Consider the following 115,343-nt stretch of genomic DNA (forward strand, 5'->3'; position numbering starts at 1 on the left):
TGCCCTGCACATTGGTTCGTCTTGTTCAGTTTTCAAAGGTCTTTGTCGCGCTTGCGACAACTATATTAGTATATCACAGTCATTTTTCTCTGTCAACAGGTTTTTTTAACTTTTTTTATAACCTGTTCCCATCAACCGCGATACACCCATAGTCCGTACGGGATTCGAACCCGTGTTACCGCCGTGAAAAGGCGGTGTCTTAACCCCTTGACCAACGGACCCTGAGCTTGTCAACTCTTTCTATTATACCTACTTTTTGACGCTTGTCAAGATATTGGGTTTATTTTTCTGAAATTTTTTTACTGGTTTTTCATAGATTAGTTTTTATAATAAGAAAGAGAGGATATAATGTTATCCTCTCTTGTATCTAGCCTACTAATATTTTAGTTTTCTTCAGCCATTTTTGATTTGACTTCATCATATGATAGGGCACGTGATTCCTCTTCTACTGATTCAGGCATTTTCCCTGTTTCATAAAGAGATTTGATTTGTGTACTATCCAATGTTTCATATTTTAATAAGGCTTCTGCAATTAATTTATGCGTTTCACGATTTGATTGAATAATTTCAGCTGCTTTATTGCGTGCTTCATTCAACAATGCTCGAACTTCTTCGTCAATCTCATAAGCTGTACGCTCTGAAATAGATTTTTGTGGAGTTTGAGCACCAAACATTGCATGATTTCCTTCATATTGAACAGGTCCAAGTTTTTCACTCATCCCATACTCTGTAACCATTGCACGCGCCATTTGTGTAGCTTGTTCAAAGTCGTTTGATGCACCTGTTGTTTGGACATTAAAGATAATTTCTTCAGCAACACGTCCACCCATTAAACCAGCTAATTGTTCTTTCATATCTTCTTTAGATAGCAACATTTGATCTTCTTTTGGAAGAGCAATCATGTAACCACCTGCACGACCACGAGGAACAATTGTTACCTTATGAACGACACGCGCATTCGATAAGACTAACCCTACGATAGTGTGTCCGGCCTCGTGATAAGCAACCATTTCACGTTCTTTTTGGGAAACAGTTTTATCTTTCTTAGAAGGCCCTGCAATAACGCGATCTTCTGCCTCATCAATATCAGAAGCATCGATGACTGATTTGTTACGACGAGCAGCAACTAATGCCGCTTCGTTCAATACGTTTTCCAAGTCAGCACCAACAAAACCAGGAGTTTGTTGTGCTACTAACTTCAAGTCTACATCTTCTGCTAGAGGTTTATTTCTAGCATGGACTTTTAGAATTGCTTCGCGTCCCTTAACATCTGGACGACCAACCAATACTTTTCTATCAAAACGACCTGGACGAAGAAGGGCTGGGTCTAGAACATCTGAACGGTTCGTTGCCGCAATGACAATGATCCCTTCATTTCCTTCAAAACCATCCATTTCAATCAAGAGTTGGTTCAAGGTTTGTTCACGTTCGTCATTACCTCCACCAAGACCGACACCACGTTGGCGACCAACGGCATCAATTTCATCAATGAAGATAATTGCTGGTGCTGCTTTTTTAGCGTCCTCAAAAAGTGAACGTACACGGCTGGCACCGACACCGACAAACATTTCTACGAAGTCAGAACCTGAAATACTAAAGAATGGTACTCCAGCTTCTCCTGCTACTGCTTTAGCAAGTAATGTTTTACCAGTTCCCGGAGGTCCTTCTAAGAGAACACCAGCTGGGATACGAGCACCTAATTTTGTAAAGCGTTTTGGATCTTTCAAGAATTCAACAACTTCAACAAGTTCTTGTTTTTCTTCTTCAGCTCCTGCTACATCTGAAAAGCGTACTTTGATATCTTCCTTATTAGCAGTCTTAGCTTTATTGCGTCCAAAGCTCATCGGATTGCGTCCACTATTTCCGCCCATATTGCCCATCATAGAAAATAGGAAGAAGAATAAAATGGCAAATGGTACTACTGAAACTAGGATGTTAATCCACATACCACTTGAACTTTCATGCTTCACTTCAATTTGTGTTTGGTGTTCCCCAGCTAATTTTTGCAAATCTGCTACAGTAGTATCCGATGGAAGAATAATACTTGTAAATTTTTCTACTTTTGTTGCAGAAGGTGTGAAAAACTGAATACCTGTTTCCGGTTTTTCTGTTTTAGCAGTTTTATAGACACCAGACACTTCAATAACACTACCACTTGGTTGATAGGTTATTTCTTTTACATTGTCGTTAGTGATTTCCTGCACCAATTCTGAGTATTTAATTTGTTGACTGTGCCCAGCAGCTCTTCCAGCGAAAAAGTACTGAAATCCTGTTACTAGCAAGAAAATCATCAACAAATAAAGAAATGGATTTTTTATAAAACCATTATTTTGCTTTTGCATTCAACAACTTACCCTTCTATTTTGAGTATACTTCCTCTTTCAATACGCCTACATAAGGAAGGTTACGATAATTTTCATTATAGTCTAAACCATAGCCTACAACAAATTCATTTGGAATAGTAAAACATGTGTAGTCTGCTTCGATTTCTACAGTACGGCCTTCAGGTTTATCAAGCATTGTAACAATCTTAACAGATGCCGCTTCTCTAGCAGTAAACATATCTCTCAAACTTTTCAAGGTTTGACCAGTGTCGATAATATCTTCCACAAAAACAACATGTCTACCTTTAATATCTTGAGTTACATCTTGTTTGATATTGATAACACCGCTACTTACAGTACCACCATGATAGCTAGAAACCATCATAAAGTCCATCTCAAGATGAGTGTCGATATATTTCACCAATTCTGCCATAAAAGGAATAGATCCTTTTAAAATACCAACTAGAATCGGATTTTTACCTTCATAATCTTTGGTCAATTGAGCACCTAACTTCTTAGCAGCTTCTGTAATTTCATCTTGCGAAATCAAAATCTTCTTGATATCTTGTTCTAACATGATTTTACCTATCTATTTTTTCTATATAAAGTACAGTGTTCATTATATCATTTTTCATTTTTATACTCAAATCACTGAGTTCAATTCCTAAAATTGAACAAATCTTTCCGAATTGCTCAACAATAATCGCATTTTTTCGTTTTTCTGCAGGAATTTTTAAATCAATAAAAAGTCGCCTTACTTTTTTTCGATGACCATTTATTATCAAATAATCACCTGACTGTCGATGCCTCAAAATCAATGATGTTTCACGGGAAACATTTATTTGTTGAACATTTTTACCTTTTAAAGGAATTCCAAATGAAAATAGAAAACCTTCATAATAAACTTGATTTTGATAGTTTAACACACACTCACTACTTTTTTCATCAGACTTTGGTCTGATTTTACAAATTTGAAAGTGTTGATATCCTTTTATAAGTTCATATCCATTTTTTAATCGATGACGATATTGACTCTTGGTTCTTAAAATATGATGGACCTGTCGGAATTGTTCTCTTGTAATACTTAAATCTGGAAAATGACTAAGATATTGCTGCAATAAAACTCGCTGTGTTGCTTCACTAAAAGATAAAAACTGTGTTAAATCTTCCACATCAACCGTTTTAGAGAATTCAGCCAGAGCAATTTGATAATCAGAAACTTCTTTTCCAAACTCTAAAATTGCTTTTTTTACCTGAACATTTTCTTTTTCTAACTGTGGCAGATAGAGGTTGCGAATACGATTGCGAAGATAGTGATTTTCTTTATTCGTTGGATCTTCAAAATGCTCAATTTTAGGAAAATCCTTCTTATAAAAAGACAACAAAGGACGAATTAACTCTCCCTTATTAAACGTTTGTCTTTCTTTAATAGCTGATAAATGGTGTAGTCTAACACCTCTAATCAATCGCATAAAGATTGTCTCAACTTGATCATCTGCATGATGAGCTGTTACAAGAGCTGTAGATGAAGTTTTCTCCATCACTTCTCTAAAAAAATTATAGCGAAATTGACGAGCATTCGTTTCTGAAAAATCTCCAGTAAAACAAGCTACATAAATTGGAACTCCAGCTTGTTCAGCTAATTTTCTTAATTCATTTTCTTCCTGATCTGACTCTGGTCGTTGTTTATGATTTACATGAGCTAAAAACAATTCAATACCAAGTTCTTTTTTATAAGTTGAAAGAAGACGAAAGAGAAACATCGAATCCAATCCACCAGACAAGGCTAGCACAACGCTTGAATGTTCTTTAAAATAACCTTTTTCTAGAAAATGATTTAAAAAATCTCGGTCTCTCATTTTAGGACCTCGTAGACATCCTTAGCAATTTTAGAAATAGTATCGTAATCAGAATTTTTGGTAAAGATTGAAATAATGAAAGGAGAATCTGTATAAACTATTCCTACATCGTGTTTAAATTCATCTGCATCCCCAATTTTATGGGCTACCTTAACAGAAATATTCTTAGCAATCCTCTGATTATCAAACGATGTTTGTGAAAGAGATTCTAAAACAAAACCATTCTGATTATAAATAGATTCCATAACTTGACCAGCCATTTTAGCTGAAGCCAACTTATCTGTCACATCCCATTCCTCACCTGCGATAGTAGCCATCTCTTTTTTAAAGGCTTCATCTGATTTATTCGTAATATAATAACCAAGAATATTATGAGCTACATTGTCAGATTCTTTTGACGTTTTTGTGATTAAATCTTTGATTGTGTATTCTTTATTGTCCGCTGTTTTAGGGAGACTTCCGCTTCCTTCCGGTTTATAAGAACCAGGGAAATCATTAACTTCGGAAACATACTTCAATTTCGTGTCAAGTTGATAATCACCTTGATTGATTCTTTCCTGAACATAATAAAGATAAGGTAATTTCATAACACTAGCAGCGTACATTTTTTGCTCTTCGTTAATCCCAGCTTCCTTACCTGTACTCAATTGTTTCACATAAATAGAAAACTGTTCATTTTGATAATTTGCAGATAGCAACTCTTGTACTTTCTGAATACGATTATCATCATCGGAAATATAATCCGTCGAAATCCAGCCCGTTTGCTTGATATGTAAGAATTCACGACCATCAGCAAAAATAGACATATCTGCTTCAACCTCTTGATAAGCTGCTAAAGTAGACTTTAATTCTTGTTGATCATAAGGACTATTATAAACGACAAATCCTGGTTCTAGCCATACTCGTTTAGAAAAATCGTTTACGATGGAACTATCGTATAAAAGTCGTTTATCAGCCATCACAAATTGATTATTTGACAATTTAAACACAGGCTGTCCTTGTTTATTTAATCGCCATTCTAAAACAGATAATTTTGTTTCTGCATTGACTTTTCCTGATTCTTTAATCAGGTCTTCTGTAGAATAAACTGGCGTCTCACCATAAAATTTTGGAGATTCTATAATATCTTGATAATAAAAATGATATGGAGTATGAGTTAAAGAATAAACTTCTTGTTTTGGAATGATAACTGGATTCTCAGTGCTTACTACTTGAACGCTTTTTAGGAAAATAGGAAGTAGTAATATCACTAAAAATTTACGCATTCTTTTTCCCCTCTTCTTCTTGTAGTCGTAACAGATGATTCTTTCGAGCTAACTCATCTAATTTTTCATCTGACTGACTTAAAAATTTTTCGACAATATCTAATAAATTTTCCATTTCACATTACCTAGGAAGTAAGTCCGGAATTGTATAAACTTCCTCCCATGTTTTTGAATAATAATATTTTGCACGGGAATATTTAGCCGCATAGGATTCGTCTTTTAACTTAGTTGCTAAACTAGCTTCTTTATCCTTTTCATCGCTCAATTCCTGATATTGTTTTTTCAAATCAGTTAGTTGTTGGCGACGTGTTAATAATTGTTGATAACTTTGTGCTAAATTGTAAGTTGGTAAGATGAATAACAACATAATCAAAATCAAAACCCAACCCATAAAACGATTACGTTTTTGACGTTCTTCCATCATGTATTTACGTCGTTGGTGTTCATTTTGAATAAATGAATTATTCATTTGGACTATTTTTTTATACATCGTCTTCTACCCTTGTTTCACTGATAATTTCATACATTCCAGCTGCATCTTCTTTTTTTGTGCTATCTTTCATTTCGAGCACCTTTACAAGCAACAATTTATTTCCAAAACGAATTTCAACCTGATCATTGATTTTTAAATCAGTTGAACTTTTAGCAAGGATACCATTTACCTTGATACGCCCTTTATCTGCAACTTCCTTAGCCACTGTACGGCGTTTAATAATTCGTGATACTTTTAAATATTTATCTAATCTCATCTTATAATACCTCAAATTATTATTGTACCATTTTTATCCCTTTTATAGAAGAAAAAAGGTAATCCCTAATGTAACTCTTTTGAATCTTTTATCTTCGCTAACGATTCTCCAAAGGTTAAGAGTCCTTCTAAAATCTCATAGTCTTTTTTATTTCGAATATCAAAAACAACTTCGATTAAACCTTGATTTTCAGAAATATTAGCCTTCAAACTTGTCTGAGAAAGAGCCTGAAAATAATCTTGGGTTAAAAAAAGTTGTTGCGATATTTTTTCAAATTGAATGACAAGCTTATTATTTCTTCTTTCAACTCGATTGACAAATACTTTATCTAGATAAGCTTTAACTAATCCAATTTCTAAAAGATAAGCAACAACATCAGGATACTCACCAAAACGGTCAATTAACTCATCTTGTAATTCTTCATAGTTGACACGGTTGTCAATCTGACGAATTCTCTTATAAATTTCAATTTTATGGCGCTCATCTGATATGTACTCATCCGGAAGATAAGCATCAATTTGTAGAATTAACTCAGCATTCCCTTTTTCACGTTTCTTGTCAGTTCCATTTTTCTTAGCAATTGCTTCTTCTAGTAACTGAGAATACAATTCAAAACCAACTGAATCGATAAAACCAGACTGCGAACTCCCTAAAAGGTTTCCAGCTCCACGAATGGATAAATCACGCATAGCAATTTTGAAACCAGAACCTAATTCGGTAAAACCTTTGATGGCTTCTAATCTCTTTTCTGAAACTTCTGTCAAAGATTTATCTGGACGATACATGAGGTAGGCATAAGCGATTCGATTACTACGCCCAACTCGACCTCTTAATTGATACAAGGTTGACAGACCCATGTGATCCGCATTTTCGATAAACAAGGTATTGGCATTTGGAATGTCTACTCCTGTCTCTATGATTGTCGTGGTTACTAAAATATCATACTCACCTTCAATGAAATCAAGTAGTGTGTTCTCCAAACGAATTTCACTCATTTGACCATGAACAAAACCAATAGAAGCTTCAGGAATCAGTTCTTGTAATTCTGAAACCTTCTTTTCAATCGTGTCAACTTTGTTGTAAAGATAGTAAACCTGACCACCACGATCGATTTCTCTCAACACAGCATCACGAATCACACGATCATTTTGTTCAAGAACATAGGTTTGAACAGGATATCGATTTGTTGGAGGGGTTTCAATGACAGATAAATCTCGGATACCTAGCATAGACATATGAAGAGTTCGAGGAATTGGTGTAGCTGTCAAGGTTAAGACATCCACCTTCTTTTTTAATTCCTTAAGTGCTTCCTTATGCTTGACACCAAAACGTTGTTCCTCATCGATGATGATCAATCCTAAATCTGCAAATTCAACATCTTTAGACAAAACTCGATGGGTCCCAATCAAGATATCTACCTGGCCTTTTTTCAATTTTTTAAGTGTTTCAGTTTGCTCTTTTTTACTTCTAAAACGACTTAAAACATCTACGTTTACAGCAAATTGCTCAAACCTTTCTTTGAAATTACTGTAATGTTGCTGCGCAAGAACAGTTGTTGGCACTAAAACGACAACCTGTTTATGATCATTGACAGCTTTAAATGCAGCTCGCATGGCAACTTCTGTCTTACCAAAACCAACATCTCCAACTAAGAGTCGATCCATTGGTTGAGAAGTCTGCATATCCCTTTTAATTTCATCTATACTTCGAAGTTGGTCCTCAGTTTCAACATAAGGGAAAGCCTCATCAAAAGCAACTTGGTCTTCATCATCTTTTGAAAATGCAAAACCTTCAAGTTGACTCCTCTCTGCATATAACTTAATTAAGTCATCTGCGATGTCTTCAACTTGATTTTTAACTTTTTGCTTAGCTTTTTTAAAACGTCCATCGTTTAATTTGTTTAACTTTGGAGCCTTACCGTCACTTGAAACATACTTAGATAAGGTTTGGATTTGTTCTACAGGGATAGAAATTCGATCTCCATTTTGGTATTGAACACTTACGTAGTCTCTATGAATCCCTTTGATTTCAATCGTTTCAATTCCTAAATATTGACCAATCCCATGAATTTGATGAACAACATAGTCTCCTTTTTGGAGTTCACTATAATCCTTTAATCTTTCAGCATTGCTAATATTTTGTCTTCTGTATTTGCGTTTAATCTTCTTTTTGAATATTTCATATTCAGTGATGAATACAAGATTCTCATCCACAAAATGAAAACCATGACGAAGGTTTCCTTCAACAATATTGACAGTTCCTTTACAGAATTCATTCGCACTAATATTATCAACTTTTATGTCATATTCTTCTAAAATACTTGACAATTTTTTTAGTTCATTCTCGCTACTTGACTGAAGAACAATCGTATATTTTAATTTTTTATAGCGTTCAATTTCTTCTTTCAGAAAAGAAAATTGATTGAAGAACTCTTGCATTGGATATTGATTAAATTGATAAAGATGATTAAATTTCAGATTTCCAAGTCCCTTTTGAAAATTAGAAAAGAAGCTAGCTGGTAAATATTTTTTAAATTGACTTTCTACATCTGCAAAGTATTGTAAATTTGATACAGCTTTACTATTATGTAAATCCTCTGTAAAGCAGCTAGCTGTTTCCTTATCAAAAACATCATACTGATTCATGATTTTTTGAAAATCATCAAAGATAATAGGAGCTTGGTTCAAGTAGTCAATCAAAGTCCACTGTTTTTTATACAAAACAGATAAAAACTTTCGAATATCTGCATGAAAAACTTGCTCTTTCGTGCAACTAAAAACTTCTTCTAGGTAAGACTTTACAGTTGGTGACAATGTCTTGTCAATCTCTTTTTCTAAAAATTTCTGACCACGATGATAATCTTCAGCAGTTAGTAAAATATCACTAGCGGGATATATAGAAATTTCAGGGAGACTTTCCTTTGATAACTGTGTCTCTGCATCAAATTCTCTAATTCCATCTATTTCATCACCGAAAAATTCAATTCGGTAAGGAGATAGTTGTGAGGTTTCAAAGATATCTAAAATATCTCCTCGAAGACTAAATTCACCTTGACTTTGAACTTGCGTAACTTTCTTATAACCAAGAGAAATCAACTGATTTTTTAGCTCTCTTTGTTCACATTCTTGTCCGACTTGCAGTTTTAAAACACTATCATCGAAAATCTTAGGATCAGGCAAGAATATACGACTAGCTGCCATGTTACAAACTAATATTCCTTTTTGAGATTTATCTCTTAGAAAACGTAAGGCTTCAACGCGAGAAAAAATCTTTTCTTGTGACGATACTAAAAATTCTACCATTGGTGAATCATCTACTAAAAATGGATAAACCATATCAGTACCCAGGATAGAAATTAAATCATTTACTAGACGCTCAGCTTCTCCATAAGTAGATGTCATCACTAAAATCTTGTCCTGATTTTTAGCACTACTTGCAATAGCTAAGGATTTTGCTGATCCTGATAAACCAAGTAGTAATTGTCTTTGTTTGAGAGATAAATGCCCATTCCATGATTGTATCTGATTATTCTCTAAAAAGAATTCGATTAATGACATTCCCTTACCCATTGTATTTCTGCATTGTTTTTTCAAAGTTTTTCTCTTGTAAATAATAATTTACAGCATCGTCAACCTTGTCAATAGACTGTAAAATACCTATATAGTCATCCTTGTCAAATTTACTCAAAACGTGGTGAACAACAGACATTCCTTTTTTAGGTCTACCTATACCAATCTTTACACGATTGAAAACCTGTGTACCAATATGTTGGATAATTGACTTGATACCATTATGACCGCCAGCTGATCCTTTAGCGCGAAGACGAATTTTTCCTACTTCCATGTCAAGATCATCGTAAATAATCAGTAAATCTTTAATATCTAAACCATAGTAGGTTAATAAAGCATGAACTGCTTTCCCACTTTCATTCATAAAAGTTGTTGGTTTCACTAGATAAATTTTTTCACCATTAAGGAAAAATGAAGCTAATTCAGCTTGGAATATTTTATCGTGTGTAAAGGATACATTCTGTTTTTTTGCTAGTTGGTCAATCAACATAAAACCAACATTATGCTTTGTCTCAAAATATTTATCCCCTGGATTTCCCAATCCTACAAGTAATTTTGTCATTAAAATTTCCTTTCAAAACCCAAAAGGGTTGGAATTTTTTTCCAACCTAATTGACACTATTAAAAATGTTGATTATACGTTAAAGCGGAATTCCATGATATCGCCATCTTGAACGACATATTCTTTTCCTTCTTCACGCAAACGTCCAGCTTCTTTTACAGCCTTTTCAGATCCGTATTTAATCAAATCATCATAAGACATAGTTACTGCACGAATAAAACCTTTTTCGAAGTCAGAGTGGATGATACCAGCTGCTTGTGGAGCTTTCATACCACGTTTAAAGGTCCAAGCACGAACCTCTTTTTCACCAGCTGTGAAGTAAGTTCCAAGTCCAAGTAGATGGTAAGCTGCACGAGTCAACTTATCCACACCTGATTCTGTCAAACCAATAGCTTCAAGAAACTCTTTTTTATCTTCATCGTCTAATTCAGAAATTTCTTCTTCAGCACGCGCTGAAATAACTACTACTTCAGCATTTTCTGTTTCTGCGAATTCACGAATTTGCTTCACATAATCAATAGATTCTGGGTCTCCAACAACATCCTCATCCACATTTGCTACATAAAGAACTGGTTTAGTAGTCAAAAGGAAGAGTCCTTTGACTACTTTTTGCTCTTCATCTGTAAATTCAATGGTACGTGCTGACTTACCGTCTTCAAGAACTGGTTTAATCTTTTGGAGAACGTTAAATTCTGCAACTGATTCCTTATCTTTTTGCGTACGTGCCATCTTTTCCACACGCGCATATCGTTTATTCACAGATTCTAGGTCAGCAAGAATCAATTCTAGGTTAATGGTATCAATGTCTGCTAGTGGATCAACAAAAGCATCTTCACGACCTTGTTCACGCATGACATTTTCATCATCAAAGGCACGAACCACATGGACAATGGCATCAACTTCACGGATATTGGCCAAGAATTTATTACCAAGACCTTCACCTTTTGACGCACCTTTTACAATCCCTGCAATATCTGTAAATTCAAAGGTTGTTGGAACTGTCTTCTTAGGAGTGATCATTTCAGTTAATTTTTGGAGGCGTTCATCTGGAACTTCTACCATCCCAACGTTTGGATCAATGGTTGCAAATGGATAATTTGCAGCCTCTGCTCCTGCTTTTGTAATTGCGTTAAATAGGGTTGATTTACCAACGTTTGGCAAACCCACGATACCTGCTGTTAAAGCCATAGTTTCTCATTCTCCGTTCACATTTCAATTTTCAATATTATAACACAAAAAGGGAAAACTTGCTAACCCTCCAATTCAGTGTTTCTAGTCGATAATTTTGTTCATTTTTCTTTCAAAATCATAGCGACTCATCATGACTACATGATCACAATTACTGCATTTAATTTTAATATCTGCACCTAAACGAGTAATTTCCCAACGATTTGCTTTTTTGCCTGTAGATTTGATTGTACAAGCATGTGGTTTTTTCATTTCAACAAAATTTCCAACTTGATACATACTACTCTCCTTTTCATATTTCTGATTATATCATAAAAGAGGTGAGCTAGGCTCAACCTCTTTAACTTAATTTGTACGAACTGGTGTAATCAGCTGCATGAAATCTTCATCTGTATCAGCTGGTACCAAGGTAAATGGACGAACTGCTGAAATGAAGCTGATTGTTACCTTTTCACTATTCAAGGCTTTTAGTGCTTCAATCAAGTAAGTTGGGTTAAAGCTAATAGTCAAGTCTTCGCCAGATACAGCAATTGTATCAATTTCTTCGTCTACTTTACCAACTTCTGGAGAATTTACATGGGCTGTAACCACTCCTTGTTTGATTTCTAATTTTACAGTACCGTTTTGAGTTGCACTTGATAGGAGACGTGCACGTTCCATAGATTGACGTAGATTCACAACATCAAAAGTCACTGTCGTATTAAAATCTGTTGGAATTAGGCGATCTGTATCAGGATAATTACCTTCTAAGAGACGTGTGTAGAAGCTAATATTTTCGCTTCTAAAGAGAATTTGGTTGTTTGCGAAGAAAATCTCTACTGTTTCGATATCGTCTGTAAAAACAGCTGAAAATTCGCGTAGAGAGCGACTAGGGATAACAACGTCGAAATTATCACTATTTTTCTCAAGTGTCAATTTCTTCTGACTGAGACGGTGAGAATCTGTCGCAACTGTTTTTAATTCTTTATGATTACTCAAGACAAAGTGTACACCAGTCAAGATTGGACGACTTTCTTGAACACTAGCTGCAAAGGCAGTTTCGTTGATAATCTTTTTAAGAAGCTTTGTTTCAAGAACCAAAGGATTACTTGCTGCAATTTCCTGGATACGTGGATACTGCTCGCTGTCTTTACCTTTAAGGGTAATCTCTGATTTCCCACTTGTTAATACAATTTGGTGTTGTTCAATTTCTTTAAAATCAAGAGTCACATCTGGAAGACTAGAAACAACATTGATAAAGAATGAAGCTTCTAGAAGGATAGAACCTAAAGAGTTAATCAGAAGACCTGCATTTTCATCTTTTTGAGAAATGAAATTCTCAATTGAAATTTGACCATTTGATCCAATTAATGTAATTCCTTCGTTAGTCACATCAATTTTAATAGTTGATAAAACAGGAATAGCATTTTTTGAACTAATAGCACGTTTAGTAATATTTAATGATTGCAGGAATAAATTTTTATTAATAGAAAAATGAATCATGGCATCTCCTTTATTTATTTTTATTATTAGAAGGTTAATAGTAATAGTAGGCTGTGTGAAATCTGTGGAAAACCAAGTTTAGTTTAGAAAAATCAAGAAGTTATACTTGTTTAAAATTTGTTAATAAATCAGTAACATTTTAAACACTTATCCACAAGTTATTTGATTTTCTTTTTGATGGTTTCGATTTCTATACGTAATTTATCATCAGTTTCAATCATAGATTTGATTTTTGCATGAGCATGAATGACGGTTGTATGATCTTTACCACCAAATTCTTTCCCGATTTTTGGAAGACTGTTATCAGTTAATTCTCTAGCTAGGTACATAGCAACTTGACGAGCTAGAACAATATTCTGAACACGTCTAGTTCCCTTCATCTCCTTAACGCTCACATCATAAAATTTTCCGACTTCCTCTTGGATTTTTTCAATCGGAATGACGATCATGGTGCTGACGCTTTGTTTTCGAGCACGTATAGCTTCAGATGCAATATCAACAGTTATAGTGTTGATTTGTTTGACTTTAGCCATGAGACTAATGTCTTTGAGGGCACCTTCTAATTCACGTACATTTGAATCAAACTGGCCAGCCAAATATTCGATTGTGTCAGGTTGAAAATGATAATCTAAATCCTCTGTTTTACTGTTTAAGATAGCGATACGAGTTTCGAAATCAGGTGGAGTAATATCCGTTGTTAATCCCCATGAGAAGCGCGTGACAAGTCGTTCAGGTAGGTTTTCTAGTTGTTCTGGCCTACGGTCACTCGTTAAAACGATCTGTTTATTATTACTGTGAAGTTTGTTAAATGTATTGAAAAATTCATCCTGAGTTTGTACTTTATTTCCACTAAGAGATTGAATGTCATCAATAAGAAGGAGATCTAGACTTCGATAGGTTTTTTTAAAATTATCCATATCATTGAGTCTTAAATGATCTAAAAATTCATTAATAAAACTTTCAGCAGGAATATATTTTACACGCGCATTAGGATTTTTTTTAAGAATTTCATTACCCAGAGCATTGAGCAAGTGAGTTTTCCCTAGACCAGGTCCTCCATATATAAACAGAGGATTATAAGTTAGTCCAGGATCTTCCGAGACGGCTAAAGCAGCAGACTTGGCCCAAATATTTCCATCACCTTGGATGAAATTATCAAAAGTATAGATGTCTCTTAATCCTGTTTCTGAATAAGGAATAGATTTTTCAATTTCTTCCTGTTGATGATTACTGTTTTCAACATTGCTTGCTATATCGGAGGCATTAGAATCTTCTTTAGTCAATACATATTGAGCTTTTATTTCAGTGTCATAGATTTGAAAACCGACAGCTACAATAATATCATTGAGTTTTGTACTCCAAACCATTTCCATTTCAGATCTTGGCAAAAATATGGTAGCTACATTTCCCTCAACCTTTATTAATTCAGCAGGTGTTGCGTAGAAATCAAACATTGATCGTGTCAATCTCTCTTTAGCTAATTCTAAAATCTGATTCCAAAATTGTTTTTCTTTCAACAACAAACTCCTCCTTTTCTAAATGGTGTAATCTTAAACACTATTTTATCACATAGCAAGCAATTTTTCCACAACTTGTGAAAAACAATCCACAATGTTTAAAAGATTTATCCACAACTTGTGGATAAATCATCTTATTTTTGATTTAATCGGCTTTTTCTATACTAATCCAGTGGATAATTATGTGAGTTGAGAAAAATAAAATAACAGCCTTATCTTAGGCTGTTAATAAAACGTTGGTATTCTTCTTGATTATGAAAAGAGATAGTTATTTTTCCTGCATCTTTTTTTTGAAGGACGATTTGGACATCTAATCCCAACAATTTTTTCAAATTTTTTTCTTCTTCTTTGATAAATTGATCTTTTTCTTTGCTATTCTTTCTCTTATTTTTTTCTTCTTTAAGTAGATGTTCCACCTGCCGAACTGATAAATCCTCTTTCTGAATGCGATGGAGTAAATTTTTTTGTTCTTTCACAGGTAGTTGGATTAGCAGTCTAGCATGTGCTTGAGACAATTTTCCAGTTTCTACTTCTGTTAAAATAAAATCGGGAAGTGTTAGTAAGCGAACAAGATTGGTAATATAGGGACGTGATTTCCCCATTTTTGCAGCAATGTCTGCATGAGTATACCCTTTATCAATTAAAGATTGATAAGCTTTTGCTTCCTCAATCGGATTTAAGTCTTCCCGTTGCAAATTTTCAATGATTGAGTGAACCATCATATCTTGATCAGATAATTCTTTGATGATTACAGGAACTTCTGATAGCCCAGCTGCTATCGATGCCCGATACCGTCTTTCTCCAGCTAGGATTTCGTATCCGATAACTGGAGATTGACGGACAATAATGGGTTGAATTAAACCATTTTCTTTAATAGATTGGGCAAGTTCTTCTATTTTTTCTTTTGAAAATTCTTTACGAGGTTGATAGGGATTTTTTTGAATATCACTGATACGAATTAATTTGAATTCTTCCATATTTCTACAGTATCATATCTTTGATATTCTGTAAAGTAAGTTTACAAATCTGTAAACTATTGATTTAAATCACTAGTACTCTTGTCCAACTTGATTTTAGTTGTTTCTTCTTTACCATTACGGTAATAAGTTACAGTCATTTCATCTCCAATAGAGTGACTATATAGAGCATTTTGCAATTCAGTTGTAGATGAAATCTTGGTATCATCTACTTTTGTGATGACATCATATTGTTGTAAATGTCCATTTGCAGGCATGTTCTTTTGAACAGAACGAACAGCTACACCAGAAGTAACGTTGTCAGGAAGTTTTAATTTTTGTAGATCAGCAGTGCTAAGGTTTGTCAAATTAACCATGTGGATACCAAGAGCTGGTCGAGTTACTTTTCCATCTTTTTCCAACTGTTTGATAATATTCTTAACATCATTTGCAGGAATAGCGAATCCAAGACCTTCTACGGATGTTCCACCATTTGAAGCGATTTTACTTGATGTAATACCGATAACTTGTCCCTGAATATTAATCAAAGGACCTCCAGAGTTACCAGGGTTAATAGCTGTGTCTGTTTGGATGGCATTTGTTGAAATAGCTTGACCATCTTCAGATTTCAAAGAAACATGTCTGTTCAAGCTTGATACAATCCCTTGTGTAACTGTATTTGCATATTCTGAACCTAAAGGACTACCGATTGCGATAGCTGTTTCCCCAACAGATAATTGACTTGAGTCACCAAACTCAGCTACTGTAGAAACCTTCTCTGAAGAGATTTTTACTACTGCAATGTCAGAATAAGTATCAGAACCAACAATTTCACCTGGTACTTTTGTTCCATCTACTAGACGAATATCAACTTTTTTAGCTCCACTAATAACGTGAGTGTTGGTTACTAGATAAGCATCATCCCCATCTTTTTTATAGATAACACCAGAACCTTCACTGTTAATTTGTTCAGTGTTTGAATCTGTATCAGCATCATCAGATCCAACAAAACTACTTTGAGAGTTTCCTGAATAAGTGATAATCGATACAACTGCATCTTTAACTTTATCTACAGCCTGTGTGGTAGAATTTTCATTTTTCGAAGCAGTCTGAGTGACCGCTGCACTATTTTGTTCTCCACTTCCTTGCTTTTGGTTGAATTGAAGAACAGCCAAACTTCCTAATAGACCACTAAAAAAGCTAATAAGAATAACTAGTAAAAGTTGTCCAATTGTTTTTGAAAACTTGTTTAAGTTTTTCATAGAATCCTCCAAATTTGATTTATTAGTGAAAGTATAAAATTATTAACTTAATCCTAGCTTAAAAAAGTTTAAGTTTTTAACAATCTGTGGATAACTGATTAAAACTTGTGAATTTATTGTGTTTTTTTACCTTTTTCATTTGTGAATAAGATGTGAATAGAATGCGATTATGATAAAATAGAAGCATGAAAATAAAAATTGTAACGGTTGGAAAACTGAAAGAAAAGTATCTCAGAGATGGAATGGCTGAGTATTCTAAAAGAATTTCTCGTTTTGCTACTATCGAAATGATTGAATTAGCTGATGAAAAGACACCAGATCGTGCCAGCGATTCAGAAAATGAAAAAATCTTAGATTTAGAGGGAAATCGAATTCTTTCCAAAATTGGGGATAGAGAATTTGTTGTCGTTTTAGCTATTGAAGGGAAAACCCTCTCTTCTGAAGAATTCAGTAAACAACTAGAACAAGCTTCTATTAATGGTTATTCAACCTTAACCTTTGTGATTGGTGGGAGTCTGGGTCTTTCTCCTCAAGTAAAAAATCGAGCGAATCTATCCCTTAGTTTTGGTAGACTGACTCTTCCACATCAATTAATGCGTCTAGTTCTTGTAGAACAGATATACCGAGCCTTTACCATCCAACAAGGTTCTCCCTATCATAAATAGGATTGACTATTCTCGATTATTTTGATAAGATAAACTAGTTAGGTCTCATAGCTCAGCTGGATAGAGCATTCGCCTTCTAAGCGAACGGTCGCAGGTTCGAATCCTGCTGGGATCATATACTAGATTTAACGCTGGGGAAACCCAGCGTTTTTTGTAAAAATTGACAGTTCAGGTACAAAAATGTGCAGTTGAGAATGAAATGTTTTAAAACAGACTCCGTTTTGTATAATAGGCTTGTAAGTTTATTTATAAAGAAAAAGAGAAAACATTATAGGGAGATATAATGGATTTATTGAAAATACTCATAGTTATTCTTCATATTCTTATTCTAACAAATAGCTATGAACTCATTTGTAAGGCAACAAAAAAAGAAAGATATCTGTTTATTTCTTGGGTATTTATATTACAGTCTATTGTTGAAATTTTATTCTATTTAACTTCTTTACATGGATTAGGAATGGAAAAAATTTCATTTACCTGTATTATCTTTGCTTATTTAATAGGATTTAAGAAATATCACAAGTATAAGGCTATTTTTATCAGCCTACTATTGTCTTTACTATATCAAAGTACTCATACATTTATAGCAGTAATCATATCCTCTATAACAGGTGATTCTTTCTTAATAAAATATGAAGATTTATTTTTTGTAGTGGTTTTGATGCTGACGTATTTTATCACTAAAAAAATTATTACTTATTTTCATCTTGAACTTACTTATTTTGATAAAGATTACCTTTATCCATTTTTTAAAAAGGTCATCTTTGCTTTCTTTGCTCTACATATTCTATTATTCATTTCAGATATGTTGAATATTCATGAACATTTTAATAGTTTTAGTAGTATTTTAGCAACAATTGTCTTTATTTGTTTATTACTAATCTTCTTTGCAATGAACGCTCATAAGGTTCAAGCTGAAAGAGGGATCGCTCTAAAACAGAAGAAATTTGAACAAGAACATTTACAGACTTACACTGATGAAATTGTTAGTTTGTATAATGAAATCCGCGGTTTTCGTCATGACTATGCAGGAATGCTTGTCAGTATGCAAATGGCGATTGATAGTGGAGATTTACAGGAAATTTACAGGGTTTACAATGAAGTTCTAGTCAAAGCTAATCAAAAATTACGTTCAGATAAGTATACATACTTTGATTTAAACAATATAGAAGATTCAGCTTTACGAAGTTTGATTGCTCAATCTATTGTATATGCCAGAAATAATGACGTAGAGTTTACATTAGAAGTAAAGGATATTATCACAAGATTGTCAATCGATTTACTCGATCTTGTTCGTATTATGAGTGTTTTGTTAAATAATGCTGTTGAGGGTGCTGCAGAAAGTTATTTAAAACAAATGGAAGTTGCAGTGATTAAGATGGATTTAGAAACAGTTATCGTGATTCAAAATTCGTGTAGAATTACTATGACACCTTCAGAAGACTTGTTTGAACTAGGTTTTTCTACTAAAGGTAGAAATAGAGGAATTGGCCTTAATAATGTCAAAGAAATTTTGGATAAGTATGAAAATATCGTTTTAGAGACAGAGATGGAAGATAGTACGTTTAGACAGATTATTAGATTTAAGAGAGAGTTTGAATGAAAGTATTAATTTTAGAAGATGTTATTCAACATCAAGTCAGATTAGAAAGAACCTTGGATGAAATTTCAAAGGAATTGAATATTCCTATTTCTTATAAAACAACAGGTAAAGAACGAGAGTTTAAGGAATATATCGAAAATGATGAAGTAAACCAGCTTTATTTTCTAGATATTGATATTCATGGAGTTGAGAAAAAAGGATTTGAGGTAGCACAGTTTATTCGTCGCCACAATCCCTATGCAATTATCGTATTTATCACTAGTAGATCAGAATTTGCTACCTTAACTTACAAATATCAAGTATCAGCCTTGGATTTTGTTGATAAAGATATCAATGATGAATTATTTAAAAAACGTATCGAACAGAGTATCTTATATACCAAAAGTATGCTGCTTGAAAATAAAGATGTTGTGGATTATTTTGACTATAACTACAAAGGAAATGATTTAAAAATTCCCTACCATGATATTCTATATATTGAAACAACAGGAGTATCTCATAAGTTAAGGATTATTGGTAAGAATTTTGCCAAAGAATTTTATGGGACTATGGCGGATATTCAAGAAAAAGATAAAGATACTCAAAGATTTTATTCTGCTCATAAATCATTTCTTGTTAATGTAGGAAATATTAGGGAAATTGATCGAAAAAATTTAGAAGTGGTTTTTTATGAGGAACATCGCTGCCCGATTACCCGTCTCAAGGTTCGGAAATTAAGAGATATTCTGGAGAAAAAATCTAAAAAGTGATTGACAATTAGTAAGAAATTGATATAATGGTTATATCTGCTACAGATAGATGGTCCGTTGGTCAAGGGGTTAAGACACCGCCTTTTCACGGCGGTAACACGGGTTCGAATCCCGTACGGACTATATTATCCGCCATAGCTCAGTTGGTAGTAGCGCATGACTGTTAATCATGATGTCGTAGGTTCGAGTCCTACTGGCGGAGTCAAACAAAAAAGAACACCATTGGTGTTCTTTTTTTGTTGCTAATTTGAATCTCCTAACATTTTCATAAGAAAGTCTGTCATTTCTTGCGGACTTTCTTTTTTTCCATGAGCAATCCAAGTTTGGCATACACCAAATAGTGCATTGGTTAGATAGATGCTACTATATTCTAACTCAATGTCGTTTAAATTTAATTGCATAAAGCGTTTCTGGAGGTCAGTGCTAAGCATGATATGAAGTTTATTTCTCAGGAAGTTTTGTATCTCTTTTGTACCATTTTCAGATAGAAGAGCAGCTAATAAAGGTTCAGACTCTAAGTATTCAAACACTTCTAGAATAGCATCTCTTTTATGATTTGCGTGTTTTTGGAAAATATACTCAAAGGTATGAAAAAGCTTACTTTGGTAATGTTCAATCATATCATACTTATCTTTGTAATGTGTATAAAAGCTAGAGCGACTAATTCCGGCTTTCTCAGCTAGCTTAACAGTAGAAATTTGATCAAATGGTTGTTTCATTAATAATTGAACCATAGCATTCTCGATAGTACGTTTTGTTTTTAAGCGTTTGTTACTCTCTGTCATAGTTCCTCCTTGTGAACAAAAATAGACGTAGTGTATAAAAATTTAATTTTTACCTTGTAATTTAGATTTTTTAATGTATAATCTATTATATCAAAATTTTAGACAATATGTGTAAAAAAGGAGACAATATGTTTAAAGAATGGAAAGCAATATTTAAAAAACCAACCTTTATCATTGTAATGATAGGGATTTCTCTCATTCCAGCTTTATACAACATTATATTTTTATCATCTATGTGGGATCCGTATGGGCAATTATCTGAGTTGCCTGTAGCGGTTGTAAATAATGATAAGGAAGCGACTTACAATGGAAATACGATGGCTATCGGAAAAGACATGGTGTCTAATTTAAAGGAAAATAAATCATTAGATTTTCATTTTGTCAATGAAGAAGAAGGTAAGAAGGGTCTAGAAGACGGTGACTACTATATGGTAGTCACTTTGCCAAGCGACTTGTCTGAAAAGGCTGCTTCTATTTTAACAGATCACCCAGAACAAATGAACATTGACTATCAAACTTCTAGTGGACATAGCTTCATTGCAAGTAAGATGAGCGATTCTGCTATGACACAGTTAAAACAAAATGTTTCTGCCAGTGTAACTGAGACTTACACGAAAGCTTTATTTCAAAAGATGGGTGATTTAAAATCCGGTTTAACCAAAGCTGCAGATGGAAGTGAACAATTAGCCAACGGAGCTGGTCAATTGGCTGTAGGAAGTCAAACATTGTCTTCAAATCTTAATACTTTAGCTAACTCAAGTTTAACTTTTTCTGATGGAAGTGAACAATTTACAAGAGGGTTGACAACATATGTCACAGGAGTAAAGCAACTGAATAGTGGCTTAGGAACATTTAATGATGGTTTACAGAACTATACAAGTGCAGTTTCACAGGTTGACACTGGACTTAATCAATTATCTTCCAAGACTCCTGAATTAGTAACAGGTATCAACCAGTTAAATACAGGGATGAAGTCATATGCTGGTGGAGTTTCACAACTCAATTCAGGACTCAGTCAATTTTCGGTTGGTGTCAATGCCTATACAAGTGGAGTTGACAAATTATCTGTTGGTACAAAACAACTTTCAAGTCAATCAGATACATTGAGAGACGGTATCGCCCAATTAAATAAAGGGATTAAAGAAATTTCGACTCAATTGAATACTTCATCTCAACAAAAAGAGGAAATCACTCAATTAGCAAGCAGTTTAGATGAGTTGAATAAGGCTCTCCAATCAGTTACAGTTTCAGATAATACTGATCTTAAAAATACAATATCTAATGACTTAACAACTATAACTACTCTTGCTCAAACTATTGTGACTAATAGTCAAACAGAGCAAGAAAAAATTCTTACCAATCTTCAAGCAACAGCAACTTATCAATCTCTCACTGAAACTCAGAAAAAAGAATTGACTGAAGCTGTTTCAAATAATTCTAATTCTACGATAGAGTCAGCAAAAGCAATTTTAACGACGGCAGGAGATTTAAAAGAAAATTTGGGAAGTATAAACCAACCAGTCTCTAATCTTTCTACTTTACAGACTAAAGCAAATCAACTTTTACCTATAGCGTCTAGTTCCTTGACATCTATGTCAAGTGGTTTTACACAGTTGCAAAATGCTGTAGACAATCAGTTAGTTCCTGGAAGTCAATCAATTGAAAATGGAGTTAATGCGTATACTAAAGGATTGGATACTATTTCTTTAGGTGTAAATCAACTAAGTGAAAAGAATACAACTTTAACAACAAGTTTGGATCAATTGGTTTCTGGCTCAACTAAGTTGACAGAAAACTCTTCAACATTGACAACTGGTTTGGATACTCTAGCTGGGAAAACACCAGAATTAGTAACAGGTATTGAAAAACTATCATCTGGTTCTAACCAATTAAATAGCAAGAGTCCGGAATTAATTGCAGGACTTGATAAAATACAGCTTGGTTCAAGTCAATTAACAGATAAATCAAGTCAATTACTTTCAGCTAGCTCTCAGTTAGGAAATGGAGCAGCAAAAATTGCAGATGGTGCTGGAAAATTAGCTGAAGGTGGAGCAACTTTAACTGCTGGTATTGAAAGTTTACAAGTAGGAACTACTGACCTAGGACAAGGCTTAAGAAGTGCTAGCAATCAACTAAAATCAGCATCAACAGAGTCTAATAATGCAGAAATATTATCTGAGCCTTTGAGTCTTTCAAAAAAAGATAATGATCAAGTTCCTGTAAATGGGGTTGCTATGGCTCCTTATATGATATCAGTCGCTCTCTTTGTCGCTGCGTTATCAACAAATATGATTTTTGCTAAATTACCTTCAGGTCGTCATCCTGAAACTCGCTGGGCTTGGTTCAAATCTCGCTTTGAGATAAATGGAGTTATAGCTGTTTTAGCCGCTGTCTTAGTCTATGGTGGCGTTCATCTTATTGGTCTAACAGCAAATCATGAAATGAGAACCTTGTTCTTAATCATTATCGCAAGCTTAACATTTATGTCTATGGTTACGGCATTAACAACATGGAATAGTCGTTTAGGTGCTTTCTTCTCGCTTATTTTGTTATTATTGCAATTAGCATCAAGTGCAGGAACTTATCCACTTGCCTTGACAAATGATTTCTTTAAAAATGTTAATCCCTGGTTGCCAATGAGTTATTCAGTTTCAGGATTGAGACAAACCATTTCTATGACAGGGAATATTCATAGTCAGATAATTTTCCTTCTCGTAACTTTGGTTTTATTCATAGGATTAGGTATGCTAGCTTATCAACCTAAAAAAATGGATGAAGATTAAAAAAAGTTTCACGTGAAACAATGAATGATTTACAAGTAATTAATAAAAAAACTCAGTTGGTTAAATCAACTGAGTTTTTTAAAGTTATTCCTAATCTTTCCAAAGTTCTTTGACTTTCGCTTGAACTTCTTCATTTTCAAGGAATTCATCGTAGGTTTCATCGATACGGTCGATTACACCGTTTTTAGATAAGACAATGATATGGTTAGCCAAAGTTTGAATAAACTCATGGTCGTGACTGGCAAAGATGATAGATTCTTTGAAGTTTTTCAATCCATCGTTCAAGCTTGAAATAGATTCCAAATCCAAGTGATTTGTAGGATCGTCAAGTACAAGAACGTTTGATTTCAAAAGCATGAGTTTTGAAAGCATCACGCGCACCTTTTCTCCCCCTGACAAGACGTTTACAGGCTTGTTAACCTCGTCTCCAGAAAAGAGCATGCGTCCGAGGAATCCACGAAGGAAGGTATTGTCATCTTCTTCTTTACTTGCGAATTGACGGAGCCAGTCAAGGATAGATTCACTGCCAGCAAAATCAGCTGAATTGTCTTTTGGCAAATAAGAGCGACTAGTTGTAACTCCCCACTTGACAGTTCCTTCATAGTCAATTTCACCCATAATGGCACGAATCAAGGCAGTTGTTTGGATGTCGTTTTGTCCGATAAGAGCTGTCTTGTCACCTGGACGCAAGATGAAGCTGATGTTGTCAAGAATAGTTTCACCGTCAATCTTTACAGATAGATTTTCTACTGTCAAGAGGTCGTTCCCAATTTCACGTTCAGCTTTAAAGCTGATGAATGGGTATTTACGACTAGAAGGGACAATTTCCTCTAGCTCAATCTTATCAAGCATTTTTTTACGTGAAGTTGCTTGTCTTGATTTAGAAGCATTGGCAGAGAAACGAGCAACGAATTCTTGAAGTTGTTTGATTTTTTCTTCTGCTTTAGCATTACGGTCTGCTAGCAATTTAGCAGCAAGCTCAGAAGACTCCTTCCAGAAGTCGTAGTTTCCGACATAGAGTTTGATTTTTCCAAAGTCAAGGTCAGCCATGTGTGTACATACTTTGTTCAAGAAGTGACGGTCGTGGGATACGACAATAACTGTGTTATCAAAGTCAATTAAGAAATCTTCTAACCAAGTAATAGATTGAATATCAAGACCGTTGGTCGGCTCGTCCAAAAGAAGGACGTCTGGTTTACCAAAGAGAGCTTTTGCTAGGAGGACTTTCACTTTGTCCCCGTTTGCAAGTTCGCTCATATTTTGGTAATGAAGATCCTCTGGGATATTCAAATTTTGTAAAAGTTGTGAAGCTTCACTCTCAGCTTCCCAACCACCTAGTTCAGCAAATTCTCCTTCAAGTTCAGCAGCACGAACACCATCTTCGTCTGAAAAATCTTCCTTCATATAAATGGCGTCTTTTTCTTTCATGATGTTGTAAAGTTTTTCATTTCCCATGATGACAACATCAATAACACGTTCGTCCTCATAGTCAAAATGATTTTGACGAAGAACTGAAAGACGTTCGTCTGGTCCTAGAGAGACATGACCAGTTGTTGGTTCAATATCACCAGCTAAAATTTTCAAAAAGGTTGATTTTCCGGCACCATTAGCACCAATCAAACCATAGGTGTTTCCTTCTGTAAATTTAATGTTGACATCATCAAAAAGTTTGCGATCACTAAAACGTAGTGAAACATCAGATACTGTTAGCAATGTTTTTCTCCTATTATATGTAATACTCTAATTCTACTAGAAAATCACCAATTATTCAAATTTTTATTTGTCAATTTTTTTGTAAACAAAGTTGACAACCACTTTACGATTGAAAGGGGTAACATCTCTATTGTTTCAATAAAAAAATTATCTGTCTTTTTATCAAAAAAATGCTATAATTGAAAGGACCATATCAAAGGAGAATATTATGAGTAAACCCATTATTTTAACAGGAGATCGTCCAACGGGGAAATTACATATTGGGCACTACGTTGGTAGCTTGAAAAATCGTGTCTTACTACAAGAAGAAAATAAATATGACATGTTTGTTTTTTTAGCTGACCAGCAAGCTTTAACAGACCATGCAAAAGATCCTCAAACAATTGTAGAGTCTATTGGGAATGTTGCCTTGGACTATCTTGCAGTGGGATTAGATCCTAATAAAGCAACGATTTTCATTCAAAGTCAGATTCCAGAATTGGCAGAGCTGTCTATGTACTATATGAACCTAGTTTCATTAGCTCGTTTGGAACGAAATCCAACCGTAAAGACTGAAATTGCTCAAAAAGGCTTTGGAGAAAGTATTCCAACTGGATTTTTAGTTTATCCAGTTGCGCAAGCAGCAGATATTACAGCATTTAAGGCGAACTTGGTTCCAGTAGGGAATGATCAAAAGCCGATGATTGAACAAACACGTGAAATTGTGCGTTCTTTCAATCATGCCTATAACTGTGATGTTTTAGTAGAACCAGAAGGTCTTTATCCTGAGCATGAAGGTGCGGGACGTTTACCAGGTCTTGATGGTAATGCCAAAATGTCGAAATCACTTAATAATGGAATTTACCTAGCTGATGATGCAGATACTTTGCGTAAAAAAGTAATGAGTATGTATACAGATCCAGACCATATTCGTGTTGAGGATCCAGGTAAGATTGAAGGAAATATGGTTTTCCATTACTTAGACGTATTCGGTCGACCTGAGGATGCTCAAGAAATTGCTGAAATGAAAGAACACTACCAACGTGGGGGTCTTGGGGACGTTAAGACTAAGCGTTATCTACTTGAAATTTTGGAAAGAGAGCTTGCTCCTATTCGCGAACGACGCCTTGAATATGCCAAAGACATGGGTGAGGTTTATAATATGCTTCAAAAAGGTAGTGAAAAAGCTCGTGAAGTTGCTGGTCAGACCTTATCAGAAGTTAAATCAGCAATGGGTCTAAATTACTTTCATTAATGGATAAAATATGAACTATAAAACTATTTCTTCTTTAAAATAAGAGGGATAGTTTTTTATTTATTCTCTTATATATTTAATTGACAAATTTTCATAGAATGGTATGATAGATACAATACAAAAAGCGTTTAGCTCAATAAAGAAAGAAAAGAGGAAACTTCAATGTCTAATTGGGACACTAAATTTTTGAAAAAAGGTTTTACCTTTGATGATGTATTGCTAATTCCAGCAGAGAGTCATGTGTTGCCTAATGATGCGGATTTAACAACAAAATTGGCAGATAATTTGACTTTAAATATCCCAATTATTACAGCTGCAATGGACACTGTAACAGAGAGCCAAATGGCCATTGCAATCGCGCGTGCAGGTGGACTTGGAGTTATCCATAAAAATATGTCTATTGAGCAACAGGCAGATGAAGTTCGTAAGGTAAAACGTTCTGAAAATGGTGTTATCATTGATCCATTCTTCTTGACTCCGGAACATACCATCGCTGAAGCAGATGAACTCATGGGCCGTTACCGTATCAGTGGTGTCCCAGTAGTTGAAACACTTGAAAATCGTAAATTGGTTGGTATTTTAACAAATCGAGACCTTCGTTTTATTTCAGATTACAATCAACCAATCTCAAATCATATGACCAGCGAAAACCTCGTTACTGCTCCTGTTGGAACAGATCTTGAAACAGCTGAAAGTATTCTTCAAGAACACCGTATTGAAAAACTTCCTTTGGTTGACGAAGATGGTCGTCTTTCTGGTTTGATTACTATTAAAGATATTGAAAAAGTAATTGAGTTTCCAAACGCAGCTAAAGATGAATTTGGTCGTCTCCTTGTTGCGGGTGCTGTAGGGGTTACTTCAGATACATTTGAACGTGCAGAAGCACTTTTTGAAGCAGGTGCGGATGCCATTGTTATTGATACTGCTCACGGTCACTCAGCAGGTGTTCTTCGCAAAATCGCTGAGATTCGTGCTCACTTCCCAGATCGTACACTAATTGCTGGAAATATTGCGACGGCTGAAGGTGCACGTGCCCTTTATGATGCGGGTGTTGACGTTGTTAAAGTTGGTATTGGACCAGGTTCAATCTGTACAACTCGAGTAATCGCAGGTGTTGGAGTTCCTCAAGTTACAGCTATTTACGATGCTGCAGCAGTGGCGCGTGAATATGGCAAAACAATCATTGCTGATGGTGGAATCAAGTATTCTGGAGATATTGTTAAGGCTCTTGCTGCTGGTGGAAATGCAGTAATGCTTGGATCAATGTTTGCAGGAACAGATGAAGCTCCAGGTGAAACTGAAATCTTCCAAGGACGTAAGTTTAAGACTTACCGTGGTATGGGTTCAATCGCCGCAATGAAGAAAGGTTCAAGCGACCGTTACTTCCAAGGTTCTGTTAATGAAGCAAACAAACTCGTTCCAGAAGGAATTGAAGGACGTGTTGCTTATAAAGGAGCTGCTGCTGATATCGTCTTCCAAATGATTGGTGGTATCCGTTCTGGTATGGGTTATTGTGGTGCAGCTAATCTTAAAGAATTGCATGACAATGCTCAATTTATCGAAATGTCTGGTGCTGGTCTAAAAGAAAGCCATCCACACGATGTGCAAATCACTAATGAAGCTCCAAACTACTCAATGTAATAAAAAAATCTCCTGTCAAACAGGAGATTTTTTGTTTTGATAAAACTGTAAACTTTAATTTACAACTATTTGACCATTATTTACTGTAAATACACTAAGGGTATCAGGCAAGTTTTGAAGATGGTCTAAACTAGTAGTTGTAATAAAGGTTTGGATATTATGAGAAATTGTTTCTAACAATTTAAGTTGACGAGTATTGTCAAGTTCACTCATGACATCGTCAAGCAAAAGAATGGGAGATTCTTTGGTAATGCTCTCCATCAATTCGATCTCAGCAAGTTTTATAGAAAGTACCAAGCTACGATGTTGCCCTTGACTTCCGAAACTTGCTTCCATTCCATTAATCATGAAAATCATATCATCTCGATGAGGACCAACTCCAGTATTCTTTTTAAATAAATCTCTGGATCTACTTTTTTGAAGTGCTATATGGAAAGATTCAGCCAAATGTTCCTTGTCAATAAAGTTTACAGAAGGTTGATAAATGATTGACAATTCTTCTAACTGATCTGAGATGTCAAAATGTTTTTTCTTGCCAAAGAGTTCCATTTTCTGGATAAAGTCAGCTCGATGAATCATTACACGACATCCATACTCTATTAGTTGGTCATCAAGAACAGATAGGAAAGTCTCGTCTATGTTTTGTGTAGATTTGAGATAGGTATTTCTCTGTTTAAGGACGTGGTTATAACTTGACAGGTCTGACAAGTAAATTGGTTTAATTTGCCCTAATTCTATGTCAATAAACTTACGACGAATGGCCGGAGCACCTTTGACAAGTTGTAAATCTTCTGGAGCAAATAAGACAACATTCATATGCCCAATATAATCTGATAGGCGAGCTTGCTTTAAGTGGTTCACTTTAGTAATTCGCCCTTTTTGAGTTAGGTCAATTTCAAGTGGAATGCTTGCTGTTTTCTTTTTCAAGATTCCAGAAACTTGCAGTTGTTCTTGTTCAAATTGAATTAAATTTTTATCAGTCTTTGTTCGATGACTTCTCGTTAAGGCTAAAAAGTAAATACTTTCAAGAAGATTGGTTTTTCCTTGAGCGTTTCGGCCAACAAATACGTTTAATTTTGGATTAAAATTAACTTCGACATCTCGATAGTTACGAAATTGTTTAATGGATAGATTTTTCAGCCACATATTTATCTACCTGGGAAACGTGGTGTAGGTTTTGCTTTTGTTGACTGGTTCTTTTTCGCTGGCTTTTTTTGTATCTTTTTATTCATTTCCTTGACAAGCTTAGCTACACGTTCTTTCTCAAGTTTTTCTAGACGAAACTCCTCTAGTTCTTCTGATGTTGGTTTAACTAGAATAATTTGAGTTTTTAAATCAGGGATTTCAATAGAATCTCCAATTCTAATTTTTTTGCCGCGACGATTTTCTAATTCCCCATTAAAATATACAAGATGGTCAGCTAAAAATGATTTAATAGCGCCACCACTTTGGATGATTCCAAGATCTTTTAAAAGAGCTTGGAGCGTAATAAATTCTTCAAATAATTTGTATTCCATAGTTCACCTCAATCTTTGGTATTATACCATATTTTACTTAAAATAGTGGAAGGAAAACCTAAGATATGAAAACGATTTTAATTTCAAAAGCGTCAAAGAGAACAGGAAAAATTTTCGTTTTCATGGTATAATAGAACTCTATGTAAAAGGAGGTAAAAGATGGAGTTATTCCCTGGAATTGCAGTGCATTTTATCCAATCTAAAAAGTTTAAGACAAATAAAATAACCATGCGTTTCACAGCTCCATTATCTCTGGATTTAATCTCTGGTCGCATGCTAAGTGCCAGTATGCTTGAAACTGCTAATAAAGGTTATCCAACTGCCCAGGTTCTTAGAAAACATCTGGCAGCATTGTATGGAGCAGATTTGTCAACTCATGCTTATAGAAGGGGGCAAAGTCACTTAGTAGACGTTAGTTTGACTTATGTTCGAGATGAATTTTTAAGTAAGAAAAACGTAATAACTGCTCAGATTTTAGAATTATTGTATCAAGTCATATTTAATCCATTGTTAAATGAAGATGAATTTGAGAAAAATACCTTTGAAATTGAAAAAAAACAATTGTTGGCGAGACTAGAATCAGAATTAGAGGATCCTTTCTTCTTTGCCCATAAAGAATTGGATCAGTTGTTTTTCCAAGAAGAATCAATGCAGTTAGTTCCTAAAGATTTAATTGCCAGAATTTCCGAAGAGACTTCTAAATCTTGCTATTCAAGTTTTCAAAAAATGCTGAAAGAAGATAGGATTGATTTATTCTTTTTAGGTGAATTTAATGAAATTGAAGTCTTGGAAAACTTGAAGAAATTTAACTTGACAGGTCGTAAAGAAACTGTAAACATTCAATATCAGCAAGGTTATTCAAATGTTCTTAGAGAAGGAATTGCCAGGAAAAACCTAGGTCAGTCTATTCTAGAAATGGGTTATCATAGTACAATTGGTTATGGAGAAGACCAAAAGATGGCCTTGCTTCTCGTGAATGGTTTGCTTGGAGCTTTCCCACACTCTAAATTGTTTACTCAAGTTAGGGAAAAAGAAGGACTGGCCTACACTGTTTCTAGTCACTTAGATCTCTTTAGTGGATTTTTAAGATTATTTGCTGGGATAAATCGTCAAAATCGAAATAAGGCAAGAAAATTGATGAATGATCAATTGTTAGCAATCAAAAATGGTAGATTTACAGATGCTGAAGTTACTCAAACTAAGGAAATGATTCGTAGGACGATGTTGTTGAGTCAGGATAATCAAGATTCGATTATAGATAGAGAATACTTGAGCATCTTTTTTGGTAAATCAGTTTTAGACCAAGAAACTTTGATAGAGCAGCTAGAGCAAGTTGACAGGGATGAAATCTGTAGGGCGGCATCTAGTTTGAAATTGCAGGCTATCTATTTTATGGAAGGAGCAGAATGACTAGAGTAACTTTTCAAGAGAAATTTTATCCTGCTGTAAAGGAAACTCTTTATCAAGCGAAATTAGAAAGCGGCTTGACAGTTACTTTACTTCCGAAAAATGATTTTAACGAAGTTTATGGTGTGGTAACTGTTCAAGTTGGTTCGGTTGACACAGAGTTTACAGTTAGAGATGGGAAAAAGAAAACATATCCTAGTGGGATTGCTCATTTTTTAGAACACAAACTCTTTGAAAGAGAAAATGCTGAAGACATTATGGCAGCTTTTACTGAACTAGGAGCAGAAAGTAATGCCTTTACAAGCTTTACAAATACTAGTTATCTATTTTCAACATCTGATCGTGTTATAGAATGTTTGGATTTGCTTGAAGAACTCGTTACAAATTTTCATATTACTAAAGAGTCAGTTGAACGTGAAAAGGATATCATCCAGCAAGAACGAGAGATGTATCAGGATGATCCAGATTCTTGCTTGTTCTTTAAAACACTTGCAAATCTATATCCAGAAACTCCACTAGCTTCAGATATTGTTGGGACTGAAGATTCGATAGAAGATATTCGTTTAGAGGATTTACGAGATAACTTTGATGAGTTTTACACACCTGTCAACAGCCATATTTTCATAGTTGGAAATTTTGATTTAGAGTTGATACAGAATTATTTCTTGCAAAAGGATGTTGGAGTTTGTATAGTTCAAAATCTACGAGAAACAATCGCTTTACACCCTGTAAAGAAGGTTGAGAGTATTCGTATGGATGTCGCATCACCTAAATTAGCAATTGGTGTTCGAACGAATTCTGATATGAGTCACCCGGATTGTTATCGATATAGCGTTCTATTAAGAGCGTTATTTACGATGATGTTTGGTTGGACTTCTAAAAGATTTCAGAGTTTGTATGAAACTGGTAAATTAGATTCTTCATTATCTTTAGAAGTTGAGATCAATCGACGTTTTAACTTTTTGATGCTGACAATGGATACAAAGGAACCTGTTGCTATTTCTCATCAATTCCGGAAGGCAATTCAGAACTTTGCGACCGATTCGGATGTATCAGAGGAACATCTTGATTTAATCAAAAGTGAAATTTATGGAGAATTTATCCATAATATGAACTCTTTAGAATTTATTGCGACCCAATATCAGTCACATTCTGACGAAACAACCCTGTTTGATTTGCCAAAGATTATACAGGAAATGACCTTGGATGATGTTCTTGAGGTAGGACATCATTTTATCGACAATAGTGAGATGGTTGAGGTTACGATTTTTCCGTTATAATGATTGAAATAAATTAGACTAGAAAGAAGGTATGGTAAGTATGAGAAAAAAGACAATCGGTGAAGTTTTACGTTTAGCAAGAATAAACCAGGGTTTGAGTTTAGAGCAATTGCAGCGCAAAACAGATATCCAACTTGATATGCTAGAGGCTTTAGAATCAGATGATTTTGATAAGTTGCCTAGCTCATTTTATGCTCGATCTTTTTTAAGGAAGTATGCATGGGCAGTTGAATTGGATGAAAACATTGTTTTAGACGCATATGATTCAGGGAGTATGATTACCTATGAGGAAGTTGATGTTGATGAGATAGAACTATCAGGTCGTAGACGTTCCAATCGTAAGAAACGTTCCTTGCTTCCACTTTTTTACTTCGTCCTATTCTCCCTATCGATATTAATTTTTGTAACCTACTATGTTTGGAATTATATTCAAACACAACCAACAGAAACAACTTCAGCTAACTATAATGTTGTAACTACTACAAATGCAACAACCAGTGAAACAACAACTAGCAACCAAACCACTAGCCCATCAAGTTCGAGTGAAGCATCAATTGTGACTGTTTCAGGTCAGGGAGATGTTATATCGGTAGAGTATAAAACTGCTAAAGATACTGCTGAGCTTCAATTATCTGTGACGGATGCAACAAGCTGGATTAGTGTTTCAGATACTGAATTGGCTGGAGGAACTACTCTTGAGCCTAATAATAAGATGGCCAAAACAACAGTTTCTAAAGGCTCTCCAGTAACTATCACATTAGGTGTTGTTAAAGGCGTGAAAATCAAGATCGATAATCAAGAAATTGACACTGCAAAATTAACTGGTCAAACTGGTTGGATTACATTGAAATTAAGTTCAAATTAAGGAAGGATACTATGAAAAAAGAAAATATTCCTAACATACTTACGCTTGGTAGAATTTTATTTATTCCGATTTTTGTTCTCCTTCTATCATTTGGACAGTCTCCTGTGTTACATAAAATAGCAGCAATTATTTTTGCCATCGCAAGTATCACTGACTATCTAGACGGCTATTTAGCTAGAAAGTGGCAAGTGGTTAGCAATTTTGGGAAATTCGCAGATCCAATGGCAGATAAGTTGTTGGTTATGTCAGCCTTTATTATGCTGGTAGGCCTAAATATGGCTCCTGCTTGGGTGGTGGCTGTTATCATTTGTCGTGAACTTGCAGTTACTGGTTTGCGCTTGCTTTTAGTTGAAACCGGAGGGACTGTTTTAGCTGCAGCAATGCCAGGAAAAATCAAGACATTTAGCCAGATGTTTGCGATTATCTTCTTGTTATTCCATTGGAATTTACTTGGTCAGATAACTCTTTATATTGCCTTGTTCTTTACAGTTTATTCTGGTTATGATTACTTCAAGGGAAGCGCGTATTTGTTTAAAGGAACCTTTCGCTAGATATGGAATCGATTATTGAAATTAAGAATCTGTCATTTCGATACCAGGCAGATCAAGAACATTATGATGTTCATAACATTTCGTTTCACGTGAAACGTGGAGAATGGTTGTCAATCGTTGGTCACAACGGGAGTGGGAAATCAACGACAGTTCGCTTGATTGATGGCTTACTCGAGGCTGAATCTGGAGAAATTTGGATAGACGGTGATTGCCTAACTCCGGAAAACGTCTGGGAAAAAAGACGTCAGATTGGCATGGTCTTTCAAAATCCTGATAACCAATTCGTGGGGGCAACCGTAGAAGATGATGTTGCTTTTGGGCTAGAAAACCAAGGGATTCCACTTGAAGAGATGAAGAAACGAGTTTCTGAAGCTCTGTCATTAGTTGGGATGGCTGAATTTACTAAAAAAGAACCAGCTCGCTTGTCAGGTGGGCAAAAACAGAGGGTGGCTATCGCAGGAGTTGTAGCTCTACGACCAGATATTTTAATCTTGGATGAGGCTACAAGTATGTTGGACCCAGAAGGACGACTAGAGTTGATTAAGATAGTCCAGAAGATTCGCCAAGATCACCAGATGACAGTCATATCCATTACACATGACTTAGATGAGGTTGCCATGAGTGACCGTGTTTTGGTAATGAATAAAGGAAAAGTCGAGTCAACAAGCACTCCTAGAGAATTATTCTCTAGGTCAGATTTAGATCAAATTGGCTTAGATCAACCCTTTGTCAACCAATTAAAAGAATCGCTACGTACTAGTGGCTTGAAATTACCAGAGCACTACCTGACCGAAGAGGAGCTCGAGGAGGCTTTATGGGAATTATTCTAGACAATGTGAGTTATACGTATCAGGAAGGAACACCCTTTGCCTCAGCTGCCTTGTCCGATGTTAGTTTGTCAATAGAGGATGGATCTTATACAGCAATTATTGGGCATACAGGAAGTGGGAAATCTACAATTCTACAACTTTTGAACGGTTTGTTGGTTCCCACAAAGGGAAGTGTTCGTGTCTTTGATACATTAATTACATCAACATCCGTCAATAAGCAAATTCGTCAAATCCGCAAACAAGTGGGCTTGGTTTTTCAGTTTGCAGAAAATCAAATCTTTGAGGAAACGGTCTTGAAAGATGTGGCTTTTGGACCTCAAAATTTTGGAGTTTCTGTAGAAGAGGCAGAAGCTATTGCGCGTGAAAAACTAGCTTTAGTAGGAATTGACGAGTCACTCTTTGAGCGCAGCCCGTTTGAACTTTCAGGAGGTCAGATGAGAAGGGTTGCTATTGCTGGAATTTTAGCAATGGAGCCTAGTATCTTAGTTTTAGATGAACCTACAGCAGGACTAGATCCGATTGGTCGGAAAGAGTTGATGACTTTGTTTAAAAAGCTTCATCAAGATGGCATCACGATTGTTTTGGTGACTCACCTTATGGATGACGTAGCCGAATTTGCTGACCAAGTTTATGTGATGGAAAAAGGAAAGTTGGTCAAGAATGGGAAGCCAAGTCTTGTTTTTCAAAATGTCGGATTCATGGAAAAAATCCAATTAGGTGTTCCAAAAATCACAAGATTTGCTCAAAGACTAGCTGAACGAGGAGTTTCTTTTAAACAATTGCCGATAACGATAGAGGAGTTTAAGGAGTTCATCAATGGATAACATGATTTTAGGTCGTTACATACCAGGAAATTCGATTGTTCATCGTTTGGATCCTCGTAGTAAGTTAGTGGCAATGATTTTATTAATTATTATCGTTTTTTGGGCTAATAATCCAATAACTAATGTGATCCTTTTCGTTGCAACAGGTATATTTGTAGCCTTATCTGAAGTTCCCTTATCTTTTTTCATAAAAGGTTTGCGGTCTATGTTTTTTCTGATTGCTTTTACAACCCTTTTTCAACTTTTCTTTATCTCTGGTGGAGATGTCTTGTTCGAGATGGGATTCATAAAAATCACGAGTCATGGTATTGAACAGGCAGGGATCATTTTTTGCCGCTTTGTGTTGATTATCTTTTTCTCAACCTTGCTTACCTTGACGACCATGCCATTAAGCTTGGCTACAGCAGTTGAGTCCTTACTTGGGCCCTTGAAAAGGTTTAAGGTTCCTGTTCATGAGATCGGGCTCATGTTGTCTATGAGCTTACGTTTTGTACCAACATTGATGGATGATACTATTCGCATTATGAATGCTCAAAAGGCGCGTGGTGTTGATTTTGGAGAAGGGAATGTAATCCAAAAAGTCAAGGCTATGATACCTATTTTGATACCTTTGTTCGCTACCAGTTTGAAAAGAGCGGATTCTCTTGCTACAGCTATGGAAGCTAGAGGGTATCAAGGCGGAAATGGACGTAGTCAGTATCGACAGTTGAAATGGATGAATAAAGATAGTGTAGCTCTATTACTTATTTGTGTCTTGGGCGGTATTCTATTTTTGTTAAAATCCTAGAGTGAAGTATAGAATGAGATAGGGTAGAGGTATGAACCGTTTTAAAAAATCAAAATATATCATTGTTCTATTTGTCGTTGTATTAGTGGTTTCAGTTTTTTTAGTGATGACGAAATCAAGTGCGGTTGTGACAAAAGTTGGAGATGACATTTCTCTGATAGATAGAATTGTTCAAAAACCATTCCAATGGTTAGAATCTACAAAGTCTGATTTAGGAAATTTGACGAGAGCTTATAATGAGAATGAAACTCTTAAAAAAGAACTCTATCAAATGGAAAAAGAAACGAATGAAGCAGACAGTCTGAAGGAAGAAAATGAGCAATTACGTCAGTTATTAGATATGAAGTCCAAATTAAATGCGACCAAGTTAATTGCTGCGGATGTTATCATGAGAACTCCATCAACCTGGAAACAAGAGTTAACAGTTAACGTTGGTTCTCAACAAGGAGCAACAACAAACATGCTTGTTGTTGCTGGTGGAGGATTGGTTGGAAGTGTTGAAAAAGTAGAAGACAACTCAACTGTGGTCAATTTATTGACAAACGCTGAGAATACAGAGAAGATTTCCGTTAAAATCCAGCACGGTTCTAGTAGCATTTATGGTATTATTATCGGTTATGATAAGGAAAAAGAACTTTTGAAAATCAGCCAGCTCAATAGCAATGGCGACATTAGCCAAGGCGACAAAGTGGCGACTGGAGGATTAGGAAACTTTAATGCTACAGATATCCCTGTAGGGGAAGTAGTATCAGTGACACATAGTAATGACTATTTAACAAGAGAAGTTATGGTTAAACTGCATGCTGATCCAATGAATCTTAAAGTCATAGAGTTAGTGGGGAATCCATCATGAGACTTTTTAAGCAGATAGGAATGTTTGTACTATTGCCCTTAATTATCTTGATCGATAGCCATTTAGGGCAGTTTGTAAATAGTTTTTTCCCACATATACAAATTGTTAGCCACTTTATTTTTATCTTCTTATTATTTGAAACGATAGAAGTATCTGAGTATCTGTTTTTAGCTTATTGCCTAGTTGTAGGACTTGTATACGATATTTACTTCTTCCATTTGATTGGAATAGCTAGTCTGCTATTTGTAATTATTGGAGCAATCGTATATAAAAGTAACTCTGTTATTTTGTTAAATAGGTGGACAAGATTATTAGCTATTTTAATGATGACTTTCACATTTGAATTTGGAAGTTTTATCCTAGCGCAGGTGGTAGGAATGACTGCAGAAAATCTACCTGTTTTTATAGTTTATAGTCTGGGTCCTAGTATGATATTGAATTTTATATGGATGTTAGTTTTCCAATATATTTTTGAAAAAATATATCTATGAGAAAGAAACAAAACTGTAATAAAGGCGTAATATTTATTAGGCCTTTTTTTGATATACTAGTATTGTCTTTTTAAAGAAGGAGTATTTACACTTATGAAGAAAAAAATTCTAGCATCACTTATGTTAAGTACAGTATTAGTTTCACAAGGAGCTGTGCTTTCAAGTGTTAAAGCCAATACAACAGATGAAAAAATTGCTGCTCAAGATAGCAAAATTAGTGAGTTGACAACACAACAAAAGGAAGCTCAAAAACAAGTTGATGAGATTCAAACTCAAGTAACAGCTATTCAAACGGAACAAGAAAAGTTGCAAGCTGAGAATGAAAAACTTCAAGAAGAATCTAAAAAACTTGAAGGCGAAATCTCAGAGCTTTCAAAAAATATTGTAGCGCGTAATGAGTCACTTGAGAATCAAGCCCGTAGTGCGCAAACTAATGGAACTGCTACAAGCTACATTAACACAATTATTAACTCTAATTCAATCACAGAAGCTATTTCTCGTGTAGCAGCTATGAGTGAGATTGTATCAGCAAATAACAAAATGTTGCAACAACAAAAAGAAGATAAAAAAGCAATTTCTGAAAAACAAGTTGCAAACAATGATGCAATCAACACAGTTATTGCCAACCAACAAACACTTGCTGATGACGCTCAAGCCTTGACAACAAAACAGGCAGAATTGAAAGCCGCTGAGTTGAATCTTGCAGCTGAAAAAGCTACCGCAGAAAGTGAAAAAGCTACTTTGTTAGAGCAAAAAGCAGCAGCTGAAGCAGAAGCTAAAGCAGCAGCTGAAGCGGAAGCGGCATACAAAGCGAAACAAACAAGTCAACAACAAACAGTTGCTGCATCAGCAAATACAACCTTTGCAGCACAAGTACAAGCAACTTCAAGCTCATCATCAGACGATGATTCAAGCTACACACCTGCAGTAACTACTGTAAGTCAGCGCCCAACCTATAGTTCAAATGCATCAAGTTATCCAGTAGGTCAATGTACATGGGGAGCAAAAACTTTAGCACCATGGGCTGGCGATTACTGGGGGAATGGTGGTCAATGGGCTGCAAGTGCAGCGGCTGCAGGTTTCCGTACAGGTTCTACACCACAAGTTGGAGCAATTGCTTCATGGGATGATGGAGGATATGGTCACGTAGCAGTTGTTACGGCTGTTGAATCATCAACTCGTATTCAAGTTTCTGAATGTAACTATGATGGTAGTGGAACTCAACCAATTGGAAATTATCGTGGATGGTTTAATCCGACAGCATCAAGAGGAACTGTAAGATACATTTATCCAAACTAATATACTGATTATTACTAAATTTAGGGTGAGGTTTTATTAATCTCACCCTTTGTATAGTGCTGAAAAATAAATTTCATTATATAATTACTTGAACTTATTTTCTATTTTTATAATTTTTTAGTTAAAGTTAGATGAAATTTAGAGATTTAGTACGGGAGTAGCACGTTAATAAAAAGGTTTCTAAAGGGAGTTGGTGTTGGAGTTATGTTTACGTATAAAATGAATGTTGATGTCAAAGAGTGGGATTTATTTTTACAAAATCATCCTCAAGGAAATTTATTGCAGAGTAGTGATTGGTCCAAGATAAAGGATACTTGGGGGAATGAGAGAGTTGGATTTTATAAAGAAAATCAACTAGTTGGAGTAGCGAATATCTTAATTCAGCCGCTACCATTAGGACTTTCTATGTTCTATATTCCACGAGGTCCAGTAATTGACTATGAAGATAAAGAACTTCTGAAATTTGTACTTTTAACGTTGAAAAAACTTGCTAAAAAAAGCCATGCAATAATGGTTAAATTTGATCCAAGTTTGTTTATCAGTCGAAGTCTTATCGACCAAGAAATTATTCAAAATTCTAAAACTTTTGAAATTATTGAGGAATTGCAAAAAAACAAAGTTCATTGGACTGGTTTGACAAAGGATATGGCAGAAAATATACAACCACGTTTTCAAGCTAATATTCATAAAGAAAACTTCTCTCTGGATCAACTATCCAAGTCTACTAGACAGGCAATCCGAACTGCAAGAAATAAAGGATTGGAAGTAAAATTCGGTGGACTCGACTTATTAGATGAATTTTCATTTTTAATGAAGAAAACAGAGTCTCGCAAGAACATCAGTTTACGAGGCAAAGATTATTATCAGAAGTTACTGAATACTTATCCTGATCACTCCTTTATCACACTGAGCTATTTAGATTTACCTAATAGACTGAAAGAAGTTGAGAATCAACTCGAAAAGAATCTAAAAACAGCGCAGAAGTTTACAGATAAAACGAAAGAAGGCAAAGTAAAAGAGAATCAGCAAGAGAGAAAACGATTAGAAGAAGAAATTGCTTTTCTTAAGAGCCATATTGATGGAGGGGACAGTGTCGTTCCATTGTCTGGAACTTTGACCATCGAATTTGGGAAAACATCTGAAAACTTATATGCTGGAATGAATGAAGAGTTTAGACACTATCAACCTGCTATACCTACATGGTTTGAGACAGCTCAACATTCATTTGAACGTGGGGCAGAGACTCATAATATGGGTGGAATTGAAAACAACTTAGAAGGCGGGTTATTTAATTTTAAATCTAAGTTTAATCCCACTATTGAGGAATTTGCTGGTGAGTTTAACTATCCAACTAGTTCATTATATTTCTTGTTTAATCTAGCTTATAAGATTCGTAAGAAACTTCGAAGTAGATAGCATAAACACCACTACATTAAATTTAAAAAAATAGCTATTAGAACATCTCAGCAGTGTATGTTGAGATGTTTTAAATTTAGAGCTTTTAACTGGTAATTTAATAAGGAGAAAATAACAGTAAGTGGTAAGAGTTTTTAGAAAATCAAATAATTCAATATTTTTAGGAGAACAGAGAAATCTGTTCTCTTTTTTGTTCGCTTAAAATTCTATTTGAAAGGAGTTAAATGATGATAGGATTAGAGATTGTAATGAATTTAGACACGTTAGAAATCTTTGACGTTATCGATCATGATAAGAATGGAAACAGCGAACAAGCGCCTACAGCCATCCAATTAAGCTTATTTGACTCAATGACGTGCATTTGACAGAAGGAGATATATTGGAATGGACAGAGAAGCGCTATACAATGAATTAATTCAAAGCGAACCATTAGGTTTCATTGATCCGTTTTCTGACCTTGGAGAATTCGATCCTCTTCAGCTGAAATTTAAACAACCCGTAAAGGACTTAGTGAATCGATATTCAGGACAACCTTACAGCTTGGTCTGGCAACATAAAATTATGGAAATGCGGAAGTTGTTTATTGCCTATCAGATAGCATTAAATGAAGAAGATAAGCAGATTAACTTTCAGAGAAGAACAAGAAGCGAAGAGTCCAAAGAACATGCTACAACTATTGTAACAACCTATTTGAAGCTGGGATTTAGTTTTAAAGAAATTGAGAAGCGTGTTTCTTTATCTTACAAACAACTTCGTCGAGGATGGAGAAGAAGTGATCACATCATGACATATAGTCCTGAATTTTATAGCAAAAGGGACTTATCTGAAGGTTACTGTTTACCGAGTAAAAAGCTACCTAAAAGTATGAGAATCAATGAGGAGTAATTATCATGAAAGAAGCAGTATTAAAGGAGCATGTTTGTACTTGGGAACGTCTTCTAGATGAACTATTACAAAACGAAACAAAGGTGGAGAGGGATGAAATTGATTTAGTTCCAATTAAAACATCTTGTAGAAAAGAGTATTTTTGGATAGCAGAAGTGAGTGTTGAGAATCAGCACAATACAAGTACTACTGAATATGGGTATTGTCCATTTTGTGGATTAAAAAAACAAGAGATTCTTATAGTTGATTTGTAGAAATTAAAAAACATGAAAAAGATTGATTTATTAAAATGCTTATCCATCATCACAAAGGACGGATTAAGAACACAAAAATTTAAGAATAGCCATCTACAGCTCATCTCTTCAGCTGAAGAAGGAAGACGAGGATCGGTATTTGCTTATCGTTCAAAAGCGAATATGGTTAAGGCACGTGGTGTTGTTTTAACCTCTGTCGAATCATTGCTGGAGAACCAGGATCAGTTTACGCACTGGACCCCTAACGTATATTGCTACGGAAGCTATAGCGATGCTGGTCGACGGATTACACGTGGGCACTCTGAAGATAATCTTAGACAGATTAACACATTCTACATTGACTTCGATATTACCTCTGCAGCTGAAGAAATGACGACAGGAGATATTTTAACCGCTTCTCTGGAGTTAGGTTTTATGCCAACGTTGATTCTAAAATCTGATAAGGGATTTCAAGCCTATTTTGTCCTCTCAGAATCAGCTTATGTTACAGCTCATTCTCAATTTCGAGTGGTGAAGGTGGCCAAAGCTATCTCTCAAAATTTGAGAAATTACTTTGCTCAAACTTTACCAGTAGATTTGACTTGTAACCATTTTGGGATTGCTCGTATTCCTCGAACTGATAATGTCGAATTCTTTGAACCTGACTATACCTATTCGTTCCAGGAGTGGTTAGATTGGTCAATGAAGCAATCAGAACTTCCTTTCCCAAGTAAAAAGCCCAATTTGACGGTTATTTCAGGCTCTGAAGGGGTGAAACAGATTGATGAACCCTGGTATCAATTGCTGATGAGAGAGGGGAATATCAAAGGTGGAAAAGCCTTGATGGGAAGAAACAACGTTCTTTTCACGCTAGCTTTAGCCAACTTCTCTTCAGGAATTGATCAGGAAGAGTGTGAGGAGGTTCTTTCTAGTTTTAATGCGAATCTAGACGAGCCACTCTCTTCAGCTGAATATCATAAGATTATCACAAGCGCCTACTCAGGAAAATATGAAGCTGCTAGTCGTGATTATGTGATGACTTTATGTAAAGCATGGGTCAATCAGGAACTCAAGGCTTCAGATCTCTTTGTGAAGCAACGTTGGTACAAATTCAAGAAGAAACGTGCTGACAGGAAGAATAGTCATCTCTATGAATGGAAAACAGATGTCATGGCCTATTTAGAAGGTTTCTATCAATCCGAGGATCCATTTATCCAGACGACGAAAAAAGAGATACGAGAGAAGTTGAACATTCCTGAGCGTTCATTGGATAAAGTATTGAAGGTTCTCAAAGCAGAACAAAAGATCTTCTTCACAGTCAAACACGGTCGTGGAGGAGGCATCAGATTAGCCTCTATCAAAGCAATCTTGCTTTCCCTTATCCAGGTGAAGAAAGAACGTCAGGAGGCTTATATGGCCAATATTGCTGCTTTCTTTGAAGAAAGTATAGAGTTCACTCAGAGAGTGATAGAAAGGGTTAAAGATGGCTTTAAACAAACACAACAACTATCTTTATTTGAGCTTGATATTGGATAATTTTAAAAACCCGCAGACTGCCTTACATTTATATCTACGATTATCACTAAGATATAAATGTATATAAAATAATCTATGGAGGAATGATATGATTTTGATTTTAGTTGGATTCTTTAGCCTTATATTTGTAGGAGGACTTTTCTTAGTTCTCTCACTTATAGGGATTCGTCAACAAGTTCGTTTTGAAAACGGATATGATTCTGAATTAGAGACAGATCGATTGGCAATGATTGGCCAAAATAGAAAGTGAGAAGAAGAATGAAGTACGTAATTTTCAGTTTTGAATTAGGTGACTATATTTGTAATGGGGAGAATAAAGTTTTAGTTTTTGATACCTTGGGACTAGCTTTTCAGTATCTTCAAAAACATTACCGTAAACCACTTCCTGAACAAAGAAAAAAGAGATTGATTCACTATCCTAATGTGTATCAAGCTCCGTTTAGACTTTTAAAAGTTTGTTAGGAAGGAGAAAGGTCGATGTCAGAGTTATTCAAAATTATTAGAGGATACTACCTAACAGGGGTTGGTCAGGAACCATTGGCTTATTATTTTAAACTTTCATCGGATAATTTAAAATTTGAGTCTGTTTCTGCAGGGGATGTGGCTTTAACTTTTTATCAAAACGAGGAGAGTATTTCTAGCATTCCAGCGATCATTAGAGTAGATAGTGTTATCTCGAATGATAAAATGATTTCAGATTACCTGCAGGAGGAGTTGAGAGATCATTATCCAATGTTGCCAATTGTCCGTGTATTGGATTCCGAGGAATTTGATCCTTTACTCTTTCAAGAAGTGATGACAACGTTCACTAACTTGAAATTAGAAATAAAAGAATTGGCCAAGATTGATTATGTTCAAGGTTCCATATTTGATTTTATGGATGAGGAGGAGATAGGATGAGAGAGCTTTTTAGCAACATAAAGTTAGCTCTAGGGGCTCTTCTTGTCATTTTACTTGTGAGTCTCGCAGTTTTAGGAGGATATAGGCTGTATAAAGATTATTTTATCTTAGATTATGATCCTCACCTTACTCAGAAGGAATACCAGAATACTGTACTTGATCAAAATGTAAATCTAGTATTTTATAAAAAAGATTGTCCTTACTGTCAGGTTGGAAAAAGTGTAGTTGTAGATGCAGCAAATAAAGGTTCCTATCCTACATTTTACATTGACACTCAGACAGAAGAAGGTCAAAAGTTGGTAGAAAAATACCAGGTTGAAAAAGCTGCAACTATCATCAAGATTCGTAAGGGAAAAATAAAGAAATATCTATATGCTTCAAGAGATTCAGAGGAAAAGATTGTAGCAGATGAGAAAAGTATTCAGGAGGCCATAAATGACTAAAAGGGTAAAGCTAAGTAAATGGGCCGAGACAGCCTTTCAAAATGATTGTGAACTATGGCGTACTAGGACAAATGAAGGAATGGTTGTTTTAGGAAAATTATCAGATGGAACGTTTACCCTACATCGTTTTAATGATGAGGGAGGAAGACTAACACATATTTCTCAAGATGAGGCTCTTTGGCTAACATTGGATTTGGCACCTGAAAAGTTAGGTTGTATTTAAGGAGGCAGTATGTATCAAATTTTAAATGCTATTGCGCATGGCGTGGTTGGAACTATCTTGATTGCGATCTGGTTTGTACCGCTCTTCAGGATAACTATATGTGATAACTTTGGAAATGAAATCAAAACGAAAAGGCTGCCATTGGCGTTCTTAATGCTACTAAAAAGTGTTTGGCCGAAAAGTAAGGTTTCATTTATTTGGAAAGGATATAAGAAACATGAGAAGAACTAAATCATCTAGTTTGAAGCAGAAAAGAGCTAACAAACATTTGAGAGGTATAAAAAAATATATATTATCGAATGAACAATCGAGTGAACAAAAAAGTTTCGACGATGTATCAACTTTTGATATGTTGTTTGCAACAAATGTGAAGTATCGAGTTTTTGCAATTTTAGGAGGTGTATCTGGTTTTATTTCGCTAGTTTTAGTATCAGTAAATCTCTTTTTAGGATTTAATGCGTATGTAATTGTAAATTTAGTTAATATGAGTCCAACTTTTCTTAAATTAGTAGGAGTAAAAGAAGTTTCTTTTATGACAGTCTTTGAATCATTTTATTTTGGAAGTGTCGAGTTAATGAGAGATATGTTTGCAACTATTTGTGTAGCTATTATAGTTTTTTCTTTATCTTTATATGGAATGTGGGTTACTGAAAAAAAGACGAATATAACCTCTTTAACAAATCAGTTTTATGAAAAAATCAGGAAGGAGAAATAAAATGTCTACTTTAATTGAAATATTCAAACGCTGGATTGAAAAGATAAAATCTAGCCCAATTTTGAAGCCATTTATTAAGACTAAAGTTTGGTTTCAAGAGAATATTATTAAGAGAAAACTAGTCATTTTCTCAATGTTATTTTTGACCTGGTTAAGCCTTTTGATGGGAGCGATTTTCTCACCACAAAGACAAACATACACCTCAGAACAACTCAAAACAAAGCAGGTTTTTGCGAATGGTAGCGGTGAGATAAAACTGGTCAGCCAGGAATATTCACCAGATACTGGAATTATCGTTTTACAATTTGAGACAAAAGATGCTACGACTTCGATAGATCGGGGCATCGATGCCAAACGATTGAAATGGAAACTCTATGCGCAACATAAAGACTCAAAAATAGAGATGGATGTTGTGCCAATCATTGATAATAAAGTATCAGTTATTATTAAAGGAGTTCCGAAAAATTTTGGAGCATTTGCGATCGATGTGACGAATCAGACAGTCTCTTCTAGCTCAATTGATGTGAATATTTCATCGCCATCCAGTGATTCTAAAAAGGTTTCTCAGAAGAAATCTGGAGAAGAGGACACTGTACAATTCTTTGTAACTCCTCAAAATCCTCAGCTTGAAATCAAAGCTATTGAAGTTGTCTCCAGAGAAGAATTTACTCTTCAGGAAATCGAAAAAGAGATCAATTTCCAGAATGAACAGTCTCAAAAATTGACGACATCAATTTCTCAATTGAAGGAATCTATTGAAGATGATAACTCACGAAAAGTGAGTCTTCAAGCAGAAGCAAAATATCTAACAGGTGATGATCTCGAAGCCAATCAAAAGAATATTGCTACTCTGGATACAAACATCGAAACGAAGAATAGAACCATCGAAACAGCCTATAAAAACATTGAAAAGTTGAAGGCTAAATTGGAGTCTTTGGACAAGAAAAAACAGGCAGTCAAAGATGGAACATTTGAATTTTCAAACCCTATTGAAACTGTAGAAATGAATTAAAGTGAGGTAAAATAAAATGAAATCAAAGAAAAGTTTTAAAAAGCTTTACCATGTAATGTTTTTTATAATGATTGATTGTTGCTTCACTCTATATATTTTACTTACTGTGTCGGCCTTTCTTACTTATCAGTGGTTTGTAAATCTTAACTCTTCTACAATTCTTTATTATTACGATACCATGAGTGTACTATGGTTTAGTATTTTAATTTCTACAATTTTGACAAAGATATTATATCGTCCATTGTTAAGCTCTATTTGGTTCCAACCCTTGTGGGATAAGATAAACGATAGTGAATAAAGAGAATGAATCTCCTTAATTTTTGAATTAAGGGGGTTTATTTTTTATGATTGTCCCTTTAAAAAATTTTTTTCATTTATCTCTTATACTAGAATCAATCAAAAAAAGAAAGGCAGAAAAATGAAAGAACAACTTAAATTAGCACCAAAGGAAAATCAACCAGTTAGAAAGCATCGTACTGTATTCACAAGTACAAAAGGTTTGATTAGAAAACAGAAATGGGTTGTGCTGGATATTGATGAATATGGAATAACCTATCGTAGTAATCCAGGATATAAAGGAGAAATGTTTTCTTCAATGTACCTCGTTTTACAGGAAATTAAAATTAATGAACGTTCTTTCACACTAACTATCAAGAAAAATGATCATGAAGTTTATGTGATTGATTTGAAAAAATTAGATGGCGATTTGTGGAGCAACTTCCAAATTATAAAAGAAAAAATTGCCAGCTTTGCAGGAAATAAATTAAGGAATTAAGAAATACGAAATTAGAAAAAAGGAGAAGTAATAATGGCTAAAAATGATTTAAAAAAAATTGATAATCAACTAGAAGAGGCAAGGAAAAAAGTTGCCACTTTGGAACAGGAACGTAAAGAAGTAGAAGAGAATCTTCAAAAACAAATTGGTAAAATTTATGTTCAAATTCAATTGAAGAAAAATAAAAATCAGTCGTATGAATCAATTTTTGAAGAGTTAAAAATGGAATTAAACCTCATCAAAGAAGATGAAAAAGAACAACGTTTAGCAGCGAAGAAAAATCGTGAAGAAGGAAACTTTCCAGCTGAAGATCAGTCTTAATTTTTGAGTTTTGAACTTCTAAACGAAGTCAAAAACGGTGTAAGTAAAAGTATGTAAAGAAGAAATACAGTGTAAGTATAACACCTATAAAGTGTGTAAAGGTAAGTATAGCATGTGTGTGTAAGTAGGTGAAACCGAGAAAATTACCGGTACTGGAAACGTTGATACTATCAACTCCACACGCTTCGTGGGGACAGTTTCCCTTATGCTCTTTTCTACCACAACACACCTAAAAAGGACCTTAGTCCCTCTGTGTGTGTTAGTGTGTTGAAAAACCGCAAAAATAGAACCGTATCGGTTCGTGATGTTGCGAGGTTGAAGTTTTCTTTTTTGCTTCTTTTTGCTTTTGCTTCGACAAAAGAAAAAAGAAGGGCGCTGTTTTTTAGAAAGGAAAATTTAAAATAATGGCAAATATAAAACAAAATCGAATTGAGATTAGAGGGCTTACTGATGATGAAATTAATTATCTAAAATCTCTTGCTAAGAAAAATAAAGCCAAATCCTTTAATGATTTTCTGCTCTCAATCTGTCGTGAAAAAATTGAGTACGGAAAATTTAATCGTGCTCAAGATTTGTATGTGGCTCATTTAGAAAATATGAAATTAGCTTCTGACCATGTTCTGGAACAAATGAAAAAACAGACAGGGATACTCTCTGAATTTGAAAAAAAAATGGATCGCTATGGCAATCATATTTCACGTTGGTTAGAGTATGAAGGAGAGGTGGAAAGTGATGACTAAAGAAATCAAAATCAGAAATATACCTGATGATATGTTTGAACAACTTCGAGATATTTCAAAAAAATATAACTATCCAAGTTTCAATGAGTTTATGTTATCGCAAGTTCAAAATATCGTAATGAATGACGGATTGAATTTGTACAATAATCAATTTGCAGAAACATTATCTGATATCAAACAACAACAAAGTCAGATTTTAGAATTGATGTTGAAGAATGAAATTTCTCTTTCAGCTTTAAATGTTAAACAAGATATTGTAAACGAACTAACCACAAATTGGTTACATTTTATGGATGATGTATCAGCACTTGAAGCTGAACGACGGTCAGGTGGTGTTTGAAAATGAAGAAGAATAAATCACTGTTCATCATTCTCATTTTTCTTGCGATCTTTATCGTACAACCTAACAATTTTAATGCTATCAAATCTGGCTTGACACAAAATGATATCCCGAATCAATTGAATATAGCCGATTCAGCTGAAGAAAAAAATCCCAACTCAAATTTGAATTCTACTCTGAAAAATGATGATTTGAAATCGAAGGAGTATGACGGAAAAAATCAAGTGATTATCGTCAATGAAAAATCACAATTTACAAAAAGCGAATTGAGTTTAGAAAGTGGCAGCTGGGAAAAATATTCTGATCTAGATTTTTTAAATCGTGTAGGAATTGCTGAAGCGATGTTGGGAAAAGATTTGATGCCAACTGAAGATAGAGAATCTATTTCGTCTATTACACCAACAGGATGGAAAAATAAAAAAATAATTTTCAACGGAAAAGAAGATTATTTATATAATCGTTCTCACTTAATCGGTTTTCAATTAAGTGGAGAGAATGCGAATGCTAAAAATTTATTTACAGGTACACGTGCTTTAAATGCAAATTTTGAAGATGAACAATCATCAATGGTTTACTATGAAAATAAGATTGCTAACTACATAAAAAATACGAACCACCATGTCCGCTATCGAGTAACACCTATATTTAGAAATGTGGAATTAGTTGCTAGAGGAGTTCGTATGGAAGCACAGAGTATTGAAGATGATGAGATCTCATTTGATGTATATATCTTTAATATTCAACCAGGATACAAAATCAATTATTTGACAGGATCATCTCAGAAAAATTGAGGAGGGAAAAATGAATCCAAGACTTAGCTTATATTTTAGCGAAGAAACACATGAAAAATTTAAGGAAATAAAATCCTACTTGAAAGAATCGTCTGCTTTGCAGAAACAGTATCGAAATAATTCAGCAACGCTTGTCACTTTGATTGAAGTTTTTTATAAACTTTTTATTGAATTAGGAGAAGGAAAAAATTTCTATGAGCGACTGACTCAGCTGGAAAAAAATTTGGAGGATGCCTTTGATTCTGGAAATGATAACAAGGCAATTCATCGTCAACTTGATCAAATTCTCTATCTAACGCTAACCAACTTTCATGCTATTACGAAAGATGATTTTGATGTTCAAGAATTGGAATCTATTCATTCACGATTGGATCCTACACAGCATGAATTGATGGCAAGAATCAACGATGTCATTCAAGAAGATATTGCACGTGGTCAAACTATCAAACATTCTCATTGAGGTACAGTAAATGGTAGATATTGTTGAAATCTATTTAGAAACAGGAGATTTTCATGAAGCGGTGAAACAGTCAGGGTTGCCTACTCATATAGCTCATTTGAAATTAATAAAGAGTGGCTGCCTTAAAATTCAAGATAAAATTCAGTATGGTTCTAGGACAGCTAAGCTCGGGGGAATGGCCGAGGAGCTTTTTCAAAAATATGTTCCAGATGCAACGGATGCGAATAAGTATTTCAAGAAAAATAATCCAGTATATGATTTTTGGCTAGATGGTCTAACGATTGATGTAAAATACAGCTCATTGTATAAAAGGAAAAACGGGAACTCTCATCACTGGCAATTGAGGACAAAAGGAAATCAAGATTTTATTGTCGCCTTTTTAGAACGAGAAAGTGGTTCAGAGTTAGAAGAACCAAATATCTTATTGATTCCCATGCAATTTATTGAAGAGCAAAAAGAATTACACATTTCTCAATCAGGACGGTGGATCAATGATTTTCAAGTTGAACCTGAAGAATTACAACCGTTATTAAAAGACTATGCTCTTTTAAGAAAAAATGGACTATTTTAATTCAAAGAGAGGAAAATAATGAACGTATCTTCTAGTCCAAGTATTACCTTTATGCTGCAATATACAGAAGCAAATAGTGGGTTTGTAGACTACACCAATAGAGACGAAGCTGTCGAGGTTGATAATGAATTAAATTTAGAAACGCACAGACAAAATATTGAGTCTCTAACTGAAGATGAACTACAAAAAATCCAAGCTGAAGTTCCAGAAACAAAACTTAATTTCCAGGAGTACATCGATTATATGAATCGTTCTTATGCTACTGAAAACCAAAATGAAGAGATGACAGCGATTTTTACAAAAGAGGCCAATTACTTGCAGCGTAGCAAAGTAACTGAATTGAAAAGTAAGTTAGAACAGGCTTATCAAAATGGCTCTCTTCTATGGCAGGGTGTTATCTCTTTTGATAATGATTTTTTGGCCAAAGAAGGATTATATGATTTGGAAACTGGGAAAGTCGATCAGCAAGCTATCAAGTCTGTCATACGTGAAGCATTGCCAAGGTTGATTGAAAAAGAAGGCTTATCTGATTCATCATTTTGGTGGGCCAATATTCACTTGAACACGGACAATATTCATGTGCATTTTGGTTTATCTGAAGTTGAATCTGCAAGAGAAAAAATTTTCTATCGACCTCGTGGACGAATGGAATTTAGAGGAAACTTTTCCCAGAAAACTATTGAGCGTTTTAAAAGCGATGTTTTTCATGGTCTGTTGAATGAACAGACTAGAGGAATGATTGTTCGACGAGAACAAATCTTGGCGAATATCAGAAGTGAATTGATTAATTCTGTATTTAGAGATCAGAAGGTTCGTTCTTCGGCTGAAAAAAATTTTTTGGAGCAGGCTTACAACCATTTGCCAATGGATAAAAAATGGCGTTATGGATCAAATGCAAGAGATTTTGCAGTCAGTAAATTCTTCCTTGACCGCTATCTGGACTCCTATTTAGAAAATGATGGGAAAGAGCTCTATCAAGAATTTCTGAAAGAAACGAAGAACTTTCTAGAAACCTATAGAGGAGCTTATTCAGCTGAAAAAAAATCAACCTACGAGAAGATTCGGAAAGTTGATGGTCGTTTTGAGAAAACACAACAGGAGGCTGCAGGCTATCATCTGCAGCAATTAATAGCGAGTCGAGAGAAGGAATTGAGAGAACGACTAGTAAATAAGATCTTGCACCTATTTCGTGAGAATGCTCCTGAAATAGCTGACGTTCGGCTGGAAAAAAATTTGGCCAATTTCTCAGTAAAGAACCAACAAAGGATTTTAGAACAGGATCCAAATGCAAGTGTTATCAAAACACTAGATTCCTGGAAAAAACTGGGTTATGATTTGAAAGATGGGGCAAAACCCATTGAAATTACAAAACCAGTCTATGCTGCTTATGACAAACACGGAACAGGTTTGGGACGTCCTGAATATGTTACGGAATTAGTTTATGATGTGAGTCAGATGAAAGAAGACTTACTGAAGAAGCAACTTGGTTTACGAGACTTATCGCTATTTTCTTCGGCTGATTTGAAAGATCTTGTAGAAGCAGCTAAAAAGAAAAGTGATCGATCATTAAAAGAGCGCCAGGAGTTAGGAACATTTCGCTATGCTTTAAAATTGAGTTTATTGGAGGAAAAACAAAGTAGTTTATTAGTTCGTAAAACTCTTTTTGATCAAATTCAACCACTTGAAACGGATCAGCCATTTGTTGAATTGAAAAAGAAGGAGATTCTTCAAAGACTGAAGCTGACTGAATTGCAACTGACTCCAAATTATAAACTAGGTGAAGCAGACCAATCTTTAAAACAATCTCTTGCTAACCAATTTGAAGATAGTGTTTCTTTTTCAGTAGAAAAGGCTGATTCATTAACAATTCAAGCACCTATTAAACGTCTGAAGGGAGAATTAGCGGCAGTTCAACCTCTTCAAGATGAAGGAGTGCTGACTATTCTAAAGGGCTATCCTGTTACGAAAGATAGCTATATAGAAGAGCTACAGACCCATATCTCAATTTTTCAGCTGAAACATCAGATTTACAGTCGAAACAAGGAAATTTCACAAACGACTGATCAAACGACTATTCAAAAATTAAAACGGGAGAATGCGAAAGGATTTTCTGAACTCAAATCACTCTATCAAAAAATATTGCCAGAGGAAGAAAGCAATCAGAAAAGTCAGTTAGCTCAAGCTGTTTCACATAAAATGCAAGAAAGGAAGAACTTGCAAAGAAAAAACGTCCAACAATCCCAAGGCAAAGCAATCATCAATACAGATTTTATGAGAAATTTGACCAATTCTCTTCAAAGGGCCCAACGTGCAAATAAAAAAGCCCTTATGGAACGTGAGAGAAGTGATGAGAGGCAAGAACTTGAGGAAAAAGGACAAAGTATATAAGAGTCATTGTAAAAGCAATGACTTTTTTGTTGAAAATGGAAATCTATTGTCCCTTTAACTGTGATTCCTCAGTTATTACGTAGAATAAAAGGATAAAAGAGAAAGGAGTAGAAAAATGGAGCTAGTATTTCCAGATATTGCAGTTGAAGACTTTGATTTCTCAGCCGAATGGTTAATTACGGCAATGAATGCCGATAATAAGCAAGTGCATTTTGAGGGTCAAGGAAGAAATTCTGATTTAGAAATGGTTCTAGATTTTAAGGAAAATTCTGAGCTATTTGAATCTTTTTCAGTAGGGGAATTGGTTCACTTAGATCCAGAAACGTTTCTACAAGCAGAGAAAGAGCCGTACAAACCACAGTATGAAGGATTTTAAGGAGATTTTATATGACAGAACAAGAATCAAGACGTGGGAAAAGTCGTAGAGAACGTGTTGAATTTGCACGTTCTAGAGATATTTTGGATGTTGCAAACGAGCTCCAGATGGAGCTGGTTCAATCTGGACGAGACTATCGATGGAAAGAACATGATAGCCTAGTTATTTCACCTGATAAGAATTTATGGAAATGGTTTTCTAGAAATACAGGTGGAGATGCGATTTCTTTGGTTGAGACAATAAAGGAAGTAGATTTTAACCAATCGGTAGATTTTTTAAATGATGGAAATTTTAAAGAGTTTCAAATGGTTGAAAGGCCTCAAGAGGATTTTAAATACTATCTTGAGAAATACGAGCAGCCGTTATCAGCTGGACGAGACTACTTACGAAATCAACGTGGGCTATCCGATGAAACGATTGATTATTTTTTGGAACAGGGCGTTTTAGCCCAAGCTAATGCCAAACTTGACTACTTTGCGGAAGGTAATAGCGGAAATTCAACAAATGCGATTGAGCCAGTCATTGTATTCAAGTCCCTTTCTTCTTCAGGTGAAGTTGTTGGAGCCTCTTTACAAGGAATACAGGAAAATTGGGAGAAGTGGCCAAAACATGGATATGCTAAAGTGATTATGAAAAACTCCGATCCTATGACTGGTATTCATGTTGATATTGGCAGTCCAAAACGATTGATTTTCACTGAGAGTCCAATCGATTTAATGTCCTACTATGAATTGCACAAGGATAGTCTTCAGGACGTCAGATTAGTTTCTATGGATGGTTTGAAAGAATCGACTATTGGGCGTCATCTATCTCAAATTCAAGCTGAAATTTCAGGAAAACCACTAAGATGGACACCTGAACAAATGGCAGACGGGCTTCAAGTAGCTATTGATCATCACTTTTTTGAAGATGGGAAAAATGCGGATTTAATCACCCTAGCTTTAGATAATGATAAAGCAGGTAGAACATTCATTCAAGAATTGGAAGCAAAAGGAGCTGTTATCAATTCGGATCTACCAGAACTAAGATCAGGGCAAGATAAAACGGACTGGAATGATGTTCTAAAGAATCAGCAGGAAGAAAAATCTGATAGTCGAGAATCAGAATTTGAAGAAAAGGCTGAAGCAACTTTATCAGAATCAAGTCCCTTTCCTGATACCAGCCACCTTTCTCCTGAAGATGCAACATGGTTGAAGGAAAATTGGAATAATATCTCTTTTTCTGTTCAGTCGACTAGATCCTCTGAAACAGATCTGACTATGGAAGACAAACATATTCCAAGCAATCAAGAATCTATTGCCAATACAGAAAAGAATGCTGAAAGATTGATGAGCTACGAAGAGGTAAAGCAGGAAAACGAAGCATTAACTAAGAGATTAAATAATCGGATTCAATCTGGAGAATTATCAATCGAATTTGCACCAGATTTCTATCTGTATGATGTCTTTGCGAAGTTAGGAAATAGCCATCCTACTAAATACCTCAACGCTAAACGAATGGAAGTATTGTCTCCTATTCATTCACTTTTAGCCTCTATTGATGATCGAACGGTTGATTTATACAAGAAAAAAGGGACTTCTGAGCAGGATTCTTTGTATCAAGCATTGAAACCTCATCAGAGAGATTTGGGAGTAGATATTTCAACCCAGTTTATTGGTGAACTTGCAATAGCAGCCTACAATACTAACAAGCAGATAGAAAGCCTGTCAAGTGACAGTTTTGGTGTCTATTTTGGTGAAAGAACTCTTGATAATCTTTCACAATCGGTTGAGCGAATGCTGGAGTATCCATTGATTGAATCTGGAACAAGAGACTTTGCCTACGGTTTTGTGACAACACCAAATACATTGTTTCACTATTTGGATGAGCAAGAGGGAGAAGTGGTTTTAAATCGAGAATTATTGGATAACTTGATGTCACGTCTTGAGACTCATCCTTTTAAGATAATGGAGACTTCAGAAGAAAAAGCCCCTGAGAAATCTCAAGAGCTAGATGTGATTTTGGAGCAACAAAAAAATGAGAGGACCAGTGGTAGTCTGGGGTCTTTACAGCCCGAAGCTGAAGGCAGTCCCACACCCGTACCAAAAGTTGGCACCTTTGAACGCTCTGTTACCAGTCGTCCTACGACATCCTCTCATTTACTTTATTTTACCATAAATGAAGAGTTTCAGTCAAGTAATGATGGCTACTATCACTCTATTTCCTTGGATGAATTAACTAAATTAAATCGTCCAATCCGTAGACTAGCTTTGCAAAATGCAGCACAATATTATTTGGATGAGTTGGCAAACTCAAAGATTTATTATGTTACCCCTGATAAGACTGTACAAGTGCATTTTGAAGAAAAGCACTTCATGCACCTAACAGGAATTAAGCCAATTGCATTAGGGCAGACACCTGAGAAAACTTTACATGATTTTGCAGAAGGAAATGGGCATTTTGACAATATTTTATTGGCTAATAATGAAGCGGCTTTTGACAAACTAAAGGTCTTATCAGATCTTTCAGTCGCAACAGAAAGTACTTCTTTCTATTTTGATGATTTAACTAATCTTAGGCGATATGATGGACGTTTTGATAGTCTTATAAAGTCTGATGATAAAGATATTATCTTGCTATTCAAAGAGTTAGAGGAAGAAAACTATATTCCAATATCAGTTTTTAAGTCTCGGACAAAAATTACCAAGGAACTAGATACGGTAGATAAAACACCTATTCTTGGTGTGTTCCGTGAACGTGATGGCCAGATTGAACAACTATCGATTAATGATGAATATGTTAAAGATGGTGGCGAGGAAATGTTATCTATCTTAAAAAATAAGAAGTATGAGGAGGTTTCTGATGAACCTGAACTACCAGCTCCAGAGAACACACTGAATAAAACCTCACTTGATTCAGCTACCTTTACTCAAGTCTTAGATACTGTCTATAATTTAGGTGTGCCAGGTGACATCTCAAAAACTCCAGAAGAATTCCATCAAGCCTGGAATCAGTATCTTGACTATGCAAAACAGCACAATGATAATTTTGATCAGATTGTTGCTTTAGCTGGTGCAGATCATCTCCTAGATACAAATTCAGATTTTTATAAAGAATGGATACAAGATCATATCTATAAGGAAAACTACCATGTACGTCTCCAATGGTCTGAGGAGCGCCCAGATGGGCCGAAATTGCCCTTTAAAGAAACAGATCTGATATCTTATCAAGATTTTGCTAGAGAGCTTTACAAAGCCAATCAGGACTTTTATCCAATTCATCAAGAAGGAATGAAACAAGTAACTGCAGGCAATACTGAAGGCTATATCCCTCCTACTAAAATTAAGTTTGATGTCTATGCTCCAGGTGGTGAATTGATTAAGGAGGGAATTCGTTATGATATTGGAGATGAGACTACACCAATTTCACAAATGCTAGGATTAGGATATCGTCGACTCAACGGTCAATCTATACTAGCATCGATGGATGAAGAAATTCTTTCTCAGCTGGAAAATAGAGTGGTGAATAAGGAAATTTCCCAGGAAGCAAATGAATCGTCTCGATTGACGGAAGAGGGAGAAGGTCAAACTCCTGATACAAGAAAAACGGTAGCTTTTCAATCTTCTAAGCAAGAAACTAAAACTAATTTGCTTCAGCGTGTAGAGGAGATTCTGAAAGAGGAACCTATTTCGGATTTGGAGACCCCTGAAGTAAACTCAACTAGCATTGATTATGCTGCTTTAACGCCTCATGAGTTGAGTGAGGTTGCTTTTCAAAAAGTGAGAGAGTACACAGAAACACCAGAACGGTTAGAAGAGTATCTGAATTTTATGAGTAAGTTTCCAGAACTCTCACCTAGAAATGTAGCGTTGATTCAGGAACAGTGGTCAGGAGCGAATGCAGTCGCAACCTATAATCAATGGCAATCGATGGGGGAAGTTCTTGGGATTACTTCAGATCAGGTATTTGAAACTAGAAATACCTATACCAATAAAAAAACAGGTCGAACAAAAGAAGTTGTCCATAACAATCTTTCAGTTAAAACAGGAGAAAAATCACATATTACCTTGTTTAGACCTATGATGGTTGAAATGATTCCTGTATTGGATGAAAATGGGAACCAGGTAAAAAACGGAAAAGGCAATCCAAAATATAAAAGACTTTCTGAAGCGACACCTGAAGAAAAAGCTTTAAAGAAAGAAGGAAAGTTAAAATCTCGCTTCTTCCAGGAAAGAGACTCAAATACAGGCTTAGCTAAATTCGCTACGTATAAAGTATTTGAGTTGTCTCAAACAACCTTGAAGCCTGAATTTTATCCAAAAGCGATGCCAAATCGTCATTATGATTTTAATATGGATCATGTTCGTACTAAAGAAGTGCTAGAAGGACTTTCCGATTATGCAAATAGTATCGGTGTAACCATCTATCAAGACGATGCAAAAGAGTTGAGGAGTGCGAAGGGAGCTTTTTATCCAGATGAACAAAAAATACTTTTGAATCCAGATAATACTCCTGGAGAAGTCGTTGCAACCACAATTCACGAGTTGGCGCATGCTAGTCTACATAATCCTAAATTTGCTAACTCGTATAAGGAAGAAGTCTCAAAAGATCGTAGAGAACTGGAAGCTGAGATGACAAGTTATCTCGTTTCTAACCATTTTGGATTAGATACCTCTGAGAAAGCCATTCGCTATATGGCAATTTGGACTGATAATTTGACCTCTCTTGATGATCAACAACTAGCGCAATCTATGAAACGGATTCATGGAACAGTATCTAAGATTGTAAAAAGTGTTGAACAACATACAAAGCCTTATCAGTTGAATAGACAGGTGGGACAAAATCAAAATTTTATCCAAAGCCCAAAAAAGGGGCTTAAAGTCTAGAAAGAGTGCTCTTTATGAGCCTCTTTTTTGTATAAAAAGTTATATAACTTTTTGTGTTGTTCTTTGATATGAACTCGTTCTACTCTGTGTCAATGTCCCTTTACAAAATATTTTTTAATTATAGCTTACAATGACAGAAAATGAAGTAGAAGGAGAATGATATGGTTATAGTTATTCTGGCTGAAAAAGAGAAACAGGCAGAAGCTTACGCTACAGCTTTAGGACAATTTAGTAAAAAGAAAGGTGTCTATGTTATCAGGCAACCACTCTATTTTCCAGCTGAAGTTCATGTGGTGGCTGCTGAAGGGCACCTATTTGAATACAGTGAACCAGACAACTGGTCACTTGATAAATTACCTCTGACAAATGTTTCATTTAAGCAACATCTCAAAGAGGACAAAAATTCAAGAGAAAAATTCAAGAGAATTTATGATGAAGTGATAGTAGCGGATCAAGTGATTATTGGGACGGATGCTGATAGAGAAGGCGAGCGGATTGCGTACTCCATTTTATCGCACATACCAGGAGGCAAGGAGAAAATTTGGAAACGTCTTTGGGCAAGCTCCATGACGAAGAAAGCTCTTCAAAAAGCTTTTCAGGAATTGAAGGAACCTTCAGAAACCTATAATTACTATTTAGAAGCTGAAGCACGTGCACAAAGTGATTGGTTGGTAGGTATGAACTTATCTCCTCTTGCAACGATTGATCTTCAAGCAAGAGGACAACTCCCTCGAACAAAAGGTAGCCATCTATCGGTTGGCCGAGTTCAAACACCAGCGGTCAGACTAGTTTGTGAAAATGATTTAGCGATTCGTAACTTTACTCCAGAAAAATATTGGAAACTTCAGCTGGAGGATAAGAAAAATGGGATATTCTTCACCACAAAAAATAAATCTAAGGATAGTGAGGCCATTTTAGCTTCTTCAAGGGGGTTATCAACCACCTCTGTTGTTTCTTCAGTTGAGGCAGAAGAACATCAGAAATCCGCTCCACAGCTATTTACCTTGTCAGAATTACAAAGTTTCGCGGCAAGTGCCTGGAAATTTGACTCAAGCAAAACAGAGAGTATTGTTGAGGGACTATATTTGGAAGGTTTTCTCTCCTATCCACGACCGACCTCAAAATATATCAGTCGTTTTGAATTTGACGATTTAAAAGAAAATCTATCTGCCTATCAAAAGGCTATTAATTGTCATTTTCAGCCAGCGTTTTTGGAGCCTAGGGAAGATTATGTCAATGATGAAAAAGTATCTGGTACGAGCCACTCAGCCTTAATTCCGACTGAAAGAATTCCAAACCTTTCAAATTTAAAAACTGATCAACGACTGATTTATGAAGCAGTTGTGAAGCAGGCAATCTTGATGTTTGCGGATGATTGTTATTATTCAACCAAAACTATTGAAGTAGAAAATAATGGTCTTGTTTTTAAAACAAAGGGTAGAACGCTTCATAAATTAGGATGGGCTGAATGGAGTTCTCGAAAGGTACGAGGTTCTGTTGAAGTTCCTGATTATCAAGTGGGAGATGAAATTGATACGCAGGTTCAGATTGTAGGGGGTGAAACAAAACCACCTAAACGATTAACTGAGAGCCAATTGATTGGCCAAATATTTCCTAAATATGGCTTGGGAACACAGGCCACTAGAGGAGAAATCATTAAAAAAATTCAGAGCAAGGGCTATGTTGTCAAAGATAAAAAAACAGGCCAACTAACTCCTACCAACAAGGCCTATCTACTGATCAATTATCTCTATGACAACGAATTCTCCAACCCAGAGACAACAGGAGGCTGGGAAATGTTCCTATCTCAAATAGGAGAAGGGACAATCAATCCACGAGAATTTGTGGATGCAATAAAAGACAAGCTCACTCTTCAAATCAAGGAAGTAAAAGAAAGAGGTGATTAAGTGTGACTACTGAAGAAAAGAATAAAACACCCTATTTAGATCGTTATACAGATAATCTGACGGAAAAAGTTTCCAAAAAAGCAGAAGATTATCAGGTGTACGGACGTGTTAAAGAAGTAGAAGCTGTTCAAACCTCTCTTCTCAGGAGAACCAAGAACAATCCAATTTTGGTAGGAGAAGCTGGGGTTGGTAAAACAGCTATTGTTGAAGGATTTGCTTTAGCCATTTTACGAAGCCAGGTATCTCCAAAATTAAAAAACTTGACCGTACGTTCTCTGGAATTATCTAGTTTAATGTCAGATGAAGATGGAGGATTTATTGTTAAGTTTAAAAAAATTATTGAGGAGATGGTAGAAACCAAAGGAGAAAACCTTCTCTTTATTGATGAAATTCATACGATTGTTGGAGCTGGAGGTTCAGATAAAGGTGCTCTGGATGCTGGAAATATTATTAAGCCAGTTTTGTCACGTGGTGAGATTCAATTGATTGGCGCAACTACTTTAGATGAATTTCATGAATATATCGAAATGGACCGAGCGCTGGAGCGAAGGATGCAACCGATTATGGTTCCTGAACCAACAACTCCTCAAGCGATTGAAATTCTTGAACAAGCTAAAACTATTTACGAAAACTTTCACCAGGTTTCTATTAGTTCGGATGCTGTAAAACAAGCTGTACTGCTATCTGTCCGCTACATACCTGATCAATTTTTACCTGATAAAGCCTTTGACCTGATAGATGAAGCAGCGACTATTTGTTCTACAAATGGATTGGTTCATGTCGGGAAGCAAGAAATTGCAGAGGTGCTGAAAAATAAAACAGGTATTCCTGTTACGACGATTTTGAAAGGTGACAAGGAAAGATTAGATGGTTTAAAAGAAAAGCTGTCACGACGTGTGAAAGGCCAAGATGAGGCTGTAGAGGCTGTTGTGGATGCTATAACTGTTGCACAAGCTGGTTTACAGGATCAAAGAAAGCCCCTATCCTCCTTTATGTTTCTAGGAACTTCTGGGGTTGGTAAAACAGAGCTTGCTTTGGCACTAGCAGAGGGAATGTTTGATGATGAAGAGGCAATCATTCGCTTTGATATGTCTGAGTATAAACAAAAGGGAGATATCACAAAGCTGATTGGCGATCGTCAAACTAGAACGAAAGGACAATTGACTGAGAAGGTTAAACAAAAACCTTATAGCGTTATTCTGATCGACGAAGTGGAGAAAGCACATTCAGAAGTTGTAGATTTATTTTTGCAGGTGCTTGATGCAGGGCGCTTGACTGATTCAACTGGAAGGCAAGTGAGCTTTAAGAATACGATCGTCATTATTACTACGAATATTGGTTCTGAAAAAATTATTAAGCAATATGAATTGAAAGGGAATTTTAAAAAACTAACAGATAGGGATAAAGTTCAGTTTGAAAAGAGCATGACGTTGGAGTTGGAAACTAAATTCCGACCAGAATTTCTCAATCGAATTGAATATAAATTGATTTTTAACATGTTAGACGAGGAAGTGAATAAGGAAATTATTGTCAAACAACTATCAGAAATTCAAGAAAGAATGAAGAATCAACAGTTGACTCTCTCTTATGAAGAAAGTTTGGTTACTTATTTATTGGATGTAGGAACCAATATAAAGGATGGGGCACGGCCACTGGAAAGAGTGATTAAACATAAAGTTCTCCCTTTAATTTCTAAAGAGTTTCTGAACTTATCTGATCACAATCAAGAGTATCATTTTCATCTTTGGGTAGAGGGTGATGCGCCAGATGAGCATCACCGTGAAGATAAAAGAGAAATATTGTTCGACGTCGAAACTGAAAATAGGTCATTTGGTGAAGCATTATTTTCTTAAAATTCACCTTAAAAAAAATGATTGTCCCTTTAAAAAATTTTTTTCAATTATCTATTATACTAACGTTGTCAAAAAAACAAAGGAGGATTTCTATGAAAAACTATTTGACAAGACAACTTCAGCAAATAAAAACAAAATCACAGATGTTTTTATTGAGCCTTTCCCTATTCCTAACAGGATCTACAGTCTATGCGGACGATCCATTTGCTAAGTCGGATAACTTGGCGAAACAAGGAATTACAAAAGTTCAGCTAGTCAGTGTTGCGCTATTTGGTCTAGCTGCCGTTGTCACTTCGCTCATTTATGCGTTTGGTGGACGGGAGTTAAAAGCTTCAATGAAAAAAAATTGGGTGTCTATTGCAATTGCAATTATTGGTGTTTCAGCGGGACCAAGTATTATTGAATGGATTTTTGATTTCGTGAAAAGTTAAGGGGTGGTGATTTATGGCTTTTTCACTCTTTAATAAAGGTTGCTGTACGATTACAGATGATCTATTTTTAGAAATCTCCTGGGAAGATGGAAGAGGTCCAGAAGATGATAGTGAATTACTTGATATCATTGAGGGATTGGATCATCTTTCTGATTTTTCTCAGCCGATTTCAAAAAGTTTACCCTACCTAACATTTCAACAGGCCGAGTTGTTATTTAGAGAGTTGAAACAGATGTATGGTCAGTTTCAGCTGAAAAAAGTGGCAATCGCCCATCTGGAAGGGAAAAACGTGGTAACAGAAGGAGAGGTTTACGCTAGTCCATTTCTGATTACTGAAGACTATGAAAATCTCCTGCTTCCCCTCATTCAAGCGATACTTACTCGCTCTGAATTTGCGAATTACAGCTATCAAGAAAAAAGGGAGTATTTTGAGAACCAGATTTATCCTGTATATAAACAAAGTATGGGATTGTCCGATTCTTCTCTTCCTCTTTTCCCAGCTGAAGGTGAGCTGGCGGTTCTTTCACAGCCAAGTCGTCCATCACATGATCTAAAAGCAGGAGGTCAAACAACTGTTGCCCCTCCTATGGCTCAAAAGCAGTCAGTTTCTCTGAAGAAAATTTATCTATTTTTAGGTGTTTTGGGAGTGCTGTCAGTGATAAATATCGTTTGCGTATTTTTTGCTTTCGCTCAACTATCAAGTCAGTCCGAAAAAGTAAATTTCTTATATCAGGAACAAAAAAATACTCAACTTATCATTTCAACGAAAAATGAAGTTGATGTCTTTAGCCGTTATTTCTTACCTTCTTATTACTCGGGCAAAAAAGAAAACCTAGTAGATTTTCTTTCTGAAGGTGATGCAAAATTTACCAAACCAAAAGAAGGTATTTTACAGTCCGTTATTTTAGAGAAATTGAATTATGATTCAGAAACTCAAAGATATACGGTTTCCTATATCCTGTCTGTCAAAAGAGGGGATAAATCATCTAGCGTTAGATTAACTTTTGATGTAAAAACTTCTGATTCTTCAAAATATGGATTTGTTGTAGAAACAGAACCAAAAGAATCAAATTATCTTAAAAATTAGAAAAGGAAAAATTAAAATGAACAAGAAAAATGTATTAGCTGCACTAGCACTTTCAACTATCGCACTTGCACAAGCTGGTTATGTATCAGCAGACGAGCTTGCACCAATTGATTCTTCTGCTCCAGCGACAGAAGTCGTTACGCCAACAACACCTAGCGCTTCAACAGAAACAGAGGCACCAGCAACTCAGCCAACAGAGCCTTCAGTTACTCCAGTTGACCCAACAACACCATCAGATAAACCACAAGACAAAGACAACGCAGGAAGTCTTGACGGAGTGACAACTGATAAACCAGCACCTTCTGATAAGCCACAGGATAAGGATAATGCAGGTAGCCTCGATGGTGTACCAACACCATCAGATAAACCACAAGACAAAGACAACGCAGGAAGTCTTGACGGAGTGACAACTGATAAACCAGCACCTTCAGACAAGCCACAGGACAAGGATAATGCAGGTAGCCTTGATGGAGTCCCAGCTGAACAGCCAAAAACTACTGATCAAGCGAACCAACAAGGGAAGTCACAAATTGGAACTACTTCAACTTCAACAGGTCAAGTAGTGCATGACGTGACAAAAGAACCAGTTGAAACAAATACAGGAGCTTCAATTGTTAGCACGCAAAACGGAAACGTAGTCCTTTCAAATGGATCTGTAGTAGCTCCTGAAGAGATCGGTGGTACTGTTAACGAAGATAAGACTATCTCTGTTACTGACAAAGATGGCAAGCTCAAAACACTCCCAAATACAGGGACAGCAGAAAGCGTTCTGGGTGCAATCGGTGGAATGTTGTTGACAGCGGTTGGCTACTTCTACAAGAAGAAATTATTTTAATTAAGTGAAGGAGAAAGAAAAATGACAGAAAAAACACAAGGACACGGATATTTCCGTAAGAAAAAATGGGCTAAAGGCCTAGTATCAGGAATTGCAGTTGCAGGTATTGTAGCCTTCTCTGCAGGTTCAGCATTTGCGGATGAAGCAGTTCAGCCTGAAAGCAAAAACGACAATAACATTTATGCTACACAAGCTGGTAAAGCAACAGGAAGCCAGTCTGTAGCGATTGATAATGGAGCAGTTACAAAGGCTGCTGAAAAAGCAAAAGAAGCAGGGGTGAACGTTTCTGAAACTCAGATTGTTGATAAGGGAACAGATACCACTGCTCCAAAACTTGAACAGTCTAAGTCTGAGATTAAACAAGATCAGGACAAGCAAGTCAAGGAACTTGAAGAAGCGACTACAAAACAAGTTGAAAACAATACAGCCTTCAAGGAAGCGCAAAAAGCTATTCAAGCTAACAATCAATTTGTAGCTGATGAAAAAGCCAAGCATGAAGGGGAAACAACTGTCACAGTGACGAATGACAGTTCGACTGCTACAGATGGTTCAGCAGACAAAAACAAGAAAGCTACTCAAACAGCTAAACAGGTCTTGTCAGAGAACCAACAAGCCGTAACAAAATACCAAGATGAAAAATCTAAGTATGATGCTACTGTTGAGCAAGCTACTGCTCTGAACAAAGCGGTAGAAAGCGCATCTGAACAGCTGAAGAAAGAAAAGGTTGACGTTAAAGTCGTTACACGTACAGTATCTTCAGTTGCAGAAGTAGAAGCATTGAAGAAACAAAATGAGCAGGCTATTGCAGCAGCAAAAGGCAAAGTGGAGCTTAACAAAGCTATGATGGCTGCCTACACAGAGAAGAAGAATGCTAGTGATCAAGTCAATCAAGATGCTGAACGCAAATCAGCGGATTTGAAAAAATCTGGTGTACTTTTAACTTCTAAAACACAGGAAGTTTCTTCAGCTGATGAAGCTAAGCAAATTGGGAAACAAAACCAACAAGCTTATAACCAGGCTAAGAAAGCACAAGCGGACTGGCAGAAGAAATACAATGAACTTCAATCTAAAACAAGTACGGAAGGCTACACTAAAGAAGTAGTCTTGCAAGCCCTTAGTGTTGCGACAGCAAATCCTGAAGCAACAGTGAAGTCCTCTGCTTCAGGAGCGCATGTAACTACTAAAGATTACATCGCCTCATCAAATGGTACATCAGGCTATACTCGTGTTCTTGACTCAACTAAAGTCTTGAAATACAAGGATGTTGGCACTGGATGGAAAACAGAAGTTGACTACACTAAATTGAAAGGTTTGACCGTTTCAACTGCAGATGGTAAAAAGCATGATATTTCTCGTATCCATCGAAAATTCGAGATTCTTAATCAAGGGAAGACAGGATTGAATGATGTCTATGTCCTGAACGATCCAACAGAAGGATTTGTAGTAGCTCGTAATGATGGAGCTGGTGGAGCAGCAGACTACATGAATTTCTTGGTTACGGATACCTACTACTACAATGTGGATGGGAAAGAAGTAGCCTTCCAAGCAAGTGAAAAGACTCCTGCAACCCTGACCTATTCCTCACTCAACCATAATATTATTGGTTGGGAAGGTGCGAAAGCCATTAACGGAACTCATGTTGAAATTAACGGCTCAACTGTAACCTATAACAAGAATTATGGTTATGTTTACGCTGAAGACTACAACCGCCAAGAAGATGTAGGGCATCTTTGGGATACATCTGACTCACCTTACCAATACAAGGGCGCTGCACTTGGTGTTTTCAAGAAAGGGACAGCCTTCACAACCGAATTTATCCAATGGGATGGACCAGATAATCCAAATGGTCAAACTTACTGGTTCGCTTTGAATACGAAGGTTGTAACGCCAGTTGTTGAAGTTCCAGCTGCTGCAACTATCACAAAAACAACTGTGAAACCAGTTAAGCCAGAACCTGTATCAGCTGAATTGGTCAAAGCGAAGAATCCAGCAAAACCAACTTTGGCGCTTAAAACTCTTTCTGAAACCAAAAATCAGAAATTATCTGCAAGCTATCACGGCTACAAATTGCAGTATAAGCCAGTTGTCCGCAAATCTGTAGCAGATACAGATAAGACCAATACAAACGGTCAAACAGTAGCTAAAAATGCTACTCAGCTTTATACATTGCATCATGACAATATTTATGCGAACCTTAAAAAAGGTGACAAGATTACCATCATTGATCCACTCGAAGCTGGAGCAGTTCCTGATGTTGCCGTTACAAAGGCAGCTGCAGAGAAAGCAGGATGGGGCGTTGCTTACGATGCAGGAAAGAATACCTACACCTTTACTGCAACCTACGAAGGGAAGCGTCTAGCAGCTCCTGTGATTACCTGGAAGCCAATCTATGATAAAGGTTTTTATGACAACACTTATAAAGTGTTAGTGAATAAATACGAGGTGTACTCAAACACTGTTACCACCAAAACACCAAAACCACCAAAACCAGTCAAAGCTGTTTTGGATCGTTCTGGTAAGGATATCAACGGTGCAATAACATTTGATCGCAACGTGACCTTCCGATTGGTGACTGATTATAGTCCATACACCAAAACTCTTGCTTCAGCACAAGCACTTGGTAAGAAGTTTGCTATCCTGGATGATGTTCAAGATGGTGCATTCTCAGTTTATCAAGGTAATATCAAAATGACTGCTGCTGGGAACGACGTAAAAAGCTTGTTTGACATGCATCACGTGCTTTCAGACAAAGGACGTACCGATGCAATCAATAAAATCCTGAAGGAATTGAACCTGCAACCTAGAGGAGAGTTCTATCTCTGGGTAGCGAAGGATTCTAAGAGTTTTTACCAAAACTACGTGAAACAAAATAAAAACGTGACGATTGATCTCCCAGCTAAACTCCTGGTTAAAGCAGGGGAGAAAGTCAAGAATGACTTTAAACAAATTGACTTTGGTAATAGTTATCAGTCAAATCTTGTAACAGTTGAAGTTCCAAATGTTAAGCCAGAAAAACATGTACTTGATAGAACTGGCAAGAAAGTCCTTGATGGCAAAGAAGTTCAGCTAGGTGATTTTGTTCAGTACCTTCTTGATGGAGTAACTGTTCCAGAAAAACATGATACATTGTACCAATATGACGGTTTGGATAAGCTTGATACTAAGCATGACCGCTATACTGGTAATTGGAAGGGTATCATCAAGGGTACAGAATACACAGCAGAAAAAGAGCTAACGTTGCCATACGATGTTATCCTGAAGAATGGTAAAGTGATCAAGGCAGGAGATAAGATTGCTAAAGGTAGCTCTTATGCCTTTACCTTTGAGTTCAACCAAGATACCAATTCAGAGTTTATCAAGAAACTTGTGACTGTTAAGTGGGATGCCAAAGGTGGGCAATGGTCTTACGTTATCAATCAAGACTTCCTAAACTCTCTAGGAGTAAAAGGAACCTTTGATGCAGATTTCTACATCGAGGCGGAGCGTATTGAAACTGGTGATAAGATTGAGAATACTTTCATCAATATTGTCAATAAACAAGAAATGACTGCCAAGGTTATTACACGTACACCAGAGCCACCTAAACCAAAACACCCAGAAAAACATGCGCTTGATAAAACAGGTCAGAAAGTTCTTGATGGCAAAGAAGTCCAGCTAGGTGAATTGATTCAGTACCTTCTTGATGGTGTAACTATTCCAGAAAGACACCATACGTTGTACCAATATGACGGTGTGGACAAGCTTGATACTAAGCATGACCGATATACTGGTAATTGGAAGGGTATCGTTAAGGGAACAGAATATACTGCTGAAAAAGATCTAACGTTGCCTTACGATGTTATCCTTAAGGATGGTAAAGTGATTAAGGCAGGAGATAAGATTTCCAAAGGTAGCTCTTATGCCTTTACCTTTGAGTTCAACCAAGATACTAATTCAGAGTTCATCAAGAAACTTGTGACTGTTAAGTGGGATGCCAAAGGTGGTCAATGGTCTTACGTTATCAACCAGGACTTCCTAAACTCTTTAGGAGTCAAAGGTAGCTTCGATGCGGACTTCTACATCGAAGTAGAGCGTATTGCAGCTGGAGAAGTTGAGAATACTTTTGTCAATATTGTCAATGGACAAGAAATGACTGCCAAGGTAACAACCCACACTCCACCAAAACCTGAAGAACCTGGAAAACCAAATCCTCAACCATCACTTCCAAATACAGGATCAGCAGCAAGCATGCTTCCAGTTGTGGGAATGATTTTGGGATTATTGAGTCTTGCAGGTCTTCGTAAGTCGAAAGAAAACTAATTTGATGAATTAAAATGAAAGAATGACCACAAGCTGGGGTATAACTCTCTTGTGGTCTTTATTGAAAGGAGAAAAAATGCAAGTATTTATTGCTTCTGGACGTGTTGCATTTATTCCAAATGATGCAGTAGGTCAAACTCAAAATGGTCATGCCAGTTTCAAATTTGAGTTTGTTTGTGACTCTAGTATGACTGATGATACAAATAAACCAATTTCTAGTTTCTTCCATGTGCAAGTATACGGAAAACAAGCAGAATTGATGGCTCAGAGTCTATCAAAAGGCTCTCCAATTCTCTTAAAAGGAGAAATTATCCAACGACCATATAACGATGAACAAGGTCAACGTCGGACGTATCAGTTTATTTCACCAAACCAACAAGGAGGAATTACTTTCCTTGAAAATAGGGAAGCATCGAACCGACGTAAGCAGGAACAACAGGGATTTTCTCAGCCGACACCAAGTTCTATTCCTCCATCCTATCCTGAACCAATGGATGCGGATTCCCCATTCTAAAGGTATTGAAAGCATACAAGAACACTTGTGTGCTTTTTTTGTTGCTTATTTATTGTATAAAAAGTTATATAACTTATGGTACAACAATATCTTTTGTCCCTTTAACAAAGAATTTGATATTATCCTTTAGAATAGAGGGGAACTAAGAAATAATCAGAAAGGAGTGCAATGATGACAAGACAAAAATACAATTATCTGTCTGATGAATTGATTGCGGAATCTCTTCAGGTGACCAATTACTTAGAACAAAGTCGATCCAGTCGATTGAATGTTCTTCAGTTGGATGGAGAGAAATGGTTGGAAAACTATTTTAACCGTTATGAGAAAGCCTCTCCAAGGCTACAGTTTCACATATTTCTCTTTTCGAGCTTCTATACTCGAAAAATGGAATGGTTTTTGGAAGGTGTAAGGGGGTAGTAGTTTGTTTGAGTTATTTGAAGTAGTATTTTATACCCTTATCCAATTGATTCGAGCCAGTTGGATCAATACCTTACTTTTTTTAGGAGTCGCAGGTTATTACCTCTTCAGACTCTTTCAACCTTACTTCTTAAGGCAGTATCAGCGGTTACTAAAAAGCAAGAGTTTTCTTCAGCAGATTTTTAAAAGAGGTTGGAAAGGTCGCAAAGCGATTGATTGGGAACAGGTATGGAAGCAATCAGCCAGAGGGCTGTTCAAATGGGTAAAGTTATTGATTCCAAAAATCATTGCGCTTGTCTCCCTCATTCTTTGGAATATTCTCTTTCGAATTGTTTATATGATTCCCTTTGTAAAACAGGAACGAAAACGGTTTGATAAAGAAATGAAACCAATTCTTTATTTTAAAAGTTATCGTAGCTTCGTCTATATGGGATTAGGTTTTAGCTTTATTGCTTTTATCTTAACCAATTACCTGGTTACTGTTTTGAGGGCTACAATCCGCTTTCTCTACTTTAGTATTTGGTCGTTTAAAGATGCTAGTAAGGCCGTAAACTTTGACTTAAACAGCCTCTTGTTTCAAAGTTTATTGAATGTAAAAGTCTTTTGGATTGCCCCGATTTTAGCTTTTCCTCTCTTTCTGATGGGTCTAGTCCTTGCTTGGAAATCTGCTTGGATCAACTTTGAGCAGTTTCGTGACTACAACCATAATGAGGAGGGGGATGACCGTTTTGTGACGGTTGATGAAATTCGTCGTCAATACAAAAAGATTCCCAATAAAGCTCTAACTTATCCAGGTGAAGGTGGGGCTCCTGTATTTCATGAACTGACTCATGATTTGGCAGGACAAACACTCCGAACGCAAATGTTATGGCAAAATAAGACAATCAGTCGATACGTGACCAATGCGGAGCGCATTTTGGGCATGCAATCTTTTCCTTCGGGATATTATTACATTGAAGATAAGCCGACGAATCTGTTAGGGATTGGGATGACTCGCTCAGGTAAGGGGGAAGGTCAGATCACGACAGCGATTGATATCAACAGTCGTGCGGAGTTGCAGCCATCGCTAGTTCTGGCAGACCCGAAAGGAGAACACTACCAAGCCTCTTACAAAACGATGAGGCAACGTGGCTATGAAGTTGATGTGCTTTCTTTCCAAAATATGGATTGGTCTATGTCCTACAATCCTTTGGCTCTAGCTATTGCAGCTGCCAAGAAAGGTTACTATGAGAAAACGCAAACCTATGTCAATGCAGTTGCAGAATCCATTTTTCCCAAACAAAAAGGTGGTGAGAAGGGAAATGCGGAGTATTTTCGTAAGTCTTCTATATCCTTGTTTAACGCTCTTACAATGGCTTTGATGGATCGGGCTAATGAAACTTATCAAAATGGTGAAGACGATGCCTGGGATACCATTACGATCCCTAACGTTGCGAAATTCTTGGCGACAATGGGGTCTGAAGAAGTCTTTGTAGATGGTGCGGGTGAAATCGTTGAGAATCCAAGCCGAGAACAACAGGTATCCAAGAAGTCAAAAATCACAGTCTATTTTGATAATTTGAGACAAGTCAATCAAAAACAATTCTCGAAATTTAGACAAATGGCGGATATCGAATTTCGTGCTTCAGACTTTGGTGGTGATGAGACTAAAGGAAATGTCTACTCTAGCATGATGACAGGAATCAACCTGTTCTTGCAAGACAACGTGGCGAAGCTCACTTCCAAAAACTCGATTGATTTAGAGTCTTTTGCCTTCCCACGTCGATTGTCTGTTAAGTTGAGATCAAGCACCAACAGTCAATTAAAAAATGAGTTCAAGCATAAGACTGCTAGGGTAACCATTACAGGCTTGAAGAAATGGGGCAAAGTTGAAAAGCAAGTCGATTATGTGAAGCAAGCGACAGCTCTTATTGATGGAGAAGGCTATCTGACTTATGCCATCGAACCTAAACTTCCAGATCAGTTTACGGTTACGATTGATTTTAATCATAAGAAAAATGGTAAGTCTCCAGTTCGGGATCGGGTCTTCCAATTCTCAGCTGAAAAAGTCTATCGAAAAGATGGAGATAGGTTAGAACTAGATGAGTATACCAAGAAGCCAATTTTAGATCATATCGATGTAAGGGTTCTGAAGAGCAAAGAAGACACTCAAAATCTTCTCCAAGAGTCAGATATTGAGTTGATTTACTCCGATAAACCAAGAGTCGTCTATCTGGTAACACCACCAAACCGAACAGAGTACAATGGGATTGTCTCTTTGTTCTTGGATCAGTTGTACAATGCCAACTATGACCTTGCCTTAACGAATGGGCGGAAATGTATCAATCGGATTCTCCATATCTTGGATGAGTTTACAAATATTCCAGCTATTCCTCACATGGATACGAAAATTTCTATCGGATTGGGACAAAACATTCTTTATTATCTTTGGGTTCAAAACTTGGAACAATTGGTTAATGTCTATGGTGAAAATGTTGCACAAACGATTCTGGATAACTGTTCATTGAAAGTTTACGTCAAAACGACGTCTCCAGATACCAATAAGAGATTTAGTGGGGAGTTGGGTACACGTACCATCACCAGAAGACGGCGCTCCAGCAATATCCTGGACGAAGCCAATCCAAATGTAGCTGTCGAGAATCCAAAACAAGAGTTGTTGACACCAACACAATTGGCCAAGCTCCAGGAAGGAGAAGCGGTTATCTTACGTGGGGTCAAGGGACGGGATAATGTTGGACGTAAGGTCACAACGGATCCAATCTTCGCACATGATAAGAACAGCTTCCCTTACAAGTACATGTTCTTACAAGAGGAGTTTGATACATCGATGACTCTTGCAGATATTCCAGTCGAAAGTGCACACCGTGAGCTAGAGCTTCAGGAAATAGCAGTTGATGCTGGTACAGCCTTCAACAACATCATAGACTGGAGGCAACGTTTGACTATGCCTCTCCTCAGCAACAATGGAGAGACTCCCAAACTATCAGGCCGACACAGTAAAGGACAAAAGGTGCAATCCCAATCATTTACTTCCACAGATGAGCTATTTCAGGCAACTGTAGCTAGTGTCATTCAAGGTGACTATGATTATTATGATGATGAAGATGACTTCTTTGCGGATGAAGTTATCTAAAAAGATGTACAATAAGTTATATAAACACTTGCAAGAAAAAATGATGTTTGTTATAATGAAGTAAATAATAATCAGGAGAAAAAATGATGAAAGCAAAGCACTTTTTAAGAATTGTTTTAGTAGGGTTAGCCATGATTTTACTAGGAGCATGTGGTCAAAAATCACCTGAAAGTCTTGCTAAAAATGTGCTAAAAGATAGCTATACAGGCTTCTCACCAGAACATGGTTATGAGAGTAGTGATTTTAAGGGTGGAGTAGGAACTACCTTGAAATTTGATAAAGAAAAACGAACTATCTCAAATAACGACGGTGAAAGTATCAATTATAGTGTTCTTTCAGAGGAACAAGTGAAGGCAATCCCAGCTGATTTCAGAGGTACCCTAGTTAGTTTAGAAAGCCAGTTGAAAGGAAAGGATAACTTTACAATCGCTGTTGATTATAGGAACATAGATAAGCCCGAAGAGGCAGAAGCTTATTATCAAGTCGTCTTGACCGAGGGTGGTAAAAAAATCAGAATTATTGAACTCCGTCGTGGCTATAAAGAAGACAATGCTTTCTATGATTTCAACGGAACCGCAGATTAATTTACAAAAGTCTCAATTACTTGAGGCTTTTTTTGTTGTCAGAATTTCATTGTCCCTTTAAAAACGATTTTGCCATTATCGAATATGATAGGGGTATCTTAGAAAGAAAGAAGGTACCTTTAGTGCACTATCAAACCTTTTCAGATTTGATGAACGAGGTCAAGGATCTCAATGGTGAAATCACAGGCGAGAATGCAAAAAAGCTAGCGGAGTTCTATTCCTACTGGGGAAACTATTTAGAACCGACTCCTGCATTTATGGCATTTCTAGCCTATTTGCCAGGAGGGATTGCCAAGGCCCTTTATCAAATCACTTCCAGCTTAGAACATGTTTTTAATAATATGTTCAAGCTCTTTGGTCTCTTCGGTTATCTGGGAGACCAGAAGACGATTATAGGCCAGTTCTTTTACTGGTTTCAGATATTAGGAACGTCCTTGTTTACCCTGATTTTGGTTGTGTCGGCTGTCGCAGGAGTTTTTACAAAACCAGTCAAATACAAAGGGGTCATTACGAATTTCCTTTTGGTAACAGCTGTAACTGCAGTATTACCACTAGCTTTGACCACCATCTCAACAGCAGTGGCACAGGATGCCATGTCTATCCAGACAGTCTCCAGTGAAGCGCCATCCGGTAGCCAACCGATTTCTTCCTTGGCTCTTCAGCCCATGAAAAATAATGTAGTAGACTTAAAAGTCTTGATCTACAAAGATTTTTCTACGGAGTTGTTTCCAATGGATGATTATGGCTTCATCAAGCCTGTTCAGGAAGGCTCTACTCCTGTCAATAATATCACGGATGACCCTGCGCAGCGGGATACGACTGATTTTGCGACCAAGATTGATTTTGGGGCAAACTATGGTACAACGAATCCACAAATGATACAGGATATAGAAAAACATGATAAAATACCAGGAATTAAAGGCTTGTTCCTCCATAAATTAAATTCCAATAATACTGGAGTTGAAAGTATTACAGAACACCGAGTCATTAATCAATTGAGTGCTTTTGAATCAGTTTATATGCGCTATAAAGTCAACTGGATAGGGATGTTCCTTCAGTACATTATCCTGATTGTTCTATTGGTCAGCATGATCATCAAGCTCGTCAAATCAGTTTTTGATATTCTGATTGAAGCAATGATTTCTCCGATTCTCGGCTATAGTTCTCTATCAAACTCAAAGAAATACAAAGAGTTGTTAAGAACGATTGGCGGTGCCTTGGCAGGAATCTTCTTTGAAGTTATCATTATGCGTGTAACCCTTGAGATTTTCAGAGATTTACCAATCCTTTCTGTCTCAGCTGTATCGAAGCTTTCTGGCGGATTCTTTGACGGACTCAACATGTGGGAACAGTGCCTAGCAGCTGCCTTTGTTTATGTTGGAGTATTCTTCGCAGCTATGCAAGGAGTGGCCATGATTGAGCGCTGGCTTGGAGTTTCAACAGGTCATAGTGAAACAGCTCAACAACTGCTCGGAGCTATGATGATGGGCAATGCCTTTGCGGCTGGAGCAGGCGGTCTCTTTAATGGTGGTATGGCACTTGGTCAATTTGGTATGGATATGGCACAAAAAGCTCCAGATGCCTTGTCTAAAGGAAGTCAGATTCTAGGAAATAGCCTAGCCAGAACTGGAGGTGGTATTCAAGGTGCTTTGAACTCTATAAAAGATCAGGGCTTGATGAATGCGGCCAAAGGTGGTGTAAGTAATATGGTTGATTTGGCAGAATGGAAAGCATTTGAAGCCATGCAAAATGGGAAAGGGGCAGTTGGTAACGTTTTAGATAAGCTGGATGATAAGGCTGTCTCTGCTCAAAATGCGACCTATAACGCATTGAAAAACGATGCAGTTCCTGGTATTAATCAGCCTGGACCAGTTGATATTCCTGAGCCTCCAATTGACCCAGGAACAACGGACGCACCTATTGTCGATCCAACTTCTTCAGCTGAAGGAGTGGAGTCCCCAATTCAAGATCCACCACTTCAAACTGAAGGAGCGGAGCCACCAATTAAAGAGTCAACTCATCCAACTGGAGGAACGGAAGCTCCAATTCAAGATTCACCTCATCTAACTGGAGGAACGGAGCCACCAACCCAAGGTTCATCTCAATCAGTTGTAGAATCGACACAAGCACCGAAACAACCAGACTCTTCTCAACAAAAATTTCAACAGAGTATGAGTCAAATGAATTACATGAACCAACAGATGCAACAAGCAGGACAGCGTATGCAAGGAGGACGTCATATCACAGGTGCTGAAAGTCCTGAAGAGGAGGAATAGGATGAATTATGGATTTAACTGGGAAGAATATTGTTATCACAGGAAGCTTACGTCCTCTAACTCGAGAAGAGGCCATACGATTTTTAGAAAGTAAAGGGGCTGTCGTGCAAAACTATGTGTCTTCTAGGACAGATATATTGGTTGTAGGACACAAGCAGTTGAATCTTTTTGATCCAGATAAAAGTTCTAAGAAGCATGATGCAGCGCTTAGAAGACTATCAGAAGGCCAATTGATTACTTTTCTTTCTGAAGAATCATTCTTTGATTTAGTTAAGAAGTCTCAAGATTGAGGCTTCTTTTATTGTGCAAAAAAGTATATAACTTTTTGTGTATTTACTTCCTGAAAGATAATGGCAAAAATGCTATTGTCCCTTTAAAAGATATTTTCGATTATTCATTATAATGTGAGTGTCAAAACAAATATAAAGGAGAAATTCATGTACGGTGAAAAATACGGTGTACCTAGAGATATCTATGCCAAAATCAAGATTATAGGCCTTCTTATTCTAGATATTGCTTTTGTAGGAATTACTGGAGTAATCGCTTTGAGCGTTGGCTTAAAAATCTTTCCTAAAAGCCAGTGGATACAGATGTTCGCATTCATTTTTTTAACACCAGTTTTGAGTTTGTATCTGGTGTTACCAGCTAACGGTGGCAAAAAGAACTGGCACAGCATGTTTCTTTTCTTCAGACGAAGAAGAAAACGTTATATTAGCTTGAATTATATCAGAAGGAGAAAACCATAATGGCGATTAAACAAATTCAACCCTCAAAAAACGAGAAACGCCCTCTGGGACGTATCCAAGAAACAAAGAAACAAACGCAGGAATATTTTGATTTACATTCTTGCGTTGAGTTGTTAGATGTAAAATCAATCATTCCAAACAGCCAGGCTTATATCCAGTTAGTTGATTATGGCTACTTGCAGCTGATGGAGATACCAGGTAAAGATTTAGGATCGATGTCTTATAACGAGGTTATGAGAACTATTGAAAATTTTGAAACCTGGTTGACTCGATTTGGACCGAATATCCAAGTGGAGACGACAACTTTACCAACAAATACAGATACGCAAATTTCTGACTTGCGCCATCATTTGGATTTAGTGCGACAAGAAATGTCTAAGTTATCAGTAAATGATAGACGTTTTTTACAACTCAAGGATCGTGAAATTTGGCTTCAAAGCCAAATTAAAGTTGAAGAAAGCATCCGACAAGAAGTCTATAATACAGAGTTTATACTGTGGTTATTTGCGCCTACAACAACCGAATTGGACGAATTGGTTCGTAAGGCTAAAACTTATGGAAATAATGATTTTGTTCCACAAGATATCAGCTACAGGAAGAAAATTCAGATTATAAAGCAATACAACAATATGAATGAGAAAGTATAGGAGAGATAGCATGCCTGATTTATCAAAACGTAGACAAAGACAACTAAAAAATGAAGGATATGACCTTGCCTTTCTTAGCCAGATTCAACCGCAAGGAAATATTGATTTTCAAAAGGATGACCGCTCCTGGATAAGTGGAGATGGATACCATACGGTCTTACACTATTATGAATATCCAACTGAAGGAATGGATCGTTTTTGGCTTTCTGAATTGTTGTTGATTCCTGGAACACGTTCCTTCCTATCGCTGTACAAGGAGGATAACAGACAGCTTCAAAAAGAGATTGAGGACTCTATTGAAGAGAAGTCAACACGGATTACAAACAATAGCAAACTAACCAATAATCGGAAAGAATTAGATGAGATTGACAATCTTAATAAACTAAGCCGTGAAATTGATAAGCGGAATATAGCTATGTATGGGATGTATATTCGTGTCTTTGTGTTTGCATCAATCAAAGAAGAGTTATTCAAGAAGGTTGAAGAAGTCAAAGACAAAACGTCGAAATTCAAATCCACTATTCTGTCTGGAGAATTAGATTTTGAATACCATGCTCCATTTATTCCAGCCGAATATCAGATTGATTTGCCCAATCATCGAAGAGGGATACCGACTCCAGCTCACTCAATAGCTGGTGGATATTTCTTTAATCATACGAAGCTAGAAGATGAGAAAGGCTTCTATCTTGGATGGACTCCAACGAACGGAGCGGTAAATTTCAATTTTCTAGAACGTGACGAGAAAAGAACACGATCCTTTATGATCCTATCTGGAAATCCAAAGATGGGACAACGATCTTTTCTTATGAAACACACAGACGGTCTCTATGCGAAGGGACATTATATTCGTAACTTTGATGCTACTGGCCAGTTTCTTGATCAGACACGAAAACAACATGGATTGATTCTTGATTTATCAGGTGAGGCTAACCGTATCAATATCTTCCAGGTATTTCCAACAGTGACCAATGAAGCAGGAACTGAAATCGATAAGAAGAAATCCTACAACCTTCATATCGAGAAACTGAAGAGTATCTATAAACTCCTGAATAATGAAGTGACAGGAGACGATTTAATCACATTTGGAACTCTCCTGAATGAGTTTTATATTGAGGGAAATATGTGGGCTCGAAATCCTTCATTGAATCCAGAAAAACTGAAAGCGACGGATATTGTGAAGGAAGAGTATCCTATTCTGTCTGATTTTATTTTGTTTGTTGATGCCTACAAACGTCGACTGGAACAAACTAGTACGGATAAAGCCGAACACAAGGCTGTTAAGCGTATTTACAACACGTTTAACGAACTATTGACAACAAACGCAGAAATTTTCGAGGGGACAACCAAATTTCAAGATATTTCTTCAGAGCAAGTTGTGACATTTGACTTCTCAGGTTTGAAGAACGCCCCTCATTTGTTAAATGTTCAAATATTCTCTGTTCTTTCACTTGTCTCGGCTGATATTGTCAATAACGGAAAACGCTGTAAGCAATTACTGAAGAGACGTCCTGACTTAACGGAGATGGATATGCAGCACTATATTGTCAATATTAGTGGGGCACAGACACTCATTGACCCTAAGCATGAAAGTAGTGTCAACCTTCTGGCTGATATGATTGATACAATGGGCGAAAACTTTGCTGGTGTTGTATTGTCTGTTAATTCACTGCGAGGGATTCTGTTTGAGACGGGGATTGGCACTCATAAGGATCCGTACGTAACGGCAGTCCAGAGGATTTTTGGTCTGATGCAATATAGAGTTTTTGCTCAGACGGACGAAACCAGTGTTCCTCTACTAGCTAACGCCTTATCTGGATCAATGAACCAGTCTGAACTAGAGACTTTGCCTCGTCTGAAGAAAGGACAGTTATTCATGAATATTGCAGGGGTAGGAAATCTGGTCTTTAACCAACAGCTGTTAGCCCCTGAAGTTGAGCGCTATGGCGGTATTGAGTAAGAAAGGAAGGTAAACCAGAATGGCCAAAAATAAACTAGGAATGATTGCCAGGACTAAGCAGAGATTTGATCAATACGTATTGATTCGTAAATATCGCATGCAACAAGAAAGAGATTATTTCGCTTCAGAGGGAGAATCTGATCCAAAACGCCTGGAAGCACAAAAAGAACGAGATAAGGAGTTTTTGAACGGTCTCAAGAAGATTGGAATAGGATTTATTGTATTTTTAGTTTTTTATGGAATTTTGCGAACAATATTAGGATTGTGGTAAATAAGCGAGGTATCCATGAAAAAAATATTTAAACTGAAGATCCTCATTCCTTTTGTGGCTCTCCTATTAATTATCAATGTTGGGATAACCATGTTAGTTGGGATAATGGGAGCTGTAACCAATAATGGAAGAAATGATTGTGGTGCTGTAGAAACAACATCTTCAACTGGCGACTCCACAGTTTCTTCAGCTGATGGTTCCATCGATGACTTTGTAAAAAAGCATAAGGAAGCCTATATCCTGTCTTGGAAGGCAGGAGGTTTCCTACCTTCAGCTTCTATCACTCAAACAATGATAGAGAATGGCTTCAATTTTACGAACCCTAATGGTACTTCCTTCTGGAAAGCTCATAATATGGGAGGTGTTAAAACCTCTAGCAAAAGTAATTTTCCAGTTACTCTGGCGACGTATGGTGAAGATAGTGTTGATTTAACAGGAACAAAGCCTGGAGCGAATGTAGGAGACGGTACAGGAGGAGCTTATACTTGGTTCTCTAGCTACGATGCAGGGATCGTAGGAAAAGCTGAGTTTATGGCTCACCAGACACTCTATAAAGGGGCTATAAACAATACAAATGGTATTGCTAGCCTATCTGCTATAGCAGATGGTGGATGGGCTACAGATGGCACTTATAAGAGCAAGCTAACTGATATGTACCAAAAACTAGGTACGAAGTATCAGTGGCTTGATAAGGAAGCTATTGCTGCTCATGGTGAGAAACCTTATGAAGGATCCAGTACACAAGATGTCGGTTCTTCAGATAGTGCGGTGTCTTCTTCAGCTGAAAACAGTGGATGTGGAGAATCAGGTAGCAGTACCGATGGAACGGGAACTGTCCCTTCAGATGCGACTGCGTGGGGGTATAAACCAGAAGACTTACCAGATAGTTTGAAACCATTCATTATTGATCCTAAGAGCTTAGGCATGGATTATGCTAAGTCTACAGGATGGTATAATCCTGGAAGTGACGAGTATGCTGGACAATGTGTGAATCTTACAATTAGTATTGGAAATCACTTATGGGGCCATTCTGGATCCGTACAGGGCGATGGGAAAGATCAGGCGGCAGCGTGGGCTGCAATATTTGGAAACTCAGTTAAGACTACACCTAAAAAAGGCGCTATTTTTTCTACACAGGTAGGGGGCGGAGGATATGGCCATACTGGTATTGTATGTCATGTTTTTGAGAATGGCTCCATCTTGTTTGTAGAGCAAAATACACCTCTGAGTGGCTGGGATCAGTTCAAAACTCCATATACATGGAATTATCGTATTTGGACTAAATCTCAACAGCAAGAACAGGTAATCTCTTTTGCTTATCCAGATGACAGAGAAGCTAAATTAAGTTCAAATTAAAAGGAGGATATAAGATGATTGATTGGATAAAAGAGAATATGGTTGTATCGATTGTAGTAGGTATTCTATTGATTTTGGCAGGAATAGGGATTGTATCAAGTATCAGGCCATCTCAACAAACCAAAATAGAGGAAACGGCTCAGGTGAGTTCTTCAGGAACCACTCAAAACGAGCCGTCTTCCAAAGAGGAAACAGCAGACGAGAAGAATTATCGGACAGCTAAGCTAAAACTAGAACGCCCCTATGCAGAGGCAAGCTCAGAAGACAAAAAAGAAGTGTTAAAAGCCTTTGAAGAAGCAGTAGCAGATATAAAAAAGACGAAGTTTCTGCCAAATGTCAAGGGAACAATCGAGAATCATTTATCTATGACACAGAATGCGATGGTTCAAACCTTTGCGATGGCTCTTCTGACGAATCAGTATGATTTTCAACCTAAACAATTGGAAGTGATGCCAACTGAATCAGATGACGTGATTCAATTTTTAGTTGTTCTAACTAAAAATGGAGAAGAGAACAGCTATTTCGTTGGAAATTTCAATACTACGGTTCAACAAATCCAGCTAAAAGCCTATGTTGGCGGAAATATAGGTGGTACATACGGATAATAAGTTGCACAAAAAGTTATATAACTTTTTGTGCTTTTATATTGACAAACAAAGTTGTTTTAGATATAATTAAGTATATAAAAAGTTATATAACAAAATATACAATTATCCAAGGAGGGAATCATGAAGATTCAGACTACAAACTTAGGAAAAGGTGGCGGTGGGAAGACTACAGATACCTTTAATGAAGGAGATTGGTTGGCACGTGTTAAGGGACTTAGAACACTACTCATTGATGGCGCTTGGGAATGTAATTTAACAAGAACATTTGATGTAAAATGTGAGAAAACTGTCTATGATATATTTACAACTGGAGAGTATGAAATTGTTCCAATATCGGAAAATCTCAGTTTGATTTGTGGTGATGAGCGTTTGACAGATGAGCAGTTAGATCTTGCTAGTCGAAACAACAAGTATCTCCAGTTGTTTATGTGGTTTAGCGAACATTACGAAGAGTTAGAAGCGCAATTTGATGTCATTCTAATTGATACGCACAATGATGAGAGTTTAGTTACAGCAAATTTTATAGCTGTATCAGATATTGTCTTGGCTGTTTCTGATGCCTCTCTTAATGGTTTTCGTGCCTGGTTATCTTTGAAAAATTTTGTAGACTTCATTAAGAGCGAGGCTATCGAAGTTATTACTAAGAAAAGCTATGTTAAAGCAGAACCTTATCTTATTGGGAATAAGATTAAGTACGTTGGAAACAATGTAACAGACACCTGTAAACAATTTTTAGAAGTTGTTGAAGAAGATCAGGCTTACTTGGGATCTATCCAGGAGAAAGAGCTCATGGCCAAGAGCCTTGTGATTGGTCAGAGTGTCTTTAAGCAGCATGAAGAGATGACAGCTAACCAACAAGAGACACATCAGAAGTTTTATGATAATATAAACTACGTATATGAAAATATTTTGAGTGTGTTAGAAGGAGAGGTAGCATGACAGAGAATCGATTCGCACAAGTAAAACAAACATTCCAAAGTACACCAAAGAGAGAAAAGCCTCCTTTGTCGAGGAAACAAAATCAGGAGGCTAGAAAGTCTCCTGAAAGCTATAACAAAAAGCAAAGATATCCATTCTCTTTACATCATAATGTCCGATACGATATGCTAGATGCTTTAGTAGAGTATCACGGTGAAAAATCAGCTTCATCTTATCTCGAGAATCTGATTATAAGAGAATGGGAAAAGATGGAGCGAAAGAAAAAATAGCGTTCCATAAGAAAGGAAATGCAGCAATGAAATACTTATCAAATCTATCAGATATTCCTGAATTTTCTTCAGCAGCAATAGATTCAGGACAAATTGTCATCCCTCGTCCAATAGTAGACAACCCACAGTTCAATGATTTGAAGAGTAGTGGAATTTTTCTCTACATGCTTTTGTTAAATCGTTTAAGAGCTGCAGTTGACTTCGAATTAAAAGGATATGATGAAAATGGAAATACTTTTGTATGTTACCCTATAGAGGAGCTAATGGAGGCTCTTCAATCAGGTAAAAGTAAAGTGATTTCTTTGAAAAAGAAGCTAAAGAATCATGGTTTAATTGAAGAAGTCCGCCAAGGATCCAATCTACCCAATAGAATTTACCTAACAGATGAGATTTTAAAATATTACTGATGAAGTAGGAGGAATCTATGATGATTTTCATTGATATTAAAAGACTTGTTCAGCTGTTCTTTATTTTTATCGGAGCTATAGCAATCTATGTGTTCTATAAAACATTTGGACTTAGTACGGTGTTTATAATTGTTTTAGGTTTGGCCGTTTTGAAATTCGCTCCAGCTTTCCTTCCAGTTGTATTATTACTGTATTTGGGACTTCACTTTACAGGTGGTTTTTCCTTTATTGCAGATGGAATTGTGACGGTTTTATGGAGTATTATTTTGATTCCTATGGGGATAGCTACTATTGAAATGAGCAAATCCTATTTGAGTAAGAAAGAGAAACCCTGGTATGACAAGTAAGAGTTTATCTGAAAAGATAGGCTCTTTTTTTGTCAGAACAAAGGATTATTTGAACATTCAGGTCAAAATTTATTAAAATAAGCGTAATTTTAATAAGGGAGGATTCTGAATGGCTTTCTTTGATGAGAGAGAATTAAAAAATCAATTGCTGTTTCAAAATGCAAAAGAATTTTATAACTTTGTTTCTAGGTATGATGAGGAGATGATTCCAGTCATGAAAGCAAAGGGCTATACCTGTATTCATTCAATGGAGCGAACCGTCGCTTTTACATTTGGTGAGTTTACTTTCAGAAGAAGACGTTGGAAAAAGGGAGATCATTGGGTCATTCCAGTAGATGAAAAGTTAGGGCTTCAAAAGAACGTCCGCTTCTCATGGGAATTTATGTACCAGGTGGCCAAATTATCTACTTTGATGCCATATGATAAAGTAACTCAGGTGATCCAATTGACTTATCACATCTCTATCACAAAGCCAATTGTAGTAAAAGCTGTAAAAATCTGTGAGAAGTTATTGGAGGAAAGAGAAGGCTATCGATATTATGAAGAGAATAAAGAAGTTCGCAAAAGAAAAGCCCAGGTTATTTATATTGAGGGTGACGGTGTGATGGTCAAAGCACGAGACACACAGAAGGATAATAAACATTATGATTTATCCCATTTTGTAGTCCATACGGGAAGCCATAAAGTTGGCAGCAATCGATTTGAACTCCAGGACAAAAAGGAATTTATTGGCCTTGATAACCGCTTAGTGAGGGAGCAGGTGATCGATTATCTGTTCAATAATTACGAAATTACGAATCAGACTTTATTAATTACGAACTCTGATGGAGGTCATGGATATACACCCTATGTTTTCAAAGAGATTGCGAAGGTTTTGCGAATTAAACGCCACGAACATTTCTGGGATGAGTATCATGTAAATAAGGAGTTGAAGAATTATTTAAAATTTTACTCTGAAGATCTATTAGAGAGAGCTTTCCAGGCGATTAAGAAACATGATAAGCAGTTAATGAGAACTGTCCTAGATACGACCGAAAGTTATATCGATACAGAAGAAGAACAAGAGTTGTTTGAGAAGTTCAAGAGTAAAATATTGAGAAATTTCCAATATACTAAACCAGCCGAACAGAGAGGATTCAGTCATGCAGGAATCGGTATAATGGAGAGTCAGCATCGTAAGGTCACTTATAGAATGAAAAAAAGAGGAATGTATTGGACTCTTGCTGGAGCTGAAACGATGAGTCGGATAATTGTTTTGAATTATGAGGATTCCTTGAGGGAACTATTCTTTGGCAACTGGAGAGAGGATTATGAAAAATTTATTTCTTTAGAGGAAGTTTCTGCTTATACCATTAAAAAGAGAATGAGTAAAACTGATAAAGAAAACACATCTAGATATCAATGTTACCCTGATAGTAAAAGGTTATCCTACTTCCGAAAACAATAGAAGTACATAATAAAGTGTATAAAAAGTTATATAACAATAACCTTTGCAAAAAAAGGTCTTTTTGTGCTACAATCAAACATAAAATGCTTGCGCGGTATGTAAAAATGTGTTATAATCTACTTAAATTAATCGAATAAAAAAAGACGAAAAGTGCGCTAACACTTCTCGCCTTACCGAGTAAGAAACCGACCTTCTTACTCAGTCTTTAATTAATGATACCTGATAAGTGTATCAATGTCAAGACTGAGCAAGAAATTTGTTCAGTCTTTTTTTAAAACTCGGTGATGTTCTCCTAAAAATTGTATGAATTTAGGCGTTCTAAAAAAATCTACCGCATACAAAATAACAAAATTACTTGAAATAAAGCTCTAATTATGATAAAATGAAACTTGTCGTGTGAACGATAATACTCATTCTTGATGAATTGTGAAACTGTTGCCTTTGGGTTGTTTTGCAAGCTGAAATCGAGAAGAGGAAAAAACAAAAAAGGAGAAATACTCATGGCAGTAATTTCAATGAAACAACTTCTTGAGGCTGGTGTACACTTTGGTCACCAAACTCGTCGCTGGAACCCTAAGATGGCTAAGTACATCTTCACTGAACGTAACGGAATCCACGTTATCGACTTGCAACAAACTGTAAAATACGCTGACCAAGCATACGACTTCATGCGTGATGCTGCAGCTAACGATGCAGTTGTATTGTTCGTTGGTACTAAAAAACAAGCTGCTGACGCTGTTAAAGAAGAAGCAGAACGTTCAGGTCAATACTTCATCAACCACCGTTGGTTGGGTGGAACTCTTACTAACTGGGGAACAATCCAAAAACGTATCGCTCGTTTGAAAGAAATCAAACGTATGGAAGAAGAAGGAATCTTCGATGTTCTTCCTAAGAAAGAAGTTGCACTTCTTAACAAACAACGTGCACGTCTTGAAAAATTCTTGGGTGGTATCGAAGACATGCCTCGCATCCCAGATGTAATGTACGTAGTTGACCCACATAAAGAGCAAATCGCTGTTAAAGAAGCTAAAAAATTGGGTATCCCAGTTGTAGCGATGGTTGACACAAACACTGATCCAGATGATATCGATGTAATCATCCCAGCTAACGATGACGCTATCCGCGCAGTTAAGTTGATCACAGCTAAATTGGCAGACGCCATCATCGAAGGTCGCCAAGGTGAAGATGCTGTAGCAGAAGTTGAAGCAGAATTTGCAGCTTCAGAAGCTCAAGCAGACTCAATCGAAGAAATCGTTGAAGTTGTTGAAGGCGACAACGCTTAATTCGTATAAATAGTAATTACCTAGGAGGGCGGGGCTTAGCCCGGCTCTCCTATTTTTAAAAAATATAGGAGAATCAAAATGGCAGAAATTACAGCTAAACTTGTTAAAGAGTTGCGTGAAAAATCTGGTGCTGGTGTCATGGACGCTAAGAAAGCATTGGTTGAAGTTGAAGGTGATATCGAAAAAGCGATTGAATTGCTTCGCGAAAAAGGTATGGCTAAGGCAGCTAAAAAAGCTGACCGTGTTGCTGCAGAAGGTTTGACAGGTGTATTTGTTAACGGTAACGTTGCAGCAGTAGTTGAAGTAAATGCTGAAACTGACTTCGTTGCGAAAAACGCTCAATTCGTTGAGTTGGTAAATGCTACAGCTAAAGTAATCGCTGAAGGTAAACCAGCTAATAACGAAGAAGCACTTGCTTTGACAATGCCTTCAGGTGAAACTCTTGAAGCTGCATATGTATCTGCAACAGCTACAATCGGTGAAAAAATCTCATTCCGTCGTTTTGCTTTGCTTGAAAAAACAGATGCACAACACTTTGGAGCATACCAACACAATGGTGGACGTATCGGTGTTATCTCTGTAATCGAAGGTGGAGACGAAGCACTTGCTAAACAAATCTCAATGCACATCGCTGCGATGAAACCAACAGTTCTTTCATACAAAGAATTGGATGAGCAATTTGTTAAAGATGAGTTGGCACAATTGAACCACGTAATCGACCAAGATAACGAAAGTCGTGCAATGGTTAACAAACCAGCTCTTCCACACTTGAAGTATGGATCAAAAGCACAATTGACTGATGAAGTGATTGCTCAAGCTGAAGCTGACATTAAAGAAGAGTTGGCTGCAGAAGGTAAACCAGAAAAAATCTGGGATAAAATCATTCCAGGTAAAATGGATCGCTTCATGCTTGACAACACTAAAGTTGACCAAGCATACACACTTCTTGCACAAGTCTACATCATGGATGACAGCAAGACAGTTGAAGCATACCTTGAATCAGTTAACGCTTCAGTAGTTGAGTTCGCTCGCTTTGAAGTTGGTGAAGGTATCGAGAAAGCTGCAAATGACTTTGAAGCTGAAGTTGCAGCTACAATGGCAGCAGCCTTGAATAACTAATAATAAAAAGAGGAAGCAGATTTGCTTCCTTTTTCTTTTAGAAAAAATTAAAAAGCCCCTTTAACAAGGGCTTTGTGTATTTAGGAGACTAGACTTCAAACTCATAGAGTGCTGTAGATAGGTAACGTTCTCCGTTATCTGGTGCAAGCGCAAGGACTTTTTTACCTGCTCCAAGTTTTTTAGCGACTTCAATTGCTGCATAGATAGCTGCAGCAGAAGAAATACCTACTAAGAAACCTTCTTTTCCACCGATTTCACGACCAAGTGCAAGAGCATTGTCTGATGTTACGCGAACGATACCATCGTAAGCTTTTGTGTCAAGTGTTTCTGGGATGAATCCAGCAGAGATACCTTGAATTTTATGAGGTCCAGGTTTTTCACCAGATAAGATAGCTGATTCGTCTGCCTCAACTGCAAAAACTTGAATGTTTGAATTAGCAGCTTTAAGAGCATGAGAAACACCTGAAATAGTTCCTCCAGTACCAACACCAGCAACAAAGGCATCTAAACCGTCAGCTCCGAAATCAGCTAGAATCTCAGCTCCTGTTGTTCTTTCGTGAACTTCTGGGTTAGCTTGGTTATTAAACTGTAATGGTAGGAAACCATCACGCTCAGCAGCAATTTCCTGTGCTTTTGCAATCGCACCTTTCATTCCTTCGCTACCTGGAGTGAGGACTAGTTCAGCACCATAAGCTTGGATGATTTTACGGCGTTCAACACTCATTGTTTCAGGCATAACGATGACAACTTTGTAACCTTTAGCAGCACCAACCCATGAAAGACCGATACCAGTGTTCCCACTTGTTGCTTCCACAATAGTAGAACCAGGTTTAAGTTTGCCTTCTTGCTCTGCTTTTTCAATCATACTAAGAGCAATGCGGTCTTTAACGGATGACCCTGGGTTAAAAGCTTCTAATTTTACATAAACATCTGCTGCACCCTCAGGTACGATGTTGTTCAATTTAACAATCGGTGTTTTCCCGATAAGTTCGGTGATATTGTTATAAATAGCCATGTTAGCACCTCTTTATATAAGATGCTTCTAGTATAACGCTAACTTTGACTTTTGTAAAATATAGAAATCCTATCGAGGCGATAGGATTTTTTTATAACAATCAAAAAAAATAGTCAGTGTAAATCTAAAAATTAAGGGGGGATATAAAAAATAATTTACACAAGGTTTACAGGAACTTCAACTTCTCGTAAACCTTGATCTGTTAGGATAACTTTCCCATTAAAAAATTCTATGAGGGCAGCTTTGGTATCCTCTTTATCTTCTTTATCGACAAAGATAATTGTGTCAACTTGATCTGTAAAGTTGGTTTCGAGTTCCATAAGATTATGTTCTTTAAGAAAATTTCCATATTCTTGATATTGAGCATAGCTCATTTGAATTTGAATTCCTGCTTGTTCTTTAATTTCGACAATTCCAATTTCTTTGACAGCAAGAGCAACACTACCTGCATAAGCGCGAATGAGTCCCCCAGCACCTAGCTTAATACCACCGAAATAACGGGTAACAACTACACAGACATTGGTTAAATTGTGATTTTCCAAAACTCCTAGCATTGGCACACCAGCGGTACCACTTGGCTCTCCATCATCACTAGTTCGCTTAATTTCACTCCGCTCACCGATAATAAAAGCAGAGCAGTTATGGGTCGCTTTATAGTGCTCTTTTTTTATAGCAGTAATGAAAGCACGGGCTTCTTCCTCGCTATAGACACGCTTTGCATGGCAAATAAAGCGAGATTTTTTGATTTCTTCTTGGACTTGTCCGTCCTCTTTTATCGTTCTACATTCCATATTTTTATTGTACTAAAAAATAGGATAAAGTTCTAGATTTTACGAATAAAGAAGTATGAAAATAAATCCGAATTATCTTGGCCGCCTTTTTACAGAACAAGAATTAAGCTCAGAAGAACAACAACTAGCGGAGAAGCTACCAAGCATGAGAAAAGAAAAGGGGAAACTCTTCTGTCAACGATGTGATAGTATGATTCAAGATGAATGGTCTTTGCCTCTTGATACCTATTACTGTCGAGAATGTCTGTTGATGAAGCGAGTTAGGAGTGATCAGGCCTTATATTATTTCCCTCAGGAAAAATTTCCAAAACAAGAGGTTCTTAAATGGCAGGGACAATTGACTCCATTTCAAGAGAAAGTATCAAAGGGATTGCTTCAAGCGGTAGAAAGTCAGCAGCCAACTTTAGTTCATGCAGTGACCGGCGCTGGGAAGACAGAGATGATTTATCAAGTTGTTGCGAAAGTTATTAATGAAGGTGGCGCAGTTTGTCTAGCCAGTCCCCGAATAGATGTTTGTTTGGAATTGTATAAGCGATTGCAGAATGATTTTACCTGTGAGATAGCCTTGCTGCATGGAGAGTCCAAACCATATTTTCGAACCCCTCTGGTTGTTGCGACGACTCATCAATTATTAAAGTTTTATCATGCTTTTGATTTGCTAATAGTAGATGAAGTAGATGCTTTTCCATATGTTGATAACAGGATGCTTTACAAAGCTGTAAAGAATTGTGTAAAGGATGATGGACTAAGAATTTTCCTCACCGCTACTTCTACGGACGAGTTGGATAAGAAGGTTCGACTAGGGGAACTAAAACGACTAAGCCTACCAAGGCGGTTCCATGGGAATCCTTTAATTATTCCAAAACCCGTCTGGCTATCTGATCTGGATAAATGTTTGGATAAGTTTCGCCTACCACTAAAGTTAAAAAGATATGTTGAAAACCAGAGAAGGACTGGCTATCCCTTACTAATATTTGCATCAGAAATTACAAAGGGAGAGAAGTTGAAGGAAATCTTGCAGCTAGAGTTTCCGAATGAGAAAATTGGTTTCGTATCCTCAGTTACTGAAGATAGATTAGAGCAAGTTCAAGCTTTTAGGGACAGGGAATTGACCATATTAATAAGCACAACAATATTGGAGCGCGGAGTTACCTTCCCTTGTGTTGATGTCTGTGTCGTAGAAGCAAACCATCGTCTTTTTACAAAATCAAGCCTCATTCAAATTGGAGGACGTGTAGGTCGTAGCATGGATAGACCAACAGGAGATTTAATTTTCTTTCATAATGGCTTAAACCGTTCGATTAAGAATGCTATAAAGGAAATCAAGCTGATGAACAAGGAGGCAGGCTTATGATTTGTTTACTTTGTGGACAACATTTGAAGAAAAATCTAACCTTTGGAGAGCTTCTTTTTTTGAAAAAGGAGGAGGGCTCACTTTGTTTAGCTTGTTACTCAAGTTTTGAAATTATTGGGGAAGAACATTGCCCAAATTGTTATAAAAAAGGAGTGTCAACATCGTGTCAAGATTGTCAACTTTGGTGTAAAGAAGGGTTTGAAGTAAGTCATGAAGCGATTTTTACTTATAATCAAGCAATGAAAGACTTCTTTAATCGTTACAAATTTGATGGCGATTATATTCTCCGAAAAGTTTTTGCAATGATTTTAAAAGAGAATATAAAAAAATACAAGGATTATCATTTTATTTTAATACCGTTAAGCCCTGAGAGGTATGCAAAAAGAGGTTTTAATCAGGTTGCAGGCCTAATAGAAGCGGCAGGACTTTCCCATCTGGATGTATTAGGGAAAAGAGAAGAAAAAGCAAGTTCTTCTAAAAATCGTTCAGAGCGTTTGGCCACGGAACTTCCGTTTTTTATTAAAGAAGACAGCAGGATTCCAAAGAAGATTCTATTGATTGATGATATTTATACGACAGGTGCGACTGTTAATCGTGTCAAGAGTATGCTAGAGAATGCAGGAGCAGAAGAGGTTAGAACATTTTCCCTCGTAAGATGAGGAAAAAGATTGCAATAATTTTTTGAAAGCGTTATAATAAATATAGAAAAACAAATATGTTTAGAAAGAAGGTACTTATATGATTAAATATAGTATCCGTGGTGAAAACCTAGAAGTAACAGAAGCAATTCGTGATTATGTAGTTTCTAAACTCGAAAAGATCGAAAAATACTTCCAAGCAGATCAAGAACTAGATGCACGTGTAAATTTGAAAGTGTATCGTGAAAAGACTGCTAAGGTAGAAGTAACAATTCCACTTGGATCTATTACTCTTCGTGCAGAAGATGTTTCTCAAGATATGTATGGATCTATTGATTTGGTGACAGATAAGATTGAACGTCAAATCCGTAAAAACAAAACTAAAATTGAACGTAAGAACAGAAATAAAGTTTCTACTAGCCAATTATTTACAGATGCTTTGGTTGAAGAGACAGATGGGGCTCAACCTAAAGTTGTTCGTTCAAAACAAATTGATTTAAAACCAATGGACCTTGAAGAAGCACTTCTTCAGATGGACTTATTGGGACATGATTTCTTCATCTATATCGATGTTGAAGATGAAACAACAAATGTCATTTATCGACGCGAAGATGGAGATATTGGTCTTCTTGAAGTGAAAGAATCATAATACTTAATATGCTTAGATTAAAAAGGTGGTTTACACTAGTGTAAACCACCTTTTGTATTCATGATTACTACATTTGAGCACAAGTGCTATTCCTTCTTTAAAGGTCGCTTTTTCAGTGCAAATATGGTATAATATTGCGCAAGAGGTTTGTAATGAAAAAAAATGAAATGAATCCCTTTTTTATATACTTATTTGTTGGGATTGACTTTATAATCATGACTGTATTGGTTATTTTTCTTCAAAATAACCTAGTCACAATAGCATGCTTATTTTTCTTAATGGTGGCATTTCTTCTGCTATTTTATTTTCAGAAGAAATCTTATCAAAAAACAGAAATTGAACAAATCCAGTACGTAAACCATCAGGCGGAAGATAGTTTAAGTTCACTCTTAGAACAGATGCCGGTTGGAGTTGTCAAACTAAACATGGAAAGTAGTGAGATTGAGTGGTTCAATCCCTATGCAGAGTTAATGCTGACAACGGAGGATGGAGAAATCGACCTTCCTCAAGTTCAAGAAATTATAAAAACATCCATCTCTTCGCCGGGTATTTATGCCAATGTGGGAGAAAAACGTTACGCTGTGCACCTAGATAGAAATTCTGGTGTGCTCTACTTTTTTGATGTTTCTGGAGAGTACGAAGCCACTGTAGAGTTGGTTACGAGTCGCCCTGTTATCGGTGTTATTTCGGTAGATAACTATGATGATTTAGAGAATGAAACATCTGAATCAGACATCAGCCATATTAATAGTTTTGTTGCGAATTATGTCGCAGAGTTTACTGGAAAACATAAGATGTTCTCTCGCAGAGTGACCATGGATCGTTTTTACTTGTTTACCGACTATACGGTATTGGAGCAATTGATGCAGGATAAATTTTCTGTAATTGATACCTTCCGTGAAGAAGCTAAAAAGAGAGAGTTGCCGTTAACTATGAGTATAGGTATATCATACGGTGATGGAGACCATGAGAGCATTGGTAAAGTTGCTTTATCAAATCTCAACCTTGCAGAAGTTCGAGGTGGGGACCAAGTTGTCGTAAAAGAGAATGACGAAACGAAAAATCCAATTTATTTTGGTGGTGGTTCTGCAGCTTCTATTAAGCGAACAAGAACACGTACTAGAGCGATGATGACGGCAATCTCTGAAAAGTTGAGAAGTGTCGACCATGTATTCGTAGTTGGTCATAAAAACTTAGACATGGATGCTTTAGGCTCTGCTGTTGGTATGCAATTGTTCTCTAGTAACGTCTTGGATGAAAGTTATGTGGTTTATGATGCAGAACATATGTCTCCGGACATCCATCGTGCCATTCAATTTTTAGAGAATGAGGGAGTAACAAAACTCATCCCTCTAACTCAAGCTATGGAAATGGTCGCTAATCGTTCCTTGCTAGTGATGGTGGACCACTCTAAGACAGCTTTAACCTTGTCAAAAGAGTTTTATGATTTATTCACGCAAACGATTGTTATAGACCACCATAGACGAGATCAGGATTTCCCGGAAAATGCTGTTATCACCTATATCGAGAGTGGAGCAAGTAGCGCGAGCGAGCTTGTAACAGAGTTGATTCAATTCCAAAACTCTAAGAAAGCACGCTTAAGTCGTATTCAAGCTAGTGTTCTCATGGGCGGTATGATGCTAGATACTAAGAATTTCATCTCTCGTGTTACTAGCCGAACCTTTGACGTGGCAAGTTATCTAAGAACACGTGGAAGTGATAGTATTGTTATCCAGGAACTTGCAGCTACTGATTTCGAAGAGTATCGATTGGTTAATGAGCTAATCTTACAAGGACAGGCCGTACAACCTTCAATTCTTGTCGCTCAAGCCAAGGATACTAAGGAGTATGATACGGTAGTGATTAGTAAAGCAGCTGATACTATGTTAGCCATGTCAGGTATTGAGGCTAGCTTTGTCATTGCAAAAAACAGCCAAGGGGATATTTCCATCTCTGCACGAAGTCGAAGTAAGATCAATGTGCAACGGATTATGGAAGAATTGGGAGGTGGAGGCCACTTCAACCTGGCAGCTGCCCGACTGACAGATATGACTCTGCAAGAAGCAGGTGATAAACTAAAAACCGTTATTTCTAATGAAATTAGAGAAAAGGAGACAGAAGAATGAAAGTAATCTTTTTAGCAGATGTAAAAGGCAAAGGAAAAAAAGGCGAAATCAAGGAAGTGCCAACAGGTTATGCGCAAAACTTTTTGATTAAGAAAAACCTTGCTAAAGAAGCGACTTCTCAAGCAATTGGTGAGTTGCGTGGCAAGCAAAAATCGGAAGAAAAAGCACATGCTCAACTTCTCGCAGAAGCACAAGAAATCAAGGCGAAGCTTGAAGCTGAAGAAACAATTGTTGAGTTTGTTGAAAAAGTTGGTCCAGATGGAAGAACTTTTGGTTCAATTACTAGCAAGAAAATTGCGGAAGAGCTCCAAAAACAATTTGGAATTAAAATTGATAAACGTCATATTCAAGTTCAATCTCCAATTCGAGCAGTTGGCTTGATTGATGTTCCAGTAAAAATTTATCAAGATGTAACTAGCGTCATCAATCTTCGTGTAACAGAAGGCTAAGCTAGATTTGAGTAATGATTTTGTAAAAGGAAGGGAAATCTGATGGCAGAAGTAGAGGAACTACGAGTTCAGCCCCAGGATATCTTGGCAGAACAATCTGTATTGGGAGCTATATTTATCGATGAGAGTAAACTCGTGTTTGTTCGAGAATATATAGACTCTCGAGACTTCTTTAAGTATGCTCACCGTTTGATTTTTCAGGCTATGGTTGACTTGTCAGATCGTGGCGAAGCCATTGATGCAACGACTGTTCGCACGATCTTAGATAATCAAGGTGATTTGCAAAATATTGGTGGTTTGTCCTACCTTGTTGAGATTATCAACTCTGTACCAACCTCTGCAAACGCTGAATACTATGCAAAAATTGTAGCAGAGAAAGCCACTCTTCGTCGTCTGATTGCTAAGTTGACGGAGTCTGTAAACCAAGCTTATGAAGCCTCTAGCCCTGCAGATGAAATTATTGCTCAAGCAGAAAAAGGCTTGATAGATGTCAGTGAAAATGCAAATCGTAGTGGTTTTAGAAATATTCGAGACATTCTAAATCTTAACTTTGGAAACCTGGAAGTTCGATCGCAACAAACGTCGGATATTACAGGGATTGCAACTGGTTATCAAGATTTGGATCATATGACAACTGGTTTGCACGAGGAGGAATTGATTATTCTTGCTGCTCGACCTGCGGTTGGTAAAACTGCTTTTGCCTTGAATATTGCTCAAAATATTGGAACCAAGCTTGACAAGACCGTTGCAATTTTCTCTCTCGAGATGGGGGCAGAGAGTTTGGTCGACCGTATGTTGGCTGCCGAAGGACTAGTAGAGTCTCATTCTATCCGTACAGGACAACTGACTGAAGAAGAATGGCGCAAATATACGATTGCTCAAGGGAATCTTGCTAAAGCAAGCATCTATATTGACGATACACCTGGAATCCGAATTACAGAGATTCGATCACGCGCCAGAAAATTGGCTCAGGAAACAGGCAATCTTGGATTGATCTTGATTGACTACCTGCAGCTAATTACAGGGACTGGTCGTGAAAATCGTCAACAAGAGGTTTCAGAGATTTCACGTCAGTTGAAAATTCTGGCCAAAGAATTAAAGGTTCCTGTAATTGCGCTAAGTCAGCTGTCACGTAGTGTTGAACAACGTCAAGATAAAAGACCGGTGCTATCAGATATTCGTGAGTCGGGATCTATCGAGCAAGATGCGGATATCGTAGCCTTTCTTTATCGTGACGACTATTATGAGCGTGGTGGCGAAGAAGAGGAAGGTCTTCCGAATAACAAAGTAGAAGTTATTATTGAGAAGAACCGTAGCGGGGCACGTGGAACGGTAGAATTGATTTTCCAAAAAGAGTATAACAAGTTTTCAAGTATTTCGAAGAGAGAGGAACAAAGATGACAGATGCATTTACAGATGTAGCCAAGATGAAAAAAATCAAAGAAGAAATCAAGGCGCATGAAGGACAAGTAGTGGAAATGACCTTAGAAAATGGTCGTAAACGCCAAAAGAATCGCTTAGGAAAACTTATCGAAGTTTATCCATCACTCTTTATCGTTGAATTTGGAAATGTTGAAGGAGATAAACAAGCCAATGTCTATGTTGAATCCTTCACCTATTCTGATATTTTAACAGAAAAGAATTTGATTCACTATTTGGATTAAGGTTGAAAGTGGGAGTTTTCTCACTTTTTTCTTTTTCTTTCGAATGATATAAATGAGGTCAACCTCAAAAATTTATCTATTCGAAGGAGAATGAATGGCATTTAGTAAAAAGAGAACTTTGCTTAAGAGAACGACTGTGGGTACAGCTTCACTATTGTTAGCAGGAGCTTTTCTGTTTGGTGGTGGAACTGTTCATGCCAACCAGGCAAACAATGGATCGTTGGCACGTGGAGATGATTATCCTTATTATTATAAAAATGGAAGTCAAAATATTGATAAATGGCGCCTATACTCCAGACAGTGTACATCTTTTGCTGCTTTTCGATTAAGTAGTGTAAATGGATTCGAACTACCAGCTGCTTATGGGCATGCGAAAGAATGGGGCTATCGAGCTCAAAAAGAAGGCTATCGTGTGGATCAGAGACCAGCGATTGGGGCTATTGCTTGGAGCACGAGGGGAACTCATGGTCACGTAGCTTGGGTTTCTAACGTGATTGGAGATATGGTTGAAATCGAGGAGTACAATTACGATTATACAGAAACGTATCATCGTAGGACGGTTAAAGCAAGTACTATGACTGGGTTCATTCATTTTAAAGATGTGGGGAATGCTAGTGTAGGAAATAATCAATCTGTACTAGCTTCTAGTGGAACTCACTACTTTACAGAAAAAGCAGCTATTATGAATCAGCCATCATTGACATCTACTATTATCGATTACTATGAACCTGGAATGAGTGTTCATTATGATCAGACTCTTGAAAAGGATGGCTATAGATGGATTAGTTATATTTCACGAAGTGGGAACAGACGTTATATCCCCTTAATTAAAACGGGAACCTCGAAGAATGGATGGGAAAAACAGGGAACAATCTGGTACTACTATGAACATGGCAAAGTCGCACTTGGATGGAAAAAGATAAACGGAAGTTGGTATTATTTCCAAACAAATGGTGCCATGAGAACAGGATGGTTAAAAGACGGTTCTAAGTGGTACTACTTGAAATCATCTGGGGAAATGCAGACAGGATGGTTGAAGGATAAGGGCATTTGGTATTATCTCGAAAGCTCAGGTGCAATGAAGGCTAGTCAGTGGTTCCAGGTTTCAGGGAAATATTATTACGTGAACGCATCTGGAGAATTGGCAGTAGATACGATTATCGATGGTTTCCAAGTTGATAGCAATGGTGCGCGAGTTGAAAAAACATCCCAATAAGCCTTCTCCTTTAATCTAACTCTTAGCAATGGTATTTTTCCCTGCTTTCCTATATAATGGGTGTATGGACAAGAAAAAATTATTATTGATTGATGGTTCTTCAGTTGCTTTCAGAGCATTTTTTGCACTTTACCAGCAACTGGATCGTTTTAAAAATGACAATGGACTACATACCAATGCAATCTACGGATTTCATCTGATGCTAAATCACCTACTGGAGCGTGTCCAACCGAGTCATATTTTGGTTGCTTTTGATGCGGGGAAAACGACTTTCCGTACAGAGATGTATGCTGATTATAAGGGCGGTCGTGCTAAGACTCCAGATGAGTTTCGTGAGCAATTTCCCTTCATTCGTGAGTTGCTAGACCATCTTGGGATTCGTCACTATGAATTGGCTCAGTATGAGGCAGATGATATCATTGGAACTCTTGGCCGCTTGGCTGAGAAAGAGTCTTTTGATGTAACTATCGTCAGTGGAGACAAGGATTTAATTCAGTTGACGGATGAGCATACGGTGGTTGAGATTTCCAAGAAAGGTGTAGCTGAGTTTGAGGCATTTACACCGGATTATCTCATGGAAAAGATGGGCATCACACCAACTCAATTTATCGATCTTAAGGCTCTCATGGGAGATAAGTCGGATAATATCCCTGGCGTAACTAAGATTGGTGAAAAGACAGGTATTAAGCTTTTGCTAGAATATGGCTCGCTTGAAGGTATTTATGAAAATATTGATGAGATGAAGGCATCGAAGATGAAGGAAAATCTCATCAATGATAAGGAGCAAGCCTTTCTGTCTAAAATACTAGCGACCATCGACACGAAAGCGCCAATCGAGATAGGTCTGGATGATTTGGTTTATAGTGGGCCAAATGTGGAAAGCTTAGGTAAATTCTACGATGAGATGGGTTTTAAACAGCTCAAGCAAGCCTTGAATGCTTCTCAGACTAACCAAGCTGAGACTTTGAATTTCACTATGGTGGATAAAGTGAGTCAAGATATGCTGAGTGCCGACTCTATATTCCACTTTGAACTTTTTGGTGAAAACTACCATACAGATGATTTGGTTGGTTTTGCTTGGTCTTGTGGAGACAAGCTCTATGCTACAGATAAGCTGGAACTTCTGCAGGATCCGATTCTTAAGGATTTTCTAGAAAAAACACCTCTGAAAGTGTATGACTTTAAGAAAGCTAAAGTTCTCTTAAATCGCTTTGGTTTGGACTTGCAGGCTCCTGCTTTTGACAGTCGCTTGGCTAAGTATCTTCTCTCAACAGTAGAGAATAATGAAATTTCAACCATTGCTAGTCTATACGGTAAGACATATTTACCTGATGATGAGACCTTCTACGGCAAGGGTGTCAAGAAAGCTATCCCTGAGCGAGAGAAATTCTTGGAACACTTAGCTCGTAAGGTTGCTGTTTTATTTGAAACTGAACCTGTTTTACTTGACAAGTTAAGTGAAAACGGTCAATTAGACCTCCTCTATGAGATGGAGCAACCTCTGGCCCTTGTTCTAGCTAAGATGGAAATCGCTGGGATCAAGGTCAAAAAAGAAACCTTGCTTGAGATGCAAGCTGAAAATGAGCTCGTCATCGAAAAGCTGACGCAAGAGATTTATGAACTAGCTGGTGAGGAATTTAATATCAACTCGCCTAAACAGCTTGGCGAATTGCTTTTTGAAAAGCTAGGTCTCCCACTCGAATACACCAAGAAAACTAAGACCGGTTACTCGACAGCAGTAGATGTCTTGGAACGTCTAGCCCCAATTGCACCAATTGTCAAGAAAATTCTCGATTACCGTCAGATTGCTAAGATTCAATCCACTTATGTAATCGGTCTACAGGACTGGATTTTAGCGGATGGCAAGATTCACACGCGCTATGTACAGGATTTGACTCAGACCGGTCGTCTGTCTAGTGTGGATCCAAACTTGCAAAATATCCCTGTTCGATTGGAACAAGGTCGCCTCATTCGTAAGGCTTTTGTGCCAGAGTGGGAGGATAGTGTCCTTCTCAGCTCGGACTACTCACAGATTGAATTGCGCGTTTTGGCGCATATCTCTAAGGATGAACACTTAATTAAGGCCTTCCAAGAAGGAGCGGATATTCATACCTCGACAGCCATGCGTGTCTTTGGGATTGAACGTCCTGAGGATGTGACTCCGAATGACCGTCGCAATGCCAAGGCTGTCAACTTTGGAGTGGTTTACGGAATTTCAGACTTTGGTTTATCGAATAATCTCGGCATTAGCCGTAAAGAGGCGAAGGCCTATATCGATACCTACTTTGAACGCTTCCCAGGTATTAAAAACTACATGGATGAAGTGGTGCGTGAAGCGCGTGATAAGGGTTATGTAGAGACTCTCTTCAAACGTCGTCGTGAGTTGCCAGATATCAATTCGCGTAACTTTAACATTCGTGGTTTTGCGGAACGTACAGCTATCAACTCACCTATCCAAGGTTCGGCTGCAGATATTCTCAAAATCGCTATGATTCAGTTAGATAAAGCCTTGGTAGCAGGTGGTTATCAGACTAAGATGCTGTTACAAGTACACGATGAAATTGTACTTGAGGTGCCTAAGTCAGAATTAGCTGCTATTAAAAAACTTGTCAAACAAACCATGGAAGAAGCCATTCAACTCAGTGTGCCACTGATTGCTGACGAAAATGAAGGTGTAACTTGGTACGAAGCTAAGTAGAAAATAGATTATCAAACAAAAAGAAATCCCCTTGAACAATATGGTTCAAAGGGGATTTTTCTTTCAGGAAAAGACAAAAGCGAAACTATCTAGCTAATAGTAGAATTTATTTGCTTTGTTTCAGTTGTTCTTTTTTGGCAAGGATTGGTAGAATAACACCCAAACCAATCAGAATAATTGGGGTCAAGATATTTGTAAGAAGAGAGAATTGCCAAGCAGTTGGATTCTCAGCATAGCTAATTTTTGGAACCATACCAAGGATACAAGCAAAGGCAGTAAAGAGGAAGCACCAAGTACCGATAATAAAGCCAAGTTTAGGATTATTCACAAACTTGTATTCTGCATTTTTATATGTCTTCCAAGCACGGTTAAGCATCATGTAGGCAAGGAATACCCAGAGGTAACGCATTGGCATTACGATTGAATTGAGGTTGGTCATCCATTTTACAAGTCCATCAATTTCCTGAATACCAAAAATTGGGAGGATGATGATAAGGCTAACGAGGACGCCTGTAAGGAGATAACCATTAATGAGGACGCCTTTTTCAGTACGTTTACGAAGCCAACTTGGGATAAAGTTTTCATCAGCGTTATTGAGAAGGATTTGCAGTGGTGCATCAATAGAGAAGGCAAGTGCCGCAATTTGTCCGACCATGTTTGTAAGAGCGTAGATTACGACAAAGAGGTTTCCAACTCCCCAAGAATTTCCTAACATTTGGAAGGCTTGATAAGCACCATTACGCATGAGGTCTTCAGGGATGTTATTGCCATCAAATAGCATTCCCATGGCAACTGAACCAAGGATAGCAGAGAGTCCTACCATGATGGCCATGACAATCATACCTTTTGGAAATTCTTTTGCAGGATTGCGAGTTTGATTCACATAAGGGGAAATTTTTTCACAACCACCAACAGCAAAGACTAGTAGTGAAATCGTTGTAAAATAAGAAAAATCAAAGTTTGGAATATAGGTGCTCAGTTGATCCATGTGCGGAGTCGCAAACTGGATGTCTGGTTTGATGAAAGGCAGACCGACAGCCAAAAGCACAAAGAGTAGAGACATAATCAGCATAGCACTTCCTGCCAAGCTACCGATGACTTTTAGAGTCGCCAATCCTTTTGTAGAAAGGTAGAGGAAAAGTCCAAAGATAAGTAAGCAGAGAATAACAATCCAGTGGAAGTCAATTTGTTTTAGAAATTGACCGTTGCCTTGCAAGGCCCATCCAAGCGGAATCAGGATTCCTTGAGGTTTTTGTGCGAGGTAAGGGATATGCACAACCCAGTAGGTCCAAGCGGCAAAGTAGGCGAGACGTTTGGTTGATGTTTTTTCAACCCAGTCACTAACACCGCTTCCGCTTTCCTTAAAGGTAGAACCTAGTTGTCCGACAATGAGGGAATATGGGATAAAGTAGAGTGCGAGGATTAAAACCCAAGATACGACGACTGAAATTCCCTGTTGAGAATAGTTATTGACGACGTTTCCTAGCCCCCAAACCATGTTGAAGACAATCAGAGATACCATCAGCCAATTAAGTTGGTGTTGATCTTTTTTCATAATGTCTCCTTTTCTGATAATTTCAGTTTATCATGTTTTTTTGAAAGCGCCTAACAAAATTCAAAATTTACTATAAAAAAAGTAAAAGCTAGCTAACAGATAGGGACTAGGATTGCTTAGTTGAGAAAAACTTATCCACAGCCTGTGGATAACTCGATACTAGCCTATCAAAAATAATTTTATAGCTATCATTTGTAAAGGAGACAAGAAATTTAGGAATTATAAGAGAGGATAATCTGGGATAAAGCCTGATTGGACAAGGGTTCTAACAGCATTTCTATTGCAAATCATATATAATTTGGTTGGAGATTTGTTTTGGAAAATCTTGAAAATATTTTCCGAAGAAAAGTTGAAGGTTATTCACAGTTTGTGGATAATTTTATATGGATAAGAAAACCCCTTTATGTACGACAAAGGGGTTTGGTTATTAATGCTTCGGTAACCAGCCGAGTGTAAAGTTAAGGGTTTGAGCATTGAGCAATTCCTGATGGCTGATGCTTTGCTTTTCTTTCCCGTCCAGTCGACAGTCTTGTACAAAGTGGAAATGTTCATGATTTTGCTGAGTACGAATATCCAACCACTGCTCTTTTTCTGCAAGATAGACACGAAGGTGGTCAAAGAGTGGAATTCCAAGGTCATAGTTTGCTTTTCCTGGACAGGTTGGGTAAAGCCCAAGAGCAGACCAGACATACCAAGCTGATAGACTACCGTTATCCTCGTCTCCTGGATAAGCATCCCAGCCAGATCGAAAGGCTTTTTGACGAAGGGTCTTGATTAAGAGACTGGTATATTGAGAATAATTACTGTAGCGGAAAAGGTAAGGAATGTGGAAACTTGGTTGGTTTGAAATGGCTAGTTGACCAAATGGCGCTGTTGCCATTTCGCTCATTTCATGGATTTCATAACCATAGCCGGTCGTTTCAAAGAGAGGGAGACTTTGACAAGCTTTTAAGAGATAGTTGCTAAAGGCTTCTTTTCCACCCATAAGTTGACTAAGGCCAGAAATATCATGTAAAACACCCAGACTGGCTTGGATAGCTGAACACTCAGCGTAGTCACGGCCCCAACTATAAGGAGAAAAGTCAGGACGGAAATTGCCATCTACATCACGCGCCCTCATATATCCTGTTTCAGGATCAAATAGATTCTGATAGTTTTTAGAATAGTGAGCATAGGTTTTTGCTAGATCTTCTTGATCTAATTTTGCTGCACAAGTAGAGATGCAAAAATCACTGTAGGCATAGTCCAGTGTGTGACTGACACTTTCATGGAAGTCTGTGGATAGGTATCCTAGCTTTTGGTACTGGGCCAGGCCGTGTCGCCCGTTGATAGCTTTTGGGTCAGCCTTGGTCGCAGTTTCAAGCATAGCTTTGAGAAATTCATCCTCAAGCTCAGGCGCCATGCCTTTACAAGCACTATCAGCAATAAGGCCATCAATCAAGGTGCCAGGCATAATGCCTCGTTCGTCAGGAGCAAGCCACTTAGGGAGATAGCCAGTGTCGCGGTAGCTATTAAGGAAACCCTCAAGAAATTGGTGATAGTATTCCGGAATAATCAAGGCAAAGAGTGGGAATGAAGTGCGGAAGGTATCCCAAAAACCATTGTTGGTATAGAGTAGACCAGGCTTGATCGTTCCTGAAGCAAGGCCCATATGAATATTCTCGCCCTGCTCATTCACCTCATAAAATGTTTGCGGGAAGAGGAAAAGCCTGTAGAGGCAGTGGTCAAAAAATGTTCGGTCTACTGAGCCGGTTTCTACGACATCAAAACGGCCCAGAAGGTCTTCCCAACTTTCTTTGGCGTTTGTTTTCGCCTCTTCAAAATTCTGTTTAGGAAGATTAAAGAGGGCTTGCTCTTTGGAAATAAAGGAAGTTGCCAGTTGAACTTGAGCTTCTGCTCCAGCCAAGTCAATACGCCAGTCTTCCCCCTCTTGATTGATAGATTCAATATCCGTAGAGAATGCGAGGACAGTGAACATGACGAGGGGGTTTTTATTGGTTTCAGTTTCACCTTCTTGCCTCAGGGCCAGAGTTTTCTTATCCACTTGTTCTACTGTCAGTTCATCTGCGGCGTGAAGATAGAGGGACAGGGCTTTTCCTTGTGTTTGTCTTAGTTGAATAGAGGCTCCATAGCAAGTCGGTGTGAGCTGGGTTTCAATCTGGTAACGTTCAGAAAAAGTTCTGAGATAATGGGGATTGAAAATGGCACGCTCCAAGTTATAGGAAGACTGACGATGGAAGAGCGTGTCACCGCTGATTTCTCCTGTAACAGGAGTCAGTAGTAACCAAGAATAATCTCCAATCCAAGGACTAGGCTGGTGGGTTAGTCGAACACCCTGAAATATGGGAAGATGGGGATCAAAAAACCAAGATCCTTCCTGATCACTAGTTTGTGGAACAAAGTAATTCATCCCAAAAGGCACTCCAGTGTAGGGTAGGGTGTTTCCTCGTGAAAATGCATGTTTACTGGCTGTTCCAAAACGCGTATCAATGGTTTCAAGTATAGGTTTCATAGAATATCCTTTAGTCGTTTTCTACATTATATCAGAAAATTTAGCCTTTAGAAAAGGAGTTTTAAATATAACAATTTTGTAGAAAAATGACTATCATTTGTGTATATATTTTCTGGGCTAAAAGCTATATACTGAAAATGAAAATCTGTTTGAAAGAGGCAAAATAGTTTATGGTTTATTCTAAAGAAATCGTCAGAGAATGGTTGGACCAAGTAGCGGAGCGTGCCAAGGATCATCCTGAATGGGTGGATGTCTTTGAACGTTGCTACACAGACACTTTAGACAATACAGTTGAAATCTTAGAAGACGGCTCGACCTTTGTGCTAACCGGGGATATTCCAGCTATGTGGCTCCGTGATTCAACTGCACAGCTTAGACCATACCTTCATGTGGCAAAAAGAGACCCTCGTTTGCGCCAGACCATTGCTGGCTTGGTTAAACGCCAGATGACTTTGATTCTCAAGGATCCCTATGCCAACTCTTTCAATATTGAGGAGAACTGGAAGGGTCATCACGAGACAGACCATACAGACCTCAATGGCTGGATTTGGGAACGTAAGTATGAAGTGGATTCGCTTTGCTATCCCTTGCAATTGGCTTATCTCCTTTGGAAGGAAACTGGTGAGACTAGCCAGTTTGATGAGACTTTTGTTACAGCGGCCAAGGAAATCCTTCATCTTTGGACGGTGGAGCAAGATCACAATAATTCACCATACCGTTTCGTTCGTGACACTGATCGCAAGGAGGATACCTTGGTAAATGATGGATTTGGTCCTGACTTTGCCGTGACAGGAATGACCTGGTCAGCCTTCCGTCCAAGTGATGACTGCTGTCAGTATAGCTACTTGATTCCGTCGAATATGTTTGCAGTGGTTGTCTTGGGTTATGTCCAAGAAATCTTTGCAGAATTGACTCTAGCCGATAGTGAGAGTATCATTGCAGATGCCAAACGCCTCCAAACTGAGATTCAAGAAGGGATCGAAAATTACGCCTACATTACAAATAGTAAGGGTGAAAAGATTTATGCCTTTGAGGTAGACGGTCTAGGAAATGCTAGCATCATGGACGATCCTAACGTGCCAAGTTTGTTGGCTGCTCCATATCTTGGTTACTGTGATGTCAATGACGAAGTGTATCAAGCCACTCGTCGCACCATTCTCAGTCCTGAAAATCCATACTTCTACCAAGGAGAATACGCTAGTGGACTCGGAAGTTCACATACCTTCTACCGCTATATCTGGCCGATTGCTCTATCTATCCAAGGATTGACAACGACGGATAAGGCGGAGAAAAAACATTTGCTAGATCAACTCGTTGCCTGCGATGGTGGAACAGGTGTCATGCACGAAAGCTTCCACGTAGACGATCCGACTCTCTACTCTCGTGAATGGTTCTCATGGGCCAACATGATGTTCTGCGAATTGGTCTTGGATTACCTAGATATTCGCTAATAAGCCTTAGCTCAATAGATTCTTGTACAGAATCACAAATATATTTTTAAATTTAAGTTAGAATGAGGTTTCACTTCATGGAAAATGTTGTTGTACATATTATTTCTCACAGTCACTGGGATCGTGAGTGGTATCTACCTTTTGAAAGTCACCGGATGCAATTGGTGGAACTTTTTGACAATCTGTTTGATCTTTTTGAAAATGATCCTGAGTTCAAGAGTTTCCACCTGGATGGACAAACCATCGTCCTCGATGACTATTTAGAAATTCGTCCTGAAAACCGTGACAAGGTGCAGCGTTATATCGACGAAGGCAAGCTCAAGATTGGACCATTCTACATCTTGCAGGATGATTACCTGATTTCAAGTGAAGCCAATGTCCGCAATACCTTGATTGGCCAAGCTGAATGTGCTAAATGGGGCAAATCTACTCAAATTGGTTACTTCCCAGATACCTTTGGAAATATGGGGCAGGCTCCTCAAATCCTTCAAAAATCAGGGATTCACGTCGCAGCCTTTGGTCGTGGTGTCAAACCGATCGGCTTTGACAACCAAGTCCTCGAAGATGAGCAGTTTACCTCTCAATTTTCTGAGATGTACTGGCAGGGTGCTGATGGTAGCCGTGTACTCGGTATTCTCTTTGCTAACTGGTACAGTAACGGGAACGAAATTCCAGTTGATAAAGATGAAGCCTTGACCTTCTGGAAACAAAAATTGGCAGACGTTCGTGACTATGCTTCTACTAACCAATGGTTGATGATGAACGGCTGTGACCACCAACCAGTTCAACGGAACTTGAGTGAAGCCATTCGTGTGGCAAACGAACTTTTCCCTGACGTGACCTTTATTCATAGCTCATTTGACGAATATGTCCAAGCACTGGAAAGTGCCCTTCCTGAACAATTATCAACGGTCACAGGTGAGTTGACCAGTCAGGAAACGGATGGTTGGTATACTCTTGCCAATACTTCTTCTTCACGCGTTTACCTCAAACAAGCCTTCCAAGAAAATAGCAACTTGTTAGAGCAGGTGGTGGAACCTTTGACCATCATCACTGGTGGACATAACCACAAAGATCAATTGACCTATGCTTGGAAAGTACTTCTGCAAAATGCACCGCACGATAGTATCTGTGGTTGTAGTATTGACGAAGTTCACCGTGAAATGGAAACTCGTTTTGCCAAGGTCAATCAGGTTGGAAACTTTGTCAAGACCAACCTTCTCAATGAGTGGAAACATAAAATAGCAACTCAAGAAGCGCAAAGTGATCACCTCTTTACCGTTGTCAATACAACTTTACATGCCAAGGTTGATACAGTCAGTGTTGTAGTGGATGTTGTGACTTGTGATTTCAAAGAATTGCACCCAACAGAAGGTTACAAGAAGATGGCAGCTGTGACCTTGCCAGATTACCATGTTGAAGATTTGGATGACCATGTCCTTGAAGCCAAGATTGAAGATTTGGGAGCAAGTTTTGGTTATACCTTGCCTAAGGATAAATTCCGCCAACCATATATTGCACGCCAAGTTCGCGTGACAATCCCAGTCCACCTTGCTCCGCTTTCTTGGGCAAGCTTCCAATTGGTCGAAGGTCAAGTAGATCACCGTGATGGTATTTACCAAAATGGAGTCATTGATACACCATTCGTAACTGTGAGTGTAGACCAAGGAGTTACAGTCTACGACAAGACTACAAATGAAGCCTACGAGGATTTCATCCAATTCGAGGACCGTGGAGATATTGGTAACGAGTACATTTACTTCCAACCAAAAGGAACTGAGCCAATCTTTGCTCAACTGAAAGGTTATGAAGTTCTGGAAAACAATGCTCGCTATGCTAAGGTTTTGCTCAAACACGACTTGACTATTCCAGTTAGCGCAGATGAAAAATTGGACGCTGAACAAAGAGGTATCATCGAGTTCATGAAACGAGATGCAGGTCGTTCAGAAGAGTTGACAACCATTCCTCTTGAAACAGAAATGACTGTCTTTGTGGACAATCCACAGATTCGCTTCAAGACTCGCTTTACCAATACAGCCAAAGACCACCGCATTCGTCTCTTGGTCAAAACTCATAACACACGCCCAAGTAATGATTCTGAAAGTATCTATGAAGTTGTGACAAGACCAAATAAACCGGCAGCTTCTTGGGAAAATCCTGAAAATCCACAACACCAACAAGCCTTTGTCAGCTTGTATGATGATGTAAAAGGCGTGACCGTATCCAATAAAGGATTGCACGAATACGAAATCCTTGGAGACGACACCATGGCTGTAACCCTTCTCCGTGCTTCAGGGGAGCTAGGTGACTGGGGCTACTTCCCAACACCAGAAGCCCAGTGTTTGCGCGATATCGAAGTTGAGTTTGCAGTAGAATGCCATCAAGCAGGCGAACGTTTCTCAGCCTTCCGTCGCGCCAAAGCATTCCAGGTGCCATTTACAGCTCTTCAAGTTTTAAAACAAGAGGGTAGTGTTGCAGCAACAGGTAGTCTCTTAAACCATCCAGCCCTCAACTTGCCACAAGTCTGCCCAACAGCCTTTAAGGTAGCTGAAAATGAAGAAGGTTATGTTCTTCGTTACTACAACATGAGCCAAGAAAATGTTCGCGTGTCGGACAAACAACAAACCATTCTTGACTTATTGGAACGCCCATATCCAGTTCATTCAGGACTATTAGCGCCACAAGAAATTCGTACAGAATTGATCAAAAAAGAAGAAATCTAATTTCAAAAAGATAACATAAAAAGAAAGGAGGAGCGAAAAGAGTAAGAACCGACTGCTTTTCTCGCTCCTTTTTACAGGTAAAAGCAATGACCATTGCAACGATTGATATCGGAGGGACTGGGATTAAGTTTGCTAGTCTAACTCCTGATGGAAAGATTTTAGATAAGAACAGCACACCAACGCCAGAGACTCTAAAAGAGTTGCTTGCTTGGTTGGACCAACGTTTGTCAGAACAAGACTATCGTGGGATTGCTATGAGTGTGCCAGGTGCAGTTAACCAAGAAACAGGAGTGATTGAGGGAATTAGCGCCATTCCTTACATCCATGGTTTTTCTTGGTATGAGGCCCTTGCTCATCACAAACTACCTGTTCATTTAGAAAATGATGCCAACTGCGTTGGGCTGAGTGAATTGCTGGCGCATCCTGAGATTGAAAATGCAGCCTGTGTCGTGATTGGTACAGGAATCGGTGGAGCCATGATTATCAATGGGAAGCTACACCGTGGTCGTCATGGTTTGGGCGGTGAGTTTGGCTACATGACAACCATCGAGCCTGCAGAAAAGCTCAATAACTGGTCGTTACTAGCTTCTACGGGGAACATGGTTCGTTATGTGATTGAGAAATCAGGTCAGTCTGACTGGGATGGCCGTAAGATTTACCAAGAAGCTGCAGCCGGCAATGCTCTTTGCCAGGAAGCCATTGAGCGTATGAATCGTAATCTTGCTCAAGGCCTGCTCAATATCCAGTATCTCATTGATCCAGATGTGATTAGCCTAGGTGGCTCTATCAGTCAAAACCCAGATTTTATCAAAGGTGTGCAAAAAGCAGTAGATACCTTTGTGGAAAGATATGAAGAATATACAATCGCTCCAGTCATCCAAGCTTGCACCTATCACGCAGATGCCAATCTCTACGGTGCCCTTGTCAACTGGTTACAGGAGGAAAACCAATGGTAAGTTTTACAGGACTTAGTCCCAAACAAGCCCAATCTATCGAAGTATTAAAAAATCACATTTCTCTACCAGATGTAGAGGTGGCAGTCGCTCAGTCTGATCAGGCCTCCATCTCTATCAAGGGTGAGGGTGGCCACTATCAATTGACCTATCGAAAACCTCATCAACTCTATCGTGCCTTGTCTGTGCTAGCAACAGCTTTAGAAGAAGGTGATAAGGTAGAGATTGAAGAACAAGCAGCTTATGAAGATTTAGCCTACATGGCTGACTGTTCGCGCAATGCCGTGCTCAATGTCGCATCTGCCAAGCAGATGATTGAAGTCTTAGCTCTGATGGGTTATTCAACCTTTGAGCTCTACATGGAAGACACTTATCAAATTGAAGGACAACCTTACTTTGGTTATTTCCGTGGGGCTTATTCAGCTGAGGAATTACAGGAAATCGAAGCATACGCTCAGCAGTTTGACATGACCTTTGTCCCATGTATCCAAACCCTGGCCCACTTATCAGCCTTTGTCAAATGGGGTGTCAAAGAAGTCCAGCAACTCCGCGATGTAGAAGACATTCTTCTCATCGGTGAAGAAAAAGTCTACGACCTGATTGACGGTATGTTTGCGACGTTATCTAAACTACAAACTCGCAAGGTCAATATCGGAATGGACGAAGCTCACCTAGTTGGTTTGGGACGTTACCTTATCCTGAACGGTGTGGTTGATCGGAGTCTCCTCATGTGCCAACACTTGGAGCGCGTGCTGGATATTGCAGACAAGTATGGTTTCCACTGCCAGATGTGGAGCGATATGTTCTTCAAGCTTATGTCAGCAGATGGGCAGTATGACCGTGATGTGGAAATTCCAGAGGAAACGCGCGTTTATCTTGATCGTCTCAAAGACCGTGTGACCTTGGTTTACTGGGATTATTATCAGGATAGCGAAGAAAAATACAACCGTAACTTCCGTAATCACCACAAGATTAGCCAGGATATCGCTTTTGCAGGTGGTGCCTGGAAGTGGATTGGCTTTACACCACACAACCATTTCAGTCGTCTTATCGCTCTTGAAGCTAATAAAGCCTGTCGTGCTAATCAGATCAAGGAAGTCATCGTGACGGGTTGGGGGGACAATGGTGGGGAAACAGCCCAGTTCTCTATCTTTCCAAGCTTGCAAATCTGGGCAGAACTCAGCTACCGCAATGATTTAGACCGTTTGTCAGCTCATTTCAAGACCAATACAGGTTTATCGGTTGAAGACTTCATGCAACTTGACCTTGCTAACCTCTTGCCAGATCTACCAGATAATCTCAGTGGGATTAACCCTAACCGTTATGTCTTTTATCAGGATGTTCTCTGCCCAATTCTTGACAAGCACATGACACCTGAACAGGACAAGCCACACTTTGCCCAAGCAGCTGAGACTCTTACTACTATCAAAGAAAAAGCAGGCATTTACGCTTATCTTTTCGAAACTCAGGCACAGTTGAATGCCATTTTAAGTAGTAAAGTGGATGTGGGGCGACGTATCCGTCAAGTTTATCAAGCTGATGATAAAGACAGTTTGCAAGGAATAGCTAGAGGAGAATTGCCAAAACTCAGAAGCCAGATTGAAATCTTCCATGCTCTCTTTAGTCAACAATGGTTGAAAGAAAACAAGGTCTTTGGCTTGGATACAGTAGACATTCGTATGGGTGGGCTCTTGCAACGGATCAAGCGCGCAGAAAGTCGCATTGAAAACTATCTAGCAGGCGAAATCTCTCGTATCGACGAACTAGAAGTAGAGATCTTGCCATTCAACGATTTCTACGGGGATCAGGACTTCGCAGCCACAACGGCTAACCAGTGGCATACTATTGCGACAGCTTCGACCATTTATACAACCTAGGAAAACTCTATTCAGGAAGAAAGTTTCTCGTGAAACATCCTTCTTATATAAAAAAGCTCTCCACATAAAATAATTTGTGGAGTTTTTTCTATAATTTGTAGTTTAAACTGTCCTAAAAATAAGAGTATACTATTTTTGTAAACGTTATCAAATTTAAAAATGTGAGATTATGAAGTTTTAGAAAATAAAAAGGGAGGAAATTATGAACAAGTTTTCAAAAACTTTAAGAGATAATTGGATTTTTCTCTTAATGGTTCTACCAGGAACAATTTGGTTGATTTTATTCTTCTACATTCCAGTTTTTGGGAATGTGGTTGCCTTCAAAGACTACCATATGACTGGTGAAGGATTCGTCCACAGTATTATAAATAGTAAATGGGTCGGACTAGATAACTTTAAATTCTTGTTTAGTTCCAAGGATGCCTTTGTCATCACTCGAAACACTGTACTTTACAACCTTGGATTTATCTTTATCGGTTTAATTGTGTCAGTTGGTATCGCCATTATCCTTAGTGAACTTCGCTCTAAGCAAATGGTTAAAATCTACCAAACATCTATGTTGTTCCCTTACTTCCTATCTTGGGTTATCATCAGTTTCTTTACAGATGCTTTCCTAAACATCGATAAAGGGCTTATCAACCACACCTTAGAAGCTCTTGGAATGAAGGGTATTAACTTCTACGCTGATGTAAGTATTTGGCCTTACCTTCTCCTTTTCCTAGGTATCTGGAAAGGCTTTGGATATAGTAGTGTGATGTACTACGCAACTATCATGGGTATTGACCCAACTTACTACGAAGCAGCGACAGTGGACGGTGCTAGCAAATGGCAACGTATCCGTAACGTAACCATCCCTCAGTTGACACCGCTTGTGACAGTATTGACCATCCTTGCAGTCGGAAATATCTTCCGTGCAGACTTCGGTCTCTTCTACCAAATCCCTCACAACGCAGGTCAGCTCTATAGTGTAACAAATGTATTGGACGTCTATGTCTTTAACGGATTGACTCAGACAGCAGATATCGGTATGGCTTCAGCAGCCGGTCTCTACCAGTCAGTCGTCGGTTTGATTCTCGTTATCCTATCAAACTTACTTGCAAGACGTGTTGATCCTAACTCAGCACTATTCTAGAAAGGAGGAGCATATGGCAAAAAAAATTCAAAAAGAAAAAATTGATAATGTTGGCATACACTCCTTCAGCAAAAAGGCAGATATTTTCTTTAGTATCATATCTGGTTTGCTGGCCTTCTCTTGTATCTTGCCTTTCATCTTCGTAATCATTATTTCAGTTACAGACGAAAAAAGTATTGTTCAATATGGATATAGTTTCTTCCCTTCTAAGTTTGGTGTAGATGGATTCCAATTCTTGGCTCAGTTTAAAGACAAAATTTTACAAGCGCTCTTTATCTCAGCCTTTGTGACAGTTGTCGGTACATTGACAAACGTATTCATCACAACAACATACGCTTATGCCATCTCACGTTCAACATTTAAGTATCGCAAATTCTTTACAATCTTCGCTCTTCTTAGTATGTTGTTCAATGCTGGTTTGGTACCAGGCTATATCGTGGTAACTCAGCTACTTCACTTGGGTGATACTATTTGGGCCTTGATTGTTCCGATGCTTCTATCACCATTCAACATCATGTTGATGCGGTCTTTCTTCAAGAAAACCATTCCAGAAGCAATCCTCGAATCAGCTCGTATCGATGGTGCTAGCGAGGCGCGGATCTTCTTCCAAATCTGTTTACCACTCTCTCTTCCAGGGATTGCGACTATCACACTTTTGACAGCACTTGGATTCTGGAACGACTGGTTCAATGCCCTTCTTTACATCAAGAGTGACAACTTATATCCATTGCAATATTTGCTCATGCAAATTCAAAACAACATGGATTACATTGCTAAGTCAGTTGGGATGTCAGGACAACTTGCAGTTGCCCTACCAAAAGAAACAGGTCGTATGGCCATGGTCGTAGTTGCGACTGTTCCAATTGCGATTCTCTATCCTTTCTTCCAACGCTACTTTGTAAAAGGTTTAACTATCGGTGGTGTTAAAGAATAAGAGACGCTGAGAAACAAGCTTTCTCTACCCTATCTAACTTTTCTATGTTGAAAAGTAGATCACTAAAATTGTTTTAAATTTAAAAATAAAAAAAGGAGTTTTTATCATGAAAAACTGGAAAAAATATGCTTTTGCATCTGCTAGCCTTGTAGCTTTAGCTGCTAGCCTCGCTGCTTGTGGAAACCTTAAAGGTAACAACCAAAAAGCTGCTGACTCAGCTTCAGGTGACAAAACTGTTATCAAAATGTACCAAATCGGTGACAAACCAGATAACTTGGATGAGTTGCTAGAAAATGCAAACAAAATCATCGGAGAAAAAGTTGGTGCTAAATTAGATATCCAATACCTTGGTTGGGGTGACTACAGCAAGAAAATGTCAGTTATCACTTCATCAGGTGAAAACTATGATATCGCATTCGCAGATAACTACGTTGTAAATGCTCAAAAAGGTGCTTATGCTGACTTGACAGAATTGTACAAGAAAGAAGGAGCTGACCTTTACAAAGCACTTGACCCAGCTTACATCAAAGGTAACACTGTAAACGGTAAAATCTATGCAGTTCCAGTTGCAGCCAACGTTGCATCTTCACAAAACTTTGCTTTCAACGGCCCACTTCTTGAAAAATATGGAATCGATATCTCAGGTGTAACTTCATACGAAACACTTGAACCAGTATTGAAACAAATCAAAGAAAAAGCTCCAGATGTAATGCCATTCGCTGTTGGTAAAAACTTTATCCCATCAGAAAACTTTGACTACCCAGTTGCAAATGGTCTTCCATTCGTCATCGACCTTGAAGGCGACACTACTAAGATCGTAAACCGTTACGAAGTTCCTCGTTTCGTAGAACACTTGAAGACTCTTCACAAATACTATGAAGCAGGATACATTCCAAAAGACGTAGCAACAAGCGAAACTTCATATGACCTTACTCAAGATACTTGGCTTGTTCGTGAAGAAACAGTAGGACCAGCTGACTACGGTAGCAGCTTGCTTTCTCGTGTTGCTAACAGAGACATCCAAATCAAACCATTTACTAACTTCATCAAGAAAAACCAAACAACTCAAGTTGCTAACTTTGTAATCTCAAACAACTCTAAGAACAAAGAAAAAGCAATGGAAGTGTTGAACCTCTTGAACACTAACCCAGAACTCTTGAACGGTCTTGTTTACGGTCCAGAAGGCAAGAACTGGGAAAAAGTTGCAGGTAAAGAAAACCGTGTTAAAGTCCTTGATGGATACAAAGGAAACACTCACATGTCAGGATGGAACACTGGTAACAACTGGATCCTTTACATCAACGAAAACGTAACAGATGAGCAAATTGCACAATCTAAGAAAGACTTGGAAACTGCAAAAGAATCTCCAGCGCTTGGATTCATCTTCAACACTGACAACGTGAAATCTGAAATCTCAGCTATCACTAACACTATGCAACAATTCGATACAGCTATCAACACTGGTACTGTAGACCCAGAAAAAGCTATTCCAGAATTGATGGAAAAACTTAAATCTGAAGGTGCTTACCAAAAAGTATTGGATGAAATGCAAAAACAATACGACGAATTCTTGAAAAACAAAAAATCTTAAGATAGATTGATTTCGTGTATTCATTCCTAAAAGATGCGATCACTGCCTTGTCTGGATTTTTCCAGACGGGGTGGTGATTCTTTTTAGAATAAATACATATAATTATCTGTATTTTGAACCCAGGCATTTGCCTTACAAGCATCGTTGGTAATAAGTATATGAAAAAATACCATCTTATTTTCAAAACTAGTGCAATCTTATCCTACTTATTTTTCGTATATGGACTTTCTCAGCTAACACTTATAATCCAAAACTACTGGCAATTTTCTTCTCAAATTGGCAATTTTTTCTGGATTCGAAATCTTGTCAGTCTAGTCTTCATCGGACTGATGGTATGGATATTAGTCAAGACAGGTCATGGATATCTTTTTGTTATTCCAAAGAAAAAATGGCTTTGGTATACAGTTTTGACGATTCTCGTAGCTGTGCTTCATATAACGTTTAATTTCCAAACGGCTAGACATGTTCAGTCTACCTATGAAGGTTGGGCCGTGTTGATCGGTTATAGTGAGACAAATTTTGCCGAGTTGGGACTCTACTTGACCTTATTTTTCCTAGGGCCTCTGATGGAAGAGTTGATTTATAGAGGATTGCTCCAACATGCCTTCTTTAAAGATTCGAAATTTGGGCTTGACCTGATTCTTCCTTCGGTTTTATTTGCTCTTCCTCACTTTACAAGTTTTCCCAGTGTACTAGATATTCTTGTTTTTGCGACATTTGGAATCTTTTATGCGGGTCTAACTCGCTATACCAAGAGTATCTATCCTGGTTATATCGTTCATGTTATCAATAATATTGTCGCAACCTTACCATTTTTGTTAACATTTCTTCATCGAATATTCAGCTAAAACAAGACCTGTTTTCAGGTCTTGTTTTCAATTTTCGGTCAAATAAATTGCGTTCGCTTTCTTGAGGGAGTATACTGGTATAGTTGAATGAAAAATTCTGATAATTTAATCTTAGAAAAGAGAATCTTATGGCAAAACCTATTCGTGTTTTACTTTACTATAAATATGTTCCAATCGAAAACGCAGAACAATTTGCGGCTGACCACTTGGCTTTCTGTAAGTCTATTGGCCTCAAGGGCCGTATCCTAGTGGCTGACGAAGGGATCAACGGAACTGTTTCTGGTGACTACGAAACAACGCAAAAATACATGGACTACGTTCACAGCCTTCCAGGGATGGAAGACCTCTGGTTCAAGATTGATGAAGAAGAAGAGCAAGCTTTCAAGAAGATGTTTGTTCGCTACAAAAAGGAAATCGTCCACCTTGGTTTAGAGGATGATAACTTTGATAACGACATCAATCCTCTTGAAACAACAGGTGCTTACTTGTCACCAAAAGAATTTAAAGAAGCCCTCTTAGATGAAGATACAGTGGTCCTTGATACTCGTAATGACTATGAGTACGACCTTGGACACTTCCGTGGGGCTATCCGTCCAGACATCCGCAACTTCCGTGAATTGCCACAATGGGTTCGTGATAACAAGGAAAAATTCATGGATAAACGTGTCGTAGTATACTGTACAGGTGGCGTCCGCTGTGAGAAATTCTCAGGTTGGATGGTCCGTGAAGGCTACAAAGATGTCGGTCAATTGCATGGAGGAATTGCGACTTATGGGAAAGATCCAGAAGTTCAAGGGGAACTTTGGGATGGGAAAATGTATGTCTTTGATGAACG

The 115,343-nt window shown here is 37.4% G+C and carries 104 protein-coding genes and 4 tRNA genes (1 of these 108 running past the window's edge); 84 read left to right on the forward strand and 24 right to left on the reverse strand.

Annotation, left to right across the window (positions count from 1 at the left end; all coding sequences use genetic code 11):
- Positions 1-149 precede the first annotated feature (149 nt).
- The 16 genes from QM810_RS08115 to QM810_RS08190 all read right to left on the reverse strand — a co-directional run bounded on the left by QM810_RS08115 (position 150) and on the right by QM810_RS08190 (position 16,733).
- Positions 150-221, reverse strand: a tRNA-Glu gene (locus QM810_RS08115).
- Positions 222-383: 162 nt separating this feature from the next.
- The gene (gene ftsH, locus QM810_RS08120; protein WP_414254509.1) at positions 384-2,342 is read right to left on the reverse strand and encodes an ATP-dependent zinc metalloprotease FtsH; all 1,959 of its coding nucleotides are present in this window, start codon (positions 2,340-2,342) and stop codon (positions 384-386) included.
- A gap of 16 nt (positions 2,343-2,358) precedes the next feature.
- Positions 2,359-2,901 carry a hypoxanthine phosphoribosyltransferase gene (gene hpt, locus QM810_RS08125; protein WP_006150551.1) on the reverse strand — a complete coding sequence of 181 codons (543 nt, stop codon included), beginning with the start codon at positions 2,899-2,901 and terminating at the stop codon, positions 2,359-2,361.
- A gap of 4 nt (positions 2,902-2,905) precedes the next feature.
- Positions 2,906-4,183, reverse strand: coding sequence for a tRNA lysidine(34) synthetase TilS (tilS, locus tag QM810_RS08130; protein WP_414254510.1), 1,278 nt, complete (start codon positions 4,181-4,183; stop codon positions 2,906-2,908).
- Positions 4,180-5,448, reverse strand: coding sequence for a serine hydrolase (locus QM810_RS08135; protein ID WP_414254511.1), 1,269 nt, complete (start codon positions 5,446-5,448; stop codon positions 4,180-4,182). The genes tilS and QM810_RS08135 overlap by 4 nt, the downstream gene beginning before the upstream one ends.
- Positions 5,441-5,563 (reverse strand): SP_0009 family protein, encoded by a 123-nt coding sequence (locus QM810_RS08140; RefSeq protein WP_414254512.1) that lies wholly within the window; start codon positions 5,561-5,563, stop codon positions 5,441-5,443. Before QM810_RS08140 ends, QM810_RS08135 begins: the two co-directional genes overlap by 8 nt.
- A 6-nt stretch (positions 5,564-5,569) precedes the next feature.
- Complete coding sequence (locus QM810_RS08145) at positions 5,570-5,938, reverse strand: septum formation initiator family protein (RefSeq protein WP_016466544.1); 369 nt, start codon at positions 5,936-5,938, stop codon at positions 5,570-5,572.
- Positions 5,931-6,197, reverse strand: coding sequence for an RNA-binding S4 domain-containing protein (locus tag QM810_RS08150; protein ID WP_004250926.1), 267 nt, complete (start codon positions 6,195-6,197; stop codon positions 5,931-5,933). The genes QM810_RS08145 and QM810_RS08150 overlap by 8 nt, the downstream gene beginning before the upstream one ends.
- 65 nt (positions 6,198-6,262) lie before the next feature.
- The gene (gene mfd / locus QM810_RS08155) at positions 6,263-9,766 is read right to left on the reverse strand and encodes a transcription-repair coupling factor (protein WP_414254605.1); all 3,504 of its coding nucleotides are present in this window, start codon (positions 9,764-9,766) and stop codon (positions 6,263-6,265) included.
- Entirely contained in the window at positions 9,759-10,328 is a 570-nt protein-coding gene (gene pth / locus QM810_RS08160) for an aminoacyl-tRNA hydrolase (protein WP_178894383.1), read from the reverse strand. The genes mfd and pth overlap by 8 nt, the downstream gene beginning before the upstream one ends.
- Before the next feature lie 72 nt (positions 10,329-10,400).
- Positions 10,401-11,516 carry a redox-regulated ATPase YchF gene (gene ychF / locus QM810_RS08165; protein ID WP_006150542.1) on the reverse strand — a complete coding sequence of 372 codons (1,116 nt, stop codon included), beginning with the start codon at positions 11,514-11,516 and terminating at the stop codon, positions 10,401-10,403.
- A gap of 84 nt (positions 11,517-11,600) precedes the next feature.
- Positions 11,601-11,795 (reverse strand): DUF951 domain-containing protein, encoded by a 195-nt coding sequence (locus QM810_RS08170; RefSeq protein WP_006150549.1) that lies wholly within the window; start codon positions 11,793-11,795, stop codon positions 11,601-11,603.
- A 66-nt stretch (positions 11,796-11,861) separates the two neighbouring features.
- On the reverse strand, positions 11,862-12,998 hold the full coding sequence (gene dnaN / locus QM810_RS08175) for a DNA polymerase III subunit beta (protein WP_373075997.1): 1,137 nt from the start codon (positions 12,996-12,998) through the stop codon (positions 11,862-11,864).
- A gap of 158 nt (positions 12,999-13,156) precedes the next feature.
- On the reverse strand, positions 13,157-14,515 hold the full coding sequence (gene dnaA / locus QM810_RS08180) for a chromosomal replication initiator protein DnaA (protein WP_414254513.1): 1,359 nt from the start codon (positions 14,513-14,515) through the stop codon (positions 13,157-13,159).
- A 212-nt stretch (positions 14,516-14,727) separates the two neighbouring features.
- Complete coding sequence (locus tag QM810_RS08185) at positions 14,728-15,492, reverse strand: ParB/RepB/Spo0J family partition protein (protein WP_414254514.1); 765 nt, start codon at positions 15,490-15,492, stop codon at positions 14,728-14,730.
- A gap of 56 nt (positions 15,493-15,548) precedes the next feature.
- Positions 15,549-16,733, reverse strand: coding sequence for a S1C family serine protease (locus QM810_RS08190; protein WP_414254515.1), 1,185 nt, complete (start codon positions 16,731-16,733; stop codon positions 15,549-15,551).
- Between the two features lie 185 nt (positions 16,734-16,918).
- On the opposite strand from QM810_RS08190, the gene rlmH reads away from it, so the two are divergent.
- The 6 genes from rlmH to QM810_RS08220 all read left to right on the forward strand — a co-directional run bounded on the left by rlmH (position 16,919) and on the right by QM810_RS08220 (position 19,952).
- Positions 16,919-17,398 (forward strand): 23S rRNA (pseudouridine(1915)-N(3))-methyltransferase RlmH, encoded by a 480-nt coding sequence (gene rlmH / locus QM810_RS08195; protein WP_414254516.1) that lies wholly within the window; start codon positions 16,919-16,921, stop codon positions 17,396-17,398.
- A 41-nt stretch (positions 17,399-17,439) separates the two neighbouring features.
- Positions 17,440-17,513: transfer RNA gene (locus tag QM810_RS08200), tRNA-Arg, on the forward strand.
- A gap of 168 nt (positions 17,514-17,681) precedes the next feature.
- The gene (comD, locus tag QM810_RS08205; protein ID WP_414254517.1) at positions 17,682-19,001 is read left to right on the forward strand and encodes a competence system sensor histidine kinase ComD; all 1,320 of its coding nucleotides are present in this window, start codon (positions 17,682-17,684) and stop codon (positions 18,999-19,001) included.
- Positions 18,998-19,750 (forward strand): competence system response regulator transcription factor ComE, encoded by a 753-nt coding sequence (gene comE / locus QM810_RS08210; RefSeq protein ID WP_178895632.1) that lies wholly within the window; start codon positions 18,998-19,000, stop codon positions 19,748-19,750. The genes comD and comE overlap by 4 nt, the downstream gene beginning before the upstream one ends.
- Positions 19,751-19,801: 51 nt before the next feature.
- Positions 19,802-19,873: transfer RNA gene (locus tag QM810_RS08215), tRNA-Glu, on the forward strand.
- A gap of 5 nt (positions 19,874-19,878) precedes the next feature.
- Positions 19,879-19,952: transfer RNA gene (locus QM810_RS08220), tRNA-Asn, on the forward strand.
- A 40-nt stretch (positions 19,953-19,992) separates the two neighbouring features.
- Here the strand turns inward: QM810_RS08220 and QM810_RS08225 are convergent.
- Positions 19,993-20,535, reverse strand: coding sequence for a TetR/AcrR family transcriptional regulator C-terminal domain-containing protein (locus QM810_RS08225; protein WP_414254518.1), 543 nt, complete (start codon positions 20,533-20,535; stop codon positions 19,993-19,995).
- A 128-nt stretch (positions 20,536-20,663) separates the two neighbouring features.
- Between QM810_RS08225 and QM810_RS08230 the strand changes: the two genes are divergently transcribed.
- Positions 20,664-23,318, forward strand: a complete 2,655-nt coding sequence (locus QM810_RS08230; protein ID WP_414254519.1) for a YhgE/Pip family protein — start codon at positions 20,664-20,666, stop codon at positions 23,316-23,318.
- Between the two features lie 90 nt (positions 23,319-23,408).
- On the opposite strand, the gene QM810_RS08235 is transcribed toward QM810_RS08230, so the two are convergent.
- The gene (locus tag QM810_RS08235) at positions 23,409-25,031 is read right to left on the reverse strand and encodes an ATP-binding cassette domain-containing protein (protein WP_414254520.1); all 1,623 of its coding nucleotides are present in this window, start codon (positions 25,029-25,031) and stop codon (positions 23,409-23,411) included.
- Positions 25,032-25,239: 208 nt separating this feature from the next.
- Between QM810_RS08235 and trpS the strand changes: the two genes are divergently transcribed.
- Both trpS and guaB read left to right on the forward strand, forming a co-directional pair.
- Complete coding sequence (gene trpS, locus QM810_RS08240) at positions 25,240-26,265, forward strand: tryptophan--tRNA ligase (protein ID WP_414254521.1); 1,026 nt, start codon at positions 25,240-25,242, stop codon at positions 26,263-26,265.
- Between the two features lie 162 nt (positions 26,266-26,427).
- Positions 26,428-27,906: an IMP dehydrogenase gene (gene guaB, locus QM810_RS08245; RefSeq protein ID WP_016466527.1), complete on the forward strand. Its 1,479-nt coding sequence runs from the start codon at positions 26,428-26,430 to the stop codon at positions 27,904-27,906.
- 54 nt (positions 27,907-27,960) lie between these two features.
- Here guaB and recF read toward each other — a convergent pair whose 3' ends face one another.
- Complete coding sequence (gene recF / locus QM810_RS08250) at positions 27,961-29,052, reverse strand: DNA replication/repair protein RecF (protein ID WP_414254522.1); 1,092 nt, start codon at positions 29,050-29,052, stop codon at positions 27,961-27,963.
- Between the two features lie 2 nt (positions 29,053-29,054).
- Entirely contained in the window at positions 29,055-29,423 is a 369-nt protein-coding gene (yaaA, locus tag QM810_RS08255; RefSeq protein ID WP_414254523.1) for a S4 domain-containing protein YaaA, read from the reverse strand.
- 159 nt (positions 29,424-29,582) lie between these two features.
- On the opposite strand from yaaA, the gene yfmF reads away from it, so the two are divergent.
- The 57 genes from yfmF to tsf all read left to right on the forward strand — a co-directional run bounded on the left by yfmF (position 29,583) and on the right by tsf (position 86,332).
- Positions 29,583-30,833 (forward strand): EF-P 5-aminopentanol modification-associated protein YfmF, encoded by a 1,251-nt coding sequence (gene yfmF / locus QM810_RS08260; RefSeq protein ID WP_414254524.1) that lies wholly within the window; start codon positions 29,583-29,585, stop codon positions 30,831-30,833.
- On the forward strand, positions 30,830-32,110 hold the full coding sequence (gene yfmH / locus QM810_RS08265) for an EF-P 5-aminopentanol modification-associated protein YfmH (protein WP_414254525.1): 1,281 nt from the start codon (positions 30,830-30,832) through the stop codon (positions 32,108-32,110). The genes yfmF and yfmH overlap by 4 nt, the downstream gene beginning before the upstream one ends.
- Before the next feature lie 40 nt (positions 32,111-32,150).
- Positions 32,151-32,975: a cytoskeleton protein RodZ gene (gene rodZ / locus QM810_RS08270; protein WP_414254526.1), complete on the forward strand. Its 825-nt coding sequence runs from the start codon at positions 32,151-32,153 to the stop codon at positions 32,973-32,975.
- A gap of 11 nt (positions 32,976-32,986) precedes the next feature.
- Positions 32,987-33,526: a CDP-diacylglycerol--glycerol-3-phosphate 3-phosphatidyltransferase gene (gene pgsA, locus QM810_RS08275; protein WP_004250966.1), complete on the forward strand. Its 540-nt coding sequence runs from the start codon at positions 32,987-32,989 to the stop codon at positions 33,524-33,526.
- 2 nt (positions 33,527-33,528) lie between these two features.
- Complete coding sequence (locus tag QM810_RS08280; RefSeq protein WP_414254527.1) at positions 33,529-34,356, forward strand: energy-coupling factor ABC transporter ATP-binding protein; 828 nt, start codon at positions 33,529-33,531, stop codon at positions 34,354-34,356.
- The gene (locus QM810_RS08285) at positions 34,341-35,180 is read left to right on the forward strand and encodes an energy-coupling factor transporter ATPase (RefSeq protein ID WP_414254528.1); all 840 of its coding nucleotides are present in this window, start codon (positions 34,341-34,343) and stop codon (positions 35,178-35,180) included. The genes QM810_RS08280 and QM810_RS08285 overlap by 16 nt, the downstream gene beginning before the upstream one ends.
- Complete coding sequence (locus QM810_RS08290) at positions 35,173-35,967, forward strand: energy-coupling factor transporter transmembrane component T family protein (protein ID WP_373113920.1); 795 nt, start codon at positions 35,173-35,175, stop codon at positions 35,965-35,967. Before QM810_RS08285 ends, QM810_RS08290 begins: the two co-directional genes overlap by 8 nt.
- A gap of 31 nt (positions 35,968-35,998) precedes the next feature.
- Positions 35,999-36,820, forward strand: a complete 822-nt coding sequence (gene mreC / locus QM810_RS08295) for a rod shape-determining protein MreC (protein ID WP_414254529.1) — start codon at positions 35,999-36,001, stop codon at positions 36,818-36,820.
- Positions 36,817-37,311 (forward strand): rod shape-determining protein MreD, encoded by a 495-nt coding sequence (mreD, locus tag QM810_RS08300; protein WP_414254530.1) that lies wholly within the window; start codon positions 36,817-36,819, stop codon positions 37,309-37,311. The genes mreC and mreD overlap by 4 nt, the downstream gene beginning before the upstream one ends.
- Before the next feature lie 93 nt (positions 37,312-37,404).
- Positions 37,405-38,610 (forward strand): peptidoglycan hydrolase PcsB, encoded by a 1,206-nt coding sequence (gene pcsB / locus QM810_RS08305; protein WP_414254531.1) that lies wholly within the window; start codon positions 37,405-37,407, stop codon positions 38,608-38,610.
- Positions 38,611-38,814: 204 nt separating this feature from the next.
- Positions 38,815-40,026 (forward strand): aminoacyltransferase, encoded by a 1,212-nt coding sequence (locus QM810_RS08310; RefSeq protein ID WP_414254532.1) that lies wholly within the window; start codon positions 38,815-38,817, stop codon positions 40,024-40,026.
- Positions 40,027-40,410: 384 nt separating this feature from the next.
- Positions 40,411-40,911 (forward strand): hypothetical protein, encoded by a 501-nt coding sequence (locus tag QM810_RS08315; RefSeq protein WP_006151489.1) that lies wholly within the window; start codon positions 40,411-40,413, stop codon positions 40,909-40,911.
- A 5-nt stretch (positions 40,912-40,916) separates the two neighbouring features.
- The gene (locus QM810_RS08320; RefSeq protein ID WP_033584637.1) at positions 40,917-41,165 is read left to right on the forward strand and encodes a hypothetical protein; all 249 of its coding nucleotides are present in this window, start codon (positions 40,917-40,919) and stop codon (positions 41,163-41,165) included.
- A gap of 12 nt (positions 41,166-41,177) precedes the next feature.
- Entirely contained in the window at positions 41,178-42,680 is a 1,503-nt protein-coding gene (locus QM810_RS08325) for a primase C-terminal domain-containing protein (protein ID WP_414254533.1), read from the forward strand.
- Between the two features lie 88 nt (positions 42,681-42,768).
- Positions 42,769-42,930, forward strand: coding sequence for a hypothetical protein (locus tag QM810_RS08330; RefSeq protein ID WP_000600806.1), 162 nt, complete (start codon positions 42,769-42,771; stop codon positions 42,928-42,930).
- Between the two features lie 8 nt (positions 42,931-42,938).
- A complete protein-coding gene (locus QM810_RS08335) occupies positions 42,939-43,142 on the forward strand; it encodes a hypothetical protein (protein ID WP_414254534.1) in 204 nt (67 codons plus the stop codon).
- 15 nt (positions 43,143-43,157) lie between these two features.
- Entirely contained in the window at positions 43,158-43,580 is a 423-nt protein-coding gene (locus QM810_RS08340; RefSeq protein ID WP_001292117.1) for a hypothetical protein, read from the forward strand.
- A complete protein-coding gene (locus tag QM810_RS08345) occupies positions 43,577-44,023 on the forward strand; it encodes a thioredoxin domain-containing protein (protein WP_414254535.1) in 447 nt (148 codons plus the stop codon). Before QM810_RS08340 ends, QM810_RS08345 begins: the two co-directional genes overlap by 4 nt.
- The gene (locus QM810_RS08350; RefSeq protein WP_000167063.1) at positions 44,016-44,246 is read left to right on the forward strand and encodes a hypothetical protein; all 231 of its coding nucleotides are present in this window, start codon (positions 44,016-44,018) and stop codon (positions 44,244-44,246) included. The genes QM810_RS08345 and QM810_RS08350 overlap by 8 nt, the downstream gene beginning before the upstream one ends.
- 9 nt (positions 44,247-44,255) lie before the next feature.
- Entirely contained in the window at positions 44,256-44,477 is a 222-nt protein-coding gene (locus tag QM810_RS08355) for a multidrug transporter MATE (protein ID WP_414254536.1), read from the forward strand.
- Positions 44,464-44,961: a hypothetical protein gene (locus QM810_RS08360; RefSeq protein WP_414254537.1), complete on the forward strand. Its 498-nt coding sequence runs from the start codon at positions 44,464-44,466 to the stop codon at positions 44,959-44,961. The genes QM810_RS08355 and QM810_RS08360 overlap by 14 nt, the downstream gene beginning before the upstream one ends.
- A 1-nt stretch (position 44,962) precedes the next feature.
- A complete protein-coding gene (locus tag QM810_RS08365; protein ID WP_414254538.1) occupies positions 44,963-45,973 on the forward strand; it encodes a hypothetical protein in 1,011 nt (336 codons plus the stop codon).
- A gap of 418 nt (positions 45,974-46,391) precedes the next feature.
- Entirely contained in the window at positions 46,392-46,748 is a 357-nt protein-coding gene (locus QM810_RS08370; RefSeq protein ID WP_414254539.1) for a hypothetical protein, read from the forward strand.
- 33 nt (positions 46,749-46,781) lie between these two features.
- Positions 46,782-47,069, forward strand: a complete 288-nt coding sequence (locus tag QM810_RS08375) for a hypothetical protein (RefSeq protein ID WP_033584645.1) — start codon at positions 46,782-46,784, stop codon at positions 47,067-47,069.
- Positions 47,070-47,473: 404 nt separating this feature from the next.
- Entirely contained in the window at positions 47,474-47,809 is a 336-nt protein-coding gene (locus QM810_RS08380; RefSeq protein ID WP_033584647.1) for a hypothetical protein, read from the forward strand.
- Positions 47,802-48,149, forward strand: a complete 348-nt coding sequence (locus QM810_RS08385) for a hypothetical protein (protein WP_006152073.1) — start codon at positions 47,802-47,804, stop codon at positions 48,147-48,149. The genes QM810_RS08380 and QM810_RS08385 overlap by 8 nt, the downstream gene beginning before the upstream one ends.
- Positions 48,150-48,151: 2 nt before the next feature.
- Complete coding sequence (locus QM810_RS08390) at positions 48,152-48,940, forward strand: DNA/RNA non-specific endonuclease (RefSeq protein WP_414254540.1); 789 nt, start codon at positions 48,152-48,154, stop codon at positions 48,938-48,940.
- 10 nt (positions 48,941-48,950) lie between these two features.
- Entirely contained in the window at positions 48,951-49,400 is a 450-nt protein-coding gene (locus QM810_RS08395) for a hypothetical protein (protein WP_006152167.1), read from the forward strand.
- A 10-nt stretch (positions 49,401-49,410) separates the two neighbouring features.
- Complete coding sequence (locus tag QM810_RS08400; RefSeq protein WP_000227716.1) at positions 49,411-49,971, forward strand: hypothetical protein; 561 nt, start codon at positions 49,411-49,413, stop codon at positions 49,969-49,971.
- An 18-nt stretch (positions 49,972-49,989) separates the two neighbouring features.
- The gene (gene mobP2 / locus QM810_RS08405; protein WP_414254541.1) at positions 49,990-52,359 is read left to right on the forward strand and encodes a MobP2 family relaxase; all 2,370 of its coding nucleotides are present in this window, start codon (positions 49,990-49,992) and stop codon (positions 52,357-52,359) included.
- Positions 52,360-52,474: 115 nt separating this feature from the next.
- Positions 52,475-52,735 carry a hypothetical protein gene (locus tag QM810_RS08410; protein ID WP_414254542.1) on the forward strand — a complete coding sequence of 87 codons (261 nt, stop codon included), beginning with the start codon at positions 52,475-52,477 and terminating at the stop codon, positions 52,733-52,735.
- An 11-nt stretch (positions 52,736-52,746) separates the two neighbouring features.
- Positions 52,747-57,600 (forward strand): PBECR4 domain-containing protein, encoded by a 4,854-nt coding sequence (locus tag QM810_RS08415; RefSeq protein ID WP_414254543.1) that lies wholly within the window; start codon positions 52,747-52,749, stop codon positions 57,598-57,600.
- Positions 57,601-57,761: 161 nt separating this feature from the next.
- Positions 57,762-59,507 (forward strand): type IA DNA topoisomerase, encoded by a 1,746-nt coding sequence (locus tag QM810_RS08420; RefSeq protein ID WP_414254544.1) that lies wholly within the window; start codon positions 57,762-57,764, stop codon positions 59,505-59,507.
- A 2-nt stretch (positions 59,508-59,509) separates the two neighbouring features.
- Positions 59,510-61,360: an AAA family ATPase gene (locus QM810_RS08425; RefSeq protein ID WP_414254545.1), complete on the forward strand. Its 1,851-nt coding sequence runs from the start codon at positions 59,510-59,512 to the stop codon at positions 61,358-61,360.
- A gap of 92 nt (positions 61,361-61,452) precedes the next feature.
- Positions 61,453-61,791, forward strand: coding sequence for a conjugal transfer protein TrbC (locus QM810_RS08430; protein ID WP_414254546.1), 339 nt, complete (start codon positions 61,453-61,455; stop codon positions 61,789-61,791).
- 13 nt (positions 61,792-61,804) lie between these two features.
- A complete protein-coding gene (locus QM810_RS08435) occupies positions 61,805-62,878 on the forward strand; it encodes a hypothetical protein (RefSeq protein ID WP_414254547.1) in 1,074 nt (357 codons plus the stop codon).
- A gap of 16 nt (positions 62,879-62,894) precedes the next feature.
- Positions 62,895-63,713: an LPXTG cell wall anchor domain-containing protein gene (locus tag QM810_RS08440; RefSeq protein ID WP_414254548.1), complete on the forward strand. Its 819-nt coding sequence runs from the start codon at positions 62,895-62,897 to the stop codon at positions 63,711-63,713.
- Between the two features lie 21 nt (positions 63,714-63,734).
- Positions 63,735-68,012 (forward strand): SspB-related isopeptide-forming adhesin, encoded by a 4,278-nt coding sequence (locus QM810_RS08445; RefSeq protein WP_414254549.1) that lies wholly within the window; start codon positions 63,735-63,737, stop codon positions 68,010-68,012.
- A 76-nt stretch (positions 68,013-68,088) separates the two neighbouring features.
- Positions 68,089-68,526 carry a single-stranded DNA-binding protein gene (locus QM810_RS08450; RefSeq protein WP_254724891.1) on the forward strand — a complete coding sequence of 146 codons (438 nt, stop codon included), beginning with the start codon at positions 68,089-68,091 and terminating at the stop codon, positions 68,524-68,526.
- Positions 68,527-68,697: 171 nt separating this feature from the next.
- Positions 68,698-68,943, forward strand: a complete 246-nt coding sequence (locus tag QM810_RS08455; protein WP_254724892.1) for a hypothetical protein — start codon at positions 68,698-68,700, stop codon at positions 68,941-68,943.
- Positions 68,944-68,947: 4 nt separating this feature from the next.
- The gene (locus tag QM810_RS08460) at positions 68,948-72,076 is read left to right on the forward strand and encodes a VirD4-like conjugal transfer protein, CD1115 family (RefSeq protein ID WP_414254550.1); all 3,129 of its coding nucleotides are present in this window, start codon (positions 68,948-68,950) and stop codon (positions 72,074-72,076) included.
- 83 nt (positions 72,077-72,159) lie between these two features.
- Positions 72,160-72,660 (forward strand): hypothetical protein, encoded by a 501-nt coding sequence (locus QM810_RS08465; RefSeq protein ID WP_414254551.1) that lies wholly within the window; start codon positions 72,160-72,162, stop codon positions 72,658-72,660.
- A 122-nt stretch (positions 72,661-72,782) separates the two neighbouring features.
- Complete coding sequence (locus tag QM810_RS08470) at positions 72,783-74,936, forward strand: pLS20_p028 family conjugation system transmembrane protein (RefSeq protein WP_414254552.1); 2,154 nt, start codon at positions 72,783-72,785, stop codon at positions 74,934-74,936.
- Between the two features lie 8 nt (positions 74,937-74,944).
- A complete protein-coding gene (locus QM810_RS08475; RefSeq protein ID WP_006151897.1) occupies positions 74,945-75,226 on the forward strand; it encodes a BRCT domain-containing protein in 282 nt (93 codons plus the stop codon).
- Between the two features lie 147 nt (positions 75,227-75,373).
- Positions 75,374-75,682, forward strand: coding sequence for a DUF5592 family protein (locus QM810_RS08480; protein WP_000274176.1), 309 nt, complete (start codon positions 75,374-75,376; stop codon positions 75,680-75,682).
- Positions 75,682-76,329 carry a hypothetical protein gene (locus tag QM810_RS08485; RefSeq protein WP_033584669.1) on the forward strand — a complete coding sequence of 216 codons (648 nt, stop codon included), beginning with the start codon at positions 75,682-75,684 and terminating at the stop codon, positions 76,327-76,329. Before QM810_RS08480 ends, QM810_RS08485 begins: the two co-directional genes overlap by 1 nt.
- A 10-nt stretch (positions 76,330-76,339) precedes the next feature.
- Positions 76,340-78,286: a virulence factor gene (locus QM810_RS08490; protein WP_414254553.1), complete on the forward strand. Its 1,947-nt coding sequence runs from the start codon at positions 76,340-76,342 to the stop codon at positions 78,284-78,286.
- Positions 78,287-78,305: 19 nt separating this feature from the next.
- The gene (locus tag QM810_RS08495; protein ID WP_001107251.1) at positions 78,306-78,557 is read left to right on the forward strand and encodes a hypothetical protein; all 252 of its coding nucleotides are present in this window, start codon (positions 78,306-78,308) and stop codon (positions 78,555-78,557) included.
- 15 nt (positions 78,558-78,572) lie between these two features.
- Entirely contained in the window at positions 78,573-79,913 is a 1,341-nt protein-coding gene (locus tag QM810_RS08500; RefSeq protein ID WP_042902886.1) for a CHAP domain-containing protein, read from the forward strand.
- 14 nt (positions 79,914-79,927) lie between these two features.
- A complete protein-coding gene (locus QM810_RS08505) occupies positions 79,928-80,518 on the forward strand; it encodes a hypothetical protein (protein WP_000568114.1) in 591 nt (196 codons plus the stop codon).
- Positions 80,519-80,641: 123 nt separating this feature from the next.
- Positions 80,642-81,460 carry a ParA family protein gene (locus tag QM810_RS08510; protein ID WP_006151733.1) on the forward strand — a complete coding sequence of 273 codons (819 nt, stop codon included), beginning with the start codon at positions 80,642-80,644 and terminating at the stop codon, positions 81,458-81,460.
- Positions 81,457-81,729, forward strand: coding sequence for a hypothetical protein (locus QM810_RS08515; protein ID WP_006151642.1), 273 nt, complete (start codon positions 81,457-81,459; stop codon positions 81,727-81,729). The genes QM810_RS08510 and QM810_RS08515 overlap by 4 nt, the downstream gene beginning before the upstream one ends.
- A 26-nt stretch (positions 81,730-81,755) precedes the next feature.
- A complete protein-coding gene (locus QM810_RS08520; RefSeq protein WP_006151485.1) occupies positions 81,756-82,136 on the forward strand; it encodes a replication initiator protein A in 381 nt (126 codons plus the stop codon).
- Between the two features lie 17 nt (positions 82,137-82,153).
- Positions 82,154-82,483 (forward strand): hypothetical protein, encoded by a 330-nt coding sequence (locus QM810_RS08525; protein WP_006152272.1) that lies wholly within the window; start codon positions 82,154-82,156, stop codon positions 82,481-82,483.
- A gap of 109 nt (positions 82,484-82,592) precedes the next feature.
- Entirely contained in the window at positions 82,593-83,930 is a 1,338-nt protein-coding gene (locus QM810_RS08530; protein WP_414254554.1) for an ISLre2 family transposase, read from the forward strand.
- A gap of 500 nt (positions 83,931-84,430) precedes the next feature.
- Positions 84,431-85,213 (forward strand): 30S ribosomal protein S2, encoded by a 783-nt coding sequence (gene rpsB / locus QM810_RS08535; protein WP_414254555.1) that lies wholly within the window; start codon positions 84,431-84,433, stop codon positions 85,211-85,213.
- Between the two features lie 78 nt (positions 85,214-85,291).
- Positions 85,292-86,332, forward strand: a complete 1,041-nt coding sequence (gene tsf / locus QM810_RS08540) for a translation elongation factor Ts (RefSeq protein ID WP_414254556.1) — start codon at positions 85,292-85,294, stop codon at positions 86,330-86,332.
- 88 nt (positions 86,333-86,420) lie between these two features.
- Here the strand turns inward: tsf and cysK are convergent, their stop codons facing one another.
- Positions 86,421-87,347, reverse strand: a complete 927-nt coding sequence (gene cysK, locus QM810_RS08545; protein WP_414254557.1) for a cysteine synthase A — start codon at positions 87,345-87,347, stop codon at positions 86,421-86,423.
- Positions 87,348-87,502: 155 nt separating this feature from the next.
- Complete coding sequence (locus tag QM810_RS08550; protein WP_414254558.1) at positions 87,503-88,138, reverse strand: YigZ family protein; 636 nt, start codon at positions 88,136-88,138, stop codon at positions 87,503-87,505.
- Positions 88,139-88,193: 55 nt separating this feature from the next.
- Between QM810_RS08550 and QM810_RS08555 the strand changes: the two genes are divergently transcribed.
- The 9 genes from QM810_RS08555 to polA all read left to right on the forward strand — a co-directional run bounded on the left by QM810_RS08555 (position 88,194) and on the right by polA (position 98,932).
- Positions 88,194-89,492, forward strand: a complete 1,299-nt coding sequence (locus QM810_RS08555; RefSeq protein WP_414254559.1) for a DEAD/DEAH box helicase — start codon at positions 88,194-88,196, stop codon at positions 89,490-89,492.
- Positions 89,489-90,151 (forward strand): ComF family protein, encoded by a 663-nt coding sequence (locus tag QM810_RS08560; RefSeq protein WP_414254560.1) that lies wholly within the window; start codon positions 89,489-89,491, stop codon positions 90,149-90,151. The genes QM810_RS08555 and QM810_RS08560 overlap by 4 nt, the downstream gene beginning before the upstream one ends.
- A 79-nt stretch (positions 90,152-90,230) precedes the next feature.
- The gene (gene hpf / locus QM810_RS08565) at positions 90,231-90,779 is read left to right on the forward strand and encodes a ribosome hibernation-promoting factor, HPF/YfiA family (protein WP_414254561.1); all 549 of its coding nucleotides are present in this window, start codon (positions 90,231-90,233) and stop codon (positions 90,777-90,779) included.
- A 278-nt stretch (positions 90,780-91,057) separates the two neighbouring features.
- The gene (locus QM810_RS08570; protein WP_414254562.1) at positions 91,058-92,905 is read left to right on the forward strand and encodes a DHH family phosphoesterase; all 1,848 of its coding nucleotides are present in this window, start codon (positions 91,058-91,060) and stop codon (positions 92,903-92,905) included.
- Entirely contained in the window at positions 92,902-93,354 is a 453-nt protein-coding gene (gene rplI / locus QM810_RS08575) for a 50S ribosomal protein L9 (protein WP_414254563.1), read from the forward strand. The genes QM810_RS08570 and rplI overlap by 4 nt, the downstream gene beginning before the upstream one ends.
- Positions 93,355-93,396: 42 nt before the next feature.
- A complete protein-coding gene (dnaB, locus tag QM810_RS08580; RefSeq protein ID WP_414254564.1) occupies positions 93,397-94,755 on the forward strand; it encodes a replicative DNA helicase in 1,359 nt (452 codons plus the stop codon).
- Entirely contained in the window at positions 94,752-95,018 is a 267-nt protein-coding gene (locus QM810_RS08585; protein ID WP_000128621.1) for a Veg family protein, read from the forward strand. The genes dnaB and QM810_RS08585 overlap by 4 nt, the downstream gene beginning before the upstream one ends.
- 94 nt (positions 95,019-95,112) lie before the next feature.
- A complete protein-coding gene (locus QM810_RS08590; RefSeq protein ID WP_414254565.1) occupies positions 95,113-96,234 on the forward strand; it encodes an SH3 domain-containing protein in 1,122 nt (373 codons plus the stop codon).
- Positions 96,235-96,298: 64 nt separating this feature from the next.
- Entirely contained in the window at positions 96,299-98,932 is a 2,634-nt protein-coding gene (gene polA, locus QM810_RS08595; protein WP_414254566.1) for a DNA polymerase I, read from the forward strand.
- 106 nt (positions 98,933-99,038) lie between these two features.
- Here polA and QM810_RS08600 read toward each other — a convergent pair whose 3' ends face one another.
- Together QM810_RS08600 and QM810_RS08605 are read right to left on the reverse strand one after the other, a co-directional pair.
- Complete coding sequence (locus QM810_RS08600; RefSeq protein ID WP_414254567.1) at positions 99,039-100,487, reverse strand: APC family permease; 1,449 nt, start codon at positions 100,485-100,487, stop codon at positions 99,039-99,041.
- Positions 100,488-100,914: 427 nt separating this feature from the next.
- The gene (locus QM810_RS08605) at positions 100,915-102,999 is read right to left on the reverse strand and encodes a GH92 family glycosyl hydrolase (protein ID WP_414254568.1); all 2,085 of its coding nucleotides are present in this window, start codon (positions 102,997-102,999) and stop codon (positions 100,915-100,917) included.
- A gap of 170 nt (positions 103,000-103,169) precedes the next feature.
- Here QM810_RS08605 and QM810_RS08610 point away from each other — a divergent pair, with 170 nt between their 5' ends.
- The 9 genes from QM810_RS08610 to QM810_RS08650 all read left to right on the forward strand — a co-directional run.
- On the forward strand, positions 103,170-104,450 hold the full coding sequence (locus QM810_RS08610) for a glycoside hydrolase family 125 protein (protein WP_414254569.1): 1,281 nt from the start codon (positions 103,170-103,172) through the stop codon (positions 104,448-104,450).
- A gap of 77 nt (positions 104,451-104,527) precedes the next feature.
- Positions 104,528-107,173, forward strand: coding sequence for an alpha-mannosidase (locus QM810_RS08615; RefSeq protein WP_414254570.1), 2,646 nt, complete (start codon positions 104,528-104,530; stop codon positions 107,171-107,173).
- A gap of 86 nt (positions 107,174-107,259) precedes the next feature.
- Complete coding sequence (locus tag QM810_RS08620) at positions 107,260-108,129, forward strand: ROK family protein (protein ID WP_414254571.1); 870 nt, start codon at positions 107,260-107,262, stop codon at positions 108,127-108,129.
- Positions 108,123-110,003: a beta-N-acetylhexosaminidase gene (locus tag QM810_RS08625; protein ID WP_178895599.1), complete on the forward strand. Its 1,881-nt coding sequence runs from the start codon at positions 108,123-108,125 to the stop codon at positions 110,001-110,003. The genes QM810_RS08620 and QM810_RS08625 overlap by 7 nt, the downstream gene beginning before the upstream one ends.
- A gap of 202 nt (positions 110,004-110,205) precedes the next feature.
- The gene (locus QM810_RS08630) at positions 110,206-111,135 is read left to right on the forward strand and encodes an ABC transporter permease (RefSeq protein WP_178895598.1); all 930 of its coding nucleotides are present in this window, start codon (positions 110,206-110,208) and stop codon (positions 111,133-111,135) included.
- Between the two features lie 13 nt (positions 111,136-111,148).
- Complete coding sequence (locus QM810_RS08635) at positions 111,149-112,069, forward strand: carbohydrate ABC transporter permease (protein WP_025170531.1); 921 nt, start codon at positions 111,149-111,151, stop codon at positions 112,067-112,069.
- 106 nt (positions 112,070-112,175) lie between these two features.
- Entirely contained in the window at positions 112,176-113,660 is a 1,485-nt protein-coding gene (locus QM810_RS08640) for an ABC transporter substrate-binding protein (protein ID WP_414254572.1), read from the forward strand.
- A gap of 158 nt (positions 113,661-113,818) precedes the next feature.
- Positions 113,819-114,508, forward strand: a complete 690-nt coding sequence (locus QM810_RS08645; protein ID WP_414254573.1) for a lysostaphin resistance A-like protein — start codon at positions 113,819-113,821, stop codon at positions 114,506-114,508.
- 128 nt (positions 114,509-114,636) lie between these two features.
- Positions 114,637-115,343 carry the 5' portion of a rhodanese-related sulfurtransferase gene (locus QM810_RS08650; protein WP_414254574.1) on the forward strand. It continues 280 nt past the right edge of the window, so 707 of the gene's 987 nt are visible here — the first part of the coding sequence; its start codon is at positions 114,637-114,639; its stop codon lies off the right edge, out of view.

Origin of the sequence: Streptococcus infantis, from assembly GCF_047464155.1 — a bacterium.
Taxonomy (GTDB): Bacteria; Bacillota; Bacilli; order Lactobacillales; family Streptococcaceae; genus Streptococcus; species Streptococcus infantis_U.

Excerpts from the sequence above, each read along its gene's own strand:
- QM810_RS08400 (WP_000227716.1), top strand. The coding sequence starts at position 49,411 with ATGGTAGATATTGTTGAAATCTATTTAGAAACAGGAGATTTTCATGAA.
- QM810_RS08570 (WP_414254562.1), top strand. The coding sequence starts at position 91,058 with ATGGTGGCATTTCTTCTGCTATTTTATTTTCAGAAGAAATCTTATCAA.
- QM810_RS08475 (WP_006151897.1), top strand. The coding sequence starts at position 74,945 with ATGGATTTAACTGGGAAGAATATTGTTATCACAGGAAGCTTACGTCCT.
- QM810_RS08185 (WP_414254514.1), bottom strand. The coding sequence starts at position 15,492 with ATGGAAGAATTCAAATTAATTCGTATCAGTGATATTCAAAAAAATCCC.
- ftsH (WP_414254509.1), bottom strand. The coding sequence starts at position 2,342 with ATGCAAAAGCAAAATAATGGTTTTATAAAAAATCCATTTCTTTATTTG.
- QM810_RS08430 (WP_414254546.1), top strand. The coding sequence starts at position 61,453 with ATGAAAAACTATTTGACAAGACAACTTCAGCAAATAAAAACAAAATCA.
- QM810_RS08420 (WP_414254544.1), top strand. The coding sequence starts at position 57,762 with ATGGTTATAGTTATTCTGGCTGAAAAAGAGAAACAGGCAGAAGCTTAC.
- mreC (WP_414254529.1), top strand. The coding sequence starts at position 35,999 with ATGAACCGTTTTAAAAAATCAAAATATATCATTGTTCTATTTGTCGTT.
- QM810_RS08640 (WP_414254572.1), top strand. The coding sequence starts at position 112,176 with ATGAAAAACTGGAAAAAATATGCTTTTGCATCTGCTAGCCTTGTAGCT.
- QM810_RS08610 (WP_414254569.1), top strand. The coding sequence starts at position 103,170 with ATGGTTTATTCTAAAGAAATCGTCAGAGAATGGTTGGACCAAGTAGCG.
- hpf (WP_414254561.1), top strand. The coding sequence starts at position 90,231 with ATGATTAAATATAGTATCCGTGGTGAAAACCTAGAAGTAACAGAAGCA.
- QM810_RS08560 (WP_414254560.1), top strand. The coding sequence starts at position 89,489 with ATGATTTGTTTACTTTGTGGACAACATTTGAAGAAAAATCTAACCTTT.
- guaB (WP_016466527.1), top strand. The coding sequence starts at position 26,428 with ATGTCTAATTGGGACACTAAATTTTTGAAAAAAGGTTTTACCTTTGAT.
- QM810_RS08590 (WP_414254565.1), top strand. The coding sequence starts at position 95,113 with ATGGCATTTAGTAAAAAGAGAACTTTGCTTAAGAGAACGACTGTGGGT.
- QM810_RS08280 (WP_414254527.1), top strand. The coding sequence starts at position 33,529 with ATGGAATCGATTATTGAAATTAAGAATCTGTCATTTCGATACCAGGCA.
- QM810_RS08315 (WP_006151489.1), top strand. The coding sequence starts at position 40,411 with ATGGACAGAGAAGCGCTATACAATGAATTAATTCAAAGCGAACCATTA.
- QM810_RS08555 (WP_414254559.1), top strand. The coding sequence starts at position 88,194 with ATGAAAATAAATCCGAATTATCTTGGCCGCCTTTTTACAGAACAAGAA.
- QM810_RS08495 (WP_001107251.1), top strand. The coding sequence starts at position 78,306 with ATGGCCAAAAATAAACTAGGAATGATTGCCAGGACTAAGCAGAGATTT.
- QM810_RS08435 (WP_414254547.1), top strand. The coding sequence starts at position 61,805 with ATGGCTTTTTCACTCTTTAATAAAGGTTGCTGTACGATTACAGATGAT.
- QM810_RS08450 (WP_254724891.1), top strand. The coding sequence starts at position 68,089 with ATGCAAGTATTTATTGCTTCTGGACGTGTTGCATTTATTCCAAATGAT.
- QM810_RS08440 (WP_414254548.1), top strand. The coding sequence starts at position 62,895 with ATGAACAAGAAAAATGTATTAGCTGCACTAGCACTTTCAACTATCGCA.
- QM810_RS08230 (WP_414254519.1), top strand. The coding sequence starts at position 20,664 with ATGTTTAAAGAATGGAAAGCAATATTTAAAAAACCAACCTTTATCATT.
- QM810_RS08615 (WP_414254570.1), top strand. The coding sequence starts at position 104,528 with ATGGAAAATGTTGTTGTACATATTATTTCTCACAGTCACTGGGATCGT.
- mobP2 (WP_414254541.1), top strand. The coding sequence starts at position 49,990 with ATGAACGTATCTTCTAGTCCAAGTATTACCTTTATGCTGCAATATACA.
- QM810_RS08505 (WP_000568114.1), top strand. The coding sequence starts at position 79,928 with ATGATTGATTGGATAAAAGAGAATATGGTTGTATCGATTGTAGTAGGT.
- pth (WP_178894383.1), bottom strand. The coding sequence starts at position 10,328 with ATGACAAAATTACTTGTAGGATTGGGAAATCCAGGGGATAAATATTTT.
- QM810_RS08320 (WP_033584637.1), top strand. The coding sequence starts at position 40,917 with ATGAAAGAAGCAGTATTAAAGGAGCATGTTTGTACTTGGGAACGTCTT.
- QM810_RS08135 (WP_414254511.1), bottom strand. The coding sequence starts at position 5,448 with ATGCGTAAATTTTTAGTGATATTACTACTTCCTATTTTCCTAAAAAGC.
- QM810_RS08365 (WP_414254538.1), top strand. The coding sequence starts at position 44,963 with ATGTCTACTTTAATTGAAATATTCAAACGCTGGATTGAAAAGATAAAA.
- dnaB (WP_414254564.1), top strand. The coding sequence starts at position 93,397 with ATGGCAGAAGTAGAGGAACTACGAGTTCAGCCCCAGGATATCTTGGCA.
- yfmH (WP_414254525.1), top strand. The coding sequence starts at position 30,830 with ATGACTAGAGTAACTTTTCAAGAGAAATTTTATCCTGCTGTAAAGGAA.
- rpsB (WP_414254555.1), top strand. The coding sequence starts at position 84,431 with ATGGCAGTAATTTCAATGAAACAACTTCTTGAGGCTGGTGTACACTTT.
- QM810_RS08415 (WP_414254543.1), top strand. The coding sequence starts at position 52,747 with ATGACAGAACAAGAATCAAGACGTGGGAAAAGTCGTAGAGAACGTGTT.
- QM810_RS08500 (WP_042902886.1), top strand. The coding sequence starts at position 78,573 with ATGAAAAAAATATTTAAACTGAAGATCCTCATTCCTTTTGTGGCTCTC.
- QM810_RS08455 (WP_254724892.1), top strand. The coding sequence starts at position 68,698 with ATGACAAGACAAAAATACAATTATCTGTCTGATGAATTGATTGCGGAA.
- yfmF (WP_414254524.1), top strand. The coding sequence starts at position 29,583 with ATGGAGTTATTCCCTGGAATTGCAGTGCATTTTATCCAATCTAAAAAG.
- QM810_RS08480 (WP_000274176.1), top strand. The coding sequence starts at position 75,374 with ATGTACGGTGAAAAATACGGTGTACCTAGAGATATCTATGCCAAAATC.
- mfd (WP_414254605.1), bottom strand. The coding sequence starts at position 9,766 with ATGGGTAAGGGAATGTCATTAATCGAATTCTTTTTAGAGAATAATCAG.
- QM810_RS08390 (WP_414254540.1), top strand. The coding sequence starts at position 48,152 with ATGAAGAAGAATAAATCACTGTTCATCATTCTCATTTTTCTTGCGATC.
- hpt (WP_006150551.1), bottom strand. The coding sequence starts at position 2,901 with ATGTTAGAACAAGATATCAAGAAGATTTTGATTTCGCAAGATGAAATT.
- cysK (WP_414254557.1), bottom strand. The coding sequence starts at position 87,347 with ATGGCTATTTATAACAATATCACCGAACTTATCGGGAAAACACCGATT.
- rplI (WP_414254563.1), top strand. The coding sequence starts at position 92,902 with ATGAAAGTAATCTTTTTAGCAGATGTAAAAGGCAAAGGAAAAAAAGGC.
- QM810_RS08225 (WP_414254518.1), bottom strand. The coding sequence starts at position 20,535 with ATGACAGAGAGTAACAAACGCTTAAAAACAAAACGTACTATCGAGAAT.
- QM810_RS08630 (WP_178895598.1), top strand. The coding sequence starts at position 110,206 with ATGAACAAGTTTTCAAAAACTTTAAGAGATAATTGGATTTTTCTCTTA.
- tilS (WP_414254510.1), bottom strand. The coding sequence starts at position 4,183 with ATGAGAGACCGAGATTTTTTAAATCATTTTCTAGAAAAAGGTTATTTT.
- rodZ (WP_414254526.1), top strand. The coding sequence starts at position 32,151 with ATGAGAAAAAAGACAATCGGTGAAGTTTTACGTTTAGCAAGAATAAAC.
- QM810_RS08550 (WP_414254558.1), bottom strand. The coding sequence starts at position 88,138 with ATGGAATGTAGAACGATAAAAGAGGACGGACAAGTCCAAGAAGAAATC.
- QM810_RS08465 (WP_414254551.1), top strand. The coding sequence starts at position 72,160 with ATGATGAAAGCAAAGCACTTTTTAAGAATTGTTTTAGTAGGGTTAGCC.
- comD (WP_414254517.1), top strand. The coding sequence starts at position 17,682 with ATGGATTTATTGAAAATACTCATAGTTATTCTTCATATTCTTATTCTA.
- ychF (WP_006150542.1), bottom strand. The coding sequence starts at position 11,516 with ATGGCTTTAACAGCAGGTATCGTGGGTTTGCCAAACGTTGGTAAATCA.
- dnaN (WP_373075997.1), bottom strand. The coding sequence starts at position 12,998 with ATGATTCATTTTTCTATTAATAAAAATTTATTCCTGCAATCATTAAAT.
- QM810_RS08625 (WP_178895599.1), top strand. The coding sequence starts at position 108,123 with ATGGTAAGTTTTACAGGACTTAGTCCCAAACAAGCCCAATCTATCGAA.
- QM810_RS08350 (WP_000167063.1), top strand. The coding sequence starts at position 44,016 with ATGACTAAAAGGGTAAAGCTAAGTAAATGGGCCGAGACAGCCTTTCAA.
- QM810_RS08520 (WP_006151485.1), top strand. The coding sequence starts at position 81,756 with ATGAAATACTTATCAAATCTATCAGATATTCCTGAATTTTCTTCAGCA.
- comE (WP_178895632.1), top strand. The coding sequence starts at position 18,998 with ATGAAAGTATTAATTTTAGAAGATGTTATTCAACATCAAGTCAGATTA.
- QM810_RS08490 (WP_414254553.1), top strand. The coding sequence starts at position 76,340 with ATGCCTGATTTATCAAAACGTAGACAAAGACAACTAAAAAATGAAGGA.
- QM810_RS08410 (WP_414254542.1), top strand. The coding sequence starts at position 52,475 with ATGGAGCTAGTATTTCCAGATATTGCAGTTGAAGACTTTGATTTCTCA.
- QM810_RS08585 (WP_000128621.1), top strand. The coding sequence starts at position 94,752 with ATGACAGATGCATTTACAGATGTAGCCAAGATGAAAAAAATCAAAGAA.
- QM810_RS08485 (WP_033584669.1), top strand. The coding sequence starts at position 75,682 with ATGGCGATTAAACAAATTCAACCCTCAAAAAACGAGAAACGCCCTCTG.
- QM810_RS08510 (WP_006151733.1), top strand. The coding sequence starts at position 80,642 with ATGAAGATTCAGACTACAAACTTAGGAAAAGGTGGCGGTGGGAAGACT.
- mreD (WP_414254530.1), top strand. The coding sequence starts at position 36,817 with ATGAGACTTTTTAAGCAGATAGGAATGTTTGTACTATTGCCCTTAATT.
- yaaA (WP_414254523.1), bottom strand. The coding sequence starts at position 29,423 with ATGGAATACAAATTATTTGAAGAATTTATTACGCTCCAAGCTCTTTTA.
- pcsB (WP_414254531.1), top strand. The coding sequence starts at position 37,405 with ATGAAGAAAAAAATTCTAGCATCACTTATGTTAAGTACAGTATTAGTT.
- QM810_RS08285 (WP_414254528.1), top strand. The coding sequence starts at position 34,341 with ATGGGAATTATTCTAGACAATGTGAGTTATACGTATCAGGAAGGAACA.
- QM810_RS08370 (WP_414254539.1), top strand. The coding sequence starts at position 46,392 with ATGAAAGAACAACTTAAATTAGCACCAAAGGAAAATCAACCAGTTAGA.
- QM810_RS08330 (WP_000600806.1), top strand. The coding sequence starts at position 42,769 with ATGATTTTGATTTTAGTTGGATTCTTTAGCCTTATATTTGTAGGAGGA.
- polA (WP_414254566.1), top strand. The coding sequence starts at position 96,299 with ATGGACAAGAAAAAATTATTATTGATTGATGGTTCTTCAGTTGCTTTC.
- QM810_RS08325 (WP_414254533.1), top strand. The coding sequence starts at position 41,178 with ATGAAAAAGATTGATTTATTAAAATGCTTATCCATCATCACAAAGGAC.
- QM810_RS08525 (WP_006152272.1), top strand. The coding sequence starts at position 82,154 with ATGATGATTTTCATTGATATTAAAAGACTTGTTCAGCTGTTCTTTATT.
- QM810_RS08150 (WP_004250926.1), bottom strand. The coding sequence starts at position 6,197 with ATGAGATTAGATAAATATTTAAAAGTATCACGAATTATTAAACGCCGT.
- QM810_RS08140 (WP_414254512.1), bottom strand. The coding sequence starts at position 5,563 with ATGGAAAATTTATTAGATATTGTCGAAAAATTTTTAAGTCAGTCAGAT.
- recF (WP_414254522.1), bottom strand. The coding sequence starts at position 29,052 with ATGTGGCTGAAAAATCTATCCATTAAACAATTTCGTAACTATCGAGAT.
- tsf (WP_414254556.1), top strand. The coding sequence starts at position 85,292 with ATGGCAGAAATTACAGCTAAACTTGTTAAAGAGTTGCGTGAAAAATCT.
- QM810_RS08635 (WP_025170531.1), top strand. The coding sequence starts at position 111,149 with ATGGCAAAAAAAATTCAAAAAGAAAAAATTGATAATGTTGGCATACAC.
- QM810_RS08385 (WP_006152073.1), top strand. The coding sequence starts at position 47,802 with ATGACTAAAGAAATCAAAATCAGAAATATACCTGATGATATGTTTGAA.
- QM810_RS08515 (WP_006151642.1), top strand. The coding sequence starts at position 81,457 with ATGACAGAGAATCGATTCGCACAAGTAAAACAAACATTCCAAAGTACA.
- QM810_RS08145 (WP_016466544.1), bottom strand. The coding sequence starts at position 5,938 with ATGTATAAAAAAATAGTCCAAATGAATAATTCATTTATTCAAAATGAA.
- QM810_RS08600 (WP_414254567.1), bottom strand. The coding sequence starts at position 100,487 with ATGAAAAAAGATCAACACCAACTTAATTGGCTGATGGTATCTCTGATT.
- QM810_RS08620 (WP_414254571.1), top strand. The coding sequence starts at position 107,260 with ATGACCATTGCAACGATTGATATCGGAGGGACTGGGATTAAGTTTGCT.
- QM810_RS08345 (WP_414254535.1), top strand. The coding sequence starts at position 43,577 with ATGAGAGAGCTTTTTAGCAACATAAAGTTAGCTCTAGGGGCTCTTCTT.
- QM810_RS08380 (WP_033584647.1), top strand. The coding sequence starts at position 47,474 with ATGGCAAATATAAAACAAAATCGAATTGAGATTAGAGGGCTTACTGAT.
- QM810_RS08445 (WP_414254549.1), top strand. The coding sequence starts at position 63,735 with ATGACAGAAAAAACACAAGGACACGGATATTTCCGTAAGAAAAAATGG.
- QM810_RS08530 (WP_414254554.1), top strand. The coding sequence starts at position 82,593 with ATGGCTTTCTTTGATGAGAGAGAATTAAAAAATCAATTGCTGTTTCAA.
- QM810_RS08605 (WP_414254568.1), bottom strand. The coding sequence starts at position 102,999 with ATGAAACCTATACTTGAAACCATTGATACGCGTTTTGGAACAGCCAGT.
- QM810_RS08645 (WP_414254573.1), top strand. The coding sequence starts at position 113,819 with ATGAAAAAATACCATCTTATTTTCAAAACTAGTGCAATCTTATCCTAC.
- QM810_RS08335 (WP_414254534.1), top strand. The coding sequence starts at position 42,939 with ATGAAGTACGTAATTTTCAGTTTTGAATTAGGTGACTATATTTGTAAT.
- trpS (WP_414254521.1), top strand. The coding sequence starts at position 25,240 with ATGAGTAAACCCATTATTTTAACAGGAGATCGTCCAACGGGGAAATTA.
- rlmH (WP_414254516.1), top strand. The coding sequence starts at position 16,919 with ATGAAAATAAAAATTGTAACGGTTGGAAAACTGAAAGAAAAGTATCTC.
- QM810_RS08375 (WP_033584645.1), top strand. The coding sequence starts at position 46,782 with ATGGCTAAAAATGATTTAAAAAAAATTGATAATCAACTAGAAGAGGCA.
- QM810_RS08360 (WP_414254537.1), top strand. The coding sequence starts at position 44,464 with ATGAGAAGAACTAAATCATCTAGTTTGAAGCAGAAAAGAGCTAACAAA.
- QM810_RS08395 (WP_006152167.1), top strand. The coding sequence starts at position 48,951 with ATGAATCCAAGACTTAGCTTATATTTTAGCGAAGAAACACATGAAAAA.
- QM810_RS08355 (WP_414254536.1), top strand. The coding sequence starts at position 44,256 with ATGTATCAAATTTTAAATGCTATTGCGCATGGCGTGGTTGGAACTATC.
- QM810_RS08310 (WP_414254532.1), top strand. The coding sequence starts at position 38,815 with ATGTTTACGTATAAAATGAATGTTGATGTCAAAGAGTGGGATTTATTT.
- QM810_RS08290 (WP_373113920.1), top strand. The coding sequence starts at position 35,173 with ATGGATAACATGATTTTAGGTCGTTACATACCAGGAAATTCGATTGTT.
- pgsA (WP_004250966.1), top strand. The coding sequence starts at position 32,987 with ATGAAAAAAGAAAATATTCCTAACATACTTACGCTTGGTAGAATTTTA.
- QM810_RS08190 (WP_414254515.1), bottom strand. The coding sequence starts at position 16,733 with ATGAAAAACTTAAACAAGTTTTCAAAAACAATTGGACAACTTTTACTA.
- QM810_RS08170 (WP_006150549.1), bottom strand. The coding sequence starts at position 11,795 with ATGTATCAAGTTGGAAATTTTGTTGAAATGAAAAAACCACATGCTTGT.
- QM810_RS08340 (WP_001292117.1), top strand. The coding sequence starts at position 43,158 with ATGTCAGAGTTATTCAAAATTATTAGAGGATACTACCTAACAGGGGTT.